General features: G+C 35.8%; 77 protein-coding genes and 1 riboswitch (1 of these 78 running past the window's edge). Of the genes, 43 read left to right on the top strand and 34 right to left on the bottom strand.

Going from position 1 to position 115343, the window contains the following annotated elements; translation table 11 throughout:
* From HNP25_RS11065 to HNP25_RS11015, 11 genes are all read left to right on the top strand, one after another.
* Window positions 1-275: the 3' portion of a helix-turn-helix domain-containing protein gene (locus HNP25_RS11065; RefSeq protein WP_221432450.1), read on the top strand. 85 nt of this gene lie to the left of the window's left edge; only the last 275 of its 360 coding nucleotides appear in the window; its start codon lies beyond the left edge, outside the window; the stop codon is at window positions 273-275.
* A 154-nt stretch (window positions 276-429) separates the two neighbouring features.
* Entirely contained in the window at window positions 430-2070 is a 1641-nt protein-coding gene (locus tag HNP25_RS11060) for a carboxylesterase/lipase family protein (RefSeq protein WP_184134136.1), read from the top strand.
* A gap of 82 nt (window positions 2071-2152) precedes the next feature.
* Entirely contained in the window at window positions 2153-3226 is a 1074-nt protein-coding gene (locus HNP25_RS11055; protein WP_184134135.1) for a glycoside hydrolase family 2 TIM barrel-domain containing protein, read from the top strand.
* Between the two features lie 351 nt (window positions 3227-3577).
* Window positions 3578-3949: an Hpt domain-containing protein gene (locus tag HNP25_RS11050; RefSeq protein WP_184134133.1), complete on the top strand. Its 372-nt coding sequence runs from the start codon at window positions 3578-3580 to the stop codon at window positions 3947-3949.
* Between the two features lie 160 nt (window positions 3950-4109).
* A complete protein-coding gene (locus HNP25_RS11045; RefSeq protein ID WP_184134132.1) occupies window positions 4110-4874 on the top strand; it encodes a TolC family protein in 765 nt (254 codons plus the stop codon).
* A gap of 44 nt (window positions 4875-4918) precedes the next feature.
* Window positions 4919-7465, top strand: a complete 2547-nt coding sequence (locus HNP25_RS11040; protein ID WP_184134130.1) for an SPOR domain-containing protein — start codon at window positions 4919-4921, stop codon at window positions 7463-7465.
* Window positions 7455-8957, top strand: coding sequence for an O-antigen ligase family protein (locus HNP25_RS11035; protein ID WP_221432449.1), 1503 nt, complete (start codon window positions 7455-7457; stop codon window positions 8955-8957). The genes HNP25_RS11040 and HNP25_RS11035 overlap by 11 nt, the downstream gene beginning before the upstream one ends.
* A 43-nt stretch (window positions 8958-9000) precedes the next feature.
* Window positions 9001-10176 carry a glycosyltransferase family 2 protein gene (locus HNP25_RS11030; protein ID WP_184134126.1) on the top strand — a complete coding sequence of 392 codons (1176 nt, stop codon included), beginning with the start codon at window positions 9001-9003 and terminating at the stop codon, window positions 10174-10176.
* 99 nt (window positions 10177-10275) lie between these two features.
* Window positions 10276-11487 (top strand): glycosyltransferase, encoded by a 1212-nt coding sequence (locus tag HNP25_RS11025; RefSeq protein WP_184134125.1) that lies wholly within the window; start codon window positions 10276-10278, stop codon window positions 11485-11487.
* Window positions 11488-11555: 68 nt separating this feature from the next.
* Entirely contained in the window at window positions 11556-12911 is a 1356-nt protein-coding gene (locus HNP25_RS11020) for an oligosaccharide flippase family protein (RefSeq protein ID WP_184134123.1), read from the top strand.
* Window positions 12911-13744 carry a beta-1,6-N-acetylglucosaminyltransferase gene (locus HNP25_RS11015; protein ID WP_184134121.1) on the top strand — a complete coding sequence of 278 codons (834 nt, stop codon included), beginning with the start codon at window positions 12911-12913 and terminating at the stop codon, window positions 13742-13744. The genes HNP25_RS11020 and HNP25_RS11015 overlap by 1 nt, the downstream gene beginning before the upstream one ends.
* A 124-nt stretch (window positions 13745-13868) precedes the next feature.
* Here HNP25_RS11015 and HNP25_RS11010 read toward each other — a convergent pair whose 3' ends face one another.
* Window positions 13869-14951 carry a Gfo/Idh/MocA family protein gene (locus tag HNP25_RS11010; RefSeq protein WP_184134120.1) on the bottom strand — a complete coding sequence of 361 codons (1083 nt, stop codon included), beginning with the start codon at window positions 14949-14951 and terminating at the stop codon, window positions 13869-13871.
* A gap of 243 nt (window positions 14952-15194) precedes the next feature.
* On the opposite strand from HNP25_RS11010, the gene HNP25_RS11005 reads away from it, so the two are divergent.
* Together HNP25_RS11005 and HNP25_RS11000 are read left to right on the top strand one after the other, a co-directional pair.
* Window positions 15195-15815, top strand: coding sequence for a 3-keto-disaccharide hydrolase (locus HNP25_RS11005; protein WP_221432448.1), 621 nt, complete (start codon window positions 15195-15197; stop codon window positions 15813-15815).
* A gap of 179 nt (window positions 15816-15994) precedes the next feature.
* Window positions 15995-16876, top strand: coding sequence for an AraC family transcriptional regulator (locus HNP25_RS11000; RefSeq protein ID WP_184134118.1), 882 nt, complete (start codon window positions 15995-15997; stop codon window positions 16874-16876).
* An 81-nt stretch (window positions 16877-16957) separates the two neighbouring features.
* Here HNP25_RS11000 and HNP25_RS10995 read toward each other — a convergent pair whose 3' ends face one another.
* The 4 genes from HNP25_RS10995 to HNP25_RS10980 all read right to left on the bottom strand — a co-directional run bounded on the left by HNP25_RS10995 (window position 16958) and on the right by HNP25_RS10980 (window position 20457).
* Entirely contained in the window at window positions 16958-18031 is a 1074-nt protein-coding gene (locus HNP25_RS10995) for a dipeptidase (RefSeq protein ID WP_184134116.1), read from the bottom strand.
* A 67-nt stretch (window positions 18032-18098) separates the two neighbouring features.
* Window positions 18099-19217, bottom strand: coding sequence for a D-TA family PLP-dependent enzyme (locus tag HNP25_RS10990; RefSeq protein WP_184134114.1), 1119 nt, complete (start codon window positions 19215-19217; stop codon window positions 18099-18101).
* Window positions 19218-19220: 3 nt separating this feature from the next.
* On the bottom strand, window positions 19221-19706 hold the full coding sequence (locus HNP25_RS10985) for a RidA family protein (RefSeq protein ID WP_184134112.1): 486 nt from the start codon (window positions 19704-19706) through the stop codon (window positions 19221-19223).
* A gap of 214 nt (window positions 19707-19920) precedes the next feature.
* Entirely contained in the window at window positions 19921-20457 is a 537-nt protein-coding gene (locus HNP25_RS10980; RefSeq protein ID WP_229202838.1) for an alpha-L-fucosidase, read from the bottom strand.
* A gap of 127 nt (window positions 20458-20584) precedes the next feature.
* Here HNP25_RS10980 and HNP25_RS21715 point away from each other — a divergent pair, with 127 nt between their 5' ends.
* Window positions 20585-20731, top strand: coding sequence for a hypothetical protein (locus HNP25_RS21715; RefSeq protein ID WP_221432446.1), 147 nt, complete (start codon window positions 20585-20587; stop codon window positions 20729-20731).
* A gap of 129 nt (window positions 20732-20860) precedes the next feature.
* Here HNP25_RS21715 and HNP25_RS10975 read toward each other — a convergent pair whose 3' ends face one another.
* The 5 genes from HNP25_RS10975 to HNP25_RS10955 all read right to left on the bottom strand — a co-directional run bounded on the left by HNP25_RS10975 (window position 20861) and on the right by HNP25_RS10955 (window position 27601).
* The gene (locus tag HNP25_RS10975; protein ID WP_229202837.1) at window positions 20861-21277 is read right to left on the bottom strand and encodes a DUF983 domain-containing protein; all 417 of its coding nucleotides are present in this window, start codon (window positions 21275-21277) and stop codon (window positions 20861-20863) included.
* Between the two features lie 199 nt (window positions 21278-21476).
* A complete protein-coding gene (locus HNP25_RS10970; RefSeq protein ID WP_184134111.1) occupies window positions 21477-22727 on the bottom strand; it encodes a sugar MFS transporter in 1251 nt (416 codons plus the stop codon).
* A gap of 205 nt (window positions 22728-22932) precedes the next feature.
* Window positions 22933-24864, bottom strand: a complete 1932-nt coding sequence (gene nagB / locus HNP25_RS10965) for a glucosamine-6-phosphate deaminase (protein ID WP_184134109.1) — start codon at window positions 24862-24864, stop codon at window positions 22933-22935.
* A 458-nt stretch (window positions 24865-25322) separates the two neighbouring features.
* The gene (locus tag HNP25_RS10960) at window positions 25323-26786 is read right to left on the bottom strand and encodes an aldehyde dehydrogenase (NADP(+)) (protein WP_184134107.1); all 1464 of its coding nucleotides are present in this window, start codon (window positions 26784-26786) and stop codon (window positions 25323-25325) included.
* Between the two features lie 101 nt (window positions 26787-26887).
* Window positions 26888-27601 carry an NUDIX hydrolase gene (locus HNP25_RS10955; RefSeq protein WP_184134105.1) on the bottom strand — a complete coding sequence of 238 codons (714 nt, stop codon included), beginning with the start codon at window positions 27599-27601 and terminating at the stop codon, window positions 26888-26890.
* Between the two features lie 211 nt (window positions 27602-27812).
* Here HNP25_RS10955 and HNP25_RS10950 point away from each other — a divergent pair, with 211 nt between their 5' ends.
* Both HNP25_RS10950 and HNP25_RS10945 read left to right on the top strand, forming a co-directional pair.
* Entirely contained in the window at window positions 27813-31562 is a 3750-nt protein-coding gene (locus tag HNP25_RS10950) for a ThuA domain-containing protein (RefSeq protein ID WP_409012505.1), read from the top strand.
* A gap of 136 nt (window positions 31563-31698) precedes the next feature.
* Window positions 31699-31878 carry a hypothetical protein gene (locus HNP25_RS10945; protein ID WP_184134104.1) on the top strand — a complete coding sequence of 60 codons (180 nt, stop codon included), beginning with the start codon at window positions 31699-31701 and terminating at the stop codon, window positions 31876-31878.
* Between the two features lie 354 nt (window positions 31879-32232).
* Here the strand turns inward: HNP25_RS10945 and HNP25_RS10940 are convergent, their stop codons facing one another.
* Window positions 32233-32598, bottom strand: a complete 366-nt coding sequence (locus HNP25_RS10940; RefSeq protein ID WP_184134102.1) for a hypothetical protein — start codon at window positions 32596-32598, stop codon at window positions 32233-32235.
* A 231-nt stretch (window positions 32599-32829) separates the two neighbouring features.
* Here HNP25_RS10940 and HNP25_RS10935 point away from each other — a divergent pair, with 231 nt between their 5' ends.
* From HNP25_RS10935 to HNP25_RS10900, 8 genes are all read left to right on the top strand, one after another.
* Window positions 32830-34131 (top strand): leucine-rich repeat-containing protein kinase family protein, encoded by a 1302-nt coding sequence (locus HNP25_RS10935; RefSeq protein ID WP_184134101.1) that lies wholly within the window; start codon window positions 32830-32832, stop codon window positions 34129-34131.
* A 337-nt stretch (window positions 34132-34468) separates the two neighbouring features.
* Window positions 34469-34852, top strand: a complete 384-nt coding sequence (locus HNP25_RS10930) for a hypothetical protein (protein ID WP_184134100.1) — start codon at window positions 34469-34471, stop codon at window positions 34850-34852.
* 329 nt (window positions 34853-35181) lie between these two features.
* Window positions 35182-37359: a TonB-dependent siderophore receptor gene (locus tag HNP25_RS10925; protein ID WP_184134099.1), complete on the top strand. Its 2178-nt coding sequence runs from the start codon at window positions 35182-35184 to the stop codon at window positions 37357-37359.
* A 69-nt stretch (window positions 37360-37428) separates the two neighbouring features.
* Window positions 37429-38505: a PepSY-associated TM helix domain-containing protein gene (locus HNP25_RS10920; protein WP_184134098.1), complete on the top strand. Its 1077-nt coding sequence runs from the start codon at window positions 37429-37431 to the stop codon at window positions 38503-38505.
* 104 nt (window positions 38506-38609) lie between these two features.
* Window positions 38610-40829: a TonB-dependent receptor gene (locus HNP25_RS10915; protein ID WP_184134097.1), complete on the top strand. Its 2220-nt coding sequence runs from the start codon at window positions 38610-38612 to the stop codon at window positions 40827-40829.
* Between the two features lie 183 nt (window positions 40830-41012).
* Window positions 41013-42758, top strand: coding sequence for a DUF885 family protein (locus tag HNP25_RS10910; RefSeq protein ID WP_184134096.1), 1746 nt, complete (start codon window positions 41013-41015; stop codon window positions 42756-42758).
* 19 nt (window positions 42759-42777) lie between these two features.
* Window positions 42778-44028 carry an NAD(P)/FAD-dependent oxidoreductase gene (locus HNP25_RS10905; protein ID WP_184134095.1) on the top strand — a complete coding sequence of 417 codons (1251 nt, stop codon included), beginning with the start codon at window positions 42778-42780 and terminating at the stop codon, window positions 44026-44028.
* Between the two features lie 72 nt (window positions 44029-44100).
* Complete coding sequence (locus HNP25_RS10900; RefSeq protein ID WP_184134093.1) at window positions 44101-44709, top strand: Crp/Fnr family transcriptional regulator; 609 nt, start codon at window positions 44101-44103, stop codon at window positions 44707-44709.
* Between the two features lie 83 nt (window positions 44710-44792).
* Here the strand turns inward: HNP25_RS10900 and HNP25_RS10895 are convergent, their stop codons facing one another.
* Together HNP25_RS10895 and HNP25_RS10890 are read right to left on the bottom strand one after the other, a co-directional pair.
* Entirely contained in the window at window positions 44793-46478 is a 1686-nt protein-coding gene (locus tag HNP25_RS10895; protein WP_184134092.1) for a RagB/SusD family nutrient uptake outer membrane protein, read from the bottom strand.
* Window positions 46479-46620: 142 nt separating this feature from the next.
* Complete coding sequence (locus HNP25_RS10890; RefSeq protein ID WP_184134090.1) at window positions 46621-49680, bottom strand: SusC/RagA family TonB-linked outer membrane protein; 3060 nt, start codon at window positions 49678-49680, stop codon at window positions 46621-46623.
* A 378-nt stretch (window positions 49681-50058) separates the two neighbouring features.
* Window positions 50059-50276, top strand: a riboswitch (cobalamin riboswitch).
* A gap of 204 nt (window positions 50277-50480) precedes the next feature.
* On the opposite strand from HNP25_RS10890, the gene metE reads away from it, so the two are divergent.
* Window positions 50481-52811 carry a 5-methyltetrahydropteroyltriglutamate--homocysteine S-methyltransferase gene (metE, locus tag HNP25_RS10885; protein WP_184134089.1) on the top strand — a complete coding sequence of 777 codons (2331 nt, stop codon included), beginning with the start codon at window positions 50481-50483 and terminating at the stop codon, window positions 52809-52811.
* A gap of 141 nt (window positions 52812-52952) precedes the next feature.
* Here metE and HNP25_RS10880 read toward each other — a convergent pair whose 3' ends face one another.
* Window positions 52953-56321 carry a DEAD/DEAH box helicase gene (locus HNP25_RS10880; protein ID WP_184134088.1) on the bottom strand — a complete coding sequence of 1123 codons (3369 nt, stop codon included), beginning with the start codon at window positions 56319-56321 and terminating at the stop codon, window positions 52953-52955.
* Between the two features lie 70 nt (window positions 56322-56391).
* Complete coding sequence (locus HNP25_RS10875) at window positions 56392-58227, bottom strand: alkaline phosphatase (protein ID WP_184134087.1); 1836 nt, start codon at window positions 58225-58227, stop codon at window positions 56392-56394.
* A gap of 386 nt (window positions 58228-58613) precedes the next feature.
* Here HNP25_RS10875 and HNP25_RS10870 point away from each other — a divergent pair, with 386 nt between their 5' ends.
* The 3 genes from HNP25_RS10870 (at window position 58614) to HNP25_RS10860 (ending at window position 64419) form a co-directional block, all read left to right on the top strand.
* Entirely contained in the window at window positions 58614-59930 is a 1317-nt protein-coding gene (locus HNP25_RS10870; protein WP_221432445.1) for a TolC family protein, read from the top strand.
* 2 nt (window positions 59931-59932) lie between these two features.
* Window positions 59933-63202: an efflux RND transporter permease subunit gene (locus tag HNP25_RS10865; protein ID WP_184134085.1), complete on the top strand. Its 3270-nt coding sequence runs from the start codon at window positions 59933-59935 to the stop codon at window positions 63200-63202.
* Window positions 63203-63300: 98 nt separating this feature from the next.
* Window positions 63301-64419, top strand: a complete 1119-nt coding sequence (locus HNP25_RS10860; RefSeq protein WP_184134084.1) for an efflux RND transporter periplasmic adaptor subunit — start codon at window positions 63301-63303, stop codon at window positions 64417-64419.
* An 81-nt stretch (window positions 64420-64500) separates the two neighbouring features.
* Here HNP25_RS10860 and HNP25_RS10855 read toward each other — a convergent pair whose 3' ends face one another.
* From HNP25_RS10855 to HNP25_RS10840, 4 genes are all read right to left on the bottom strand, one after another.
* Window positions 64501-67263, bottom strand: coding sequence for a PQQ-dependent sugar dehydrogenase (locus HNP25_RS10855; protein WP_184134083.1), 2763 nt, complete (start codon window positions 67261-67263; stop codon window positions 64501-64503).
* Between the two features lie 487 nt (window positions 67264-67750).
* Window positions 67751-70909, bottom strand: coding sequence for an efflux RND transporter permease subunit (locus HNP25_RS10850; RefSeq protein WP_184134081.1), 3159 nt, complete (start codon window positions 70907-70909; stop codon window positions 67751-67753).
* 149 nt (window positions 70910-71058) lie between these two features.
* A complete protein-coding gene (locus tag HNP25_RS10845; protein WP_310587165.1) occupies window positions 71059-72201 on the bottom strand; it encodes an efflux RND transporter periplasmic adaptor subunit in 1143 nt (380 codons plus the stop codon).
* 120 nt (window positions 72202-72321) lie between these two features.
* Entirely contained in the window at window positions 72322-73689 is a 1368-nt protein-coding gene (locus tag HNP25_RS10840) for a TolC family protein (RefSeq protein ID WP_184134080.1), read from the bottom strand.
* A gap of 842 nt (window positions 73690-74531) precedes the next feature.
* Between HNP25_RS10840 and HNP25_RS10835 the strand changes: the two genes are divergently transcribed.
* Complete coding sequence (locus HNP25_RS10835; RefSeq protein WP_184134078.1) at window positions 74532-76037, top strand: malate:quinone oxidoreductase; 1506 nt, start codon at window positions 74532-74534, stop codon at window positions 76035-76037.
* Window positions 76038-76163: 126 nt separating this feature from the next.
* Here the strand turns inward: HNP25_RS10835 and HNP25_RS10830 are convergent, their stop codons facing one another.
* Window positions 76164-77408 (bottom strand): MFS transporter, encoded by a 1245-nt coding sequence (locus HNP25_RS10830; RefSeq protein WP_184134077.1) that lies wholly within the window; start codon window positions 77406-77408, stop codon window positions 76164-76166.
* 604 nt (window positions 77409-78012) lie between these two features.
* On the opposite strand from HNP25_RS10830, the gene HNP25_RS10825 reads away from it, so the two are divergent.
* Window positions 78013-81900, top strand: coding sequence for a T9SS type A sorting domain-containing protein (locus HNP25_RS10825; protein WP_184134075.1), 3888 nt, complete (start codon window positions 78013-78015; stop codon window positions 81898-81900).
* Here HNP25_RS10825 and HNP25_RS10820 read toward each other — a convergent pair.
* Entirely contained in the window at window positions 81897-82148 is a 252-nt protein-coding gene (locus tag HNP25_RS10820; protein ID WP_184134074.1) for a hypothetical protein, read from the bottom strand. The two genes, HNP25_RS10825 and HNP25_RS10820, sit on opposite strands and share 4 nt — an antisense overlap.
* Before the next feature lie 306 nt (window positions 82149-82454).
* Between HNP25_RS10820 and HNP25_RS10815 the strand changes: the two genes are divergently transcribed.
* From HNP25_RS10815 to HNP25_RS10795, 5 genes are all read left to right on the top strand, one after another.
* Window positions 82455-83456, top strand: a complete 1002-nt coding sequence (locus HNP25_RS10815; RefSeq protein ID WP_184134072.1) for a pectinesterase family protein — start codon at window positions 82455-82457, stop codon at window positions 83454-83456.
* 182 nt (window positions 83457-83638) lie between these two features.
* A complete protein-coding gene (locus HNP25_RS10810; RefSeq protein ID WP_184134070.1) occupies window positions 83639-83935 on the top strand; it encodes a hypothetical protein in 297 nt (98 codons plus the stop codon).
* Between the two features lie 205 nt (window positions 83936-84140).
* Window positions 84141-86459: an efflux RND transporter permease subunit gene (locus tag HNP25_RS10805; RefSeq protein WP_184134069.1), complete on the top strand. Its 2319-nt coding sequence runs from the start codon at window positions 84141-84143 to the stop codon at window positions 86457-86459.
* A gap of 172 nt (window positions 86460-86631) precedes the next feature.
* The gene (locus HNP25_RS10800) at window positions 86632-86988 is read left to right on the top strand and encodes a hypothetical protein (RefSeq protein WP_184134067.1); all 357 of its coding nucleotides are present in this window, start codon (window positions 86632-86634) and stop codon (window positions 86986-86988) included.
* Window positions 86989-87082: 94 nt separating this feature from the next.
* On the top strand, window positions 87083-87610 hold the full coding sequence (locus HNP25_RS10795) for a ferritin (protein ID WP_184134066.1): 528 nt from the start codon (window positions 87083-87085) through the stop codon (window positions 87608-87610).
* A gap of 42 nt (window positions 87611-87652) precedes the next feature.
* Here HNP25_RS10795 and HNP25_RS10790 read toward each other — a convergent pair whose 3' ends face one another.
* From HNP25_RS10790 to HNP25_RS10760, 7 genes are all read right to left on the bottom strand, one after another.
* Entirely contained in the window at window positions 87653-87904 is a 252-nt protein-coding gene (locus HNP25_RS10790) for a (2Fe-2S) ferredoxin domain-containing protein (protein ID WP_184134064.1), read from the bottom strand.
* Between the two features lie 144 nt (window positions 87905-88048).
* Window positions 88049-88987, bottom strand: a complete 939-nt coding sequence (locus HNP25_RS10785; protein ID WP_184134062.1) for a DUF6607 family protein — start codon at window positions 88985-88987, stop codon at window positions 88049-88051.
* Entirely contained in the window at window positions 88984-90129 is a 1146-nt protein-coding gene (locus tag HNP25_RS10780) for a PepSY-associated TM helix domain-containing protein (protein ID WP_184134061.1), read from the bottom strand. Before HNP25_RS10780 ends, HNP25_RS10785 begins: the two co-directional genes overlap by 4 nt.
* 1 nt (window position 90130) lies before the next feature.
* On the bottom strand, window positions 90131-92587 hold the full coding sequence (locus HNP25_RS10775) for a TonB-dependent receptor (RefSeq protein WP_184134060.1): 2457 nt from the start codon (window positions 92585-92587) through the stop codon (window positions 90131-90133).
* A gap of 12 nt (window positions 92588-92599) precedes the next feature.
* Window positions 92600-95017 carry a TonB-dependent receptor gene (locus HNP25_RS10770; RefSeq protein ID WP_184134058.1) on the bottom strand — a complete coding sequence of 806 codons (2418 nt, stop codon included), beginning with the start codon at window positions 95015-95017 and terminating at the stop codon, window positions 92600-92602.
* A 150-nt stretch (window positions 95018-95167) separates the two neighbouring features.
* Window positions 95168-96322 carry a PepSY-associated TM helix domain-containing protein gene (locus HNP25_RS10765; protein WP_184134056.1) on the bottom strand — a complete coding sequence of 385 codons (1155 nt, stop codon included), beginning with the start codon at window positions 96320-96322 and terminating at the stop codon, window positions 95168-95170.
* A gap of 19 nt (window positions 96323-96341) precedes the next feature.
* Window positions 96342-96608 carry a carboxypeptidase-like regulatory domain-containing protein gene (locus tag HNP25_RS10760; protein ID WP_184134055.1) on the bottom strand — a complete coding sequence of 89 codons (267 nt, stop codon included), beginning with the start codon at window positions 96606-96608 and terminating at the stop codon, window positions 96342-96344.
* A gap of 465 nt (window positions 96609-97073) precedes the next feature.
* Between HNP25_RS10760 and HNP25_RS10755 the strand changes: the two genes are divergently transcribed.
* The 6 genes from HNP25_RS10755 (at window position 97074) to HNP25_RS10730 (ending at window position 101455) form a co-directional block, all read left to right on the top strand.
* Entirely contained in the window at window positions 97074-99131 is a 2058-nt protein-coding gene (locus tag HNP25_RS10755; protein ID WP_184134053.1) for a TonB-dependent receptor plug domain-containing protein, read from the top strand.
* 180 nt (window positions 99132-99311) lie between these two features.
* Window positions 99312-99665 carry a hypothetical protein gene (locus tag HNP25_RS10750; protein ID WP_184134051.1) on the top strand — a complete coding sequence of 118 codons (354 nt, stop codon included), beginning with the start codon at window positions 99312-99314 and terminating at the stop codon, window positions 99663-99665.
* 4 nt (window positions 99666-99669) lie between these two features.
* Window positions 99670-100071, top strand: coding sequence for a SpoIIAA family protein (locus HNP25_RS10745; RefSeq protein WP_184134050.1), 402 nt, complete (start codon window positions 99670-99672; stop codon window positions 100069-100071).
* A gap of 10 nt (window positions 100072-100081) precedes the next feature.
* Window positions 100082-100294 carry a hypothetical protein gene (locus HNP25_RS10740; RefSeq protein WP_184134048.1) on the top strand — a complete coding sequence of 71 codons (213 nt, stop codon included), beginning with the start codon at window positions 100082-100084 and terminating at the stop codon, window positions 100292-100294.
* A 67-nt stretch (window positions 100295-100361) separates the two neighbouring features.
* A complete protein-coding gene (locus HNP25_RS10735) occupies window positions 100362-100979 on the top strand; it encodes an HmuY family protein (protein ID WP_184134046.1) in 618 nt (205 codons plus the stop codon).
* Window positions 100980-101122: 143 nt separating this feature from the next.
* On the top strand, window positions 101123-101455 hold the full coding sequence (locus tag HNP25_RS10730; RefSeq protein ID WP_184134045.1) for a DUF6686 family protein: 333 nt from the start codon (window positions 101123-101125) through the stop codon (window positions 101453-101455).
* Between the two features lie 84 nt (window positions 101456-101539).
* Here the strand turns inward: HNP25_RS10730 and HNP25_RS10725 are convergent, their stop codons facing one another.
* The 4 genes from HNP25_RS10725 to HNP25_RS10710 all read right to left on the bottom strand — a co-directional run bounded on the left by HNP25_RS10725 (window position 101540) and on the right by HNP25_RS10710 (window position 108772).
* Window positions 101540-102613: a phytase gene (locus HNP25_RS10725; RefSeq protein ID WP_184134043.1), complete on the bottom strand. Its 1074-nt coding sequence runs from the start codon at window positions 102611-102613 to the stop codon at window positions 101540-101542.
* Between the two features lie 196 nt (window positions 102614-102809).
* Window positions 102810-104060: a right-handed parallel beta-helix repeat-containing protein gene (locus tag HNP25_RS10720; protein ID WP_184134042.1), complete on the bottom strand. Its 1251-nt coding sequence runs from the start codon at window positions 104058-104060 to the stop codon at window positions 102810-102812.
* 27 nt (window positions 104061-104087) lie between these two features.
* A complete protein-coding gene (locus HNP25_RS10715) occupies window positions 104088-106844 on the bottom strand; it encodes a TonB-dependent receptor (protein WP_184134041.1) in 2757 nt (918 codons plus the stop codon).
* Window positions 106845-107125: 281 nt separating this feature from the next.
* The gene (locus HNP25_RS10710; protein ID WP_184134040.1) at window positions 107126-108772 is read right to left on the bottom strand and encodes a tetratricopeptide repeat protein; all 1647 of its coding nucleotides are present in this window, start codon (window positions 108770-108772) and stop codon (window positions 107126-107128) included.
* A 263-nt stretch (window positions 108773-109035) separates the two neighbouring features.
* On the opposite strand from HNP25_RS10710, the gene HNP25_RS10705 reads away from it, so the two are divergent.
* Window positions 109036-110301, top strand: coding sequence for an alkaline phosphatase family protein (locus HNP25_RS10705; protein WP_184134039.1), 1266 nt, complete (start codon window positions 109036-109038; stop codon window positions 110299-110301).
* Between the two features lie 113 nt (window positions 110302-110414).
* Here the strand turns inward: HNP25_RS10705 and HNP25_RS10700 are convergent, their stop codons facing one another.
* Together HNP25_RS10700 and HNP25_RS10695 are read right to left on the bottom strand one after the other, a co-directional pair.
* Window positions 110415-111335 carry a ParB N-terminal domain-containing protein gene (locus tag HNP25_RS10700; protein ID WP_184134038.1) on the bottom strand — a complete coding sequence of 307 codons (921 nt, stop codon included), beginning with the start codon at window positions 111333-111335 and terminating at the stop codon, window positions 110415-110417.
* Window positions 111336-111355: 20 nt separating this feature from the next.
* Complete coding sequence (locus HNP25_RS10695; RefSeq protein WP_184134037.1) at window positions 111356-112303, bottom strand: ParA family protein; 948 nt, start codon at window positions 112301-112303, stop codon at window positions 111356-111358.
* A 1169-nt stretch (window positions 112304-113472) separates the two neighbouring features.
* Here HNP25_RS10695 and HNP25_RS10690 point away from each other — a divergent pair.
* Window positions 113473-114951, top strand: a complete 1479-nt coding sequence (locus HNP25_RS10690) for a replication initiation protein (RefSeq protein WP_184134036.1) — start codon at window positions 113473-113475, stop codon at window positions 114949-114951.
* Window positions 114952-115343: the final 392 nt, after the last annotated feature.

Here is a 115343-nt window from a genome sequence, read left to right as displayed (position 1 = left end):
CAAATACTCCTGAAGGTGATGCTTTAGAAGTATGGTCTTTACTGGTGCATGAATATGAACAAAAGCATTATAAAATCCAGCCACTTACTGCGATTGAAGCATTGAAATACGAAATGGAAGAACAAGGACTTACCCAGACTGCATTAGCACAGCGATTTGGCATCAGTAAAAGTACTATTTCTGAAATGTTATCTGGCAAAAAACAAATGAGTGTTAACTTTTTGAAATTTCTCCACAAAGATTTGGGCATACCTGCAAGTACTTTATTGGGTTAATTAATTTAAAATCTTCTCTTTTTAACATTAAGTCTGAAATAATATTGAATAATTCCAATATTATTTCAGACTTTTACTTTTTAAAGTCTCACAATGAGACAATAGAAACTTTTTACCTTTCAAAACTCAATTTTATATCAATCGTCTATTTATCATGAAAAAGAAAACTTTATCACTCTTGTTATTGTCTGTTATCGGTTTGTTGCCCATGACGAGTTTTAGTCAGAAAAGTACTGCTCCAGCCGATGCCATAATTGCTAATGCTTCTACGGCAGTTGTGCAAACGGGTTCTGGAAAAGTAAGAGGCTATATTCATAAAGGTACTTATACCTATAAAGGTATTCCTTATGCAGAATCTGAGCGTTTTATGCCTCCAAGTAAACCAAAGCCTTGGTCGGATGTAAGAAGTTCGATGACTTACGGCCCGGTTTGTCCGATGGACGCTACTACTTCCGTGAATGATGTACTAGAATTTGCCTTCAATCATAACTGGGGTTATACCAACGAAAATTGCCAAAGCTTAAATGTTTGGACTTCAGGCATTAATGATAATAAGAAACGACCAGTAATGGTTTGGTTGCATGGTGGTGGTTTTACAGCTGGTTCTTCGATTGAATTGCCGTCTTATGATGGAGAAAACCTGAGTAAAAAAGGCGATGTTGTCGTGGTTTCATTGAATCATCGTTTGAATATTTTGGGCTTTTGCGATTTATCAGCTTATGGCGAAAAATATAAATCTTCTGCCAATGTTGGCGTTATGGATTTAGAAGCGGCTTTGCATTGGGTGAGAGACAACATTGCAAATTTCGGTGGCGACCCAAATAATGTAACCATTTTCGGACAGTCGGGAGGTGGAGCGAAAGTAACTACTTTAATGTATGCACCTTCGGCGAAAGGACTTTTTCATAAAGCTATTGTACAGAGTGGAAGTTACAGAACTAGCTTTTTAGAAAAAGAAAACGCTCAGAAAGTAAGTGCCGCTTTACTTGAGGAATTGGGTTTAAAACCAAATCAAGTAGATTCTTTACAAAAAATATCATACGAAAAATTGAATGCTGCTGGCAAAATAGCTCAACAAAAAGTACAAGCTCAAATGAAAGCAGAAGGAAAAGCATTCGTAGGTGGCGGATTAGGCTGGGGACCAAGTCAGGATGGAAATTACTTGCCTTACCAACAAGTTGACCCAGCAGGTTTAGCCATTTCTAAAGATGTTCCTATGTTGATTGGGTCAACAAAAAATGAGTTCATGGCTTCGTTGATTAACCCTGCCATTAGAAGTTTTTCTACCGAAGAAGCCAAGGCATTTTTACAGAAAAAGTATGGAGATAAAACCGAAGCTTATTTAAAAGCAGTGGAAAAAGCTTATCCAAATACAACGAAACCATCAGATTTGATAGATATTGACTTAACAATGTTCCGCCCAGGAGCTGTAAAACAAGCTAATATGAAAGCAACAGCCGATGCTGCTCCAGTTTATATGTATATGTTTAATTGGCAGTCGCCCGTAATGGATGGAATGTACAAGGCGATTCACTGTATCGAAATACCGTTCATTTTTAATAACATCGCTCGTTGCGAAGAAATGACTGGCGGTGGTGCTTCGGCTTATGTGCTTTCAAATAAAATGAGTCAGGCTTGGATAAATTTTGCAAAATCTGGAAATCCTAATCATAAAGGTTTACCAACTTGGCAAAAATACTCTGCTGAAAATGGTGCGACGATGATTTTTGATAATCAATGCGTTCAAAAGTTTCATCATGATAAAGATTTATTGGAAATAACATCAGCGAAGTAATATTGATAGTAAGCAAGATAAATCAGGCTACTACAGTAGTAGTTTTGATTTATTTTGTTGACAAAATAAACTATTTAACTGTATGAGGATTTTCAAAACATTACTTAGCCTATTGGCTTTCAGTTTATTAGCTCAGAGCATCGTCGCTCAGACGAAAGCGAGAGAAATTTGGTCAGTCGAAAAAGCCAATGCTTGGTACAAAACCAAAGGTTGGCTACGAGGCAGCGATTTTATCCCAAGTACTGCCATCAACCAATTAGAAATGTGGCAAGCCGAAAGTTTTGATCCTGTAACTATCGACCGAGAATTGGGTTATGCCGAAAGTATCGGAATGAACTCAATGCGAGTATATTTACATCATTTAGCGTGGGAAGTAGATCCAAAAGGCTTTAAAAATCGTGTCAATCAGTATTTGAAAATTGCCGATAAACATCATATTTCTACACTTTTTGTATTGTTTGATGATTGCTGGAATCCAACTTATAGCGTTGGAAAACAGCCAGATCCTAAACCGGGCGTTCATAATTCTGGATGGGTTCGTGACCCAGGTGAATTGATTTTTACAGAACCACAAGTAATTGAAAAATTAGAAGCTTATGTAAAAGATATTTTAGCAAGCTTTAAAAACGATAAGCGAATCGTATTGTGGGATTTGTATAACGAACCGGGCAATTCTGGTTATGGCAATCGTAGTATGCCATTAGTAGAAAAAGTATTCGTTTGGGGAAGAGAAGCAAATCCAAGCCAGCCACTTTCAGCGGGTGTTTGGGATTGGAAATTGAAAGAATTATCTGACTTCCAAATCAAAAATTCAGACGTAACTACTTACCATAATTATGGCGATACCGAAAACCATACCAAGGATATTGAAAAGCTAAAATCACTTTCTCAGCGTCCATTACTTTGTACAGAATACATGGCAAGAAGCAGAAATAGTTTGTTCAGCAATATCATGCCTATTTTGAAAAAAGAAAATATCGCAGCTTATAATTGGGGCTTAGTAGCTGGGAAAACCAATACCATTTATGCTTGGGATAAGCCAATGCCAAATGGCAATGAACCAGAATTATGGTTTCATGATATTTTCAGACCCGACGGAACGCCTTATAAACAAGATGAAGTACAGGTAATTAAAGACCTGACAGGCAAGAAGTAAACATTTTTCATGATTTTAAAATAGGCTGATGATATTGGAAAACATTCCGATAATCATCAGTCTATTTTTTTATAAATATCTGACTATTAGTGTGTTTCGATGAAGTGTCTCAATAAATTATTTCAGAAGAATGTTTTTATGGCATGGCGTTCAAATAAATCTTCAAAATACTTAGGGATAAATTTTAATTTTGTGGGCTTTTCTGTACTTTTAAAAGTTATAAAATGACCGTTGGATGAAATATTGTTTTTGATGATTCTAAAGTAATTCTTCAAACATCACGTTTTTTTTAATTCAGTCATTTTTGTGGTATAGTTTTTGTCAACTAATTATTAGAAACAATCTAAAGATATGTTCAGCTTTAATGCTCAAATTAACGTTAGTCATTTAAACAATATTTACGGAGATGATATAACGATTGTAAAAATAATGTTTGAGTCTTTTTTAGAAGACAGCTTACCTATTTGGGAAGATATTCAAGCTAAATTACAACAAAATAACTTTGCTGTAGTGGGCGGATTGGCACATCAATTTAAGCCTTGTTTTTCGATGATTGGTTTCCCTGACATCAGCCCTAAGATTCATGAATATGAACTTTATGCAAAAGGTAACCCAACAGGCGAAGAATTGATAAGACGTTACAACGAACTTTTGCCAGAAGTGGCCAAGGTGAAACAGATTGTGATTGAAGATTTGAAACGAATGGACGAAGAGGGAATCTAGTCTTTTAGCAATAGAAATCCTTTATAGGATTAACATACGGATTTAATATACTTGTTTAAATCAGTGTATATTTGCTATATTGTAATACATAACAATTTGATTCGCTTTGGCTTGTGTACAAGAAATTGTTATATTTTTGAAGTTTTTAAAATGTTTTTTTATGGTTTGGCTAAAAAAAAATATGTTCAGGATTGTCTTGTTCTTTATTATTGGAATGAATACCCTTGAAGTAAATGCACAAACAGTTTCAACAGATATATTAATGGCAAAAGCGTTAGAATCAGAAGACTTTCTGGTTTTATTGATAGAATCTGCTATTCAATTTTCCCCTCAGACAAAAAAAGGTTTAGCCGCAGTAGAAGTGGCAAATGCGAACTTGAAAGTCAGCAAAAATGCGTTATACAGCGGTATTGCAGCATCATCTTCATATAACTACGGAACAAATTATTCTGCTGTTAATAATCCAACAGGTGTGATTCCGGGGGCTAATAGTTTTACGACATCCCAAACAGGATTTTATAATGTAGGAATTGGCGTTCAACTTCCATTGATTAGTGTACTCAATAGAAAACACATCATCAAGGCTGGTCAAGCACAGATTAATAGTGCATTGGCAGAACAAGAAAACGTTAATTTAACGATAAAACAAGAAGTAATTGGCCGATTTCAAGCACTTAAATTAGCTAAGAAAATATTAGCATTAAGTACTAGTAATTTACAATCTGTTGAATCTAGTTTTATAATTGCTGAAAAACAGTTTGCCCAAAATCAAATTGGAGTAGATGAACAAGCTAAAGTGCTTGAATCATACAACAAAGCAAAAATAGAATACGAAACATCATTGAATACTTTTCAGACTGTTTTTATGCAGTTAGAAGCTTTTGTGGGGGTGAACTTATCAACATTATTACAGCAGATTAAATGAGCTTTTTACATTTTATAAGGTTAATTGTAAAAAATATTAAGTGGTTGATTCTAATCCCTTCGGCTTTAGCATTTACTATTTTCTATTTTACTCGTAAAGAAAAGAAAGTTTATTCTTCAGAATCAAATATTTATACTGGAATAGCCTCTGGATACAGTTTGAGTGGAAGTAACAAAACCGATTTTTTTGCAACAAGTAATGCTTTTGATAACCTTTTGTCGGTAATTGATTCAAGAGACACCAAAATGGATGTTGCTATAGCTTTATTATCCGAACACCTCCTTCTTAAAAAACATATCCCAGAAACACTTACTTGGGGTTCTTATGACGAACTTCAAAAATTAATACCAGAAGCTCTTAAAAAAGAGCTAGTTAAACCTACTCTGGAAGAAACCAAGAAGGCTGTCAAAGCTTATATGGCGAAAGATAAAGAGAATGCTATCTATAAGCTTATCAATTCAGATAATGGATATTATTCTATCAACGCTCTTAATAAAATAAAATCATCCAGAATTAGTAGTAGTGATTTAATTAAGATTTCTTATGAAGCCAACGATCCTTATATCTGTAAACGAACGATAGAATTGTTGGAAGAGATTTTCATGCTCAAAAACAGAGAAATCAAGGAAGGACAAACAGTAAGTGCTTTAGGTTATTTTGAAACAGAAACCAAAAAAGCTTTTGCCAAATTAGATTCGGCTGAAAGGCTATTTATGGAATTTAATAAAAGTAATGACATCATCAACTACTATGAACAAACTAAAGCGGTAGCAGGTGAAAGAGAAGGCTTATATGCGATGAACCATAACCTAGAAATGGAAAGAATGGCATTAAGTTCATCTTTGTCAAAAGTGAATGAAAGTATCAAAGGAAAAACTTATCAAACCTTATATGGTAGCGATGTAATCAAGGAAAGAGGAAAACTATCTGACGTTTATAATAAAATTGCACTTAGTGAAGTACTTGATAAAAAAGGTGAGAAGAAAGATCAAATAGATAGCTTGAGGAAGACAGCAAGCCAACTTGAAAGGAAGCTCAAAGTTTCTTTGGATAATCTTTATACAGATTCAAACACCCCTAATGGCATTCCTACTAAAACAGTATTAGATGAATGGTTTAGGAACACTATTGCTTTTGAACAAAGTAAAGCACGTTTAACTGTAATGGATAAACGTAAAGCAGAATTCGAAGCAGAGTACAGAAAATTTGCCCCTTTAGGTGCAATGCTCAAAAAAATAGAACGCTTAATTTCTGTTTCAGAACAAGAATATTTGGATTTACTTCGTAGTTTAAATGATGCTAAACTTAATCAACAAAATACAGAAATTACAGCCAAACTGAATGTTGTAGATCCACCATATTTGCCTTTAAGACCCAATGCATCTAAAAGGTTGGTTTTGGTAATTGTAGGATTTATGGTTGGTTTTGTGTTAGTATTAGCCTTAATTATTACTCAGGCTTTAATCAATAAAACATTGATGGAACCACAAAGAGCTAAAAGTATTGTGGGTTTACCATTATTGGGGGTGTATCCTTTATTGAACGAAAACCCTTATTTTTTACTAAAGTCAAATATTAGGTTAATGCAACAATTGCTTGCAACAATTGACCTTTCCGTTAAACCGATTACTATCGGTTTAATCAGTACGCAAAAAAGCGAAGGGAAATCTACTTTAGCTTATTTGTTAGCCAAAGAATTGACGGCTCTTGATTATACAGTAGAAACACATACTTGGAATAATGATTATGATTTTAATGGTAGCCTCAATGCAGATTTTTCATTGATAGAATTCCCGCCGTTAGATAACATGATTATCAAACCAGAATCATTCCCACGTTTGAATTGTACTATTATGCTTTGTCGTGCTAATAGAATTTGGACAAAGATAGACAAAGAGATGGTGAATGTTTTCACCAAAACAACAGGGAATAAGCCGTTGTTTTTACTCAATGGTGTAGATATAAGTTTTGCAGAAGAATACATCGGTGAAGTTCCTAAAAAACGAAATCTTATCAGATCCTTCATTAAACGTGTGGCTAAATTTGAATTTGGAAATAGAAATTCCATCAATAGAAACGCAAAGAATAAAAATCTTATTGAGGAAGATAATCTAATCAACCCAGTTAAAAAAAATAAAGTCAGTGGAGTCATTTTATTTGGTATCCTAGCAGGATTGATTCTGTCCACAGTAGCCATTTATTTGTATAAAAATCAGCGAAAAGAAATTCCTGTAAAAGATAAAGTGGTGCAACAAACGATAGATTCGTCTTCGATAGGAACATCAGGTTTTGATAATAGTTTACCTGTAGTAGATAGTGCTTTTGTGAAAGAAAGTAACAAAGAACTACAATCATCAAAGCAATTTTTTGTAATAGCAGGAGTATTTAGCTCAGAAGCCAATGCCAGAACGTACATGGACGAGCTGAAAAAAAGTGGTTTTGCGAATGCACAGGTAATCAGTCCAACACAAAAAAATGCTACTGTAAGAGTAGCTTACGATGCGTTTGGAACAGAAAGCGAAGCAAAGGATAAATCCAATCAAATCAATAGAAAATACGGTAAAAATACTTGGGTGTATTTTGAGCAGTAATGCTAAAATTATCGAAATGGGAGGAGATTTATTTTATAATTCTAGAAACAAACTGGGAAATGGCTGGCTTTTAGTTGCAATTGCAATGGCTGTTTTCATGGGGATGTCCATCGCTAAAAATGGAGTAGCCACTGGAATTCTCTTTTTGGTTTTCCCTTTCGCAATAGGTTTTGTCACATGGATTTTTTACCAGCCAAGAGTTGGTATTCTTAGTTTCTTGGTTTACTGTTTCATTATGCCCTATCTCGGTAAGCATATCTCTGGTTTACAAGTGGGTATGGGTATTGAGGCAATCCTTTTTAGTACTTTATTTGCTGTAATATTTTATCAGAGAAATCGATTTAGGAAAAGACACTTAAATAATGACTTAGTTTGGCTTACAATCTCTTGGATGGTTCTCACATTTATACAGATAGGTAATCCTGAAAGACCGAGTATTCTAGGATGGGTTTATGAAATGAGGTCAGCTACGCTTTACTGGGTATTAACGGTAGTACTGACATTTTTAATACTCAATAAAAGAACTGATATTGATTTGTTTCTGAATATTATCATCATCATGTCTGTTATTGGAGCGCTTTATGGAATGAAACAACTTTACTTGGGGGTTGATGAAGCAGAACATAAATGGCTAGAAGAAGGAGGGAAAAAAACCCATATTCTTTTCGGTAAGTTAAGAATATTCTCATATTATTTTGATGCTGCGCAATTTGGTGCATCGCAAGGACATTTGGCAATTGTATGTATCATTTTAGCAACAGGGCCCCACAAACTACTAAAAAAAGCGTGGTTTGCCATTGCAGGTTTACTGTTATTCTATGGAATGTTAATCTCAGGAACAAGGGGGGCACTTTTCGCAATTGTGGGTGGTGGGCTAATGTTTTTGATATTAATCAAACAGACAAAGATTCTACTGCTTGGTGCAATCGTTGGGGGAGGATTTATAGGAATGTTAAAGTACACGAATATCGGAAGTGGTAATGCCGAGATTGTTCGCCTTAGGAGTTCCTTAGACCCCAAAGATGCGTCTTTACAAGTAAGGTTAATGAATCAAGCTATCCTACGAGATTACCTAGGTAGTAAACCATTCGGAACAGGAGTAGGTACTATGGGGCAATGGGGAGAAAAATTTAATGCTGATAAATATATTTCACATATTCCACCTGATAGCCTTTATGTAAAAATATGGGGAATGTATGGTATCGTTGGTTTTATTATGTGGTTCGGTATCATGCTTTATATTCTGGGGAAATCATCAGGAATTATTTGGAGAACCCGAGACCCCGTACTGAAAAACCAATTAATCGCTTTGTGTGGGGGAACAGCAGGGATTTTGCTATGTAGTTATGGAAATGAAGTATTGAATACCATGCCTACTTCTGCAATTGTTTATATCAGTTGGGTTTTAATTTGGCTGAGTCCTCGTTGGGATATTCCAGAGGTTAAAACCGAATCAATTGCTGTGAATAGTGAGGAACAGCAACTTCTATAAATTTAAAAAAGAAAAATGTAGCTTTCGATATAACCATTCCGCTATGATTAATCAAATAATTACCATTTTAGAAACAATAATACTCGCTTACCTTTCTGTTCAGGTATTCTACTTGCTTTTTTTTGCCCTAGCAGGAAAGTTTTCTATAAAAAAACATTTTCCAAAAGCTCAGAAGCTTAGAAAAATCCGCATTTTCATTCCCGGTTATAAAGAAGACGCTGTGATTATCGCAACAGCCAGAGATGCAATCAAACAAGATTATCCTCAGGATTTGTTTGAAGTGGTCATCATTGCAGATTCATTTAGCGAAACTACTTTAAATACATTAAAATCACTTCCAATAAAGGTTGTAGAAGTAAGCTTTGAAAAAAGTACGAAAGGGAAAGCCTTACAAAAGGCAATTGAAGCTACAGCCGCAGTGCCAGTAGATATTGTGGTAATTTTGGATGCCGATAACCACATGTCACAAGGATTTTTACATGCTGTAAACGATGCTTATGAACAAGGTTATCAAGTAATTCAAGGACATAGAACTGCCAAAGATTTTAAAACTCCTTTTGCTTTGTTGGATGCTTGTACTGAAGAAATTAATAATAATATTTTCCGTCGTGGGCATGTAGCAGTTGGTTTACCTTCGGCATTAATTGGTAGTGGTATGGCGTTCGACTGGAACCTATTTGTGAGTTATTTAAAAGATATTGGCGACACATCTGGCGAAGATAAAGAATTAGAATTCAGAATTGTAAGAGATAAAAAAGACGTAGCATTTCTTGATGGGAAATACGTTTTAGATGAAAAAGTGGCTAAAACAGATGTATTTAGCCAGCAAAGAAGTAGATGGTTAGCAATGCAAGTAGAATTTCTTGAAAAGTACTTTATCGAAGGTTGGGTTCAGTTGTTCAAGGGAAACATTGCTTTTTTTAATAAAGTGTTCCAAACCTATTTATTTCCAAGAGTAATGTTGGTTGCGGTAATGGTGCTATGGTTGATATTTACCTTCATTTTTGCAAGCGAACATTTCAATTACAGTATTGGTTTATTTTTGGCTTTAGCATTTTCGTTGTTATTGAGCATTCCTTCAAAATGGTATAACAAACAACTATTAATGGCTTTTTTACAAATTCCAGGGGCAATAATTTCGATGTTGAAAGCGATGCTCAAAATAGGAAAAGCAAGAAAACAGTTTATTCATACTCCTCATGGAGATAGCGAACATTAAACGTAATAAAAATTATGCCTTGGGACATTATATCGATTCCAGTCATTATTTGCCTTATTTTGGGTTTTAGACAAGGATTGAAAGTTAAAAATAGAAAATATGTCAGAAAACGTTGACGCATACATCGTCATTGCCCAACAAGAATGGGCATTGAATTTGGGAAGTAATGCCCGAAACTTGGCGGTAGAGTTTAGTAAATCTAAACCTGTACTGTATGTTAATCCTGCTATTGACATCAACTCTATCTTGAAGCAAATCAATACTGCTCATGGAAAGCAGAGAGTAAAACTTGCCCTAGGAATTGGAGAAAACACTATCAAAGCAGGGGAGAATTTATGGGTTCATACGCCAGCTACAATTGGTTATTCTATTAACTGGTTGAAAAATTTAAGCTTGTATGATACTTTAAATGAACGCAATGGGAAAGATTTTTTTGCAAGCCTCAAGAAAGCAATAAAGGGTTTAGGTTGGAATCCACAGAAGGTTGTTGTACTGAATGATAGTCAAATGTTTACGGCATTGTTTACCAAAAAATACCTTCAACCTTTATTGAGTTTTTATTATATCAGAGATAACCTGATAGAACATCCATATTTTAAATTTCATGGAAGTAGAGTAGAACCCAAAGCCATTGAAATGGCTGATGCTGTTTTTGCTAATTCTGCTTATTTAGCAGATTATGCCCGAAATCATAACGGCATTAGCTTAGACATTGGTCAAGGTTGTGAAACAGATATTTATCAAGCCGATTTTACTTATACCGAACCCGAAGATTTGGCAAAAATACCACATCCACGGATTGGATACGCAGGCTTACTTACTTCTGAAAGATTGGATATACAATTACTCATAGAAATTGCCGAGACAAATCCCGATTGGCAAATCGTATTAATTGGCCCAGAAGAAACAGTTTTTGAACACAGTCGTTTACATCATATCAGCAATGTTCATTTTTTGGGGGCTAAAAAACCCAATCAATTACCAGCTTACATGCAGTATTTAGACGTATGTATGAATCCACAATTGGTAAATGCTTTAACAGTGGGTAATTATCCTAGAAAAATAGATGAATATTTGGCAATGGGTAAGCCAACAGTGGCAACAGATACACCAGCCATGAAGATGTTTTTGCCACATGTAGAATTAGCAATTGGTAAAGACGGTTACAAACTTGCCATTGAAAAAGCCTTGTTGCCACAAAATACATCAACAAGAAACGCAGCGATAGAATGTGCCAAAGGGCATACTTGGGAAGCTTGTGTAAAACAAATTTATACTGTTCAGCATCAGTTATTGAATGGTAATAATTAATTGAATATAGGAATCACTTTTGAAAAGGCTAAAGCAGGAGTATTTTCAAAATATATAAATCTGATGGTATGAATTTACAAGGGATAATTTCGAAATTAAAGAATAAACACTTTTTATCGCTCGTTGGTAATGGCTCAATGTCTGTGTTGGCGATGGTAACAGTTGGTATTCTACTTCGGAATATGACATCAGGGGATATTGGCTACTGGTTTTTCTTTCAAACGGTTTTTTCATTGATTGATACGTTTAGAGTAGGTTTCTTACAAACAGCCATGATTAAGTTTTATTCAGGAGCTGAAAGAGAAAAAGCCGATGCAGTGTTGGGTTCAGTATGGTATTTGAGTCTTCTAATCACAGGAGTATTAATTATTCTAAATATTTTGGCGGCATTTGCCATACCATTCATCGATAATTTTGGAATGGAAACGGTGATAAAATGGTTTGGGATTACTTTCTTGTTCACTTTACCTTCATCTGTTGCTGCTTGGACTTTGCAGTCAGATCAACGATTTGATAGCCTTTTACTGATTCGTGTTGTAAGTCAAGGAGCATTTATCATAATGATACTTGTAACTATTTTCTTTACAAGTTTAGACCTCGATTTAGTACTTTTAATCAATGCCATAAGTTCTGTAACCGTAAGTTTGTTCTGTGTTTATCAAGGATGGACCCGAATGCGAACCTTCAGCAAAAGAACTAAAGAATGGATTTTGGAATTGTTTCACTTTGGTAAATACAGTGTTGGAACAAACATCAGTACCAATTTGCTAAGAAGCTCTGATACTTTTGTCATCATGTTTGTTTTGGGTACTGCTGGGCCTGCTGCCATAACGATGTACACAATGCCTATGCGTTTGATGGAAGTTATCGAAATACCTTTGAGAAGCTTTTTATCAACAGCTATGCCTTCAATGTCAGCAGCTTTTAATAGAGGAAACAAAGAGGAAGTAGTAGGCATTATGCAAAAATATGCAGGGACACTTATTCTGGCACTCTTTCCTGTATCAGTAGCGGCAATTATTTTGGCGGATGTGGCTATTGTTATTTTAGGCGGAAACCAGTATTCAGGTTCTCTTGCTGTTTCTACATATCGTATTTTTATGTCTTTTGCTATGTTTTATCCCTTAGACAGATTCCTTGGAATAACGTTGGATATTATCCATCAACCTAGAATCAATTTCTATAAAGTATTAGTAATGCTTGGAATAAATGTCTTGTTTGATTTTATAGGGATTCATCTTTTCGGAAATATCAATGGAGTTGCTCTAGCCACATTATTCACCTTTTTATCAGGCGTATTTTTTGGATATTATTGGTTGAAAAAATATTTAGATTTTACATTAATAGGCTTTTTCACAGCAGGTTTTACAGAAATTAAAGCTATGATACAGGAATATTTACTAAAAAATAAAACAGCAAAATAATGAGGATTGCACATTTAATTTTGGCTCATGCAAACCCTTCTCAAATACAAAGATTAATCAATCGTTTGGCTCATCCCAACGCTGATTTTTATATACATATTGATTTAAAAACAGAAATTAGTCCATTTCTTTCTTTGGCTTCCAAACAAGTAACACTGATTACTAATAGAGTAAGTGTATATTGGGGTGCTTATAGCATTGTGCAAGCAACAGTGAATAGCTTTGAAGAAATTTTGGCATCACCAACAAAATATGATTATATTAATTTGTTGAGTGGACAAGACTATCCCTTAAAAAGTACGGATGAAATCTATGCTTTTTTTGAGAAAAACCCCAATAAAGCATTTATGCACACGCTTTCTGTCGCTACCGAATGGCAAGAAGCGATTCCTAGAGTTACGAAATATCATTTATCCAATTATCAATTTTCAGGGAGAACTACGGTAGAAAAATACATCAACATGTTTTTGCCCCAAAGAAAAATGCCTAATAAATTGATTCCCGTTGGGCGTTCTCAATGGTTTACCATTACAAGTAAACATATTGAATATATTGTAACATACTTACAGCAAAATAAAAATGTAAAACGCTTTTTTGAACTTACTTGGGGAAGTGATGAAATTGTTTTCCAAACAATTCTTTATAATTCTATTTATCAAAACGAAATGGTGAACGATAACCTTCGTTACATAGATTGGTCTGAAGGAAATGCAAGTCCAAAAACCTTTAAAATGGAAGATTTACAGACTTTAATTGGTTCAGGAAAACTATTTGCACGCAAGTTTAATGAAGCCATTGATGGTAATATCTTGGATGCACTTGATGTTAAGTAAAAATTAGAATGCTAAAAGTAAAGTTCGTTATGTGTATCCAGTAATAAAGTCTATGTCGTAGAAACATTGAAATAGGATTTTAAACATGGAGGAAATCCATTTCCTCCATGTTTAAAAATTAAGTTTATAACATCACAGGCAAACCAGTTTTTACCGATTCATCACAAGCGAAAGCGATTCTTAGGCTGTTTACGGCATCTTCCAGATGGTCGGTTAAGTCTAAATCCTCTTGAACTGCTTTCAAGAAAAATCTTTGTTCACGATTGCAAAGTTCTTGATGGTCTGGCTCGTCGGTGAGATTTATCCATTCATCAGCTCTTGTAAAAGCATTTTCTGAATTAATGTCTGAATAATGTACTCTTAAAGATTCCGTTTTGGTATGTGAATCTACATTGTCAGATTTTCCAGCTCCTCCAGCTTCTTTTGCTACAATTGAAACACAACCTTTTGGCCCGATTACGTCTTTGATAAAGAAAGCCGTTTCGCTCATCATTGGTCCCCAACCTGCTTCGTACCAACCCACAGAACCGTCTTCAAAACGAATCTGTAATTGTCCATAATTATAATTTCCTTCAGGAATGTCATCTGTCAATCTCGCTCCAATGGCATTTACTTGTATCGGTTTCGAGCGTGTCATTTGGCACATCACGTCGATATAATGCACGCCACAGTCCACAATCGGGCTTAAACTTTTCATCAAATTACGGTGAACATTCCACATCACGCCATGACTTTGTTGATTCAAATTCATCCGCATCACCAGAGGTTTCCCCATTTCTTGGGCAATTTCTACAAATTTTTCCCAAGAAGGATGATGTCTCAGAATATAACCCACCACCACTTTTTTACCTTTTTCAGCTGCCAAATCCGCTACTCTTTTTGCACCAGCCACAGTATCAGCCAAAGGTTTTTCGATAAAAACATGACAATCGGCTTCCAAAGCCATTACCGCAAAAGCTTCGTGCGTATCTGGATAAGTAGAAATACAAACAGCATCGGGTTTTGTACTTGCCAGAGCTTCGGCATAATCGCTAAAAAGTGGATAGCCACCGCCCAAACGTTCGTTGAGGACCTCTTTACTTTTGCCCGTAGAAACGATTCCGCAGATTTCAAAGCCTTCGGTATTTTGGTAAGCAATGGCATGAGAAGCTCCCATATTGCCACAACCTACCACCAGTACTTTTATGGATTGTTTTTGAAATGTCATGAGTTGAAAATGATGATGATATGATTGAAAACAGTCTTCAAATCTAAGCAGTTCAGTGAATATTTTTATCCTGTTTTTGAGATAAATCTGTGATTTGAATCCATTTTTGATTTTTTAGCTGAGTTTTCCATAAAGTAATGATTATTAATCGGCAACATATTTCCGTACAGGTCAACTCAATGTAAATGGACAGATTTAAAAACATAGATTTGTACTAAGAAAATCCTTTAAAATAGAACAACTATGATAAAAAAAATGACTTCGTTTGTGTTGATGTTACTCTTGTTTTTAAGCATTGGTACACAAGCTCAAACGCCTAAAAAAGGAAAATGGATTTCGCTTTTCAATCAAAAAGATTTGAGTGGCTGGAAGATTTATGGTACAGAAAAGTGGTACGTAGAAAATGGCGAATTGATTTGCGAAAGTGGTCCAGATAAAGAGTACGGATATTTAGGAACAGAGCAAAGTTTTCAAGATTTTGAGTTAAGTCTTCAGTTTAAACAAGAAGCCGACGGCAACAGTGGCGTGTTTTTTCATTCAAGTATTGATGGTACAAAAATCACAGGTTGGCAAGCAGAAGTAGCTCCTCCGGGCCACTGGACGGGTGGAATTTATGAATCTTATGGAAGAGGTTGGTTGATTAAACCAACTGACGATAAAGACAAAGCCTTAAAAATGGGCGAATGGAATACGATGGTTGTAAAAGTGGTAGGCAATCAAGTAACCACTTTCGTAAATGGACAAGAAATGATTACGCTCAATGATGAAAAAATCGGTGGACGTGCGGGAATCATTGCTTTGCAAATTCACAGTGGTGGTGGAATCAAAGTAAAATGGCGTAAATTGAAAGTAAAAACTTTATAAGGAATGTTTTAAAATTTGGGATGACTTGAATCTATTCATCCAATTGGATGAATAGAGCTACTCAAAAATTAACACTATTTTTAAATATTTAGGCTAGTGTTTGTTAAAATAGAGCTAATGTTTTATTTTTATATAAATAGAAAATTCAATTTTCTACCTCATTCACAATACCAAGTCTTATGAAAGTACTTCCATTTACGATTCCAGTTCCTCACGATAAAACAATTATTGTTCAAAAAGACGTTCTACCGCATTTTTATCCACATTTACATAGACATCAGGAAATTCAATTGATGTGGGTTCAGCAAGGCGAAGGCACTTTGATTGCTGATAATAATATGCACCGTTTTCGCTCCAATGAAATTTATTGGTTGGGTGCGAATCAGCCTCATCTTTTCAAAAGCGAAGCTTCTTATTTTCACCCAAAAAGCAAAAAAAAAGTATCAGCGATTGCTATTTTCTTTAATCCAAGCGGACAATTATCTTCTTTTTTTGACTTGCCAGAGATTAATACGCTTAAAAGATTTTTACAGCAACACTCCAACGGATTCAAAATTCCGCAGGAAAATGTTTCAGAAATAGCCAATAAAATTGTTTTGCTCAATAAAAGTAATGGCGTGAGTCAGATGATGTATTTTATAGATTTACTGAGAAGTATTGCCGCTATTCCTTCGCTTTTACCGCTTTCTATGAGTACGCAACCACAGAATTATAGCGAAAACGAAGGTTTAAGAATTAGTAATATCTACAATTTTATCATGCAGGAATACGAAAAGCCCATCACGCTCGAAGACGCTGCAAACAAAGCCCACATGACGCCACACGCTTTTTGTCGGTATTTTAAAAAACATACACGTCATACTTTTTTATCATTTCTCAACGAAGTTCGAATTAATGAAGCCTGTAAAAAATTGACAAACAGCAATAGCGAAACCATTGCCAACGTTGCTTATAGCTGTGGTTTTAACAGTATTACGAATTTCAATAGAGTATTCAAACGCATCACCAATCAGTCGCCTAGCGAATATGTAGAGCGTTATTTCAATCGAGAAGCCAAGTAAGGTTTTGATACTACCAACGGAGAAAGTAACTGTTTTATAATCAGTACTTTGAATTCAACATTCAACATTCATAACTCCTACTTACTTCGCCCAATTCTTTCTCAAAAACCTCAGCCAGTTGCCGTGCATGATGTTTTCGATGTCGGCTTGGGTATAACCTCTTTTTTCGAGAATAGACGGAATCGTCTGTAAATCGGCAATGGTATCTAAATCATAAGGCCCTTGTTCTGTACCAAAAGCTCCATCCAAATCTGAACCAATGCCCACGTGCAAGGTATTTCCAGCCAATTGACAAATATGGTCGAGGTGGTCAACCATCACCGCCAAATTACAGTTCATTTCTTTTGGGGTTGATTTACCTCTTACCCAATTGGGTACCATCATCCAAGCGTCTAACGCTCCGCCAATTACAGCATCACGGCTAATCAATTCCTTAATTTGTTCGTCGCTAAATTGGCGATTATGATTTACCAAACTTCTACACAAATTATGACTTGCCCAAACCGCTCCATTGAAATGATCCATGGCTTCCCAAAAACTATCGTCGCAAAGGTGCGTCGCATCTAAAATGATGTTTAGCCTTTCCATTTCTTTCAATAAATCTTGCCCAGCTTTTCCCATAAAACCAGTCGCATCTGTTCCTTGAGCATAACGTCCTGTCCCGTAATGAGCTGGACCAATAGCACGCAAACCATACTGATAGGCTTTTTCGACATGATTAATCGTCACAAGTGAATCTGCTCCTTCTAAGCTTAAAATATAGCCAATGGCTTTGTTGTCGTTGGGCGTGCCGTCATTCCAAAGCAGTAAATGTTTTTCTAAAGATTCAAGATTATTGATTTGAACCATTTCGCCGCATTCTTCCATGCTTTTGTACCACGCTACTTGTCCTTGCGTTTGAGCCCAAGCCTGTTCGGGAGAAGCCCAACCCGGCAAAGTACAGTCGGGTTTTACAAATCTGGCAATTTGCGTCGCAACGACTAAGCCGATATTCCCTGCTCTTAATGCAGGAAAAGTAACCGTTCCTTTGGCACGGTCTGGCTTATCGCTCATGCCTTTTTCTCTTTCACGAATCTCAGCGACCGATAATCTTAAATCACGATTCCATTCCATTGCATTCATGCTCAGGTCAAGATGTGCGTCTATTGTAAACATATTTTGTAAAACGGGTTTTCAATCCGTCAGAAAAGATAAATTTACGGGTTGGAAACCCGTTTTACGGCTATATGAAAATGGTTTTATCTCTTGCAATTGTTTTCCATTGTTCGCCTGTTAATACTTCATTTTCAACAATATTTGCCCTTTCGTATAAAGAACAAGTTGGGCAAATATGAATGGGCAAACCATAAAAAATATCGCCAATCTGATAAGTATGGTTTTCAGGAACACCCAATACCAAATGTTCTTCGCTTTGTCCGATAAAAGTGACATCTGGAGCATTCAAGAAAAATACTCTTTTGTCTAAAGGATTTTCTGCAGCCACAGATTTATGTCCTAAATCCAAACAAATTTTATCTTTGTCGGGCAAAGAAATTACTCGACTAATTACCAAAGCAGCCGTTTCAAAATCTTGTTCTGGATAAGCATCTTGATAACCTTTATCCCAATACACAAAAGTGCCCGGACTACATTCTATGGATTTTCTTTGAGCATGAATCGGAAAAGTAGGCGTTCCGCCCGCTACAATATTGAGATTTTGAATGCCTTCTTCTTTTAGCTTTTCTACTAAATTTTCTACGGATTGGAAAGCCGTATTACAATTTTGTGTACGAATTTCAAGATTAAAATCACGAATATGTCCGTCGTAAATATGTAAACCTTCAAGCTTTAAGGCTGGTAATTTTTGTAAAGCAATCGCCAACTCAAAAGCCTTTTCGGGTACAATTCCTGTTCGGTTCATGCCTACATTTAAGTCGATATAAAGCGATAAAGTAAGCTGATTTTCCAACGCAATTTTTGACATTACTTCGCCAACCGCCACAGAATCGACCAAACAAGCAAAATGTGTTTTTGGGAAATGTTTAATGATTTCAATCAAACGTAAAAGCTTCGCTCCCACTGGCTGATATGCCAAGAGTACATCTTCTGCTTCGCAAATTGCCAATAATTCAGTTTCGGCAATGGTTGCACATTTGAATTTCTGAATACCAACTTCTTGCAAAAGCTTGGTTACTTCTTTGGTTTTATGCGTTTTGATATGCGGTCGCAAGCGATTTACATCATCAATCGAAGCCAGTAATTTTTGAATATTCTGCTTTACGATACTCGGAAAAACCACCAACGCAGGCGTATCGAGTGTTTCAATATTTTTTATGTTGTACTCAATCGTTTTGTTACTCATGGCTTAGTCTTCATGGAGTTCAAACATTGCTTCAATTTCCACTGGAATATTGTCTGGAAGCGTTCCCATTCCTACCGCACTTCTTACGCCGATGCCGTTTTCTGTTCCCCATACTTGGGCGAAAAGTTCGCTACAACCATTGATTACGTAAGGATGACGTTCAAATTCTGAAACGCAGTTGACCATGCCCAAAATTTTAATGACACGCTTTACTCTATCTAAACTTCCTAAATGCGTTTTGATGGTTGAAAGCATGGTTAAACCCACCTGACGAGCCGCCAATTTTCCTTCTTCGATGTCTAAATCTTTACCAATTCTACCAATAATCAAGCTTTTATCGTCTCTTACTGGGCCGTGACCCGATAAGTATAAGTATTTGCCATCAATTAAATAGGGTTTATAAACACCCAAAGGAAGTGGTGCTGGAGGTAAAGAGAGTCCAAGATTTATGAAAGAAATTTCAGGTGAAAGTACTTCAATAGTGTTCATAATTGTTCTTCTTATTTTTTTAAATTGTTTTTGATGATACAGAAAATCACTGTGACTTTCTGCTTATCTGCAAGGTTTAAAATTTAATAAAAAGAGCTACCCTTTTTAATGATGAGTTTTGAATGAAGAGTTGTGAATTGTTTTTTATTCAAATATTTATAAATCAATTTTTACACTCTTACTTGGCAATCAATTCATAATTCAGCACTCCTATTTACTTCGCTCCATCAATATTACTTTGGCTTGCTTTGCGCGTGTTGAGTTTTCTGAATTTAGCATTTTCGATTTTCAAAACCACCGCATTTTTCCATTGATTATTCGTGTAAAAACTTTGTCCGTTTACGGCACTTACTACCAAACCAATATTGGTTGGAGCAGTATGAATTTTGGCATCAAAATCTTTTTTGTACTCTACCAATTCGCTTTTATAGCCCAAAATACTCACTTTGGTATTGGCATTTCCTTCGATGTGCGTCAACACAAAATTTTTGCGTGTGCCGTACTTCCAATCTTCGTAGCCACTTCGTTGAACGATGGCAGAAATATACTTTTCATCGTTCGACTGCGTAAACCAAATATTGTCTTCACGTACCACAGAAAGCGGTTTTACTTCGTGGATGGCTTCTGCATTGGCAAAATTCCAAAGAGCAATTTCTTGTAAAAGAGATTGTTGTTCAATTTGTAATTCTCCGTCTTGTTTTGATCCAACGTTCAATAAAAAATTCCCTCCTTTTGTTATGATTTCAACCAACTGGCGGCGAAGTTCATCACCGACTATCAGAAATGAAAGCTGATTTGTGTATTTTGGGAACAAATGCCTTGGATGCTCAGGGAGGAGTAACGGATTCTGATTGGGAAACTGTTCAGGTGAAAAGGCAATGAAGAAAGCTTTGGATAAAGTAGCAGTATTGGCAATTTCTGAAAAATTGAATTCTGTTATGAAAATGAAAGTAGCCGACTTGCAAGAAATCGACTACCTCATTACTGAACTGCCCTCCAATTCACCAGAATTATCTGCCTATTAAAATAGCAAATTGCAAGTTATGTAATTGTGAATTAGTGAATTAGTGAATGGGAAGCAACTTTACAGAAATAGAGTTCCCCATTAGTTCTTTTTCAATCTTACTTGTTAAAACAATTCACAACTCACTCAATCACTCATTCACAACTATCTCAGGTTTGTATTTCACAAAACCGAAGAGATGTAAAAAGACAGATCTTGAGATTCTGAAATTAAAAGGAACAGAAACCAATGAAATGACTGTAATTGGAATGATGTAACCCATGATTGGTGGGTCATTGAAAAACCAATATAAAACCACTCCTAAAACTGCTAATATTAAAATAGAAAAACCATAACTCACAAACATTGCTCCATACCAAAATCCTGGTTCTACTTCGTAACGCAAATTACAAACTGGGCAATTATTGTGCATTTGGTCAAACTTATCTACACGAAAAAATGGATATTTAAACATTTTTCCTTCTCTGCACTGTGGACATTTACATGCTGTAATGGCTTGAAAACGAGAAGGCTGATGGTCTAATTTTAAGGTCTGATACTGGCTCATAACTTTATTGTTTTATTGAAAGTAAATGACATTTATCATTTATTAATCATACAACAAAGCTAGAGAAGGACTATCCGAAACAATGGTATTTAACAAGCTGTCTATGGTACTTTTTACTTATTTAGTGATTGAGTGAATTGTGAGTTAGTGATTTTTCTATTTAATCACTAACTCACAATTCACTCAATCACTAATTCTTCTACCACGATTGTTTTTTGTGACCTATCGTAGCAAAAAACAAAATATATAAATAGCAAGGAATCAAAATTAAATATGCTTCTTGAATGCCAAATGATTCTGCCAATTTTCCGTAGAAGTATGGTAAAATCGCTCCGCCACCGATACCCATGATGAGTAAAGCAGAACCAAACTCTGTTTTCTTTCCTAAACCTTTAATCGCTAATGGGAAAATGGCTGGCCACATCAAAGCATTGGCTAAACCAAGCATCGCTACAAAAGCTACTGAAGTAAAGCCAGAAGTGAAAATAATACCAAGTGTAAAAATTACTCCTACTATTCCACAACCCATCAAAGCTTTATTTTGAGAAATGAATTTCGGAATTGCCACAATACCAACAAAATAACCAACCAACATCGCAATTAGCGTTAGCGAAGTAAAGTTTTTAGAAACATCTAAACTGATGCCTAACGAGCTTCCGTATTGTCCGATGGTATCTCCTGCAATTACTTCAACACCCACACAACAGAAAATCGCTAAAATCCCAAATACTAAATTGGCGTGTTGTAAAACACTCTTCTCTCCTGCTTCAGATGCCGTATCGGCTTCTTCTTTACTTGTGTCAATTTCTGGTAAGCTAGACTTGTAAATCAAAAATGCCAAAAGTACTAAAGCGATTGCCATTACAATGTATGGAACAATTACTCTTCCTGCTAATTCGTTCAAGAGTACTTCTTTTTCAGCAGCCAAGCTTGTTTTTAATTGTGTTTCGATGTCGCTCGCTCCTTCTAAAATGATTGCTCCTAAAATCAGTGGACTTAAAGCCCCTGCAATTTTATTACAAACACCCATAATACTGATACGTTGGGCTGCACTTTCAATTGGTCCTAAAATACTGATATAAGGATTTGATGCCGTTTGAAGTAAAGAAATTCCCGCACCTTGAATAAATAATCCTGTAAGAAATAGTGCAAACGAACGAGATTGAGCCGCAGGCACAAAAATAATTGCACCGATTGCCATCACTACTAAACCCCAAGCCATACCGTTTTTAAAACCAACTTTCGTCAGAATCATCGAAGAAGGAATCGCTAAAAAGACATAAGCAATGTAAAAGGCAAAAGTTACCAAAAGTGCTTGGGCATATTCAAGTTCACAAGCGATTTTAAGGAATGGAATAAGCGTTCCGTTGAGCCAAGTGATAAATCCGAAGATAAAAAACAGCATTCCGATAATCACAATGGGAGAAAAAAATGATTTACTTTTAGTCATAATGGTGGTTGGTTTGGGGCAAAATATATCAATAAAGTAAGGATCAAATTCTTAAAAGGTTTATATTAAATAAATTCACTACAGGCATTGCCCGTAGTGAATTTTAATGTTCAAGCATTATTAATATATAACCAGTTCTAACTAAATTTTCAAGTTTTTGAATGAAGTAATGCTTAGCATCTGCATTCAGACGCCAAGCATAATATTAAAAGTGGTATCGCACAAAAGCCTCGATGGCTGCGTATTCTGCAAAACCTAATTTATTGTATAAATCTGCCGTAGCACTGTTTCTGTCTTCAGCACGTTGCCAGAATTCTCTAGAATCGTTTCCCTGGAAAACTACTCCGTCTTTCTGCGACTGATGTTTGAAAATTCCATGACGTTTCTGTAATACTTGTGTTGGACTCATCGGCACAGCCATTTCAATTTCATGAATGTCCCATTCTGCCCAAGCTCCACGGTATAACCAAACCCAACAATCGTTCATGTACTCTTCTTTTTTCAAACGCTCAAGCGATTCAAAAATGGCATCTAAACATACTTTATGCGTTCCGTGTGGGTCAGCTAAATCGCCTGCTGCAAAAATTTGATGTGGTTTTATTTCAGCAATAATATTTGAAACGATTTTGATGTCTGCTTCGCCTAATGGCATTTTTTGAATAGCACCTGTTTCATAAAAAGGCATATTCAAAAAGTGAACATTCGATGATGGAATACCTACAAAACGACAAGTAGCTTTAGCTTCTCCCTGACGAATGATTCCTTTTACATAACGCACCGCAGGAATATCAATTTCACTGTCTTTCTTTTTGCTTAAAAATGCTCTTGCTTCTTCAAAAACAGTATTATATTTTTTGTTTTCAATGTCAAAAGCTGTGTTGAAATCGTCTAAGAAATCAATAAAACGCAAAGCTTCATCATCTGCAACAGCAATATTTCCAGAAGTTTGATATGCCACGTGTACATCATGCCCTTGGTCAACCAAACGTTGGAAAGTTCCACCCATTGAAATAATATCGTCGTCTGGGTGTGGACTAAAAATCAATACTCTTTTTTGAGCAGGAAAAGCTCTTTCTGGTCTGTTGGCATCACTTGCCAATGATTTTCCACCCGGCCAACCCGTAATAGTATGTTGAAGACTTTGGAATACTTGTAAATTAATGTCGTAAGCCTGACCGTAATTGGCGAGTAAATCACTTAATCCGTTTTCGTTATAATCACGATTAGTTAATTTCAGAATCGGTTTATCCAAGCTCAAAGCCAAATTGGTAACGGCTTTTTTCACCATCATTTTATTCCAAATTACTTCATCAAATAACCAAGGTTTTTTGCGGCTACTTAATTCAGAAGCACTGGCTTCGTCTAAAATAAATCTTACATTCTGGTGTCCTTGTAAATATGAAGCTGGAATTTTTTCAGAAACTGTGCCTTCAATCGCTTCTTTAATTACTTGTGCTTTATGTTCACCAAAAGCTAAAAGAACAACTCTTTTCGCTTCCATGATTGCTTTTACGCCCATCGTTACTGCTCTGCGTGGCACTTTTACCAAAGTACCAAAGTCGCCCGCAGCATCCATACGAGTCGTAATATCAAGCGTCATTAATCTTGTTTTCGAGTTCACCAAAGAACCCGGCTCGTTGAAACCGATATGTCCGTTTCTACCGATGCCCAAAATTTGTATATCTAAACCGCCTAATTCTTCAATTTGTGCTTCGTACTCTTTGCAGAAGATGGCGAGTTTTTCTAAAGGTAAAGTTCCTGTTGGAATATGACAGTTTTCAGGAGCAATGTTTACATGATCAAACAATTGTTCTTTCATGAAACGGTGATAGCTCTGTACTGCATCTGGTTGCATCGGATAATATTCATCCAAATTGAAAGTAATCACATTTTCAAAACTTAAACCTTCTACTTTATGAAGACGAATAAGTTCTGCATATACTTTTTTAGGTGTCGAGCCAGTTGCCAAACCCAATACTGCGGGTTTTCCTGAAGCATTTTTTCGGCGGATAATTTTGGCAATTTCTTGTGCTACTGCTTTTGAGGCTTCAGCGGCATCTTTATAAATTTTAGTGGGTACTCTTTCCAGAGAAATACTTTCCTTTTCTAGTTCTATGGCTTCAGTTGCTTCAATCATTTTAATAACAATTTTGAGTAAACATTTCTTAGTTTTGAAATAAGACATGCAAACTTAAAGACAAATGAATTATAGTACCTAATGATATTTAAAATAAAATATTAACAAACAGTAAAATATTTATTTTAGTAATATATTTCCGATTTTATAGGAAATATTCTTTTAAATATTGAATGAGACAAAATGCAACTTCAAAAAATCGGCAATAAAATATTGATTTTTTGAAAAAAAGAGCTATTTTATGTATAAATACAATTTAATATTAAAAATATGCCAATAATTTAAGTCTTTCGTCTGGCAAAACAGACAAGATGAAAGAGAAGGCTTTAGCTAAAAATCCTATAAAAAGAATACGGCTAATGAATTCTCAAAAATTCATCAGCCGTCTTTTAGGTTTTGCAAAAATTATTGAAAATATCAATGTGGAAATATATTTCCGATTGATATAAATTTAATGATTATTTTTTCCATTCGTTATCAACCATTCTCCAAATGTTTAGTGGATTGGTATCTTGTAATTCCGCAGGTAAAAGGCTATCTGGAAAGCTTTGATAACTCGCAGGACGAACAAAACGTTTGATGGCATCTGGCCCAACAGAAGTAAAACGGGCATCCGTACAAGATGGGAACGGCCCGCCGTGGTGCATGGCATAACATACTTCCACACCCGTAGGAACGCCATTGAAAATTAAGCGTCCGCTGATATTTCTAAGTGCTTCTACGATGTCATCATTCGCTTGCAATTCCGTTTCTGTTGCCATAAAAGTAGCCGTAAGCTGTCCTTCTAAATGCTGAATCACGGTAGCCAATTGTGCTAAATCTTTACATTTCACCACCAAAGAATAAGGCCCAAATACTTCTTGGTGTAAAGTAGGATTTGCTAAAAATACATCAGCATCTACCGAAGCAACCGTTGCCAAGCCTTGAATACTATCCGTTTTTTCAACCAGCGATTCTGCCTCAGTTGTTACATTTTCTTGTGCTAAAGCTACTGTTTTCTTGCCTTCGTAGTTTTGATAAATTCCTGCATTCAACATTTTTGAAGGCGAAACTTTTTCGATTTCAGCAGCAAGTACTTTAATAAAGCTTTGTAAATCAGCATTATCAACGCCTAAAATTAGACCAGGATTTGTACAGAATTGTCCGACACCCAAAGTAATTGAACCTGCATAATCTTTGGCAATACTTTCTGAACTTGTCGATAATTTTTCTGGCATCAACACAACTGGATTGATACTTCCCATTTCTGAAAATACAGGAATAGGCTCAGGACGTTGATTCGCCATATCGAACAAAGCTTTTCCACCAGCAAAAGAACCCGTAAAACCAACTGCTTTGGTTACTGGGTGCATTACTAATGCTTTTCCGATTTCAAAACCATTGCCACCATCTACGTGCGAAAAAGTACCTTCTGGCATTCCTGTACGTTCAACGGCACGCAAAATAGCATCAGCAACCATGGCAGAAGTACGTGCGTGTGCTGGGTGACCTTTTAGAACAACTGGACAACCAGCAGCTAAAGCCGAAGCCGTGTCGCCACCAGCGGTTGAATAAGCGTAAGGAAAATTACTTGCCCCAAAAACCACCACCACGCCCAAAGGCACAGACATTTTACGAATATCTACCTTCGGTAAAGGTTTGCGGTCTGGTTGAGCGGTATCGATACGAGCTTCTACCCATGAACCTTCCTCTAAAAGGTCTGCAAACATTTTTAATTGAAAAATCGTCCGTCCACGTTCGCCTAATAATCTAGCTTCAGGAAGATTAGTTTCTTCCATTGTGGTATGAATAAGCTCCATGCCTAAAGCTTCAATTTCTTCGGCAATAGCTCTTAAAAAAACAGCTTTTTGTTTTCCAGAAACCTTACGGTATTGTTTAAACGCTTCAGCAGCTTGAAGCATAATGTTGTTGATATTATCCATGTGATTGATTTCTGCACTTTAATCGTAGTGCAACGTATTTATTAATAAGGGAAATTAAGAGGTAAATTACTTAATGAACAACAACTAAAATCAATAAATTATTATTTTATGAATTTATAAAGATAAGGAGCTTTGTGTGCCGCACCTGTAAATTTCTTTTCTACTCTTTCCAAAATACCCATCGATAATATTTTTCTTTGAAAATTATCTCTTCGTAAAGGTTTATCCAAAATAGTTTCATAAAGTATTTGGAGTTCCTTCATCGTAAAAGTTTCGGGCAATAAATTTAACCCAATCAGTTTATCATCCAACATAAACCGAAGTGTTTCTAGTGCTTTTTGGGTAATTTCTGCATGATCAAAAGCTAAGTTGGGTAATTGATGAATATCGTGCCATTCGCAAGCTTCGTCATAAATACCAATTTTAGTATTTACTTTAGAAAAATCTACCAAAGCATAGTACCCAATTGAAACAAAGCGTTCAAAAACCCAGCTCGTATTATTAATCTTAACATTATTCTTCAATAATATTTTCTTGAGCGTTTCGCCTGTCGAGCGATTTGCTTTGCCAAAAACATAAAACTGTTCAAGATAAATATCTGTTACTCCGGTTCTTTCCTCTAAAATTCTTTGGGCTGCCTTTTCAATATCTTCATCTTTCAAGACATAACCACCAGGCAATGACCACAAATCTAAATTCTTTACTTTAGGTAATAAAACTTTTAATTGCTCTCCGTGAAATCCAAAAATCACACAATCGATAGATAAGTGTGGAATGAATTTCTCTTCGTCAATAATTATTTGTTCGGATTCCATATACTTTCTTTTTGATTCAAAATTTTACAAAAATAATACAAAAACTTGGCGGATTCAAGAAAATGAAGTATCATTGTTCCATAATGAAACAATGATAAAACTTAATCAATTATTTGTTTAATTATTTACGTAAACAGTAAATCATCCACTCAGAATAGTATTCATTTTCAATCATTTAAATTTATTATCTAATTCAAAACAATCATTCAAGATGAGTAAACAACATTACCGATTTCATAGCTTGACGAATACCTTTTTACTGATAATGGGTATTTTTTTGTTAAGTGCTCAGTTACTTGTCGGACAAACGAATCCGCCCAGAGTATTAGTTTTTAGCAAAACGGCAGCTTTCCGCCATCAATCTATCGAAGCAGGGCAAGCTGCTTTTCAGAAAATGGCAAAAGAGAAAGGTTTCACAGTCGATTTAACAGAGGATGCTTCAGCTTTTAATACCGCTAACCTAAAACGTTATAAGGCAGTTGTGTTTTTAAGTACAACAGGTGATGTATTGAATTCTGAACAACAAGGAGAATTTGAACGCTACATTCAAGCGGGTGGTGGTTATTTAGGAATTCATGCTGCTACGGATACTGAGTATGAATGGCCTTGGTATGGTCGTTTGGCTGGTGCGTACTTCTTGGATCATCCGATGCCAAACAATGTACAAAAAGGTAAATTTTATGTTTCACAAAAAAATCATTGGTCAACTAAAATGTTACCTGATGAATTTGAGCGTGAAGATGAATTTTACAGTTTTCAGAAAATTGACCCAACAATTAACGTTGTGGTGAAATTGGATGAAAAAACATACCAAGGTGGAAAAAATGGCGACAATCACCCCATTAGCTGGTATCACGAATTTGATGGCGGTCGCTCTTTTTATACTGCGATGGGACATACCGACCAAACATTTTCTGAACCACTTTTCTTAGCACATCTTTGGGCTGGTTTGAATTATGTAATTGGTGGAGACGCACCAAAGCCGTTGGATTACGCAAAGGCTCGTCCAGAAGAAAACCGCTTTGCAAAAGTAGTTTTAGAAGAAAAACTAAGCGAGCCAATGGAATTGAGCGTGTTGAATGATGGTCGTATTTTATTCATCGAGCGTCGTGGAGATGTTCGTTTGTATAATACTAAAACCAAACAATTAAAAACCATTGCTTCCATTCCAGTAAGTACAAAATATAAAGACAAAGAAGGTAAAATTTCGGAAGCGGAAGATGGTTTATTAGGTTTGAGTAAAGACCCGAACTTCGCTCAAAATCACTGGATTTACTTATATTATTCTCCAGTAGGCGACGACGCCAAAAACATTTTGACTCGCTATGAATTACGTGGTGATGAATTGATATTAGATTCTAAAAAAGTATTATTAGAAATCCCAACGCAAAGAGAACAATGTTGCCATACGGGTGGCTCTATCGCTTGGGATAAAGCAGGAAATCTTTTCCTTTCAACAGGTGATAACACAAACCCACATGGTTCAAGCGGTTATAGCCCAAGCGACGAACGCCCAGACCGCAGTGCTTGGGATGCTCAGAAATCTTCTGCCAATACGAATGATTTAAGAGGTAAAATCATCAGAATTAAACCTACTTCAGATGGTTCTTATTCCATTCCAGAGGGAAATTTATTCGCAAAAGGTACGCCAAATACTCGTCCTGAAATTTACACAATGGGACATCGTAATCCTTTCCGTATTTCAGTTGACCAGAAAAATGGTAATTTATATTGGGGAGAAGTTGGTCCAGATGCTAACAAACCAGCCGCCGACCGTGGCCCCGCAGGACATGACGAAGTAGGACAAGCACGCAAAGCAGGCAATTATGGCTGGCCTCATTTTGTAGGAGACAACAAAGCCTATAACAAATTTGATTTTGTCAATAATAAATCATTAGAATTGTGGGATGCTAATGCACCAACGAATACTTCACCAAACAATACAGGCTTGAAAGTATTACCGCCTGCACAAAAAGCATTTATTTGGTATCCTTATGGAGAATCTCCAGAATTCCCATTAGTTGGTAGTGGCGGTAGAAATGCCATGGCTGGGCCAGTATTTTATAGTGAAGCTTTCAAAAATGCCAATCATGCTTTTCCGAAATATTACGATGGGAAAGTATTGATTTATGAATGGATGCGTGGCTGGATTATGGCAGTTACTTTGGATAAAGAAGGAAATTATGTTTCGATGGAACGCTTTATGCCAAGCTATAAATTCAGTAATCCGATGGATATGGAATTTGCTGAAAATGGCGATTTATATATGTTGGAGTACGGTTCGGGTTGGTTTACTGCCAATGATGATGCTCGTTTGATTCGCATCGAATACAATGGCGGAAATCGTAAGCCAATTGTACAAATTGCCTCAGGCAAAATGGGTGGAGCCATTCCTTTTAAAGTAGTACTTAGCTCGAAAGGTACAGTAGATGCCGACGGCGATGTGCTGAAATATTCTTGGAAAATCACAGATAAAAAAGGATTTGTAAAAGTAATCAATACGCCAGAAGCAAGTTTGACATTGACGAAAGCGGGCATTTATAAAGCGACGTTAACGGTTTCGGACGGTAAAGGACAAAGCAATAGTCAATCAATGGAACTAACGGCTGGAAATGAACCGCCAACCTTAGCTTTTGATTTACCGAAGAGTAATAAAACATTTTACTTCCCGAATAAACCATTCGATTATGAAGTAAAAGTAAGCGATAGAGAAGACGGCAGTTTGGCTAATGGAAAAATCAAACCTGAGCAAGTAGCAGTAAGTATTGATTATTTGGCAGAAGGTTTTGATAAAATCGCTATCTCACAAGGACACCGTTCGGCAGATGCTTCGGCAAGTTTTGCTTCGGGCAAAAAATTGATGGAAGCAAGCGACTGTAAGGCCTGCCATAGTGTTGACAAAAAATCTGTTGGTCCAATGTACAAAGAAGTAGCAGCGAAATACAAAAACGATGGAGGTGCTTTAGAAAGATTAACTAAAAAAGTAATTTCTGGTGGAAGTGGTGTTTGGGGCGAAGTACCAATGAGCGGTCACCCACAACTTTCGGCAGCGGATGCTTCCGATATGGTGAAGTATATTTTGAGTTTATCGCAAGACAAAGCAAAAGTAAATTCTTTACCCGTAAAAGGTACTTACACAACAAAATTACCTGCAAACGACAAAGGACAAGGAGTGTATATTTTACGTGCTTCTTATCAAGATCAAGGTTCAAAAGATATTCCTTCTTTAGCTTCAGAGAAGACTTTTACTTTGCGTAATGCGAAAATGAGTCCGCATAAATTTGATAAGTATGAAGCCGTTTCAAAAATGTCATTCGGAGGAAATGAATTAGCAATTCCTTCAAAATCTGGCTCTTACGTTTCGCTTTCTCAAATTGATTTAAGTGAAATTAAGCAAATTTCATTCGTAGCCATGACCCCAAAACCGCAGTTAAATGCACAAGGTGGAGTCATTGAAATTCGCATTGATTCGCCAACAGGTAAAGTAATTGGAGCTTCTCCGTTTATCGCCCCAACAGACGAAATGAGTTTTGCAGGAAAACTTGTTGACATCAGTATTGCACCAACAGATGGTACGCATGATTTGTATGTAGTTTTCCAAAATCAAAAAGCAGAAGGACAATCTTTAATGGTGGTAATGGGTGCTGAGTTTAAAACAGAAATTGGAGAATCCGCTCCAGCAGCCACTACAACACCAGAAGCCAAAACGGATTTGACTATTTATGCAGGTAAATATAAAATGACAGGCTTGCCATTTGAAGAAATCTCAATATCAGTAAAAGATGACAAATTGATGATTGATGCTGGCGGACAAGTAGGTGAATTAACGGCTACTGGCACAGCAGATAAATATGATGCAGGCGGAAAAGCCATTGTAGTCTTTATCAAAAATGATGCAGGAGCTGTTACAAAAGTGAAATTAGAAGCGATGGGAATGGCTTTTGATGGAGATAAAAAGTAAGTATAGCAGCATACCTCACCCGCAGCGACGGTCGCCCCAACCCCTCTCCGTCAGAGAGGGGAGCTTTAAATCAAAAAGTCTTCTCCCCTTCTCTACAGGAGAAGGGGCTGGGGGATGAGGTTTTATTTCAAAACCAATGGAAAACTTAGCACAAAATCATTCAAGTCGTCGTGAGTTTATGGGGCAATTGGGCTTACTAACTGCGGCGAGTTTTCTTCCTGAAACCGTTTTTGGTACAGCTAAACCTCATTTTGAAATTTCTTTGGCGGAATCATCGAAAATTATATCACCATTTCTACCAATCCAGATTGGTTAGTGGCTTTATTGAAACAAGTAAACAATCCATTCGCTGGTTGTTTGCCTGATTTTGGTAATTTTACCGAAAGAGAAAAACCTAAAGCCATGACTTTAGAGGCTTTCAAAGATGCTAAAATTATTCATGAGTACGATAAATATGATGGGAGCAAAAGAAAACTATTTGGATGAAGACGCTGGCATCAGAGCAACAAAGGCTTTATTAGAAAAAGCAAGAGTATAAAATTAGATTACTGAGTACAACAAATAATCAAACATCAATAGGGTTGGGATTAATCCCAACCCTATTGATGTTAAAAGAGTAAATCTATTTTATTCGTTTAAATGACTTGATTCATGCCATCAGTACTAGTATTTATTTAACCCGTTTGTAAAAAAGTGTCATAAATAAAGCATTTGCATGAGCGTAGTCTAATTGCATAGTGTCTTTATAAAATACACATTTATAAGTAGTCCCATCTGTATTCAAAAAACCATTGCTTTCCCAATAGTATTTTGTTTTAACTATTTTTCCCCTACTATATTCGTGTTGTAGCAAGATACTGTCCTCAAGATACTCATCATACCATTTTAAATTAGCTGATATTTCCACTTTTCCATTACCAATACCAACTAACTCCCATTTCCCTAAAATCGCTTTTTGCGGAGAAACCTCTTCGTCTTTACAGCTAAGAGATAGCGTGAATAAAAGCAGTAAAATAAATGCTGAAAGTATTTTCATTTTTTGTACAATTTGAGAGACGAACTTTCTAAAGACACGTCACAAACTGTAATAGTTGTAATTAGTCGATTGTTTATCAACTTTATACAGCAAAGTGCTGATTTATACTGATGGCATGACTTCAAGTCATGCCATCAGTAATCAATAGATTTTCTATAAAAACTTGTTTTCTTATCTATAGGATTGGGATTAATCCCAATCTATCTTTGAAAAAACAAACCTTTGCCATTCATGCAGACACTCCAACAATTGTACTCAGGAGAATTATTAGGAACAACACGTTTAAAATTATCTTGTGGCTTAAAAAGCTTTCCCAAAGAAATCTATCAACTGGCAGATACTTTAGAAATTTTAGATTTATCAGGTAATGAACTTTCAGCCTTACCCGATGACTTTGCCCAGCTAAAAAAACTAAAAATTGCTTTCTTTTCTGATAATCTATTCACTGAATTTCCAGCAGTTTTGGGCGAATGTCAACACCTTGAAATGATTGGCTTTAAAACCAATCAAATTCAAAGTATTCCCGAAAACGCCATTCCTTATACTACTCGTTGGCTAATTCTGACCAACAATGCCATCGAAAGTATTCCTGCTTCAATCGGAAAATGTAACCGAATGCAAAAATTAATGTTGGCAGGTAATCGATTAAAAGCTTTACCCAAAGAATTATCAGCTTGTAAAAATTTACAATTACTTCGTATTTCAGCCAATCAGATTGAAGTATTTCCTGAAGAATTGCTTTCTTTTCCTCAACTTTCTTGGTTGGCTTTTGCAGGAAATCCATTTTCGGAAAGTACCGAAGAACAAATCGCTTTAGAAGAAATTGCTTGGCATGAATTGGAGATAAAAGAACAATTGGGCGAAGGTGCTTCTGGAAATATCTCAAAAGCTGAGTGGATTACCCAACAAAAAACCATTGCCGTAAAAGTATATAAAGGAGAAGTAACCAGCGATGGATTGCCAACTGATGAAATGAACGCTTGTATTTCGGCAGGAAATCATCCGAATTTGGTAACAGTATTAGGCAAAATCAAAGAACATCCAGCCGATAAACATGGTTTATTGATGGAATTGATTCCTGCGAATTTCAGGAATTTGGGGGGGGCACCAAGTTTTGAAACCTGTACCAGAGATACTTATCCGCCCGAAACAGTTTTTACCTTGGCAGAAGTGATAAAAATTTCAGCTTCAATTGCCAGTGTAGGTAAACATTTGCACGCTTTGGGTGTTTCGCATGGCGACCTATATGCTCATAATACTTTGGTGGACGAAGAAGCCAACACTTTATTTGGCGATTTCGGAGCGGGAAGTACTTATCATGTGCATTCAAGCAAAGCCGCCGCTATTCAGCGTTTGGAAGTAAGGGCTTTTGCTTGTTTGTTGGATGATTTATTAAGATACCTTCAAGCCGACGAAACCGACCAAGACAAAGTACAGATACTTCAAGATTTAGTAACAAAATGTATGAACGAAGTAGTTTTCGCCCGACCGAGTTTTGAAGAGATTTATCAGTGCATAACTTCACTAAAGTAAGTTTTTAGAGATCATTTCTTATTCTTTCAATAGAGGTGGAATTAATTCCACCCCTATTGAAAGAATTTTTTATTTTATATCACCTTGTCAGCTAAACCTGTAAAAGTATTTTCCAGAAAGACTTAAATCTCCCTCTTTGGTCGGTTCACCACAACTTTTAGCCTTTTTACTTCAAAAACTAAGCGATTTTATAATAAATCTAAAAGGTTTGGTGTATTCTTTTTCAGTTAGCTTTTAAAAATTGATAAGGCATATTTTTAGAGCTGTAGCAAAATATCACATTGATATTTTCATTGGAGAATTAGCATTGAAAAAAATACCAAACTAACTTTGAGGAATGTTTACACGGATTACCATATACTTTCTACTTGTAATGCTGAATTTTCCCTTATTCAGTCGTATGGGAATTGTTGTGTACTTTCAAGCCAATAAAGCTTATATTGCTAAAGTACTTTGTGTTAATAAAAATAAATCTTCCTTACATTGTAATGGGAAATGTTATTTAGCCAAAAAATTAAAAGCCACTGAAGAAAGAGAACAAAAACAAACAGCAGAAAGGTTAGAGAAAATGCCTGAAATTCAGCTATTTTGTTCTTCAAATCATTTTAACTTTAATGATTTATCTTTCATTATGTTTCTACAACATTTACCTAATTTTCATTTTTTAGCGAATCCTCAAACAGGAATGCTAAAAGGTGTTTTTCATCCCCCTCAATCATAATATCTTCCATTTCTTGTGTCTTAAACGTTTGTTTGTAGTGTGTTTTACTCTACTCAATAGTTTGTTTGTGCCTAAACAAAAGCAGTATGCAAATGAAGGATTCTTGCTGAATGCTACAGAAGCGACTAATGTCTATTTTCAAGTAGAAACTGAATGTGTAGATTTTTACTGAATTTAGTTTATATGCTATAAAGCCCAAATATCTAAGGAATAACGTTGACGAGAACGTTTTAAAATCATTTACCAAATTTTCAAATTTTGTGCTTATAAATAGTAATACGGCACACATTGTATTCGAAATAGAATACTTATATTAATATGTTATTTATATGAAAAAAGTAGTATTTTCTCTTTTATTTTTAGGTTCTTTCAGCTTCTCAAATGCTCAAGAAAAAGATTCAACAATTCTCAAGACAACAGATTTAAACGAAGTTATTATTCATGGGTTAAATAATTCTACGGATGTTTCAAGCGAATTTACATCAAGAATTCCCTTGAAAAATTTAGAGAATCCTCAGATTACTCATGCTGTCAATAGTAAATTAATTTTGAACAGAAATTACTTTGTTCAGTACAATATGCTTTCTAACGTAACGGGTGTTTCGCCAAGTTGGGCAGGTGTATCGCCTTATTATACCGTGAGAGGATTCAGAACGAGGTCGAATTTTAGAAATGGCATACTTGGCTACGTTGCTTCTGATATTGACCCTGTAAATATTGCTCAATTAGATGTTATTAAAGGTCCAAGTGGAACATTATTTGGAAGTTCGATGACTGTTTTTGGCGGAGTAATCAATAGAGTAACGGTAAAACCACAAAATGATACTTTTACTAATTTGACATTTGCGGGTGGAAATAATAATTTCCAAAGAGCAACGGTAGATATTAATACCAAATTAGACGAGCAAGCGAAAGGCTTATTAAGAATAACAGGTGCTTATACCAACAAAGAAAGTTTCCAAGACCAAGGGACTTACCAAAATCTCTTTTTAGCTCCAAGTTTTACTTATAAAGTAAACGATAAATTAACGATTGAAGCTGAGGCAGAAATTTTAAGAAGAGTTTCTACCAACAATACTTTACTAACGCCATCAAACCCTTTGAGGAGTGGTGTGTTGGTAAACGCTGAAAGTGCTAATGCCTTGAATTTAGATTACTTTAAGTCTTATACCGACAATAGTGTATTGTTCAAAACAACTGCTATCAATTTCTATGCTAAAGTGAATTACAAAATCTCGAATCAATGGAAATCTGAAACTAATTTCATGACTTCAAATAGTGAATCTTATGGAAATTATCAAACGATGGCGTTGATTAATAACAATACTTCAATCATTAGAAGAATTATCAATTATGCTCCTGAATCTATCATCAATCAACAAATTCAACAAAATTTTATCGGCGATGTCAATATTGGAAACGTTCGTAATAGAGTACTGATTGGTTTTGATTTTTACAGATATAGTTATGGCGTAACAGCCAATGGCTTGGATGGTTCAAGAGCCAATGCCGCCAATGGCGTAGTGCGTCCGGTGTTTGATACTGTGGCGGTAGCAGGGAAAAATGTAAATTATGGCTTATTGAATGAAAGTGAAATCAGTAGTCGATTACTTGGAAGAGTGCCAACTATTACAAAATCTATCTTGAATACTTATTCTTTATATGTTTCGGATGTGATTAATCCAGTGAAAAATCTATCACTTATGCTAAGTGCAAGACTGGATGTATTAGACAATTTGGGTACTTATAATAAAACCCAAGAAAGCACAACTGGGAAATTTAGTCAAACGACATTTTCTCCAAAATTAGGGTTAACATATCAAATCATTCCAGAGCAACTTGCTTTTGTGAGTAGTTATATGAATGGTTTTCAAAACGTTGCACCAGTGAGCCAAGTAGATGGCACTGTTTCAAATTTCAAACCACAATTTGGTAATCAGTTTGAAGCAGGTTTCAAGTATTCAAATGTAAATCATGTATTGGATGCCAGTATTAGTTATTACAACATTTTGGTCAGTAATACAGTACGTGCCAATCCTGCCAATGTTACCATGTTTATTCAAGATGGAAAACAGTATAGTAGTGGAGTAGAAGTAGATGTACAGAGCCGTCCGTTTACAGGTTTATACATTCACACAGGTGTTGCTTATAACAATAGCCAAATTACGGCTTCAGATGTAAATACGGAAGGGCTTCGTCCAATCAACTCTGGCCCAGCATGGATGGGTAACGCTTACGTAAGTTATACTTTACCGAAAGGTTTATCATTTGGACTTGGCGGAAATTATTATGGTAAAGATTATATTATCAATAGTAAATCAGCAGGACAGTTTTATACAGAGGATTACTTTTTGCTAAATGGCACAGTAAGCTATACGCAAAAAGGCTATGTATTGGCACTTTCAGGCGATAATCTTTTAGATAAACATTATTATTATGGAGGAAGAGGTTTTATTACGCCCGGTACTTTGCGTCAGATAATTCTTTCTTTAAAACTAAATTTTTAGCTTTTCTGACAGCCCTTTCCCTTGTGGAAAAGGGCTGAATTTTTTATAACGCTATTTAACACAACTTCCATGAAATTGTATCGCAAACTTTATAGTGTTCATAAATGGTTGGGACTGACAACAGGATTTTTTCTTTTGTTGTTAGGACTCAGTGGTTCAATATTGGTATTTAAAGATGAGTTGGAAGAGCTTGTCTATGCAGACTTAAATACGGTAACAGTTAAAAAAAATCCCCTTGCCATTGATGATATTTATCGAATAATTACTCGGGAATATCCAAATTTAGATGGTATTTCGTGGATAAATCCCCATGCACCAGCCAATGAATCCTACTTTTTTAGATTATATCTTAACGATACGAAGTTGACAACTTATGATTTAGGACTGATAAGAATTAATCAATATACTGGACAAATCATTCGTCATGGACGAAGTGACGATTGGCGAGTTGATTTATTGGAGTGGTGTTTTCAATTTCATTTTTCCTTTCATCAAGGAATGCCTGGGGCGGCTTTTGCAGCTTCAATGGGAATCGTTATGCTTTTATCCATGCTAACAGGCGTTTTAGTCTATCGAAAATTCATTTGGAAAGTACTGACGTTCAAAGTAAAAATTAAAACTAAAAACTGGAGAACAATTTCTTCTGACTTACACCGAGTAGTAGGCGTATGGGCTTTGGTACTTAATAGCATCATCTTTTTTACAGGTTTTTGGATGAATTTATTTGCTTTTGAATCCGAAACTTGGCGAAACGAAGAAATACCAACCCCACAAAATACTTTAGTGAAAGTGTCGCTTGATAAAATGTATCAAGAAGCCTTGAAAAAAATGCCTGATTTAGTACCTAATTATGTGTACTTGCCCACTCAACCCAAAAAGAAATTTAATGTCAGGGGAAATATTGAAGGACAAAATCCATTATTTGCAGGAGGAAATAGAGTAAATTTTAATGCTGAAACAGGGGAGTTTATTAACGTTCAACGCTTTTCAGAAATGGCTATCGGAGATAAAATTGAAGCCCTTTTCTTCCCTTTGCACGTAGGAAATTATGGAGGCGTATTCCTGAAAATCCTCTATGTAATTATTGGACTTACGCCCGGTTTATTAACCATTACAGGTTTTTTACTTTGGTGGCGAAAAAAGTAATATTATATTGATATTAAAACATATAGAGTTAAGGAGCGTCACCTCTGTAGCATTGCTTTAGCTCACATTTCATATTAGATTAACCCTTTCATTCATCAACGTTCATGAAACAAACACTTACCTTATTTCTTTTACTCTTTAACCTAAATCTATTCGCCCAAAAACTTGAAGGAACAATTACAGACACAAATAAAAATCCAATCGAAGGCGGTTTTATCTTGAACAAACGGATTGATAAACATTCGCATTCTAACAAATTGGGATATTTTGTACTGGAAAAAGTTAGCACAGGCGATACCTTAGAAATCTCTTGCATGGGTTTCAAAACCCAAAAGATTGTTTATCAACCAGCACAAAAATTTTTGAAAATCGTTTTAGAAGAAAGTATTTTTCAGTTAAACGAAGTAACAATTAGCCCCGAAGTAAACGCCCAAAGTATCATTTCAAAAATTGATTTAAAGACTTATCCTGTCAATTCTTCCCAAGAAATTTTACGAAAAGTACCGGGTTTATTCATTGGTCAGCACGCTGGCGGTGGTAAAGCCGAACAATTGTTTTTGCGTGGATTCGATTTAGATCACGGCACAGACATCAATATTTCTGTTGATGGAATGCCCGTGAATATGGTTTCGCACGCACACGGACAAGGCTATGCCGATTTACATTTTTTGATTCCAGAAACCATTGAAAAAATTGATTATGGGAAAGGCCCGTACTTTGCCAACAAAGGCAATTTAACCACGGCTGGTTATGTTGAATTTCAGACCAAAGAGCGAATTAAAGAAAGTCAGGTTTCGGTAAACGCTGGAATGTTTAATACTTTCAGAACAATGGCTTTGGTGAATTTATTAGGACAACAAGAAAAACAATCTGCCTATATCGCCAGTGAATACTTGTATTCCGACGGGCCATTTATTTCTCCACAGAAATTCAATCGTGTAAATGTGATGGGAAAATACGCTTTGGAATTGCCCAATCAGCACAAAATCAATTTTTCGATTGCATATTTTAGCAGTAAATGGAATGCTTCTGGACAAGTACCACAGCGTGCCATTGACGAAGGTTTGATTACTCGTTTCGGAGCAATCGACGACAAAGAAGGCGGAAACACCAGTAGAACCAATGTAAATTTTCAGCATACTAAAAAAGTCGGTGAATCGCTTTTGATTAAAAACACGGCTTATTACAGTCATTACAATTTTGAACTGTACTCCAACTTTACTTTTTTCTTGAAAGATTCTATCAATGGCGACCAAATCAAACAAAAAGAATCCAGAGACATTTTGGGGATGCAATCTGAAATTCATAAATATTATACACTTCCTTCGGGAAATCTCTCTTGGCAGTCGGGCGTAGGTTTTAGATACGATGCCGTAAATGATATTGAGCTTTCGCATACACTCAACCGTACAACAATTTTAGAAAGACTCAAATTTGGCAACGTGAAAGAAACCAATGCTTTTGGCTTTACGGGCATAGAGTATCACCGTGGCAATTGGTTGATTAACCCAGCTTTGAGATTAGATTATTTCAACTTCAATTATCTTGATAAACTCAACAATAATCAGGTGCAATCGGTAGCGAAAGTAATTGCCAGTCCGAAATTGAATATCATTTATAATCCCGACCACGACATACAATTGTTCTTCAAAGCAGGCAAAGGTTTTCACTCAAACGATACTCGTGTCAGTAGTTTAGCCAGCAATAGCAAACAAGTATTACCAGCCGCTTATGGTGCAGATTTGGGCATGATTTGGAAACCACAATCCCGCTTGATTCTGAATATGGCATTGTGGTACTTGCATCTCGACCAAGAATTTGTTTACGTTGGTGACGAAGCCGTGATTGAAGCCAGTGGAAAATCGGTAAGAAAAGGATTGGATGTAGGCGTTCGTTATCAAATCAATAATTGGCTATTTTTCAATGCCGACATGACCAATACTTTGGCTCGAAGCATCGACGAACCCGAAGGAGCAAATTATATTCCGCTCGCTCCAGATTTTACTTTAACAGGCGGTTTGAGCGTAACACATCCATCAGGTTTTTCGGGCGGTTTGCGAGTGAGACATTTAGGAAATCGTGCAGCGAATGAAGATTACTCTATCGTTGCTAAAGGTTATACCGTTACCGATGCCAACGTAAATTATAAATTCAAGAAAGTAAATTTTGGTTTAATGGCAGAAAACCTTTTCAATGTGAAATGGAACGAAACACAATTCGCCACCGAATCCAGATTACAAAATGAAGCAAATGCGGTTGAAGAAATTCACTTTACTCCAGGCTTTCCATTTTTCTTGAAAGCGACGGTTGGGATTAGTCTCTAATACTTTTCAAAAAATATTTGAGGTACTTTTTCATGCAAAAATCATGAAGAAGTACCTTTCTTTTTTTCTACGTAACATTCAAGTTAATTTTAAAGTAGGTATAGATAAAATGTATGAACTGATAAAGACTACAATTTTATACTTTTACTTGCTACAATTCGGTAGCCACAATTTCAGCAACAAATGAAAAAATATCAACCACTCTCTAAAAAGTTTTTATTGATTGTTTTTTGCCTAATCGCTTGTCGTTCAGTCAATTTTGCTCAAGTTGCGGCAACAGATTTGTACTTACAAACAAGCGAAGTAAACAATATCATGACGCAATATTATGCCGACAAAGGAATATTGACCAGATTTTACTTCGTTGAACATTCGCCAGAAAGACGAGAACGCTTAAAAAAATTGATTCTCGACTATCAAAATCAATTAACAAAACTCAATTTTAATCAGTTAAATATTGGAACAAAAGTGGATTATACACTTTTCAAAAGAAATTTAAGCGAAGAATTGTATCAATTTACGATAGAAGAAAAAGAGTATGAAGCCATCAAAAAATGGTTCCCTTTTGCTGATAGTTTGTATGCTGTAGAGAAAATAAGAAGAAGAGGAACGCCTTTGGATGCCCCAAAATGGGCTTTTCAATTCAATGAAATGGCGAAACAACTCATTTCACTCAATACTAAATTAAGTAAAGACAGCACCATTACCGAAAATTTAGGCAAACGTGGTGCAAATCTTTCTAGGAGTTTACAAAAAGCCATTAAATCAGTTTATGGTTTTTATAATGGTTATGACCCGATGTTTACTTGGTGGATGCCACAGCCTTACAACCGTTTAGATTCTTTGTTGAAAGTATATGCCAATAATTTTCAGGGAAAAGGTAAAAATCTTTCTACTCAGAAACCAGATGCCAGTGGAATTGTTGGTAATCCGATTGGGAAAGAGGAAATTATGCGTCGTTTACAAATCGAAATGATTCCTTATACGCCCGAAGAATTGGTTGATATTGCTAATAAAGAATTTGCTTGGTGCGATGCTGAAATGCTAAAGGCAAGTAAAGAATTAGGTTTTGGTGATAACTGGAAAGCAGCCCTTGAATACGTTAAAACGAAGTATGTAGAGCCATCGAAACAACCGCAAGAAATGATGAGACTTTACAATGAATCGCTTGATTTCCTCAAGAAAAATCAATTAATAACGATTCCAGCTTTGGCAGAAGAAGGTTGGCGAATGAGTATGATGTCGCCAGAAAGACAATTGGTGAATCCATTTTTCTTGGGCGGAGAAGAATTTATCATTTCGTACCCAACCAATACCATGACGGAAGACCAAAAATTGATGAGTATGCGAGGTAATAATCCGCATTTTTCAAGAGCGACCGTTCACCATGAATTAATTGCGGGGCATTCTTTACAATACTTTATGCTGAATAGAAACAAGGTTTATCGTCAGTTTGATACACCATTTTGGATGGAAGGCTGGGCTTTGTATTGGGAGTTATTATTGTATGATATGAATTTCCCAAAATCGCCAGAAGATAAAATTGGAATGCTTTTTTGGCGAATGCACCGCTGTGCCAGAATTATTTTCTCGCTCAATTATCATACAAAAAACTGGACACCACAGCAATGTATCGATTTCTTAATCGACCGAGTTGGACATGAAAAAGCCAATGCCGAAGGCGAAGTAAGGCGTTCGTTTGTGGGCGGTTATGACCCACTTTATCAAATTGCCTACATGATTGGCGGTTTGCAATTCAGGGCTTTAAAAAATGAATTGGTGGATACTGGAAAAATGTCCTACAAGCAATTTCATGATGGCGTAATGCAAGAAAATTCCTTACCGATTGAGATGATTAGAGCCATTCTGACGAAGCAATCTTTAGAAAAAGACTTCAAAACAAATTGGCGTTTTTATAAATTCAAATAAGCAATTAATTATTAAAGATATGAAAAGTGTAGTAGTTATAGGTGGTGGAATTATTGGATTAAGTACCGCATATTATTTACAAAAAGCTGGTAATCAGGTAACAGTAATCGACAAAGGCGATTTTTCGGATAACTGTTCCTACGGAAATGCGGGCTATGTTTGTCCGAGTCATTTTATTCCTTTGGCAGCTCCGGGTATTATTTGGCAAGGTTTAAAATGGATGCTGAATCCTAAAAGTCCATTTTATGTGAAACCTTCGCTAAATCCTGCTTTACTTGATTGGGGATTGAAATTTATGAAAAGTGCTACCGAAAAAAATGTAGCCGATTCAGCCATTCCATTAAGAGATATTTCGCTACTTAGTCAGCACGAATTTGCAGAATGGGCTTGTTTACCACATTTCGATTTCGCCTACGAACACAAAGGAATGCTAGAAGTATTTCAGACAGAAGCCGTACAAGCACATGCACATCATACTGTAGAAAAGGCTCAAGAATTAGGCTTAGACGTTACTTTATTGAATTATGAAGAACTGCAAGCCTTAGAGCCTCAAACAGAAATTAACGGATTGGGTGCGTTATTCTTTAAATGTGACGCACACCTTTATCCTGATAAATTAATGCGAGTATTGTTGAAAGACCTCGCAAGCAAAGGCGTTGTGCTGAAAGCCAACGAAGAAGTAATTCGTTTTGAAAAAAGTAATGGAAAAATTACGAAAGTAATTACGCCACAACAAGCTTATGAAGCCGATGATTTTGTGATTGCGACGGGTTCATGGAGTAGAGAATTGGCAGAAATGGTGGCTGTAAATTTACCCTTAATGCCAGGAAGAGGCTACTCCGTTACTTTGGAAGATTCGCCTTATCAAATCAATCATCCTATTATTTTGGCAGAAGGAAGAGTGGCTGTAACGCCGATGGACGGAAATAAAATTCGCTTTGGCGGTACAATGGAAGTGGTTTCTACCAAAACGCCACCACAATATCACAGAGTAGAAGGTATTTTAAAATCGGTGAAAGACTTTTTCCCTGAGTTTGATATTCAACAACCAAGTAATGACAAAATTTGGTACGGTTATCGTCCATGCTCTGCCGATGGCTTGCCTTATATTGGTAAAACGAAGAAACATAAAAATGTTGTGATTGCCACTGGACATTCGATGATGGGATTGAGTTTGGGTGCAGGAACAGGAAAATTGGTGTCAGAATTGGTGAACGAACAGCCGACAAGTATTGATATAAAGGCTTTTGATGTAGAGCGTTTTGGTTAAGATAATTGGAAATTATTTGTATTTTTGAGGAGAACCTGAATCTTTTTGCAACTTAAAAGTTGTCATCTTACAATGAATTCAAACGCTCCTTTAAGTACTTATTTCGACCAAATCAATAAAAATGTTTGTAAAAATGTAGCTTTTTCGGAAGAAGAATTACACATTTTCAATGAACATCTTCAATACAAAACCATCAAGAAAAAGACCTTTTTATTACAAGAAGGTGAGATTTGTAATTTCGAAGCATTCGTCATAAAAGGCTGTATGCGAAAGTATTATATCGATAAAAATGGTTTTGAAGTAATTTTACAGTTTGCCATTGAAGATTGGTGGGTAAGTGATATTGCCAGTTTCCATGAACAAAAACCTTCAGATTTATTTATTGAGGCTTTAGAAGACTGTGAGGTTTTTGTGCTGACGCCTGATAAAAAAGAAGATTTACTCGCCAAAGCTCCCAAATTTGAAAGACAATTTAGGTTATTGGTTCAGAAGAATTTGTCGGCAACACAAAGTAGGTTGATTAATTCTATTGCTCAGACTGCTCATGAACGATACGCTGATTTTTTGAAAAAATATCCAAAAATTCCGCAAAGAGTAGCCCAACATTATATTGCTTCATACCTTGGTATTTCAGCAGAATTCCTTAGTAAAGTAAGAGCCAAAATGGCGAAGGAGAAGTAATTAGATAGAAGTCATCTTGAATTTTAAAATCATAAAAAAGCGGTCGAAATTAGCTTTTCGACCGCTTTTTTATGATTTATTAATTAATACCCAGTATTCTGAACTAAATATCCTGGAATATTAGAAGCTCCGTCAATGGCTGTTTGTGGAATTGGGAAGATTCTTTTGTTTCTATCGGTATTTGATTTTTCCGTCCATTTATCTTCGAATTTTCCAAAACGAATCATGTCTGTACGGCGAAGCATTTCCCAATAAAACTCAAAACCTCTTTCACGATATAGTAAATCTAAAGACATTGCCGACAAAGCTGGTGCTGGTGTGCTGTAAGTTCTTGCAGCTCTTACAGTATTTACATCTGCTAAAGCACTCGCCACGTCGTTACTTCTACGCAATTTTGCTTCGGCTCTCATCAAGTAAACATCTGCCAAACGCAAGATTACGATGTCTGCATCTCCAAAGTTTCTACCACTTACCGATTTTTTACTGAACTCATATTTTTCTACTCTGTAACCAGTATTATAATTACTTCCTGCTACTGTAAAATCAATCTGTTCTGTAAAATCAACGGCTAATGTTGGTTTGTTTCTAGTATCATAAGCCAATTTACCAACTTTCATTTTTCCATCAGCACATTTCACAAAAACACCATTTTTACGAATCAAACCATATTGCTGACCTCTTAAAATACCACGGTTGATGTTGAAATTCTCAGCCGCTACACAAGAATCCGCAGGATTTGAGTAAATAGAAAGATTCTCTCTGTAAAATCTTGGGTCAACTTTCGGGTCTTGTGAACCATAAGCATTTACCCAAGTACGGTAGAAATCAGAAGTAATCGCTGGGCCATCTGTACCGTTTGCATTTGGATATGCTGGCAATGGAAACTGGTCACCCGAAAGCGAGAAGTACGCCAAACGGTTATGTCCATTCAATTCAGCACGTTGATCTACCGCAAAAACTAATTCTTTGTTTGTATGATTATCTGAATTGAAAATTGAGAAATAATCTCTCGCTAATTGATATTGTCCAGAAGCAATAATTTTATCAGTATATTCAATTACTTTATCTAAATCTTCATTTTTGAAAGTAACTGCTGTTGCGTAAGGGTCACGATATACGCCAGCATTCAAATATAATCTTGCTAATAATCCCCAAACAGCTCCTTTTGTTAATCTTCCTGGACCAACAGTTGTTTCTAAGTTTGGTTCAACAGCCAATAATTCACTTTTGATGTATTCAACAGCTTTGTCGCCTCTCAAAATTGTAGAGTTTTCACCGATGTCATTTTTCACGAAAACTAAACCGAAAAGGTCTAAAGTCAACATCGAATAATAAGCTCTCATACCTCTTGCTTCTGCTAAATAGGTTTTTGCAATTGGGTCTTTAGAACTTGGCAAAGTATTGATAGCTGTAATAGCTCTTGACATTCCTTGCAAAATCAAATTCCAAGTATTTCTTAAATTCGGGTCAGTACTTGTTTGAGTATGTGCGTGTAAAGCCAAGTAAATACCATTATCGCCCCAGTCAGTTCCACCACGATAAGGTAAAATAGCCTCATCCGTAGAGATTTCCTGAATGGCAAAGTAATTGGTATGTAAAAAAATATCTGGAAGCCTTGCGTAAACAGGTGCCATAATTCCGTCGGCAGCCTGTTTTTCAGAAAGATTTGACGTGAAAGATTCATCCAATACTACTTCTTCAAGATTGGTACAACTTTCAATGGATAATATGCCCATTAGGGCGAATAAAACATATAGTTTCTTTTTCATGATTTCGATGATTTGCAATTTGAAAATTTGGTAATTTGAAGATTTGAAAATGATTTCATCCCTTTTTTAGTCTTCAAATCAAGCTTCGCTTGAAGCTTAAACCTATGAGGTTTTAAAAACCTCATAGGTTTGGGTTCTCTAATTAAAATGAAATATTTAAGCCAAAAATGACAGATTTCGCTTTTGGATAACTTAGGTAATCAATTCCGTAAGAAGTAATACCATTAACAGTTCTATCAGTATTTACTTCTGGATCAAAACCATCGTATTTTGTAAATACAGCAAGGTTTTGTCCTGTTACAGAAAGTCTCAAAGTAGAAACCCATTTGCTAATTCCTAAAGCTTTAGTATTTACATTATAACCTAAAGTCAAGTTATTCAAACGTAAGAACGCACCGTCTTTCAAATATCTTGTCGATACTGGAGCAGAGTTATTTACCGATTCATTTGTTGAAGCAATAGCTTCTGCCGTTGTGTTGATACCTTTCGATAATCTTAACTTATAGAAGTTTGCGTTGGCAGTATTATCATAGATTTTATTACCAGCAACACCATTGAAATTGATTGATAAATCAAATCCTTTGTAGTTGGCACGACCAAAGAAGTTGAACTGTTTCGTTGGTAAAGCACTTCCTGCTGCGATACGATCTTTATCCGTTACAATTCCGTCGCCATCTACATCACGGAAAGTACTGATTCCTTTGTCGTCAAATCCTGTAAATTCTTTCAAGAAGAAAGTACCAATTGGCTGACCGCTCACATAACCGTTGATAGTTGCCGAAGTTAAACCAGAACCTGAAGCTGAACCTGAAGGAATTACTGAATAAGGAGAATTTTTAACAACATTATCAATAAAAGTAACGTTTCCGCCTACTTCATAAGTAAAACCTTCTGTAGCAGCATGGCGATAGTTTAATTCTAATTCTAAACCTTTGTTAGTAATCGTCATATCTTTTACATTCGTCCAAAAAGTACCTGCTGGCTGCACTGGATCGGCAGGAATTACTTCTAATAAAATATCGCCTGATACTTTATTGAAGACATCAATTGTTCCTGTTAAAGCTCCATTCAAGAACCCAAAGTCAATCCCTAAATCTGTTTGTGTTGACTGTTCCCACTGAATATTCGGGTTTGCCAATCTTGTATAAGAAGTACCTGCTGGAAATGGACCAGTTTCTGCTAATGGATAAGATGTACCTGCTGAAATAACAGAAGTAAATCTTGCCTGTGTGATTTTTGAAGGAATTTCTTGGTTACCAGTACGCCCCCAACCTGCTCTTACTTTCAAATTACTCAAAGCAGAACCTTTCAAGAATTCCTCTTCAGAGATTCTCCAACCTGCCGAGAAAGAAGGGAAAACGCCATATCTATTGTTTGCTCCAAATTTTGAAGAACCATCAACTCTTAAAGTTGCTGTCAATAAATACTTGTCGTTGAACTGATAATTTACTCTTGAGAAAAACGATTGTAATTCATCGTTTGTAGCATAACCCGATGGCTTGTTGTTTGCCAAAGTAAGGTCTTGTCCTAAACCAGGATTATAAATTGGTTCAATATCAGAAATCGGGAATTTGTTAATGCTATAAGCACGTCCACGGAACATGAATTTCTGATACGAATGGCCAACTAAAGCAGAAAAACTATGTTCTTTAATGGCTTTTGTGTAAGTCAAATAGTTTTCAATCAAGCGGTTAGTATTTGTAATATTGATTGTTTCTAAACGACCATCTTGCAAAGGCACTGCACTTGGCAACGATTGTAAATCACGAGCTGAACTTGAATTATCAATCCCGAAATTCAATTTATACACTAAACCATCAATGATTTTGATAGAAGGAGAAATGTTCCCGATGATACGAGTAATAGAAGTAGCATCTTTTTCCAATTTCAAGGTCGTCAATGGATTTGAAGCATTTACATACGAATAAGGCTGTCCTTTATCGTCATAAGCAGGATAAGTAGGATTGGCGGAAATCGCTGTTCCAATAATTCCTGAGATTGACGGACGCTCATTATAAGTATTTGTCGCATTCAAATTCACATCGACAGTCACACGGTCTTCCAATAATTTTTGTGTTACATTAATACGACCCGTGTAGCGGTCTAATTGGTTGTTTTTCAGAATACCTTCTTGGTTTTGAATGCCGAAAGAAGCATAATACGTCAATTTTTCAGCACCACCACCCAATGAAATATTATGGTTTTTAGTAAGTGCTGTTCTTGAAATTTCTTTCTGCCAATCGGTTGAAGCCTTCAAATCGTCCAAATCGCCTCCTAAAGCTGGTACTTGTTTACGGTATTCATCCGCCGAGAAAACAGGCAAAGCTCTCGCCATTGTCGAGAAACCATAACTTGTAGAGTAATTGAAAGAAGAAAATCCCGTTTTTCCTTTTTTGGTCGTGATTAAAATAACGCCATTCGCTCCTCTTGAACCATAAATTGCTGTTGCAGAAGCGTCTTTCAATACGTCGATTGATTCAATATCTTGTGGGTTCAAAAAGTTAAGTGGATTTGTTGCTCCACCGCTACTTGAGTTATCCAAAGCCAAACCGTCAACCACAAAAAGTGGCGTACTTCCTGTTCTTACTCCACCTGGTCCACGCACACTAATGTTCTGAACACCACCCGGTTCACCACTTGCCGAAGTAACATTTACACCCGATACTTTACCTTGCAAAAGTTGTTCTGGCGAGTTGATAATTCCTTGGTTGAATTCAGCAGGTTTCAATGATTTTACTGAACCTGTAATATCTTTTTTCGTTGAACTCCCGTAACCAACTACTACCACTTGCTCTAAATCTGAAGCACTTGAAACAAGCGATACTTCTATTGTACTTTTTCCTGCAATGGCAATTTCTTGTTTTTCATAACCAATGAATGAAAATACCAAAGTTGCTTTTTCGTCCGCCGTAATACTAAAATTCCCGTTTACATCAGCGTTTATACCACGTTTGCTGTCTTTTACAAGGATGTTACAACCTGCCAATGGCTCTTTGGTTTTTGCATCAATTACTCTTCCTTTTACAGTAATTTCTTTTACTGATTTGTTTAGTACTATTTGTTCATAAGCATAAGATTTTGTTGTTGAGAGAAGAGTAATATTACTGGCAAAAGTTGGACTAGCAGAAACGCCAACTGTTGCCCCAACTAAGACGCCAAGGATAAGCTTCGATTGGGTCTTAAAAAAAGGTTTTGTGTTCATTGTTGTTGTGTTGTAAATTGAAATATTTTCATTTTGTCATGATATAATTAAATCACAATCAAAAAAAATAATGATAAGGATTAGGTTTTTAATTTGGTTGCAAGTTATTCATGCAAGATTTCTGGAAAGTAAAGCCTGTATTATCAAAACATGATTTTTTCCTAACATATCCTTAATCTAAGATTGACACTATTGATAAACAGGAAGCCTTTACAATAAATTTTAAAAAGATGTTTTACCTATATTTATACATTTTAAATATATAAATATCTAATTATTGATATAATACTTATTATTATATCTAATTTTAATCATTTATTAGGTTAATATATCTATTAAAAATAATTCCTTGATACCTTTGCTTCGTAACAGCAAACACCCGTCAATCAGAAGGTCGGTTTTAAGAAAAAGCAAATTGCTTTTTGCTAGAAATTAAAAAGGAATCGTGTGTAAATCACGAACAGACGTGCTACTGTAAGTAACAGTTTCGTTTAGAAACGATTTTTCTTCAGTTTTGTCCATTGTTCTTTTCCAAGAATGAGAAGGGCGAAGAAAATGTTATAAGTCAGGAGACTTGCCTACCTTCTCAATGGCTATTCCCTCACGATTAGGGCTTAGTTCACGCATTGATTTTTTACAAATACTTGTCGAATATTGACTATTTCTTTACTGAAATAGCGTGTACTTATGCTTTACGCATGGCGGTTGTGGTGTTTTCAAGTTTCATTCGGTGTTGATAAAACGCACCAAAATACTTTGTCGGAAATCGACAAAGTGCGAACCTTAAAACAATAATTACGATGTTTACACACAATTTGGGTTACCCACGTATCGGTAGCAAAAGAGAATTAAAACGTGCTTCTGAGCAATTTTGGGCTGGAAAAAGTACCAAAGATGAATTACTCTGGATTGGTCGCCAAATCAAAAGACAAAACTGGCAAATTCAACAAGAGGCTGGTATTGATTTGATTCCTTCGAATGATTTTTCACTTTATGACCACATTTTGGATACTGCCATGTTGGTCGGAGCAATTCCTGAGCGTTATCATGCTTTGGTGGACGGACAAACTAACCGTGAATTAGATATTTACTTTGCGATGGCAAGGGGCGTACAAGGTAACGGACTCGACATTAAAGCCATGGAAATGACCAAATGGTTTGATACTAATTACCATTATATCGTTCCTGAATTCACTAAAAATCAACAATTTAAAAGATATTCTGATAAAATCATCATCGATTTTGAAGATGCCAAACAAATCGGAATTGTTACCAAACCTGTTTTGATTGGTCCAGTTTCATTCCTTTTATTAGGAAAAGAAAAAGAAGCAGGTTTTCATCGCATTGATTTATTAGAAAAACTATTGCCAATTTATATTGATATTTTACAAGAATTGGTGGCTCGTGGAGCAAATTGGATTCAACTAGATGAACCTTGTTTGACTTTAGACTTGACCGAAAACGAGCAAATTGCTTTCCAACAAGCCTATCAAAAAATCAAAAAAGCTGTACCTAACTTAAATATTTTGGTCGCTACTTATTTTGAATGTACTGGCGAAAATATTTATGTAGCCACTACTTTAGACATTGATGCCTTACACCTTGATTTAGTACGTTGTCCTTCGCAATTGGATGATATTTTCGAGCAAACAGATTTTGCTAAAACTGAAAAAATCTTATCCCTTGGTGTTGTCGATGGTAGAAATATTTGGAAGAACGATTATGCTAAATCCTTGAAAATCATTCAGAAAGCAATTGATACTTTAGGACAAGAAAGAGTTATGATTGCCCCTTCTTGTTCTTTATTGCATTCACCTTGCGATTTAGATTTAGAGCAAAACGAACAAGTACTTACACCAGAAATCAAAAATTGGATGGCTTTTGCCAAGCAAAAATTGAATGAAGTAAATGTGCTGAGAAAGCTTGCAGAACCAGCATCTGCACCCTTATTTACTCAACAATTGGCTGAAAATCAACAGGCTATTCAAAGTAGAAAAGATTCAAATCTGATTCACAAACCACAAGTAAAAGCAAGAGTAACCGCTTTGACGGAAAAAGATTCACATCGTCCAAGTCCGTTTAGTGTTCGTCAGGCTTTACAATTGGAAACCTTAAAACTTCCACTTTTCCCGACTACAACCATTGGTTCGTTTCCGCAAACGGATGATGTACGTGTATTGAGAGCGAACCTTAAAAAAGGAATAATTTCTCAAGAAGAGTACGATGCCCAAATTGCGATAGAAATTGAAAAATCTATCCATTGGCAAGAAGAAATTGGCTTGGACGTATTGGTGCATGGCGAATTTGAACGCAACGATATGGTAGAGTATTTTGGCGAGCAATTATCGGGCTATGTATTTTCTCAGAACGGTTGGGTACAAAGTTATGGTAGTCGCTGTGTGAAACCTCCAATTATTTATGGCGACGTTGAACGCCCTACGGCGATGACAGTTCGCTGGTCGGAATTTGCACAATCGAAAACGCAAAAACTGATGAAAGGAATGCTTACTGGTCCCATTACGATTTTGCAATGGTCATTTGTAAGAGACGACCAAGCTCGCAAAACCACCGCTTTCCAAATTGCGATGGCGATTCGGGATGAAGTATTAGATTTAGAAAAAGCAGGAATTAAAGTGATACAAATTGATGAACCTGCCATTCGTGAAGGCTTGCCACTGCGTCGTGCCGATTGGGAAAATTACTTGCAATGGGCCGTTGAGGCTTTCCGTTTAAGTGCTTCGGGTGTAAAAGACGAAACACAAATTCATACGCACATGTGTTATTCTGAATTTAATGACATCATCAAACACATTGCCGACATGGATGCTGACGTGATTACGATTGAAACTTCCCGTTCGCAAATGGAATTATTGGATGCTTTCGTTGATTTCAAATATCCAAACGAAATCGGGCCGGGGGTATATGATATTCACTCGCCACGAGTACCCGAAACCGAAGAAATGTTGGTTTTGTTAGAGAAAGCTTTAGTCAATATTCCAGCCAGAAATTTATGGGTAAATCCAGATTGTGGCTTGAAAACTCGCCGTTGGGCAGAAACAGAATTGGCTTTGAAAAATATGATTAAAGCGACTACGCTTTTAAGAGAAAAAGTAAAAGAGGGCGTTTGTTAAAAACCGTAGGGCGAGATTCCATCTCGCCTTATTTGTTTTTAGGCTAAATCAATAAATACTTTTTCTCATATTCTTATCCCAATCTTAGCATTTGAATTAAAATAATCACTAAATCACTCATTCACAACTCACTAACTAAACTCACGGCTTGCCGCCCACCAAAGCCAATAAATCATCTTTGCTAAATGACTTCAACATCAAAGTATCAGTTTTGATTAAATCGCCGACTAAATCTTTTTTGGATTCCTGCAAACGCATGATTTTTTCTTCAAGTGTATTCGGACAAATCAACCTTACTGCCACTACATTTTTCTTTTGTCCGATGCGATAACAGCGGTCAATTGCCTGATTTTCAACCGAAGGATTCCACCAAGGATCAACCAAATATACATAATCTGCTTCGGTCAAATTCAAGCCTGTTCCACCTGCTTTTAAACTGATTAAAAATACTCTTACTGCTTCGTTGCCTTGAAATTCATTTACTTTTTCTTCTCGGTTTTTAGTTTGACCTGTCAAGTATTCAAATGAAATGCTTCGCTTTACCAGTTCTTTTTTTATCAAATCCAACATGGTGACGAATTGTGAAAAAACTAAGATTTTATGTTCCGACGATTTCATTTCAATTTCTTCCATCAAAGCCTCAATTTTAGAGGATTCTCCGCCATAAAACTCTTCGTCATTCAGCAAAGCTGGCGAATCACAGATTTGTCGGAGCTTCGTCAGACCAGACAAAATGTGCATACTTTCTTTTGGTATATCACCTTCAATTTTATGATTCAGAAAGTCTCTAAATTCCTTTTCATAAGCATCATATACTTTTCTTTGTTGCTCGCCCATTTCGCAAAAAATCACTACTTCGGTTTTATCGGGCAATTCTTTGGCTACTTGTTTTTTGGTTCTTCGTAAAATAAAAGGACTTACTTTTTCTTGTAATTGCTTCGCTTTTTTTATGTCTTTAAACTTATCAATCGGCATTGAATAATGGTCTTTGAAATGTTGAAGCCCGCCAAGCAAACCCGGACAAGCAAAAGACAACTGACCGTACAAATCAAAAGTATTGTTTTCGATGGGCGTACCTGTCAGCACAATTTTATTACGAGCCGACAGCAAACGAGCCGCCTGATAACGCTGAGAATTGGGGTTTTTAATGGCTTGCGATTCATCCAGAAAAACATAATTGAAATGATATTTTTTCAAGAAAGTAATGTCCGACAAAAGTGTTCCGTAAGACGTTAAAATGATTTCGTAGTCATCAAAATTAGCGGTGCTTTTCTCTCTGTTTGCTCCATAAACATTCAGGATTTTGATAGAAGGAGCAAATTTGGCAACTTCGGCTTCCCAATTAAAAATCAAGGAAGTAGGCACTACCACCAGATTTGTATTTTGTACTTTTTTACTTCTTTGCGATAAAATAAAAGCAATAATTTGTATCGTTTTACCCAAGCCCATATCATCCGCCAAGCAACCGCCGAAGCCAAATTCATCTAAGAAATTAAGCCAGTTTAAGCCCTGTTTTTGATAATCTCGCAAAGTCGCATTCAAACCTTCGGGGATTGCTACGTTTTCGATTTGCTTGAAATTTTTCAGTTTTTCAGCATAAATTTTCAAATCTTGTTTTACTTCATCTGCCAAAAATTCTTCTTTAAATAGTTTTCTTACTTCCGAAAAATTACTCTTTGGAATCCTGATTTTTTGCTCAACAATTTCGCCAGCTTCAAAATACTCCGTGAATTTTTGTAGCCATTCTGTCGGTAAAATGCCCAAAGTGCCATCGCCCAATTGCACATATTTACTTCTGTGCTTGAGCGATTTTTGTAATTGTTTTAAAGGAACTTTCTGTTTGCCAAACAAAACCGAAAGCTCTGTTTCAAACCACCGAATGCCACTGGTTACGCTGACATTCACGACCGCTTTATGATAATTTCGTTTATTTTCTTTGAGTTCATTGAAGCCCAAAATCGTAATTCCTTGCTTTTGCCAAGTATCGAAAGCCTCTAAAAACCAGTCTTCATCCAAAAAAGCCCCACGATGCAAATAGAAATAATCAAGGTCGAGCTGGTCTTCAAAATCTGGATGTTGCCTGATTAAATCTGCCGTAAATTGAATTTCTGCTTTTTCGTCTCTGTCTAATGAAAAAATATTTCCATTAAAATCCGATACATAAAGCTGTTTTTTTGACAGAACAGGCACTTCAATTTTTCCGTATTTAATCACGGGCGTAATCAAGATATAATCCTCTGAATCAGATAAATAAATGATTTTTTGCTGATTTATATCAATGGTATTTTCTTCAATTTGGGCAGGCGTAGCGGGGCGAATGTAGGAATAATGTACTCGAATTTTGTTCTCCAATTTGTATAAAATATTCTTTTGAAACTCTTCAAATTTAGAGCGATGCACCAGCATTTTATGATTATGCTGCTTGAAAAAAGTAATGACTTTCAGAAAATCAGGATTTTCAATCAAGTACAAAGTATCGGTGATTTGAACAAAATAATCGAATTTAACCGTAAGGTTTTCTAATGAATAAGCCCTATCATTTATTAACAATTCAGCCGAAACTTCATGAAAAATATCCTTGTAATCAATCTGCATTTTCATGTCCATTTTCAGCGATTTCAAATGAATTGGAAGTACAGAACTGGCATTTACTTTCTCTGAAATTTTAGGTTCATGGTAAAATACTTCAAGATTTAGCGGATTTTTTGCCAAAGCTTTTAGTCCTTCAAAAAGTAATTTTGATGCCTTTTCGCCATTGGGTTGCTGAAATTTCAGCACACTTGAAAAAAACTTAACTTCTTCTATTTCAGTAGTTTTCCAGATAAAATCTAATGGATTGAGTATTTTTAGTGGATTTTTGAGTTTACCTTCTTTCGTAAAAGGAGCTTGGTAAAGTTCAACCATCAAATGGTCGTAATAGCGATGTTTGGCTATTACGATAAACATTTTTTGACTTTCTCCTAAATGGTCAAAATGACCATTTGGTGTAGTCGATTTTGGCAATAAATTGGTACTCAAATACTCATTCGCCGCTTGATTAACCGCTATCAGTTCTTTGAGTTTAGGTTTTATCTGAATTTTAAAAGGATGATATTCTATTTGAAAGTACTCGTCTAAAGCTTTTTCGTTTTCTAAACCATAGTCTTTGGCAAAAGCCAACATTTTGTTGTGGCGTAAAGCATCGTCAAAAAAAATGCGTAAATGTTGGCGTTCGGTTAGGTTGAGGAGTACTTGTACTTGATGTTCGCAAAGATTTTTGATGGCTGCATTGCATTCACAAGCCATGTCGAGCCTGTCTTTTTCTTGCTTGACGGTGACGATAAGAAAATCTTGCCGATTCAGATAAACGGGCATTTCTACATAATTCAAGTCGATTTTTTCGGGTTGAAGCTCAAAAAAACCTTTTTCATCCGTAGCAATCAACGAAGAACTATGCTTTAAAATCGTAAGGTAAGTAAGATTTGAAAGAGGGGTATTTTCAAAAGTATATGTATGTTGACGAGGGAGCATATTTGGCTTTGAGCTTTGAGCCGTGAGTTATGAGCATTAAAAAAGCTTATAGCTCACGGCTCAAAGCTCATCACTTTATCCGCAGGCATTTAAGCAACTTCTCAAAAATAGTATTATTTTCATAAAAACCCGTGAATATTTGTGCATTTGGGCCATAAGCTACTACTGGAACAGCAATTCCTGAGTGGTCGTTGGTACTGAAACTTCCTTCTAATTTTCCTGTTTTGAAATCGCCTTCTAATAATGACAAACCGCCCGTTTCATGGTCGGCAGTAACAATAATCGTGGTTTCGCCATTTTTATCGGCATATTCCAAAGCCTTTCCGATTACTTTGTCGAAATCCAACATTTCGTTTGTTACATAATTCAACTGGTTGGCGTGTCCACCCCAATCAATTTTTGAACCTTCCAACATCAAGAAAAAACCGTTTGGCGAAGTACTTTCCAATTGTTTTACGGCAGCCTCAAAAGCCTCTGAAAGATACTCTCCTCTGCCTTCGTGTTTGGGGCGTACTTCGTTTTTATCAACAAAAACAAAGGTTTTTTCTTTGGTTTTTACCTGTTCCAAAGCTTCAATTTTAGTAAATACTTTTCCTTTTTTCTTGAGTTGTTCAATCGTTTCTGGTCTGAAAGATTCTACGCCTGCACCAATCGTCAATGAAATCGGACTGGTAGCTAAATCATTGGCAATCAGTTGTGACCAATCTCTTTCTGGCTGATGAGCGTAAAAAGAAGCTGGCGTAGCTCCCGTAATTTCTTCAGAAACAACCAAGCCTACTTTGATTTTCTTTTTGTCCAAAATCTCTGCAATATTTTCTAAAGGTTGCTGTTCGGTACTCATGCCGATATAGCGATTGTTAGTTTTCTCGCCCGTAGAAAAAGCCGTCGCTCCTGCTGCTGAATCCGTGCAGAAACTATCCGCAGAATTAGTTTTTGAAAAACCAATGTGTTTGAAATTAGTCCAATTCAGCTTTCCGCCATTGGCTGCAATGCCGCTATAAATTTGAGCTAATCCCATGCCGTCACCAATCAAGAAAATGATATTTTTTGATTTCTTTTGAATACCATCAACTTGATACATTGGCAAATAAGGAATGTGTTGAGCAATCGGTTTGGCAGAAAAAGCCTCCAGATTTTTAATATAATTTGCCAGTTCTGATAAATTATCCGTACCGATATAATCAACGCCCAATTTCATCAACGCTTTATAAGCCGTCAACGAATTAGGAACTGCCCACAAACGTACTGGTTTGCCAATGCGATGCACAGAATCCACAAAGTTTTTTACTTTTAAGTATTGTGGTGCTGTGATGAGTCCTTTGCCATTCCAACGAGTAAAATCTGTAATACTTGTACTTAGCAAAGCGACACGCTCGAAGTTTTTTACGGAATAATTTTGTCTCGGACGACCATCGAAGTAAAAAATCTCATCAAATTTATCGAAATCAATACTTTCAGGCATATCGCCACTGATGACGATTTGAACGGCATCAGGATTATTCTTTACATCAAAATAATTACGATAAGGTGTTAATTGCTTTTCCAACAATCGCAAAGCCTCAAATCCATTTTCTTTAATATCAATCAGCAATTGAAGTCTTTGTCCGTTGGCATAAACCTTTCCATTGTTTAAGCTAATTTGTTTTAACAGCGGTTCAATATATAAATTTTTAAAAGTACGATTCGGACGAATAGAAGATTTTTCATGAGCTACCATCAAATCGTCTCCTTGCTTGAAAACGTCGGCTTCAATCATACCATAATGTAAAGAGTAGGCTTCATAAAAGGGAAGTTCGTGCAAGTAATCGTTATGGGCATGAGTATTTTTCATGGAATAGCTTGTAGGCTGTGCCATCGCTTTATTTCCGATAAAAAAGAGTAAAAAAAGTAAATGAAGTCTTTTCATTGTGTTGGTGAATATGTTTTAAAATCACAAAAGTATTAGGAATAAAATAGTAGCTCGTTATCGAAATATTATGATTTCTAATTCTTTCAAATGCTAAAAAGTACTTGTTCCTCAGTACCAATTTCTTAAATTATTTATATTTTTTTATTTTTTCTACAAAAGATTCTATAAATGTTTTATAGAATGAGAAATATCCATTTTAGAGACAAGAACCTATAAATGCTATCAAAATCTTTGAATATATTTGGTCAACACAATAGACTATTTCATTGCACTTCACATCAATCATTCATTTCAGTATGATAATTTCCAAAAAATACATAAGTCTTCTGTTTTTACTGTGCTGTTTTCTGGGCAGTAGCAGTACATTTTCACAAGTACCTTTCTTGAAATTATCCGATGCCATTCAGGTAGGCTTAGAAAATTACAATTCTATCAAAGCCAAAAAGAATTACTTAAAAGCATCGGAAGCCTTAGTAATAAATGCTCAGAAACAGTTTTTGCCAGATGTAACTGCGGCAATACAAAACAATTACGGAACAGCCAACGGTCAATTTGGCTCTTTGTATCCTTACAGAGGCGTTGGGATGGCTGCGGCTGGTCCAAGTTCAGCAAGCCAAAATTGGAATACGGCTTTTGGAGCTTTGTACGCCTCAAACGTGAACTGGGATGTATATACTTTTGGTCGCTTAAAAGCAAGTGTGGACATTGCCCGTTCGCAAGTTTCAAGAGATTCATTAGATTTACAACAAGAAAAATTTGCTCATGCTATTAAAATCACCGCAGCCTATTTCAGTCTTCTAACTGCACAAAAATTCGTAGAAATTAGTAAGCAGAATTACAAAAGAGTATCAGCCTTGCGTGATGTAATCAAAGCAAGAACAGCGAATGGTTTGAATGCAGGCGTGGACTCTTCGATTACTAATGCAGAGGTTTCTAATGCCAGACTCGGAGAAATTGAGGCACAAAACATTGAATTACAGGCGACTAACCAATTGGCAATTTTATTGAACACGCCAACAAAGCATTTTCAATTAGATACTTTATATTTCAGTAAAATTCCTGAGCAGTTGGGTTCTACTTTAGCGATAGAAAATAATCCGACTCTTCAATTGGTAAAATCACGCATTAACATTGCTGAAAATACGCAGAAACTCCTGAGCAGAAATAAACTACCCGTAATTAGTGTGTTCGGTTCGTTTCAGTCGAAAGCCTCTGGTTTTGACTATGACTACTCTCCTACCAATAATCATGTGGATAAAAACTACTTTTCGGGCATTGCTCCTTCCAGAAGTAATTTTATCCTTGGAGCTGGGATGTTCTGGAATTTTATGTCGCCCACCAAAATCAATCATCAAATTAAAGCTCAACAGTTTATCAGCGAAGGCTTAAAAAGTGAATACGATTTGATAGAAAATCAACTGAAAAGCCAAATGATTTTGGCAGACCAACGCATTGAAAATGCTTTGTTGACTTACAAAGAATCACCGATACAATTAGATGCGGCTCGCATTGTTTACGAACAAAAAGCTGTTTTGTACAAAAATGGACTTTCAAACATCATCGACCTTACGCAAGCTTTGTTCGTGCTGAACAGAGCAGAAACCAATATCAGCGTTGCCTATGCCAACGTTTGGCAAGCTTTAGTATTGAAAGCAGCCAGCAACGGAGACATCGATTTACTCATCAAACAAGCTAGATAATAATGAATTTAATCAAAACAGCCTTACGCAAACCTATCACGATACTTGTATTGGTGGCGGGTTTGTTGTTCTTTGGTATCAATGCCATCAGGAATATCAAAATTGATATTTTCCCTGATATGAATATGCCCGTGATTTATATTTCACATCCATTTGGCGGTTATACGCCTACACAAATGGAGTCTTTTTTTGGGCGTCAATACGTTAATCTTTTACTCTATGTTTCTGGTGTAAAAAGCATAGAAACCAAAAACATACAAGGCTTAACCTTGATGAAACTTACTTTTTATCAAGGAACAAACATGGCTCAGGCGGCGGCAGAAGTATCCGCTTTTAGTAACCGAGCCCAAGCAATTTTCCCGCCCGGTTCGCAACCGCCTTTTATTTTACGTTTTGATGCTTCTACTTTACCCGTTGGGCAATTGGTTTTGAGTAGTCCAATTCGTTCCAATAATGAATTATCCGACCTTGCCAATACTTATGTTCGTTCGTCTTTTAGTTCAATTCCGGGATTGATTTCTCCTGCTCCATTTGGCGGAAACGTGCGAACGGTTGTGATTAAAGCCGACCCAGAATTGATGCGTTCGCATAATATGACGGTCGATCAAATTGTAGAAGCCATTCGGCTCAATAACCAAACTTCTCCTTCTGGAAACGTGCGTGTTGGTGACTATAATTATATCACGCCATCCAACACGACGATTAGGACGGTCAAAGATTTTGAGCAAATCCCGCTATTTAAAGGTGGTGTCCAAAACCTTTTTCTGAGAGATGTTGCTGTAGTAGAAGATGCCGCCGATATTACGGGAAGTTATGCTTTAATCAATGCCAAACGTTCTGTTTACTTGGCAATTACCAAATCTGCCAATGCTTCTACTTGGGAAGTAGTGCAGAATCTTAAAAAAGCTTTGCCCAAACTCCAAAGTCAATTGCCCGAAGATGTTACACTTTCTTATGAATTCGACCAATCTGTTTATGTAATCAATGCCGTAAAAAGTTTACTTACCGAAGGAGCAATTGGGGCAATTTTAACGGGTTTGATGGTTTTACTCTTTTTGGGCGATGTCAGAGGGGCTTTGATTGTAATCCTGACGATTCCGACTTCCATCATTGCTGGCGTACTCTTTTTACAATTGTGCGGACAAACCATTAATATCATGACGCTCAGTGGACTTTCTTTAGCCATTGGTATTTTGGTCGATGAGTCCACCGTAACGATTGAAAATATTCACCAACATTTAGATTTGGGCAAGCCCAAAGCCTTAGCCGTTTGGGATGCTTGTAAAGAAATTGCTTTCCCGAAACTCTTGATTCTCTTCTGTATTTTGGCAGTTTTTGCACCAGCCTTTACGATGACGGGCATTCCTGGAGCTTTGTTTTTGCCTTTGGCTTTGGCGATTGGTTTTTCAATGTTGGTTTCATTCCTTTTGTCGCAAACCTTTGTGCCAATTATGGCAAACTGGTTGATGAAAACGCACGAACGCCCACACAGTACCAATTTGCCAGATAATGAAGATTTCATTGCTTCTAAAATAAGTGTTCAATCAGAATTCAATCAGATTACACAGAAAAAGTATTTTGTAGAACATCCTCCTAAAAAACCAAGTATTTTCGACCGTTTCAAAAATTCGTTTTTAGCAATGCTTGAAAAGATTTTTCCTTATCGTAAAATATTGGTTATAAGTTATTTAGTCGTTATTTCTGGTTTAGCATTTTTGTTGCTAAGTACTATCGGAAGAGACGTTTTACCCAAAACCAATGGCGGACAATTTCAAGTACGTTTGCGTGCCAAAGAAGGAACAAGAATTGAACGAACCGAACAAAAACTGATTCAATCTATCGCCATTCTTGAAAAAATGGTTGGTAAAGAAAACGTTGAAATTACTTCTGCTTTCGTCGGGCAACATCCCGGACTTTTCTCTACCAGTCCGATTTACTTGTTTATGAGTGGCCCACAAGAAGCCGTTTTACAAGTTCAACTAAACGAACATTTTAAAGTGGATTTGGAAGAACTCAAGGATGATTTCAGAAAAAGAATCAAAGCAACCATTCCTGATTTGAAACTTTCTTTTGAACCGATTGAATTGACGGATAAAATTCTAAGCCAAGGTTCGCCAACGCCAATTGAAGTACGTTTTGCAGGAAGAAGTAAGAAAAACAACGAAGAATATGCCAAAAAGTTGATTGCTAAATTAAACGAAATCAGCTATTTGAGAGATGTACAATTGGGACAAGCCATCAAATACCCAGCGATTAATATTAATATCGACCGAGTACGAGCTTCGCAATTGGGTGTGGATATGAGTGAAATTTCACGTACACTTACGGCCTCTACTTCTTCGTCTCGTTATACCGATAAAAGTGTTTGGGTTGATGAAAAATCAGGTTTGACTTACAGTGTACAGGTACAAATTCCTGAAAATAAAATGACCAGCGTGGGTGATATTGGCGAAATTGCTTTGCAGAGAAATTCAATAAGGCCCGTTCTGAGCGACGTTGCGACGATTCAGAACGATACCATTTATGGTGAAAACGATAACTTAGGAGCTTTACCAACGCTTTCGGTAACTGCCAATTTATACAAACAAGATTTAGGAACAGCAACAGCAGATGTAAGTAAAGCGATTGCTTCGCTCGGAGAATTGCCAAGAGGTTTAACCATTGAACCCATCGGTTTAAGTAAAGTATTGACAGAAACTTTAGACAGTTTACAAGCTGGTTTATTAGTTGCCATTGTGGTGATTTTCTTGATGTTAGCAGCTAATTTTCAATCATTTAAAGTATCTATCGTCATTCTCACAACGATTCCTGCGGTGATTTTAGGAGCTTTACTAATGCTGAAATTGACGAATTCTACCTTGAATTTACAGTCGTACATGGGAATTATCATGTCGGTCGGCGTATCTATTGCCAATGCCGTTTTACTCATTACCAATGCCGAGCAACTCCGAAAAGTAACAGGAAATGCTTTGGAAGCAGCCAAAGAAGCAGCAGCCTTGCGGATTCGACCGATTTTAATGACAAGTGTGGCGATGGTCGTGGGGATGATTCCGATGGCTTCGGGTTTGGGCGAAGGTGGTGACCAAACATCTCCGCTGGCTCGTGCCGTGATTGGCGGATTAATTGCCTCAACTTTTGCTGCTTTAATTATACTTCCTTTAGTTTTTGCTTGGTTTCAAGAAAATACTTCTACCGAATCTGTTTCTCTCGACCCAGAAGACAAGGAAAGTAAACATTATATTCCTACCATTTATGAGAGAGGAATAAATTAGTGAATTAGTGAATTGTGATTGAGTGATTAAAATCTTTCAACAAAAATAAAACTGTTAGCTAAATGCTCACAGCTATTAGCTAACAGCTAAATACAACCATGAAATCAAAAGCTATCAAATCAATTTTAACTGTCGCTGGTTTATTTGCTGCCACGATATTATTCAATAGTTGCGGGCATTCGGAAACGAAAAAAGAAGAAAAATCAACCGCACCAACCATACACAGTGTAGAAGTTTTTACTTTGGAAAAAGGAATGATGTCAACCACGATTCAAATTCCAGGGGAATTAATCGCCAAACACAGCGTAGATTTATACGCCAAAGTAAACAGCTTTGTACAAAAAATGAATGTAGATGTTGGTTCTGAAGTAAAAGAAGGACAATTATTAGTGACGATGGAAGCACCAGAACTTTCTTCACAACTATCAGCCTCAGCTTCAAGATTACAATCGCAAGAAGCCATATATGCAGCAAGTAAAGCTTTGTACGAACGTCTTTTACAAACCAGCAAAACCGCAGGTACAATCTCGCCCAATGAATTAGACCAAGCTTTAGCACGCAAAAATGCTGATTTCGCACAATTAGATGCCGCCAAATCAAGCTATAAAGAAATTGCAGATAATAAGAATTACTTGGCAATCCGAGCGCCATTCAGTGGTTTTATTACGGCTCGTAATATCAGTGTGGGTGCTTATGTTGGGCCATCAGGCAAAGGCTCAGAGTTTCCGATGTTTACTTTACAAGATCAGAAAAAATTACGTTTAATCGTCTTAATTCCAGAAGCTTACACTTCTTATTTAGGCGACAAAAACGAAATCACTTTTACGGTAAAAGCTTTTCCAAGTGAAGTATTTAAAGCAAAAATTAATCGTTTGGCGGGAGCTTTAGACACAAAATTTCGCTCAGAACGTATTGAAATGGACATTGATAACAGTCAAAAGAAATTGTTACCAGGCATGGTTGCCGAAGTAAAAATATCGTTCCCAGCCACAGAAAAGACTTTTGTTGTACCAAAAGCAGCCGTGGCGAATGCTCCAGAAAAAGTATTCGTGGTAAAAATCGTCAACGGAAAAGCTGAATGGGTAGAAGTACGAAAAGGTAGAGAAGCAGAAGGAAAAGTAGAAATTTATGGTGATTTATCAGAAGGCGACCAATTAGTAAAAGTAGCAACCGAAGAAGTGAGAGAAGGCTCGGAAGTGAAGGTGAAGAAAGATTAACTTTCATATATCTTCCAACAAAAAAGCATCCATTCAATGATGAATGGATGCTTTTTATTTTCTACCAAAATGTTCTAATACTTACTTTCCAACCGTCGCTTTAGTAGCCGATTTCTCTACAGCAGTTGGTACAAAATCTATCCATTCTAAGCTGAATAAATCTTTGTTTGGCGTTGTTGTTTTTACAAATACAAAGTACAAATCATGCTTTCCTGTAGTTGCTTGAAGTGCCGCACTCTTCTCTGTATAAGTATTCCAATTACCTGTTGGCTCATAGTTTAAAGTACTTATCAACGCACCTGTTGGCGAATCTGCATGTACTTCTAGCGTTGCTCCTTTATCTCTTGAAGAATAACGGTAAGTTAACTGTTCAATATTTTTCAGGTCGATATTTTTCAACACAAAGTATGAACCATTATGAATACTTCCCAAACGTTTTCCTTGTCGGCTAACGTTGTTCAATTCATCTGCTTCGCTACCATATACTTTAGTTGGGCGTAACACCAATACATCTGTTTTATTCAAAGCTAATAATGCTTTTGTTTTGCCTTGTGGAGCAACTAACGAACCTTTATCTGTATATGAAGCCGTTAAAACATAACGTCCTTCTTGTTCTTTTCCAACGTGTTCTTTCAACGTAACCGAACCTTTTTGAGGAATTCTATTTTCAATTGGTTCGTTGCCTAATGAAAGAATATACTTCACCATTTCGGTGGTTTCTTCACGAGAAAGTTGTGGGTGAGCACTCATTTCACGTTCGTCCCAAACGCCACCACCACCGATGATGATTTTGTTCGCCAATTTAGCAATCGCAGTTTTGTCTTCCCTATATCTTTTAGAAACTTCTGTGAATGATGGCCCAACCGATTTTGCATTTACTTGGTGACAAGCCTTACAATCTGAACCAGCAATTAAAGATTTTCCTAAGCTAAAAGTAGAAGTCAATTGCTGATGTCCCATTTGTGGCTCTTTACTCACTTTAGGAATATAATTCAACACCACTTTAACACGTTTTGGGTCAATCAATTGGTCTTCCTTATCTTTCACACTTACAGCATATTTAAAAGGCGTTTGTGTTGGAATGAAGAAAGTACTGTTATCTGTCGTAGCGATGGCTACTTCTGGTACTGTATTACCAACTTTAATATTGATAGTACTTGTGCTACTTGCTCCTAATTGGTCTTTTACGGTAAGGCTTACTTTATAGATACCATTTTTACTGAAAGTATAAGTTGGATTTACTTCGGTAGAAATTGCCTTTCCTTCAAATTTCCATTGGTAACTTAACTTATCTCCTTTATCAAAATCATGGCTTTTATCTCCTGTGAAAGCTACTTTAAAAGGAGCTAGTCCGATAGTATCCGTCGCAATCGCTTGTGCCACTGGCGCACGGTTTCCGCTGTTGAAATCCACTTTCACTAAACGTGCATCTTCGTTATCAATACCATAAACCGAACCATACTCTAATAAATAAACACTACCGTCTGGACCAATTTCCATATCTACTGGACGACGGAAATCGCCCGTCGTTGGCATAAATGCTTCCATTGATTGGTAATTTTGTTGTTCGTCTAAACGTACTGCATAAATCCAATTACGCATCCAATCGTACACAAATAAAGCTTTATCATAATAAGCAGGCAATTTATTTGGGTTTGATACGGAAGCATCAAAATGATACACAGGGCCGCCCATTGCACATCTACCGCCAACACCTAATTTTGGAAATTCAGCAGATTGATTATATGGATACCAAATCATTGCTTTTTGAGCTGGAGGCAAATTTTTCATCCCTGTATTATAAGGAGAATTGTTTACGAGAGCATTTGCATCAAAAGGAGTACCTACTTTTTTAGTCGCAAAATCATACTGATTATACGCTTTGTTATCGCCCACAAAATATGGCCAGCCATAATTTCCTGCTTTTTTCGCTTGGTTGAATTCGTCATAACCACGTGGACCTTGTACGCCATCCGTTCCTGCATCAGGACCAATTTCGCCCCAATATAAAATGGAAGTAGCTGGGTCAACCGAAATACGGTATGGATTACGACAACCCATTACATAAATTTCAGGACGAGTACCTTCCATTCCTTTCGGAAATAAATTACCTTCTGGAATGGTATAAGAGCCATCTGATTCTACATGAATACGAAGAATTTTTCCACGTAAATCGTTCGGATTTCCTGCCGAACGTTGTGCATCAAAAATGGGTCTTTTTTCTCTTTCGTCGATAGGTGCATGTCCGTTTGATTCAAAAGGCACTGTATTATCACCTGTTGAAATAAACAAATTACCATGAGCATCCCAAGCCATAGAACCACCTGTATGTGCACTTACTTCTAAATCAAGTGGAAATTCGATGATAGATTTTTCGCTTTCAATATCAAGCGTGCTATCATCATTTACTTTAAATCTTCCGATTCGTTGCTTGGTTTGTCCTTTATCTTCAATAGTATAAAAGAAGTAGAGATAATGGTTTTTCGCAAAATTAGGGTCAATCGTCATCCCTAATAAACCATTCAAGTATTTATCAACCGCTTTTACAGGGAAATCATAAAGTAATCTTGTTTTTTTCTGTACGGGGTCATATACATAAAATTTGCCCGCTCTTTCTACAAAGAAAACACGACCGTCGGGTGCAACAGCCAATTCCATCGGTTCGTTGAGGTCATTAGAAAGTACGCTTTTTGTAAAACGGTTTTCCTCTGGTCGATTTAAAGTATCTGCCCACACCTGTGCGTTCTCGGCTTTTACTGGTGTGGTCATAGATTCATGGGCAAGAGAGCTTAAACCTAGAAATGCTCCTAGATATAAACTGTATTTAGCGAAGGAAATAAACATTGAGTGTATATTAATTAAATAATAAAATACAAAGATTTGACATCTCTTCAATTTAGAGAAATAAAGCGTTTATTCAACAATTGTATTGAATAATACAAATTTATAAAGTAGAAAGCATAATACTGTCTGGTTTTTCGTCAAAATTAGGGGGTAAACCAATCCTGACTCTTTGCCATTTACAAATACTTTATTTCCTAAATAGACAGATTTTTGTATTTAATACTCTTTGTAATGAAAAAATGTTGGAGAGAAGTAAAACAGCGTTATAAAGATTAAGTAGGTTTACAAAGGTTTTAAAGTATTTGCATGTAGCGGTAACTCTTGCAGTTACCGATTGACAATTAATTAATTAAGATAAGAAACGGTACCCCTAAAGGTTACCACTACATATAATTTATGCTATTGCATTTTTTTAATACCAGAAAACAAAAAAAGCTTCACCGTGAAACGATTTCACGATGAAGCTTTTTGCAATTCAACTATTATTTTACTCGATTGCTAAATCAGTTTCAATTTCCTTCTTTTTCTTTCCCCCTGCAATTTTTTCAATCAATACAAAAAGTACTGGTACGACGAAAATCGCTAGAGAGGTTGCGGCTAACATCCCACCGAATACTGTCCAACCAATGGTTTTACGAGATTCAGCCGCTGCACCACTGGCAAATGCCAAAGGCAAAACACCCAGAATGAAAGCGAGGGAAGTCATAATGATTGGTCGTAAACGTAATTGTACGGCTTCTAAAGTAGCAGGAATTAATTCCATTCCTTTATCAACCCGTTCTTTGGCAAATTCTACAATCAAAATAGCGTTTTTCGCCGCCAAACCAATCAAAGTAATCAAACCGATTTGGGCATAAATGTTATTAGAGAGATTCGGTAAGAAAGTAAGCGTTAAGATTGAACCAAAAGCCCCAATCGGAACGGCAAACAATACTGAGAATGGAATCGACCAGCTTTCATACAAAGCAGCTAAGAACAAGAATACGAACACGATAGAAATTCCAAAAATCAATGTTGTGCTATCGCCTGCTTTTAATTCTTCACTACTCATCCCGGAAAATTCATACGAATAACCCGTTGGCAAGGTGGTAGCGGCTACTTCTTTCAAAGCCGTAATGGCTTGTCCACTACTAAAACCAGGTTTTGGCGAACCATTGATTTCAATAGAACGATAAACGTTATAATGCGAAATCAAAGCAGCATTCTCAACCACTTTTGCTTTTACCAAAGCTTTTAATGGCACCATGTTTCCAACGTTATTTCTTACATAAAACTTTTCGATTTTCTCTAAAGAAGAACGGTAACTACTATCTGCCTGCACCATTACCCTAAAGTTTCTACCATATAAAGTAAAATCGTTGATGTACGAACTACCCAATAAAGTAGAAAGTGTACCAAAAACATCCGATACTTGTACCCCTTGTTTTTTGGCTTGATCACGATCTACATCAATCTGATAACTTGGCGTGCGTGAACTAAAGAATGTAAATGCCATGCCAATTTCTGGACGCTGATTGACAGCCGCCAAAAATTTACGAGCTACTTTTTCAAATTGCTGTACATTATCAGGACTGGTTGTCTGTAAAAGTTCAAACGTAAAACCTGCGGTTTGCCCTAGTCCAGGAATTGCTGGCGGTGCAATTGCAAGGACTCTGGCTTCTTTAATATCAGCCGTACTCTTTTTAATTTTTTCAATGACCGCTTGTACTTGATGTTCTTTCCCTTCTCTATCCGACCAAGGTTTTAAGTTTACAAAGAAAGTACCAACGTTTGTTTTGTTAGAAAAACTTACGATGTTCAAACCAGCGATACCACCTACTACTCTTACTTCTGGCAATACTTCCAAACGTTTCATAATGGTTTGAAACAACGCTACGTTTCGGCTTGTAGATGTCGCCTCTGGCATTTCGTAAGTTACATATAAACGTCCTTCATCTTCTGTTGGAATAAAACCTGTTGGTTTTGTTTTGAACAAATATCCTAAACCAACAAATAAACAAACCATCATCACCAAAACCATTGGCGTTGCTTTAATCCATTTCGCAACCCCTCTTGTATAAGAAAGTGAAAGGCTATCAAACTTAGTATTGAACCAAGCGAAGAATTTTTCTAAAATATTCTTTTTAGCATTTTTATCTTTCGATGGTTTCAGCATAATTGTACATAATGCTGGCGTTAAAGAAAGTGCTACAAAAGCAGAAAGAATTACAGAAACTGCAATGGTAATAGCAAATTGTTGATATAATCTACCAACGATTCCCGGCACAAAACTTACTGGAACAAACACTGCCGCAAGAATTAACGCAATAGCGATTACTGGCCCAGAAATATCTTTCATGGCTTTCTTAGTTGCTTGTTTTGGCGTCATTCCGTATTCATCCATATTGTGCTGTACGGCTTCAACCACTACAATGGCATCATCCACCACAATACCAATGGCTAATACAAAGGCAAAAAGGGTAAGTGTATTAATCGTAAAACCAAAAGGAATAAAGAAAATAAACGTTCCGATTAATGACACAGGAATTGCCAAAATTGGAATTAACGTAGCTCTCCAGTTTTGAAGGAATAAGAATACTACCAGAATTACCAAAATCAGGGCTTCAACCAAGGTATGAATTACCTCTTCAATAGAAACTTTTACAACCGAAGCTGATTCTAAAGGCACTACGTAGTCAATATCTTTCGGGAAAGTCTTTTTCATTTCCGTCAAAGCGGCAACCACTCCTTCATAGGTTTTTAGTGTATTTCCTCCTGGTGCAAGGTAAATAATTACAAAAGCCGCAGGTTTTCCCGAAACAAAAGCATTTACGCCATAATCAAATCTTCCTAGTTCTACTCTGGCTACGTCTTTCAAATACACAATACTTCCTGTAGCTGGCACAGTACGAACGATAATATTTTCAAATTGGTCTTTCGTATTTAAACGACTGTTTGTCAATACACTATATTCAAAAGCTTGCGTTGAAGGTTGTGGATTTCCACCAATTGTACCTGCTGCAATCTGTAGGTTTTGTTCTGCCAAAGCCGCTGTAATATCGCTTGGCGTCATACGCATGGCAGCCAATTTTTCTGGATTCAACCAGATTCTCATCCCAAAATCATCCGCTCTTGATACAATATCTCCTACTCCTTTTACTCTTTGCAAGGCATCTTTTACATAGATATTGGCAAAGTTTCCGATGAATTTTGCATCATGTGTACCTTTTGGCGAGTACAAAGCCAATGCCATCATGATACTTGGATTACGCTTACGAACCGTTAAACCAAGGCGTTTTACGGCATCTGGCAAAGTAGGTTGTGCCACACTTACACGGTTCTGCACATCCAATGCGGCAATGTTTACGTCTGTTCCAATATCGAAAGTAACGTTAATACTACTTTGTCCGCTACTGGTACTGTTACTCGACATATAAGTCATGCCCGGTGTACCGTTGATTTGTGTTTCAATCGGCGTGGTGGTGGTTTGCTCCACCGTCTGGGCATCTGCTCCTGTAAAGTTACCTGATACAGTAACGGTTGGAGGCGTAATATCTGGATATTGTGAGATAGGCAATGTAGTCAAGGCAATGATTCCTACGATGACAAGCACCAATGAGGTAACAATTGCGGTGATTGGCCTTTTTATAAAAACATCTGCTATCATTTCTATATTTTTTAATTTTTTTGAGTCCTTGAGTTCATAAGTTCATGAGTTTAAAGTTTATGAGTTTATAAGATATTTTTATGATTTTGAACTCATAAACATTGTACTCATAAACCTTAAACTCGTCCACTCATAAACTCTCAATAAGCTTATTTTTTCGCTGGTGTAGCCGAAGGAACTTCAGTGGTATAAACAGCACCTTCACGTAAATTTTGAATTCCTTCAACGATAATTTTATCCCCTTCTTTCAAACCATCTTTTACGATGATTTTTGTTCCTAGGCTTGTCCCTAATTGTACTCTTTTTTGAGTCGCTTTACTGCTATCGCCCGGTACATACACAAAGAATTCTCCCAATTGTTCAGAAATTGCTTTGTAAGGAATCACAACGGCTTTGCTAGAAGTACTCAAAACTCTAACGGTTCCAGTCATGCCCGAACGAAGTAAATTTTTAGGATTAGGGAAAGCCAGTCTAGTTTTTATCGTTCCAGTTTGTGGGTCAACGGCTCTATCCATCAACAAGATTTTTCCTGTGTGTGGATAAATATCTCCCCCAAATGCAAGTGTAAAAGTAGAATCATTGTTGGCTTTCCCTTTTTGGATTAAGTTGCTGAAGTAGTAAATATCTTTTTGGTCAACGTTAAAATCAACCGCTAATTGATTATCCGTAGAAACCGTATTCAAAATCGTTTGTCCTGCCGTTACAGCCGCTCCTTTTTTCACTAAAGAAATACCAATCGTTCCATCAAAAGGTGCATATACTTTGGTATAACGCACATTAGTTTGTACTCCTTTGATATTTGCTTTTGAAGCTTCAACTTGTTTTTTTGCTACTTCCAAAGCTGCATCGGCATTATCGACCAATTGTTTGGCAACGGCATCATTTTTCGCTAATTCTTGAAAACGATTCGCATCTTTTTGTGCTTTTGCTAAATTGGCTTCTTGCACGTTTAAATTCGCCACGGCTTGGTCGTAATTTGCTTCATACAACTGTGTATCAATTGAATACAACAATTGTCCTTTGCGTACTCTTGAACCATCGCTGAAATGTACACCCGTAATGAAACCGCTTACTTGTGGTCTTAATTCTACCACATCCAAAGCTGTTACCGTAGCAGGATATTCATCATGATACGAAGCATCTGTTACTTCTACGGCTTCAATCGTTACAGGAACTGGCGGAGCCGTTGGCATTTGTGCTGCCTTTTTATCACCGCATGAGCTTAATAAAAATAAAGCTGCAATGATTGAAAATTGTGTTGATTTATCGAAAAACATATTGATTCTGTTCATTTATTTGTCTGTTATTCGTTGCTATTTTTACCAGAAGATTTATTTAGTGAATTGTGAATGAGTGAATCATTTTAAAGAAAATTTCATTCACAATTCACTAACTCACAACTCATCTATTAATTAATAAACTAATTGTCCTAATGATTTTTGTACATCTACTTTGCTCGATAACACCAAGTAAAGTGAATTATAATAATTGATTCTTGCCGTGCGAAGGTCGGTTTCAGAAGTAATTACTTCTAAATACGTTTTAATACCCGAACGATATTGCAATTGAATTAAATCATAGACTTCTTTTGCCAACTCCATGTTTTCTTTTTGTGAAAGAAACACTGCCAAATTACTCTTATAAGTAGCTAACGCTTGCTGGTATTCTGTGTTGACGCTCAATTTCAGATTCTTAACGTCTAAATCTACACGCTTGAGTTGCCATTCGGCAGAATTGATATTTGCCTTGCGTTTTCCTCCTTGAAAAATCGGTAAAGAAAGCGTTATGTTAGCGAAAGAGTTCGGATAATTTCTTGAATATAAATCTGTAAACGAGTTATTCAAAAAGTTGAGATTATACGCTCCGTTGAAAGCAACCGTAGGTAAGTAACTCCACTTATTATACTTCAATTCTGCTTCACGAAGGTTTTTTAACGTAGCCAACTGTTTGTATTCGATGCGTGAAGTAAAATCTGATTGTTGTAAAGTATCAATCACGATGTCTCTGTCTAACTGTAAAGTATCATATACAATCACCAATTCTTCATTTTCAGGATATGCCATCAACGATTTTAAGTTTTGTAATCTTGCTTTCAACAATTCTTCATTGCTTTTCTTCAAAGCCAAAGTATTGTTCAACGTAATGCTTACTCTTTTGTAGTCGATTTTATCAGTCGTTCCTGCATTGTATTGATTTTTAGCATCTTTCAAACTTCTTTGCAAACGAATAATGTCGCCTTCGGTTACTTTAATCTGCTGTTTGGTTGCCAACACTGCATAAAAAGCTTTTGAAACATTCGCCGCTAAATTGATTTTAGTATTCGCTGTTGTTTGGCTGGCTTGTAAACGCACGTCGTTTTGACTTCTATTTGCTAAAAGTGCATCACGATTAAAGATGTTTTGGGAAAGTGAAAACTGTGCTGCAGAAGTATTATCAACGCCCAATTTTACTGGATTACCACCGATGATATTTGTCTGAACCAAAAAGTTATGCTGTAGATTGTAATTGAAATTAATTTGAGGATACCAATCAGCTAATTTTCCCTTGATGGTGTTTTCAACGATGCGTTGGTCGATGAGTGATTGCTGAATCTGTGGATGATTTTTAATGGCATATTGTACTACATTCTCAAGCGTGGCATCATCTAATTTGGGCGTTGCCACAAGTTTTTCCGACGAATTTTCTTGAACAGCCGTTTGAGAATATAGATTCGAGGGAATTTTTAAAACCAATAAAGTTGTCAGCAACATCATTGATAGTATTTTTCTAGTCTGACGCATGAATTTGATAAGTAAAATAATTTATTTTGAATAAATATAAATGGAATTTTTACTTTATTTGGATAATAAGGTGACTTTATAACCTACAAAAAATGATATTCGTTCACGAATATTTAAAAATAGTCAATTTTGTTGTCTATTTTTAAATAAAATAGGATTTTAGTAATTCTTCATTAACATCCTCTTCTGTAAATAAATAGTATTTTTATACAAACTATACAGTATTCTCTTCTATACAGCGTTTTACTGTTTTATCGGTTTGCATATCTAGCGAAAAGTAAAATGATTAGCTTATGAATGCTAAAATCATGTTTTTCATATCGAACCCATCTATACTTTACAAGTATGTAATATTAATAATGAAGGTAAAAGGCTTCTAATACCTTATAAATAGTGCCTCAGATTTCATCAAAATAGATATTATTATAATTTGAAAACAAAGTTCCTTCATTTTTTAGTAGTAAATGTTATACTCATTCCTGTTATTCCTACCATTATTACTGATACGAATCAGTATTTGATAAAAGCTGTTTTCTCCTTAATTGCTGATTCACAAAGCCCTAAACAAATACAGTGCTTCTCCCTTTCATTTTTCTTCAAAGTAATTTTTTTATAAAATCTGTAAAGACACTGTAAAGTTTTTCCACAATTTATAGATTAATTCCAATGACTAATTGGACTTAACTTATAAGATTATACCTAGCTGTTTGTTTAGGATTATTGAGGTAATAACTTTGTTTGATGAACTAAATATTGGATAAATCCTATTATGAATCTCCAATTTTCAAACTGATAAAATCCATTTTTTCTTCTTGTAGAATTGTCCTAAAATTAATTGATTTATGACTAGTAAAAATAATAATTCAGACGAAGCTCTTGATGTAGTATTGATTGGAGCAGGAATTATGAGTGCCACTTTAGGTGCATTACTCAAAGAACTGCAACCAGATTTAAGTATAGAAATTTTTGAACGCTTAGACATTGCCGCAGCCGAAAGTTCGGATGCTTGGAATAATGCGGGAACTGGCCACTCGGCTTTTTGCGAATTAAACTATACGCCTCAATTACCTGATGGTTCTGTTGAAATTTCAAAAGCAATTGCTATTGCAGAATCGTTTGAAGTATCAAAACAGTTTTGGTCTTATCTAGTACAGAAAAGAAATGATGTGTCGCCAGAGGCTTTTATCAAAAGTACTCCGCACATGAGCTTTGTTTGGGGCGAAAAAAATGTAGATTATTTACATAAACGATTTACCCGTTTGCAAGAATCCCATTTATTTAATGGAATGGTTTATTCTGAAGACACTCAATTACTTTCAGAATGGATGCCTTTGGTCATGGAAGGAAGAAATCCTGAAGAAAAAGTAGCTGCGACTAGAATGGATTTGGGAACAGACGTAAATTTTGGTGCTTTAACCAGAATTATGTTTGAAGACTTACAAAACGACCAAAATGTTTCCATTCATTTCAATCATGAAGTAAGAAAACTGAAGAAAAAAGACGGTTTCTGGAAAATAAAAGTAAAAGATTTGACAACTGGCGAGAAAAGAGTTGTTAGAGCGAAGTTCGTCTTTATCGGTGCTGGTGGTGGTTCTTTACCATTATTAGAAAAAGCTGCGATTCCAGAAGGAAAAGGTTTTGGCGGTTTCCCTGTAAGTGGACAATGGTTGAAATGTGTGAATCCAGAAATTATTGAGCGTCACAACGCTAAAGTATATGGAAAAGCTGCTGTTGGTTCTCCGCCAATGTCGGTTCCCCACTTGGATACTCGTATGATTGATGGTAAAAAAGCATTACTTTTTGGTCCTTACGCTGGTTTCTCTACTCGTTTCTTGAAAAATGGTTCTTTGTTAGATTTACCTTTGTCTATCAAACCAAATAATGTTTTTCCAATGATTTCGGCTGGTTTAGCCAATATTCCGTTGACAAAATATTTAATCGACCAAGTTCGTCAATCGCCTGAAGATCGTTTGGTGGCTCTTAGAGACTATTTACCAAATGCTAAAATGGAAGATTGGGAATTAGAAACGGCTGGTCAGCGTGTACAAGTAATTAAGAAAGACCCAAAACATGGCGGAGTTCTTGAATTTGGAACAGAAGTAGTGAGTGCAGCCGACGGTTCAATCGCTGCTTTATTAGGAGCTTCTCCGGGTGCATCAACTGCTGTTTCAATCATGCTTACTTTGTTGGAACGTTGCTATCCAGAACAATTAAAATCTGATGAATGGCAAGAAAAACTAAAGCAAATGATTCCTTCATTCGGTGAATCTTTGAGTGAAAATGCTGAATTAAGCGAAAACATAAGAATTCAAACAGCGGAAGTCCTTCAGTTAGAAGTAGCAGTATAATCCTCATATTTTTAGATATAAAAAGTCAATTTAGGGAAACCTTGATGGACTTTTATGGTTAGGGACAAAATAAAAATTCCCAAATGGACAATTTGACCATTTGGGAATTTTTATTAAAATCTATTTTTATTCTTCTTCTAAATAATCCAAATCCTTCCCATGTGTCTCTTGAATGGTTAAAATAGAATAGAAAGCTATTATAAAACAGATAGCTCCGACAATGGCTGCCGAATGAAATACGCCAATATCTCCTTTTAAACTTGAATACAATAATGTCATTCCAATGACAGTTCCTCTTACCATATTCGGAACAGTTGTAGCAGCCGTTGCTCTGAGGTTTGTTCCGAATTGTTCTGCTCCAATCGTTACAAACATTGCCCAGTATCCTGCTGAAAAACCCATAAACACACAAAGTGTATATAAACCTGATGCCGTAGAAATTCCTCCATAAAGAAAAACAACACTACAAATCAATGAGAGTACTAATAGAATAGTAACAGCTTTTTTACGAGATTTCAACAATTGACTAATAATACCGCTTGATAAATCTCCAAAGGCAATACCTACATAGCAAAACATAATGGCTCTTCCAGGCTCAATGTTTTCTGGAATGCCTAATTTCTTTCCAAATTCATTGGCGAAAGTGGCTAAAATCCCAATAACAAACCAAGTAGGCATTCCGATACCAATACATTTCAAATAACGTTTACATCTATCCAAATTTGTAAATAAGGAAAAGAAGTTACCTTTAGTAACGTGTTTCTGCTTTTTAATATTTTCAAAAATTCCCGATTCAAAAACACTGATTCGCATCAACAGTAATATTATACCCAAACCGCCACCGATAAAGTAAGCATTTCGCCAACCTCCAAACTGTGTTACGGTAAAATATGCCGCCACCGCACCAAATAAGCCAATCCCTGCCACTAATGATGTGCCTAAGGCTCTCAATTCTTTTGGTAATACTTCCGAAACTAAAGTGATGCCAGCACCTAATTCACCCGCCAAGCCTACACCAGCGACGAATCGTAAAATAGCATAAGTTGTTGGGTCTTGGATAAAACCACAAGCAATATTGGCAATAGAATAAGTAATAATAGAGCCAAAAAGTACAGATAATCTTCCTTTTTTATCTCCTAAAACGCCCCATAAAATCCCTCCAATTAATAAACCGCCCATTTGCCAGTTGAGAATATCTTTTCCGACAGACGAGATTTCCTCATCATTCAACCCTAAATCTCGCAAACTTGAAACCCGAACAATTCCAAATAAAAGAAGGTCATAAATATCAACAAAATAACCTAGAGAGGCAACAATCACAGGAATACTCAGAAGATGCTGTAAGGGAGTTTTTGAAAGCGTATTAGTCATATTCAATTTGTTAAAAAGGGTTTGTTACAAAAATCGTAAGGAAATACAATCAATCCAATTCTATTGTAACAAAATCTCAGACTTAAATACATAAGGTTTATGATTCTACCCTTTTACTCGTAATAATCTGACTTTTCTCATACAGCTAAAATACAGTATTTGACATCAATCAGGTTTTAAGGAAACAACCCTCATCTGTTTATTGCGTCCCTCATTCCTAATATTGTAAAAAAAACATATAAGTATTTGTTCTCATTTTTTTAAATATTACGACCAAACCTTATAATATTTCGTATATTTTGTAGAAACATCTTTTTTATTTTTTAGAAAAGACATTTTGAAGAATAAAAGTCATAAATACACGCTAAATAATTTTTAGCGTGATTTTTTAAAAAAATTTCAAGAAAATCAGTGACGAAAAACAAATCCTAAAAATAAATTTTAATTGTTTTTTAATATTTTAAAAAAAATATCAAACATATTTTTTTAACTTAGGATAATAAATTCATCGTTTAAACCAAAAGTGTTTGAAAATTTACAAATAATACAAGAATTTTCCTGTTATTTTATTTTTTATTCACTCCATTTTTAACCGCCAATAACAATGGAAAAACGCTTACTTTTTATCTTGTTATACCTAGCTCCGCTTCTAGGTTTTAGCCAAAATGTTGAAAGAATCAAAATTGCCTCTATCACCGCTAGTGAAAATACAGGGCAAGATTATAGTCCATGGCTAAATGATGATTTAAACGACCAAGTGGAAAGTGCTTGGTCTGGTAATTTCAAATGGGTAGATGTAACTCTTTCTTTGGAAAGATCATGCAAGGTTACTAAAATTTCTTTGTACGATGCTCAAGGAACTTTTGAAAATACTCCCGTATCAATTTATGCTACAGATGGTACAAATAAGGTTTTATTGGGTCTTTTTAAAGGGCTAAGTTATAACTCATTTTTTGATATCACAGTTAATACTCCAGTTGATGCAAAGGCTATTATTGTTCGTAAATATGCCAATGATATTCCTCAAAAGGTACAAATTTATGGTATTCCGACGAGCCCAATAATCATCCCTGAAACACCAGCAGTAGTAATCCAACCAACGCCAGCACCTGTTGTTGTTACTCCAGAAGCTCAACGCATTAAAATAACAGCTGTAAAACCTAGCGAAAACACAGGTCAAGATTTTACGCCTTGGTTGAATGATGATTTGAACGATTACGTTCAAAATGCTTGGGGAAGCAGTAATAATAAATGGGTTGATGTAAAATTAACTTTAGAGAAACGCAGTAAAATCACAAAATTATCTTTGTATGATACTGAAGGTACTTTCACAGATCATCCTGTATCTCTTTATGCACTAGATGGAACGAATAAAATATTACTCGGTACTTTTGAAGGACTTACCTACAAAACATTTGTAAACATTGTGGTGACAAGCCCATTTGATGCTGATGCGATTATTGTACGTAAATACGGAAACGATATTCCACAAAAAGTATATGTTTATGGATTAGAGGCTACAACTCCTGCTGTAACAATACTTGAAGAACCAGTGGTAACACCAGAACCAGAGCCAACAACACCGACGCTGGCTGAACCAACAACACCAGCACCGACAGAACCAACAACGCCAACAGAACCAACAGCTCCAGCACCAACTGAACCAACAACACCGGCTACGACACAACCAACAGCTCCAATAGACCCAACGCCTGTTGCTGAACGCATCAAAATCATTACTATCAAACCTAGTTCAAACACAGGGCAAGATTTTACGCCTTGGTTGAATGATGATTTGAACGATTACGTTCAAAATGCTTGGGGAAGCAGTAATAATAAATGGGTTGATGTAAAATTGACTTTAGAGAAACGTAGTAAAATCACAAAATTATCTTTGTATGATACTGAAGGCACTTTCACAGAGCATCCTGTATCTCTATATGCACAAGATGGAACGAATAAAGTATTACTCGGTACTTTTGAAGGACTTACCTACAAAACATTTGTAGATATTGTAGTCGCAAGCCCATTTGATGCTGATGCGATTATTGTACGTAAATACGGAAATGATATTCCACAAAAAGTATATGTTTATGGATTAGCGGCTACAACTCCTGCTGTAATAATACCAGAAGAACCAGTGGTAATACCAGAACCAGAGCCTGTGGTCGTTACACCAACACCTACCCCAATCCCTGTTGTAAAAGGTACAAAAATCACAATCGACCCGAAACGTTGGTATGAACTTAATACCATTGGACGAGGCTTGAAAGAATTAGTGGATGGCGATTTAACAACTACTGTTGAACAAAGTTGGGTAAAAGTAATGACGAATTACGATGCTTACTATCCACTTCTTGATGATGAAGAAATTACATTAGAAAGTATTCGTTTTTATGATGGACAAGGTATATTTACTAATGACCCAATGACCCTTTCTATCATTACAGATAAATGGGAAAGAATTCCTGTTGCTAAATTCACAGGTGAAGCTTATAACGCATGGGTTGGGCCAGATCCTGCCAATCCTAACTCCTTCGTGTTAGCAACTCCTCCAACTGGAAAAATTAAATACTTGGTTATCAATACTCATGGTCAATATCCAACTGAAATGGAATTGTATGGTACACATAAACAAAGTACTAAACCTGTAACAGTAGCACACAATACCGTTAAAATGAGAGATGGTTTTGGTGCAAACGGTTTTGAATGGGATTTTTATAACCCATTTGATGCTGATGAAATTGACGAAACAAAATTCAATGCTGTTAAATCTTTTACTGGTTTCCGCCATTATATCGACTGGGATAAACTGGAAGCTCGTGAAGGAAGCTATACTTTCAACCCTACATTTAATGGTGGTTGGGATTACGATAAAGTATATGACCGTTGTAAAAAACAAGGTATTGAAGTTTTAGCATGTATCCAAACAGCTCCAGATTGGCTTGTAAATACCTATCCTGAAGAACAAAGAGATAGAAATGTTACTCCTGTTAAATACGGAAAATCTGTCACTGACCCTGCTTCTTATATTCAACAAGCTCGTGTTGCTTTTCAATTTGCAGCCCGTTATGGAAATAATACGAATGTTGATAGAAGTCTTTTGAGTGTTTATGATAAACCTAGATGGACTTTCGACCGTGTAAATACTGTTAAAGTTGGTTTGGGAGTAGTAAAATACATGGAATGTGGTAACGAACGTGATAAATGGTGGAAAGGACGTAGTGCTTACCAAACTGCCCGTGAACATGCCGCAAACTTATCTGCTTTCTATGATGGTCACAAAAATACAATGGGACCTGGTGTAGGTGTAAAAAATGCAGACCCAACAATGAACGTTGTAATGGCAGGCTTGGCATCAGCATCAACAGATTATGTAAGAGGTATGATTGACTGGTGTAAAGAATTCAGAGGCTATAAAGCTGATGGAAAGGTTGATTTATGTTGGGATGTAATCAACTATCACCTTTACTCTGATGATGCTAATTCTAGCCAAAGCGGAACATCTAGTCGTGGTGTTGCACCAGAAGTATCTAGTGCAGGTCAAACAGCTAAAGACTTTGTTCAAATGGCACATGATTATGCCTACGATATGCCTGTTTGGATTTCAGAATTAGGTTATGACATCAATCAAGGAAGTTCATTGAAAGCGATTCCAATCGGAAATAAATCTGAATATGTTACGCAAGCAGACTGGACTTTAAGATCATCATTGTTGTACAATCGTTTAGGCGTTGCTAAAACTTTCTTTTATGAAATCTATGACGATAACTTTGCAAACCCGCTACATTTTAGTTCATCTGGTTTAATCAATCAAGATAAAACACGCAGACCAGCAGCAGATTACTTATATCAAACTAATAAATTGATGGGTGAGTATGTATATAAAGAAACGATTTCGCAAGACCCAATGGTTGATAGATATGAATTAAACGGAAAATCTGCTTACGTGTTATTTATTCCAGATGAAAAAGGTCGTACAGGAAGCTATACGTTCAATCTTGGTAATGTTTCAAAAGCAAATTTATATACTCCAAAAATAGGGGCAGATTCTATGAGTGTTTCTGCACTTACTGGTAGCTCAGGACAATTTACTATAAACGTTACTGAAACGCCGATTTTCTTTATACCAACTGCTACAGAAACAGCAACAACTAAAACAGGAAACATTATTCCTACAAAAGAAATGTTTAGCCTTGCTAGTACAGAGAAATCAATTGACGAAATGCCAGCTTTAGCATCATTAAATACATATCCTAATCCAACAACAGATTATGTATTATTAACCCTTGAAAACGAAAGCACAGAAAATTTAGCCGTAAAAGTAAGCGACTTAACACTAGGCAGAGTAATGATACAAGATGTTTATGAAAAAACAGGCGTAAGATTCTCTCAAAAAATAAGCTTTAGCGACTTACCTGCTGGAAATTATGCCATCGAAGTGATTCAAGGAAAAGAGCAAATGGTGAAAAAAATTATCAAAACAAATTAGAACAAACTTAGCTGTCCGATAATTTTTTTAGTGGCAGCTAAGTAAGGTTTTCTTTTTCCAGTATTAATCAATTTAACGTCTGTTCTAAAAACCGTACCTAATTGCATTTGGCTACGTTGTTTTCTGGAGCAGCTCACCCACAAAACTGGAACCTTTTGTCCTTCTTTTGGGCGTACTCTTATTCTTTTACTTTTAGCATCGTAAATTGTTGATAAAAATATATCCTTAAAATAAATTGAATCAGCCATAACCATTTAATATTTAAGCAATTACAATTTAGTAAAATTCATCCAGATTCAACGAAAGAAGACTTCTATTTATTTAGAGGTCTTTTTTCGTTTTAAAGCAGATACTTCTACCTATCAACTTCATTTAATGACTAATATTTACAAAAAACAATTAAAATCATAATTTATATTGAAAAGTTTATATAAATTTACATGATTCAAAATTACTTAACCAAAAACAATTACTAAACATTAAATGAGGACGCATTTTGACTTGATTTAGCAATTCGAGCCGAAATTATTCCTGATATTGAATAGATAAATATCATGTCAAAATTAAAATTCCTTTTCCTTTACTTCTGCTGTATGCTAAGTATGGATTTATTGGCTTCACCAGCCAAACAAATAACGGTGGCGAAAGATGGTAGTGGAGATTTCAAAAGTATTCAAGAAGCTTTTGATGCTGTTCCTCTTAATAACAATACTCCTGTACTAATTTTTGTTAAAAGTGGTACTTATAAGGAAAAAATCGTCCTAGATTCTACCAAAAATATGGTGACGCTCGTCGGAGAAAATGCCTCTGGTACCATTTTAACTTTCGATGATTTTTCTGGAAAATTAGGTCAAAATGGTATAAAAATAAGTACTACGACTTCCGCATCCACCAGAATCGTTGCAGATGATTTTACTGCCGTAAACATTACTTTTGCAAATGGTGCTGGCCCTGTAGGACAAGCAGTAGCGATGTTAGTTGACGGCGATAAGGCTCGTTTTATCAATTGTCGTTTTTTAGGATTTCAAGATACTTTATACCCAAAGCGTGCTGGTACTCGACAGTATTATAAAAACTGTTATATTGAAGGTACGGTAGATTTTATTTTTGGCTGGGCAATTGCGTATTTTGACCATTGCCAATTAAATGGTAAATTAGATGCAGGCTTCTTTACGGCTGCCTCAACGCCAGAGAATCAATCTCATGGTTTTGTATTTAATCGTTGTACTTTAACAGGAAGTGCCCCAGCAGCTACTTATTATTTAGGAAGGCCGTGGCGAGATTATGCTAAAACGGTATTTTTATGTTGTGAAATGTCGAACATCATTAAGCCAGAAGGATGGCATAATTGGCATAAAGTAAATGCGGAAAAAACTGCTTTTTATGCAGAGTATCACTCAAGAGAAGTAGGTGGTATTTCGCAAGCAAGAGTACAATGGTCAAAACAATTAGCAAAATCAGACGTCAAAAAATATACTGTTCAAAATGTACTTGGCGGAAATGACCAGTGGAGAGCGACAAAAGGACTTTCAAAACTGGTTAAAACAAAAGTTTAAGAACCCTCTTTGCTTTCAATTTGTAATTCAGCCTTGCGTCATTCTGATGCAGGGCTTTTTCTTGTTACTTTACTCCTAGTCTCTTCTTAGTAAAATATTTCTTTCTAACAAAAAACACCGTAATTTTGCATTCTGATATGCAAAAAAAATCTTTCATAATACGGTTATTTAGCACATTCTTAATGTGCCAAATATTGGTGTTTTCTGTTTATGGAAGAACATTGTCGGTGAAACAAGCTCAACATTTTGGCAAGCATAAATGTAAAATCGAAAGCCCAAGCGAACAACAAACCCTCGGTTCTAATATTAGAGTATTTGTGGATTTAAACGCTACAAGCGAGCAACCAGACGCACTATCAGTCCTTTCTTACATTCAAAATACCAATCCATTAGCATTCCAGTTTGAAACACCATCTCATTTTAAACGCTATTTTTATCAGATTTTATTTGAGCATTTTATTGCAAAAAATGCCCCTTGAGTTTCTTCTCATAAAAACAATTTCACAAAAGCTTTACAGAGTTTTTGATGATTTTACGTTACTCTATCACTAGTTTTATCAATTTATTTCTTTTCATATTTTAGAAAAATCTAAAAGTGAAGAGAAATATCTTTACTAATTCCTGATTGTTATTTCAGGAAATAATCCTTTTGTTACTACATCAGGATTCCAAAATCATATCATTATGTGGAATACAATTGCCAAATTAATCATTCAATATCGCATCCTCTGGATAGGAATTATTCTTAGCTCAACGGTTTTTACGGGTTTTGAAGCCAGCAAAATAGAGCTTTCTTATGAAATTGCTAGGATTCTTCCCGCTTACGACCCTATCGAGAAAGAGTATCAAGATTTTCGTAAAACTTTTGGTGAAGACGGAAGTATCATGGTAATTGGCTGGCAATCTCCCAAGCTTTTTGAATTAGAAAAGTATCAAAACCTTGTTAAGCTAACAGAAGATATTAAACAATTAGACGGTATCAAAAACATTATTTCGATTGCCAATTTATACGAATTAAAGCGGAATGATGTCCTCAAAAAATTTGAAGTAGTGCCGATTCATGGCAATACGCCTATTTCTCAAGTACAATTAGATTCTATTCAGCAAAAAGTTTTAGCCTTGAAATTTTACGACGGCAAGGTAATTAATCAAGAAAGCAACACAGCTTTAATGGCTATTACTTTCAATGAAAAAACATTGAATTCAGTCAATAGAATTGCCATTGTAAATCAGATAAAAAAACTGGCCACAGATTACTCTATTAAAAATCAAACCGAGCTACACTTTTCTGGTATGCCTTTTATTCGTACAGCTACGATGCTAAAGGTATCTAAAGAAATGAAACTGTTTATGGGTTTAGCCATTTTGATTACGGGTTTAATTCTTTGGTTCTTTTTCCGTTCGGTTCGTTTTACCTTACTTTCAATTTTCGTAGTTCTGATTGGGGTAATTTTCTCGCTCGGAACACTTCAATTATTAGGTTATAAAATCACAATTCTTACAGGTTTAATACCACCATTATTAATCGTAATTGGCATTCCAAATGCTGTATTTTTAATTAATAAATACCAAGCAGAATTAATTCAGCATGGTAATAAAGAGCTTGCTCTTAACAACATGATTACTGGCATTGGACTTTCTACTTTCTTGGCGAATGTCACTACAGCCATTGGTTTCGGCGTTTTTTACTTTACCAACAGTAGTCTTTTGGTTGAATTTGGTGTCATTGCCGCACTCAATGTCATGATTACTTATCTGCTTTGTATTCTATTAATTCCGATTGCGTTGTTTTATATGGGCTTGCCGAAGGCTCGTCATTTAAAACATTTGGAAGTAAAATGGATTAATAATTTTCTAGCAAAAATCAATTACTTGGTACATCATCAACGAAAAGCCATTTATTCGGTGGTTTTTATTGTGGTGCTGATTTCGGCTTATGGCATCACGAAAGTACAAGTGATTGGTTATGTGGTTGATGATTTACCAAAAAATGACCCAATTTATACAGATTTAAGATTTTTCGAGAAAAATTTCAATGGCGTTTTACCTTTTGAAATCATGATTGATACCAAAAAACCCAATGGCGTTTTTGCAAATCAAGCACGTACTTTATATAAAATCAAGGCTTTACAAAACAAAATGAGAGCTTACAAGGAGTTCTCAAAACCATTATCAATTGTTGAAGCAACTAGATTTTTATATCAATCATATCGTGGTGGCGATGCCAAGTATTTTGTATTGCCGAACGTGTTGGAACTTGCTAAATTGACGGAATATGTACAGAATGGTAGCGCTTCTTCAAAACAATTCAAATCGTTTTTGAATGAAGATAAAAGCGTTACTCGTATCAGTTTCCAAATGGCTGACGTGGGTTCTGTTCGCATTAAAGAATTAATAGATGAAATTCGCCCGCAAGTAGATGAAATCTTCGACCCAAAAGAATACAAAGTAAGTCTAACGGGGCATAGCTTAGTTTTCTTGAAAAGTAATGATTACTTACTTGCGAATCTCTACGAAAGTTTATTGATTGCCATTGGTTTAATTGCGATTGTTGGCATGGCACTTTTCCGTTCTATTCCAGTAATTATTCTCTCAAAACTTCCTTGTTTAATTCCTTTGGCATTAACAGCAGGTTTGATGGGTTTCTGGGATATTCACTTTAAACCTTCTACCATTCTAGTATTTAGCATCACTTTCGGAATTGCTTCCGATGGAACGGTTTATTTCCTAACAAGGTATCGTCAGGAATTATACGAAAGGGGTCATAGCGTTTCGCAGGCCATCACCAACAGTATTTTTGGCACGGGTTTAAGTATGGTTTATACAGCCATTATTCTTTTCTGTGGTTTCTCAATTTTTGCGGTTTCAAGTTTTGGTGGTACTGCGGCAATGGGCGTAATGGTTTCAATTACTTTATTGGTTGCGATGGTTACCAATTTAATTCTATTACCATCATTATTACTGACGATTGCTGACTATCAACAAAAAAAGAAAACGGTTTAGTTGAAAGAGTAAAGTACTAGAATGTAATTAGTTATATGCCAAAATAAGGCATTTTAGTTGTTTTTCATTTAAAATATCATCGTTGTTAAATTTTATTTAGACTTATTTCAAATAATACTTGATTTAATTCTTTTTGAAGCTTAATTTTGAGGAAGATAAAAAATGAGAATCAATGTTATTTTCGAGTACTTACCAACATGAATTATTCACAACCCAAAAGGGAAGTGTTTTGCAATGCGATTTGTCGGATAAAATTTATTTGAATTTTAAAGAATTGAGCTTTGCTTTTAAAATTCAAGATTTTTTAGCTTTCAGAAGAAAAGTTCAAGCGGTTAATATTCATGAAATGATTTTTAACATTTCAGATCAATATGATTTTGAGATTCTTGAGTTTCCTCAAAATCAACTTTCGCTTAAATTAACGTTGTGTGATATTGTTCAATTAAGAGAATTACTTGATGGAGCAAGGTTCGCTATTGAAATGTATTCTATGTTGCATGAAGTATTAGGAGACTTCGAAGTTGTTTAGACTTAGTACAAATTCTAAGCATTTTCCATCATTTCCCAATCTTTCTATCCTCTTTTTTATTAATTTTCCTTATATTAAATAAAAGAGGAATAAGATGAAAGACTTACTAAGACTCCGTACTTCGCTCAAAGAAGAAATCGAAATAGCATTAAATGCTCAGTGCAAAATAGAAGCTGAGGCTTCTCAAAGATATTTAGCGATGGCTTCGTGGCTAGATAGAAATGGATATGCAAAATCAGCTGAATATCTTTACAAACAAGCTGAAGAAGAAAGAGAACACTTCCTTAAGATTTTTAAATATATCACAGAAGTAGGCGGAACGGCTATCACACCAGTGATTGATGAAGTAGCACAGGAATTCGCTTCTTTAAAAAGTGTTTTTGAAATCGCTTTACAAAGTGAAATTGCAGTAACCATTTCAATTAATAAAATTGTAGCGAAAGCTCGTGAAGTAAACGATTATGCTACGGAAGATTTTATGATGTGGTTTGTAACTGAACAAAGAGAAGAAGAAAAGAATGCTCGCAGAGCCTTAGAATTATTCGATTTGATTGATTCAGAAAGCCCAACAGGGAAATTTGTACTGGATAAAGAAATCGCAAAAATTGGTAGTGAGGAGTAATAAAAAAGAGCTTTCTGAGTAATTCAGAAAGCTCTTTTTTATTTAGCTTAAAATTATTTCCTTAAAAAGTTGGTCTGCTTGCCACATCGAAACCTCAGTAAACCATTGGTTACTGGGCTGAAAACACATCACAGGAGCATCCTTGCAATGATCGGTACATTCTATTTTTACGATACCGACGGTATCATCCATACCATGCTTTTTGATAGACTCCTTCAAAAATTTACGGACATCTTTATACTTACTGCATTTTTTGCCATCGCATACAAAAATTGTTTTTTCTGGGAAACTCATCTCTTTTTCAATTAAAATACGAAACAAATATACATTGATATATCTATTTCGTATTTCAATTTGCCTTTTATTTCCAATCAGGAACTAGGACTTGAATTTATCACTCGTCTTGTATCTTGCCTCTAAAATCTTTCTTATTACAAGTTAATTTTTGAAGGAATATAATTCGCTATTAATCAAATACTTATTAATTAACGAACGAATTTCTGTTTGGCGTTGAGCTGCACTTTTTACTTCTATTTTCTTGAATCCTTCAACCAAATCATCTAATTCTTTCCACAACATTTTTCCGTCTTCTGATTTAGCTTTTAGGCTTAATCCTTTGTTTTGAGCAATCAATTGTCCCCAAACAGCACGTACATCTACCCAGTATTCTTTATTTTTTGCCCAAAAATCAATGGCTTGTTTACATTTAGCATCATCTATTTTTTGATAATCGTTCAATCCTTTTTCTTGAGCCAATAATTTATCGCCCGAAGCATCACGCATTACTTTATCGTTATCTTGTTCATGCAAATAACCAGCAGGCGTTACATGAATACGATTATTTCTTCTTAATACTTGATAATCAGAACGTTTAGTATATTCTCTTCTTGGCAGTGGTGCATCCGTAATATTTGCCCAAAGGTGTTTGCCATCTTTATGAATCCACGAAGCCGTTCCTTCATAACGTGGCATATCGTTTACTTCAAAAACAGATTGCGTCCATTGTCCTTTTACTTGGTTTTTAGGTAATTGGGTTGCTTTCCAAGTCATTCCTTTATCAAAAGCCAATAAATCTGTGTTTTCATATTGCCAATCTTCACGCCAGTGTTTTATCACCATGGTGTCATTAATGACCAACAAGTGCATTAACACTAATTTATCTTTACTTTCTTCGTCCACAAAAACCCATTCTCTTCCGCCTGTTACGTAACGGTCATGAAATTGGTAATTTTTATCAGGTGCAAAGGTTTCGGCATAACTGAATTTTATATCAAAACAACCACATTGACCTTTAATAGCCTTGATGTCTTCTGATTTTTGAGCATTTGCTAAGATTGATACTCCCATCAATACAATAGCGGTGAATAGTTTTTTCATGATATTTTTAACATTATTTTTTGTGATACTCCTTTGGAATGGTTTGTATTTTTTGTTTTTTGTTTCTCTTTTTTTCGTCGTCCCCACCAAATATAAAAGCCTGTAATGGGCAAACTTGCTCCGAAAAGTCCTGCTAAAAGGGCTAAAATTTTACCGATAAAACCAAACATTCGTCCCGTATGAATATCGTAGTTGGACACCCTGATTTTATCGGCAGTAGTAAAGTTCTCGTACAAATCTTGATTGAGTAATTTGCCCGTATATTGGTCGAAAGTAAAAGTATTTTGTTTTCGTACCCAGCGATAAGGATAACGCATCACAAAACGATAATTTCCGATGCTGTCTTTGGGCAGTTGAATATTGGCAGTAGCGTAATTGCCATAAGTACTTACAACATTCAAAAGTGAATCTACCGATACCATTTTGGCATGAGGTTGATACACAGAGTTGACCTTTTTGTTGTAGGTCATTTTGGTATTACTGATTTTGTAAATAGCTTCTGGTACGCTGTCGAACACCCAAAAAAGTCCAGTAAGCGTAATAGGCAATAAAATCCAGAGCATATAAAAGCCCCAAACATTGTGTAAATCGTAATTAATGCGTTTTCGAGTAGCATTCCATTTCATCTTGAATGCTGACTTTAATTGATTTCGTTTGGAAGGAAACCACAAATACAAGCCCGAAAGCAACATCACAAAAAAGATAAGCGTATTCCACTTGATAATTTCTTCGCCAATATGTCCCAACAGTAGGTTTATGTGAATTTGTACCACAACTGTCATAAAATCTCGGTCGAGTTGTCTTTCTCCATGAATTTTTCCCGTGAATGGGTTTAATGCTATTACTTTCTTTTTCTGGGTAATAACAAGAGCGGCAGCATTTTCGGGAATCGTTTTTAGCCTCAATTGATTTACCTTTTCTTTGGGATAGGCTTTTTTGAAATTATTCAGTAAAACACTTGGAGCTAATCGCTGATGATTTCCGAAGTCATTGACATACAAAAAATCAGGTTTAGAAACGTTGTCAAATTCTTCCTGAAAAGCATACAATGCTCCGGTAATAGACACCACAAACACCACCAGCCCAGAGATTAGTCCGAGCCAGAGGTGTATTTGTCCAATAATTTTCTTAATACTTTTCATATTATAAAGTATAGTTAATACTTAGCATCCAGTTCCGTGGTGCACCCGGAAACATTCTGATTTTATCATATCCGCCCACCCAATAAGTTTTATTGGTCAGGTTATTGGCATTTAATTGTATTTGGCATTTAGCAATTTTATAGTAAATCGCTCCTGTAAAAAGCTGATACGCAGGTATTACTTGTGGTTCGGCATTGGCGGCTACAATCGAACCCAAACGTTCGGTAGCGAAATTTGTTCCTAAACCAATACCCAAACCACTTAAACTTCCTTTTCCGATAACGTATTTCGTCCAGATATTTCCTTGATGTTTTGGGGCGTTTGGTTTCTGGCGACCGATTAAAGTTTCGTCTTTACTTTGGGTAAAAGTGGCATCGTTGTAGGAATAATTGATGATTAAATTCCAGTTGGTTGCCAATTGTCCAATAACATCCAATTCTATCCCTTTTGATACTTCACGCCCTACTTGTGTCAATAAATCGGGCTGACCACTTACGCCTGCATTGTACAAAGCACCATCAACCGTTAATTGATAAATTGAAACATTGGCTGTGAGACGTTTATCGAACCAATCCGATTTTGCACCAACTTCATAAAGTGTACTGTAAAGTGGGTCGAAAGGACCACCAGCATTTACATTAGAAACCGCTGTAGAAGTTTGTGGCTGATAACCTTTCACGAAAGTACCATAAGCATTCACGTTTTTGTTCAGGCTATAAACCAATCCTAATCTCGGAATAAGGGCTTTTTGTGTTACTTTATTTTCGGTTGCCGTTTTATAATTTTCTAAATCTGTAAAATAGTCTTGACGTAAACCTAAAAGTACTTGTAGTTTTTTATACGTAATCTGGTCTTGCAAATACACGCCTTGTGTTGAATAAAACGTTGGTGCATAATCTGTTCTTTGATAGAAATATTTACTCATATCTGCCAAAAAATAAGGATTTGCTGCCGTCAAATCATAATGAGCAACATTTGGCACGGGATTTCCTTTGGCATCTAATAAGTAATTAGCTTTTTTCGTCGGGTCATAAGTATTGATACTTCCTGTGTTCGTTGCGTTTCTATAACCTCTTGCCGTAAGTTGCGAACCGCCTGGGGCTAATACTTCTTGAGCATAATCATAGCCCAAAACCACTTTATGAGCAGTTTGTCCTAAGCCAAAATCAATGTTGAAGTAATTAGAAACATTATCAACATTAAAGGTTCTTTTACGAATAAAAACCTGCATTTCTATTTCCGAATCTATCAATCCGCCCGTTGCATTTTTGGCATAAGTATTGGCTGAACGATGTTCCAATAAATCTTCGTCATAAGCAGTACGCATAAATGAAGAATTGAAACTAACATGATTTGAAAACTTATGATTCAAGGAAATCGTAGCATTATATACGTTTTCTTTCAAATAATCATTTGAACGGTTTAATGATTTAGAAATGGGCGTAGAATATAAATCGCCTGTTCCCAACACTGATTGACCCCTGTCTAATCGAGAATCACCACTTTGTAGAACAATATCAAAATTTAAACGGGTTTTATTATTGGGTAAGAAGGAAAAGGACGGAGCAATGATATAGTTTTTTTCGAATTGTAAATCTCTGAACGAACCAGAATTCTCATAGCCCAAATTCAAACGATACAAGAGTGTTTTCTCTTCGTTCATTGGCCCTGTAAAATCGGCTGTGGTACGGAAATTAGCAAAACTTCCCATCGAAATATTGAAAGATTGACGTTTTTCGTCTAAAGGTTTTTTCGTTACACGATTCAACGAACCGCCCGCCGCTGCATTTCCAAAAAGTGCCGACGATGGACCTTTGATGACTTCAACACGTTCGATATGCGGAATTAATTGCTGTTTCCAAAAACTCGTAAAAGCACGCATTCCGTTTACTAACATGGAATAATTATCGTTTCCGCTTACACGATGACCTCTGATAGTCAAATCATTATAAAATGAAAATTGACTTACACCACTCATATTTTTCACAATATCGTTTACCCTAAAAGCAGCTTGATCTTGAATCAATTCTTTGGTAACATAACTGATTGACTGCGGAAGGTCTTTTAGTGCAGTTGCCGATTTAGAACCGATAAAAGTTGAATTGTTCTTGTATTCTGTCTCTTTTCTACCTGTAATTTCAACGGTTTGCAATTCCGTTAGCGATTCATTTAATTGAATCGCTAACGATGAGTTTTCAGAGGTAATTTTTACTTTTTGAAGAAGGGTTTCATAACCAATTCCCGAAAATTGCAAAGTATATTCGCCTTCTTTGACGTTGGCAATTGAGAAAAAACCGTCTTGATTCGTCGTCGTACCAAATTTTGTGCCTTTCAATATTACATTGATGCCCGGTAATTTGGCATTTTTTGTATCAGAAATACTTCCCGACAAAGTACTTTTCTGAGCATAAACACACATGCTCAGAAAAATAAAAATACTTGTTAAATATAATTTCATGAATGCAGAGGTTTAAAATTTGAAAGTAACGCTACCCATTAAACGACGAGGCATTTGTGGTTCTACGGTTGACCAACCACTGAAATACTCTTTGTTGGTCAGGTTATCTACTTTCAAGCCCACTCTGAATTTTTGTATCCCATAAAATACCGTTGCATTCAACACTGTATAACTTGGCAAAGTAAATACGCCCGTGATAGCATTGTTGGTGATTTCGTTTTTACTGGCATAGTTTCCACCAAACCCTAAACCTAAGCCTTTTACTTGTCCTTTTAGGAAAGTATAGCTCGCCCAAAAATTCACCAAATCAGCTGGCCCTGCACTATTAGGACGACGGTTCAATAAACTTTCAGCTACTTTAGTTTGCTTACTGTCGTTATGAGCATAGCCAAACATTATATTTAAACCATTGATTGGATTCGCAACTAAATCAAATTCAATACCTTTACTTTGTTGAGAACCATCTTGAACAGTAACATTGTATTGTCTTCCATCACGAATCAGGATGTCTGAACGAGTTATGTTATTGATCATGATGTCATAATAACTTGCCGTTAAACTCAGTCGATTATGTAAAAGGTCGAGCTTAACACCACCTTCATATTGGTTAGCTTGTTGAGGTTTAAAGGTTCCGTCGATGTCTGCAAAAGGCTGCGTAACAGGTGCTACATTTCTGAAACCATTCATATAATTTCCAAAAATGGCTACTTTATCTTTCAATACTTGATACACAAGACCCAGTTTTGGTGACAAGGCATTTTGTGTATAATTCCCCGACGTAACCCCTGTGGCAAAATTGGTTGTCCCGATATTTTCAAAATGGTCGAAACGTAAACTTGCCATTACCATTAATTTCTCTGTAAGATTAAACACATCTGAAACATAAGCACTATAAGTTTTAGATTCCGTTTGCGATTTTGTTGGTGCAGTATTCGCCGCCAATTTTGCATCTAAAGCTTGTTTCGTTAGCATCGCATAACGTGGGTCGTTTTCTTTGCTGGTATTTATTTGGTCGAATAAAATATAAGCCGAGCTATTGTTATGCGTAATGAGTTGCAGGTAATCTACACCCGCCAACAAACGATTACGAATTTTACCAATGTTGAAATCGCCAATAAAGTTTTGTTGAAGATTCGTCGTTGTTCCTGTGGCAGTTTGGTCGCTAATCAAGCGGTTTATCAAAGTATCACTCGCTTGTTGATACATGATATAAGAATAGTAACCGTCTGAATTTCTGACACTTTTAGAAATATTCGTTTGCGAAGTCCATTTATCAGAAATCTTGTAATTTGCCTGACCAAAAACATTAAGCGTGTTGTTTGTAATTGTAATATCATTACTTGTATAAGAGCGGAAATAATTAAACTGTAATTCTTCTGGCGTTTTTGCAATTAATGGACGAGCTCTGTTCAAGAAAATCATCAATGGATTTGTCCCCGTTTGCGTCATGAATTCTGTCGTAATATTCACCGACAATTTATCATTCACTTTATAAGTAAGGCTTGGTGCCACAAAAGTACTTTTTCTAAAACCTGCATCTTGGAAACTACCTTGATAATTCGTAGAGCCATTGATTCTCAACAAAGCGTGTTGTTCTTTATCAAGTGGCGTATTGACATCCACGGCAAGTCTGCTTAAATCATAACCACCTAAAGAATAGCTAATTTCTCCGCCAAAACTTTCATAAGGTTTCTTGGTAACAATGTTCAACAGACCGCCAAAAGAAATCAAGCTACTTCCAAAAAGTGTTCCTGATGGCCCTTTGATACTTTCAATGCGTTCGATATTGGCTGGGTCGATACCTCCGTTGGTTTGTCCTGCTACGCCATTAATCATGGTTGGTTGTACTGAAAACCCACGCATCGAAAAATAGCCCGCACCGTCTCCACCTCTTCCAGTGGCTGTCCAAAGGCGATTAACTCCCGGTGCATTTTTAATGGCATCGTCAAAACTTGTCACCAATTGTTCTTTCAAAAGTTCTTTACTCACCACATTATAAGCTTGTGGATTTTCAAGGTTTTTCAAAGGCATTCTAGCTACAAAGTCCGTTTCTTTTTGGGCGAATTTATTGTTGGCAGAAACCACTACTTCTTGCAATTGATTGGCTGTTTCGGCTAAAGTAAAATCAACGACGAACGTTTTTCCTGCTTTTACTTCTATGCGTTGCTCTTTGGTTTCCAATCCGATTAAACTTACTTTAATCGTAAAACTTCCTGATTTTACACGTTCCAAACGATATGCTCCGTTTACGTCCGAAATTGTCCCTTTGTTAGTGCCATTCAATTGTACATTTACAAATTCGGCAGGCTTGCCATCAGCAGTAGTTATTTTACCTTTGATAATGGCATTTTGAGCGAAAATAGCATTGACAGTCATTAATAAAATAATGACGATGGATATACTCTTTCTAAAAAAGTATGAATTTTTCATGGATTAAAGTACTGATTATATTCAGTGTTTTTTAAGAATTTATTAAGGTTTTAACATGAAAATCCCCTACCCCAAAAATGATTATTGGGGGTAATAATTGATTTTTAATAAACTTTACTTTGATAAACGATTCAAAACAAAACCAAGCTTTTAGCTATATACTTTGCTACTGGCAGTAGCTGTGGCTTGCTTTTTCCTTCTCCCCCACCAAATAAATACACCTGAAATGGGCAAACTTGCAGCAACCAAACTCACTAAAAAGGCAAGTACTTTTCCCGCAAAACCAAAAATTGCTCCAACATGAATATCATAATTCATTCGGATAGCTTTCTCAGCCAATTTTGCTTCGTGAAATCTGCCGTAAAGGTGATTGACCGATAATTCTTTCAAAGAATATTGGTCGAAGTATCGGTAATCAATTTTCCAGTTTGTCCCGATTTCAGTATTAATATTGACATTTATTGAAGCAGAATCTGATTCGGGAATGTGCACTTCCATCGTTTTAGCATCGGGATGTTCTGCCATCATTTTCTGCCAAATTCTATCAATGACTGGCGATTGTGCTGTTAAGGCTGTTTTCTGTTTAGTGTTTGAATATACTTCAGAAAAAACGGTCGATTTTTCGCCTCCCAAACGCCAATAAACCGAATTGGCAAACCATTGAAAGCCCCAAACCAAACCCGTTAGAGCGATAATCAGCACAATCCAAGCGGAATAAAAACCTAATACATTGTGTAAATCATAGTTTTTTCGCTTCCATTTTGTGGTGTTTTTCCAGCGAAACCAGAAACGTTGCTTGGCGGCACTTTCGTTTTTTGGCCACCACAAAACGATACCAGAAATCAGCATTACGACAAAAATCAAAGTTAAAATCGCCACCATTGGCTGACCAATATTGGGCGGAAGCCACAAATAATAATGCCCGACGAGTACAATTCTAAAAAAATCGCTATCCATATCTTTTATTTTCAGTACTTCACCCGTGTAAGGATTCAAGTAAGCAATGTAATAATAAGATGGTTCGTAATGATAAAAAATAGCCTGAGCTGCTCGTTCATTTGCCGAGTACATTATCGCATGAAGCTGTTTGTTTGGCAAAGCTTTTTTGGCAATTGCTTCTAACTTAGAAGGTGCTAAAAATGCTTTATTCTGAGCTTCCACAAAGCGAAAAGGCTGAGTAAAGTCTTGAATTTCTTCTTGAAAAGCATATAAACAACCCGTAATGGAAACAATAAACACCACAATACCAGACGCAAGCCCAAGCCAAAGATGAATCTTTCCGATGATTTTTTTAAAATTTTGCATACAATCTTACTATATTTGATTAGGAGTCCAATCCTACAAAACTCGCTTGTACTGTATATTTTCCGGGTTTTATCTCTTTAATTTCATAATAACCGTTCTCGTCTGCTACTACACCTTTGTTTGTGCCTTTCAACGATACGTTTACAAATTCTGCTGCTTTACCGTCACTTGTAAATACTTTTCCTTTTATTATGGCTGTTTTCTGAGCAAATGAAAACACGCTATGAAATACTAAAAAACTACTGAATATCAGACGAATAACGTGTTTTGATAATTGTTTTTTCATGATACTATTTTAATAAGGATTATTTACGAAATACTTGCAAATGCTTATTTGACGATGCAAATATTGTATTTATTTAGACTAATTCAAAATAATTTCAGTTTTTATTTGGAATGTTTCTAAATAATCATTTACCTTTGTCATGTTACTCTGGGAGACTTGAGGACTTGGAGACGAAAGAGACAAGATGCTAGAAACAACACGAAGGGTTTGGACTTGAAGAAGCAAGAGTCAAGATGCAAGAAATAAGATGAATGGCTTGGACTTGAAGACTTTATGACTGTAAGAAACAAGAGTTATAAGTTAAACCTTGAAGGAATTTTTAAAGATAATTTCAATATTTTCATCGAAACCTATATAATCAATAAAATACTATTTAGAAAACTGAGACCCGAAAAAGGTTGCTCATTATCAACACGTCTTATGAAAGGGTTAATTTCCTTACTATTAATATTTTGGACTTTAAACATGTTTGGGCAACAAAAACATGTTGTAAATGATAGTTTAAAAACAAGTAATTTGAATGAAGTTGTTGTAACCGCTACTCGCAATGAAAGAGCTTTAAATGCTGTCCCCATGCCTGTAACACTGATTGGGCAGAAACAGATTCGGGCAATGGGTTCATTGCGATTAAGCGAAGTATTGGCAGAACAAACAGGACTTTTTATCGTGAATGATCACGGACAAGGTATTCAAATTCAAGGTTTTAATCCAGATTATACTTTAATACTTTTGGATGGAGAACCTTTAGTTGGGCGAACGGCTGGTACTCTAGAATTATCAAGATTGGCGGTTGCCAACATTAAACAGATTGAAATTGTAAAAGGGCCGTCGTCAAGTTTGTATGGTTCTGAAGCGTTGGCTGGCGTGGTGAATATTATTACTGAAAGACCAAGTGGTACAAAAGGTTCTTTTTCTGCAAGATACGGAACGAATCAGACAAGTGATTTAGCTGGAAATTTAAGCATGAAAACGAAAAAATCGGGTTTTAACCTTTTTTTAAATCGTTATGCTTCTGGCGGTTACGATTTTACGCCTGAAACTTTTGGAGCAACTGTTTCGCCTTTCCAGAATTATACCATTACACCAAAGTTTACTTATGATTTTTCTAAAAATATTAGTTTGAATATTTCGACAAGATATAATATTGAAAATCAACAAAGTAGTTTACTGGTTGGAAGTGACCAAATCGCTGGAACGGGTTCTGTAAAAGATTGGAACATTAACCCAAATCTGAGAATTGCCTTCAATCAAAACCTAAAAGCAGTTTTCAGATTTTATAATACGCATTACAAAACCAATTCTGAGCTTTTATATCAGAAAGACAATAACGTATATGATGCTACGTACTTTTCTCAAACCTTCCAAAGACCCGAAATTCAGGTGGATTATGCTTTAGGGAAAAAACAATTTTTAACACTGGGCGGCGGTAAAATTTGGGAAAGTGTAGAAGCTACTCGATACGACGATACCAAAAGATTTGAAACCAATTATGGTTTCTTTCAGTACGAAAACTTACTGGTGAAAGCTCTAAACCTAACAGTTGGCGGTCGTTTTGACGCTCACTCCGCTTACAAAGCACAGTTTAGCCCCAAAGTATCGGTGGCTTACGACTTATCTAAAAAGGTAAGGCTCAACGGCTCTGTTGGAGTGGGTTTCAAAGCCCCAGATTTCCGACAATTGTATCTTAATTTCACCAACGCTGTGGCTGGTTATAGCGTGTTTGGTACGCAAGAAGTCGCCTTGAATTTGGCTCGTTTACAAGCCGAAAACCAGATTTCAGAAGTATTATTTGATGTGACTAAACTCGGAGAACTAAAAGCTGAAAGTTCACTTGCTTATAATTTTGGTGGAAAAATTGATTTAGATAATGGACTGAAAATCAAAGTAAATACTTTTAGAAATGATATTTCAAACTTGATTCAAACCCAAGCAGTTGCACTGAAAACTAACGGACAAAGTGTTTTTAGTTACATGAATCTCACCAAAGCTTTTACGCAAGGCATTGAATTGGATGCTAGTTATACGATTGCAAACCAACAATCGCCCATTACGCTAAGTGCTGGTTACCAATTTTTGGAAGCAAAAGATAAAGAAGTAGTTGACAAAATTGAAAAAGGTGAGCTTTTCAGACGTGACCCTGAAACATTGATAACCGAAAGAGTAAAAGCATCTGATTATGAAGGACTTTTCAATCGTTCTCGTCATTCAGCTAATTTTAAAGTATTCTACGAAAACACAAAAAATGGATTAACAGCCTCATTAAGAGGGATTTATAGAAGTAGATACGGTTTTGCTGATTATAATGGAAATGGAATTGCCGATGTTGACAATGAATTTGTAAAAGGTTATGTTACTTGGAATATTTCTGCCAGTAAAACCTTCAAAGAACAATTCAGAGTACAAGCTGGGATTGATAATGCACTTGGTTATACAGATACTAAAAACATTCCAAATTTAGCTGGAAGACTCATTTGGTTAAGTGTAGGAATAAACCTTGAAAAACACAAGATTACAGAACAATAGTGGTGGATTTTAATGTGTGGGAAGACTTGGAATTCACGAGAATATAGTAAATGACTACAATTTTATCATAGCCATTTCTAATACAGTTAGTTTTTATTTTTTCTTTTCGTTCACATGGTACAAAAACAGTCTTGAATATCAAGGCTGTTTTTAAAAAGCTTTCTACTAAACTTTATCAAGATGAAAGAGATACAACAAAAACATATCATTTTAATCGAAACAGATAATGCCAGTGCTTGGCAATGCAAGTGCTGTAATGAAATACAAATTCAATTCAAAAACACATTGATGACTTTTGAATGGATTTCAATGATTCGTTTTTTGAAAAAATTAAAAGAAGCACCTCATGCCGAAAAATTTTATGTCATAGAATTATGCAATTTAAGAGATATTCCATCAATACAAACAGATGTATTTTCATCAGGAATTTGTTTAAGTAATACCGAAATGAATGAGTTTTTATTTGTATTGCACACAGCCTGTGAAAGAATTGATTTAGACTTAATTTTCAAGAATACACTTCATAACAACTAAGCCAATGGTACAGATTGAAACGCATTTTAAATGCCCTGTTTTTTCGATGAAAATCAGCGGAAAAACTACTCAGGAAGATACCAGAGGCTATTTATCAGAAATGAGTAAATTAATTGGTAAAAATGAGAACTTCGGTTTACTCTTCGATTATCCAGAAGGAAATCTTTGTCGTGAAAGAGGTGTCATCAAACTAGAAACTACTTGGTTCAAACATTATCGTAGAGAGTTTTCAAAACAGTGTTTTGGCATTGCAATCGTTACAAAATCTTTTTTCATGGCAAACGTCTATCACCATATTGTACAATATTTAGCCAAACGTACTTATGGCTGTCCTGTAAATATTTTTGAAAATCGCTCCGATGCTCAAAGATGGTTAATGGACTTGTATTTAACTCCTAAACAATAAAATCAATCAGATGGAAACATTAGTGTTTAAAACAAACATTGCCTCTCCTATTGGCATACAAGCCATTTGGGACGCCCTCAAGTCAATCGGAATTAGCAATTTCAACATTGACTTTCACGATGTGAACAAGATTTTAAAAATTGTATCTGAACAATTTACACCTTGTGAAAAAATCATTAATGCTCTTGCAGGCTTAGGTTATCAATGCGAGAAAATATCTTAACATCAAATTAAATGGCTTTGAGCTAAAGGCTCAAAGCTTTCATTATCATACAATTAACTTACACAAAATGAATTCTTTTCAAAAATTTACCTTATCAACTTTAGTAATTAGTACACTTTTTTCTGCTTGCAAAAAAGACGATGACGTTGTAGTACAACCTGTAAAATCTGAAACAGTAAAAGATTTACCCGCCGACCCAACCACTTCTGTTGGAGCAAACGGACAGCCAACTAGCACAGGAAAATATACTTTTTTTAGTTTTAAAAACGGTATCGTAGCAAGTACAGACTCTGCAAGTTTGAAATGGGACATTGGTTTTAAGGCAACGACAATCATCACAAACGGTGGAACTTCGGGTAGCGGACAAGCCGCTGCTGTAGTGCTAAACGGCATTTTTAATGAAATTACAGAAGTGCCAGCATCGGCTACTTTTGCACAAGACTCAAAAACAGCATTTGCTGTTCCGACAGGTTCTGGAAATGGCTGGTATAGTTATGCAAATGGGATTATTTCACCAACTGCTGGGAAAGTAATCTTAATCAAAACAGCGGAAGGGAAATACGCAAAAGTAGAAATTTTGAGCTATTACAAAGGTGCTCCAACAACGCCTGCTGCCACTGATGCTGCTCGTTATTATACTTTCAGATATGTGTATCAACCTGAAGCGAGTACAAAGTTTAACTGATCATATTGAATCGCTCAATGAGAGAGTAAAAGACATCACTCTCTTGCATAAACTGCCACTGCTTTGCGGTGGTAGTTTTTCTTAAATTCTGGATATAATATCGGAAATTTAAGGTTCAATACTTCTTGCTAAAAGCTATTTTTATGGAAAATTCACACGATTTCAATACATTAACCGAAAATGAAAACGGTTATATTGGCTATTGTCCATGTTGCAGGAAGTACAATCTTGCATACAAAAATTCCTTATTCATTCTCAATGAATTTGAATTTGGTGCTTTTCAGGAAATGTTAGAAAACAGAGTTGGTATTCTTGACTTCTGGACTTCGCACGGCAAAGAATTTATGATGCGAACGCCCTTGAAAAACTATTATATTTTGTGGAAAGAGAGCGAAATTGACGAAGTATTAGAAATGATGGAAGAGATTGCCTTGTTGGTAGAAGCTCATAGAGTTGTTAATATCAATAAAAACTAAAAGTCCTTAAGTGCTAAGTTTGGAGTGTAGAACGAAGAGTAAAACTTATTTGTCATTCATCACTCCGCACTCCAAACTCAACATTTATTTCAGTTCTTTTCCTGCGATATCTTCCCATTTATAGAAATGAAAAGTACGGTCGTCGCTCATGGCGATGAATAATCCCTTTTTGAAAGTACTGTTTAAAGGTACAGAAACTACTTCTGAGCCATCGCTTTGTACGGCTTTTACTTTTACTACTTTCAATAAAGTATGCTCGTGTGGATTTTGAGCTGTTCCTTCACGACTAAAAATATGAAATTGGTTTGCTCCTTGGTCGGAAACCAAAATATAGCCTTTATCTTGGGAAGTCTGATAAATAGAAATTCCTTCGTGGTCTTCTGTAAAACCTGTAGTCGCAAATAAAGCCAATTCTTGATTACCTTTTGAAGGTTCAGCAAAATACTTTCTTACGCCAACGCCTTCATCAGAATAATAGATATAACCCAACTCGTCGTCAACGGCAATGGATTCTATTTCTTTTTTGCCACTGTAAGCTCCAAATTTTCTTACTAAAGTAGCTTTTACTTGTCCTTTTCCGTCATCTTCCAGCAAATATTGCCAAAGATAAGTACCATCTGTTGGACCAGATTTTCTTCCGACAATCGCATAAATTTCCCCTGCTTTATTTTTGTATAAGGCAATGCCCATCAAATCACGAAACTCTGCTCCTGTTTCATTCTCAAAAACTTCAATGCCTCCATTATCAACAGGTTTCATGTCTGGCAAAGCGTAAATTCGGAGTTTATGCGTAAAACGTTCTGTTGTTACTGCAATGTCTGTGGCTTTGTTATTGAGTTTTAAACCATACTCAATATCCACATTATCAGGTCTTTTCAGGTTACGAACTACTTTATCTTCTTGAATTTTTCCTTGTAAATCATACACATACAAAGCTCCGTCAATGTCTTTATCTGTACCAATCACCAGACTTTTGCTGGCATCTTGTGGATTAATCCAAACTGCTGGGTCGTCGGTATCGTGTTTTACAGGTTCAGTGATAAAAGTAGGCTGAATAACCTGTTGTTCGCTGTTATTAGTTTTTGTTTGAACTGCTACTTGTTTACAAGCAGTAAGCGAAAAGCCAAGCAAAAAAATGGTTAAAAACCGATGATTCATTATTTATCTTTTTTTTAATTGTGAGTTAGATATTGAGTGAGTTAGTGAGTTGTGATTGAGTGATTAAAAGGTTAATAACTCATCAAAAATTCAATGATTGTTATTTGTTTGATTATTATTTTATCAATCACTAATTCACTCAATCACTAACACACTCAATATCTAACTCACTCAATAACAACTCACTAACTCACAATTATTTAACTCCAAAAGCACCAATATAAGAAGCTGGTTCTGGCGATTTGTAGGTTTGTCCGTTAATCGTAATTCCGTCTTTGAAATTTCTGGTGAAAGTAGTAATTCCTTTGTTCAAGGCTGGCGAACCTGTCGCCAAGTGAAAATCCCAAGAAGTAGAGAAATCTGCATTTGATTGACTCGTACTTACTGGATAATTCACAAATTTAGGGTCGTTATCGCCTGCTTTATTACTGATAATATCGTTTGTTCCAGTTAAGATTTCAGCACTTGGTTGGAATTGCGTTGCTCCTTCTTGAGAATACGAATAATACAAAGAATTACTTGCCTTAGAACGACTATCTTCTGGTTTCTTCACATCTCTTTTGATACCGAAACGAGTATTTGCCATCAAATTATTGTACAATTCTGCACGCACACTTGCTTCTAACCAGATAGAACCACCTTTAATCGTTGGTCTTCTCCAGCCTGTGTTTACAATCGTGTTGTTGTAAGCAACCACATAAGCTTGTGGAGTACGGTCGCCAGAATTTGATAATTTCAAAGCGTTTGTGTTAGTGCTGTAAATCAAATTATAGGCAACGTCAGCCACACAACCTGATTTAATATTAATGCCTTCGCCACCGCTTTCGCCCGTTGTATGAAAAGTATTATTGGTAAAAATGATACTTCCTCCTTCCAAATAAGTACAGTCGTCTTGCCAAAAACGAACGGTTGAATTTTGCATCACTAATTTTCCTGCGGTATTTGAAAACCAGATTGCTGGGTCGAATTCACCGCTAACGGCTTTGTATAAACCTTGCTTTACAGAAGTTGAAGATTCTGTCGTTACTGCTCCGCCATATTCTAAAATCGCATTGCTGATTACTAATTCAGAACAAGTTTTTGAAGCCAAAATTCCGCCCCATAATTTACCAAATTTGTTTTTGGTAATTCTTGCTCCTTCTGGAACGGTCAATTTCACTGGACTCGCCGTACTTCCCAACACATACAAATTACCGTTTACGATGATTTCTGGCTTAGTCGTTGTATCCATTACTACGGTTACGCCTTCTTCAATCGTCAAGCTTTTTCCTGCTGGAATGATAATATCTGTTTTTACTTGAATGATAGAGCCTTTTGCCCAAGTACCTGATACTTCACCTGTTACCGACTGCTCAACAACTGGTGTTGTCGTATTGTCGTCTTTGCTACACGCAGCGAACAAGGTCATCAATAAAAAGATGCCCACAAACATTTTTGAATTTTTCATGATAAGGATAAATGTTAAAATTTTGTTTTAGTATTTGAATTTTATGCCGATTAAATAACTTCTTTGATAAAAATCTTCCCGAATCAAAGTTTTGCCATTACTGCTGGCTTGATCTGGAATATTACTGTTTACGGGGTTGGTATTTTTAATGAAAACTCGCATGGGCGTATTCAATAAATTGTTGGCTTTGGCAAAAATCACCCAGCGGTCGTTGAGTTTCTTTTCTACCGAAAAATCCATTTGAATAAAGGCTTCTTGCCACAAATCATTGTCTAAAAACTGCGAAACGGTATTGATACGGTCTCCTGTGTACGAAGCCGCTAACTGGGCATCCCAACCTGTTTTATTATTTTTATAGAGTAAAGAAAAATTACCGATATGTTCTGATTGTCCATAAAGTGGACGAGTTTGATTGACGGAAATAGAACTCAAATTCCCTGCATTATCACGCACTCTGATATTCTTTTTGGTGGTGATAGAAGAGTTGGTATAAGTATAATTCGCTTTGATTCCGAAGTTTTTAAAATACTTGATGGCATCTAATTCAAAACCATAATTATTGGCATTGCCGAAATTACCGGGCGTATAAAAAACATCTTGCCCACGGGTTTCATCTACTTGTAAAGTATATTCAATCGGATTTTTGATTGCCTTATAAAAAATCCCTGCCATTACTTGGTCTGTTGGATTGGGAAAGTACTCGTATCGTAAATCAATATTATCCGCAATGGCACGCTGTAAATCTGGATTTCCTCTTTCTTGAAATTCTTCGTTTACGACTTTTCCCGGTACTATTTCAAAAAATCCAGGACGATTGATTGAACGGAAATAAGAAGTACGCAGGTTTTGAGCGTCGCTCAAACTATGCTTGATATTCAAACTTGGTAAAAAATCGGTATAAACCTGATTGCCCGAAGGACGAAGTTCGCCCAATGGAAAAAGCATTTGATAACCTTGGTCTGTATGTTCTACCCGCATTCCACCGATAATTTGCGTAGCTTTTGTACTCAATTTTGCCATTAAATACCCTGCCGCAATTTTTTCAGTAGCATCATAATTCAAAGCAGAAGCGACTGTTCCTCTTGGATTTTGAACGGTAAAATTTACTTCGTCGTAGCTGTTAAAATCTTTTCCGTAAACCGCCAAAAGATTGGTTGGTTGTAGGATGTAATTATTATAAAAATTATTTCTTTGCTTATCTCGATACAATACGCCCGTACTGATTTCCAATGGATTACCTTTCAATTCACTTAAATAAGTTAGATTCAAGTAAGTCGCTAAATCTCGGTCGTCGTTATGTTCCCAACGTCGGCTACTTTGTTGCGGATAGATTTTCGTTTCTACAAAATTTTCTCTTTTACCCAATACGCTAAAACTGGTATTATCTGGCGTTTGATTTGAGGCCGTAGAATATACAGCCGACCAATTGAATTTTAATTTGTCGTTTAATTGATGCGTTCCTTGCAAAGTACTGTTGAAAATTTGCTGTTGGGTTACTCTTGAACGAATGCCGAAAGTTAAGCCTGCATTTCCTTTTTCGGGGTCGTAGCCACCCGAAGAGTATTCTGTGGTTTTGGTATCACGCAATTGTTCATTCAGCAAATTCATGTAGGCATTGTACCATTGAATTTTATTGTTTTCGTTCAAGCGAAAATCTATTTTAGCGTGCAAACCCAAACGCTCCTGACGCTCAGAGTATTGGCGTTCTGCCAAACTGGTAATTCTTGACGTTCTTTCGGTATCATACACCGTTGAAGAGTAAAATTTACTATTACTGCCACGATAAGTATTCTGATAACTTCCTGCTAAAATTACCCCCAAACGGTTTTGTAGGAAGCGGTTTCCAATAGAGAAACCGCCTACAAGGTTTGGAATAGGTTTTTTGCTTTGAAGTGTTAGTGTTCCTTTTGGAAAATCTTTGGCTGTGGCTGAATAAGTATTTCCGTTTAATTCATAAGGCGATAATTGCTGAATCTGACTGGCATTGAAACTTGTAAAATCACGATTCATAAATAATTCATTATAACCGCCTGCCAAATTTCCTTTGATTTCTAACTGATTTGGTGCGTCTTTCATCACCATATTTACTACACCGCCAACGGCATCACCTTCTAAATCAGGCGTTAAGGTTTTGAATACTTCTAATCGTCCTAACAATTCTGAAGGAAAAATATCTAAAGGCACATAACGATACTTATTGTCGGGACTTGGAATTTTGATGCCATTCACCAAAGTATAATTGTAACGCTTGTCCATGCCTCGCAAAATGGCGTATTGTCCATCGCCATTGCTATTGCGTTCAATAGAAACGCCCGATACTCTTTGGATTAAATTTGCCACCGTCAAATCTGGTGAAATTTCTATGGCTCTTCCCGAAACAATATTCATCAACTGATTGGCTTTTCGTTCTGAAAAACGAGCAGAATTTTCGGTTGATTTATCGGCACTGGCTCTTACTACTACTTCATTCAAAGACTGTTTTACGTCTGGCTCTAAACTAAAGCTTAGAAAAAGGTCTTCTTTGCCAATCGTGATTTCTTTGGTGACACTCTGATATGAAACATAGCTAATTTTTATTTGATATTTCCCTGCTGGCAATTGCTTGATGCTGAAAGAACCGTCTAAACCTGTGGCATCATAAAAGCCTTTTTTATCCAATCTTACATTCGCTCCAATCAAAGGTTCTCCTGTTTCTTTGTCGATTACTTTTCCACTAAATGTTCCTGAAAAAGCGGTAAATGACAGTAGGATAAAACAACTTATTAGGCTGTAAATTCTGTTCATGTTTTCTTTGTATTGCTTTTATTTCACTTGCTGATATTTTACTCGTAAGAGAAATAAAAATTTATTTGCACTCGTTTTTTTGATGAGACAAAGGTGCAAATACAATCAGAACAGAAGCAAATTTTGGGCGTTACAAAAAAGCAACAGCGTTACAAAGCCCATAAACAAGAAGGCAACAAGAGTAACAAACACAATACAAGTAGCTGATTTTCAGTAATATAAAAATTGACTTTCGATACATTATCAAATTGTTACCGTTACATTTCTAAATCATTAAGCACTTATAAAGCTTGAATAAATGCCGAAAGACTATCACCTTGAGCAAGGTTTAATTTCTTTCGTAATCGGTATCGAACTACTCTTAAACTATCTTGAGAGATGCCCAAGAGGGAAGAAATATCGGCAGAAGTAAGATTCATTTTTAGCAAAGCAATCAATCGTAAATCATTTGCCGTAAGGTTATCGGAAGTAGCTTTTAGTTTATCAAAAAAGCTTTGGTGTACTTGTTCAAAAATTCCTCTAAATTCTTCCCAATACTGGTCGTGATTAAAACTTTGGTTGATTTCCTGCATGATTTGTCGAAGCTGACGTTTGGGGTCTCGGCGGTCGTCTTTAATCATTTCTTCTAATCGGTGATAGAGCTTTTCAAGCAATTGGTTTTTCTGAATCACGTGCAACGTATGCGAACTCAATTCTTTTGATTTAATTTCCAACAGATTTTTTAGGTTTTCTTCTTCCAATACTTTGTTGCGTAAAGCTACTTCCATCAAGGTTTTTTGTGTTTCATACACATGATTTTTTTCTTCATTCAAAAAACGTTCACTCTTAATTTTCAAACGCTGGCGACTAATGATAACCGTTGCCAAAGCTGCCAACAAAATCGTAACAATTCCAATGGCAAAACCAATAATTTGATTCGTCTTTCGGGCATTATTCAGTTGCTCTATTTCATTATTTTTTTTCGTAATGTCGTACATCACTTGTAGCAAAGCCAGTTGTTTATTGCTGTTTTCGTCGTAAATATCCAAAGCCGTTTTTCGACTTAATTCTAAATAATGAAAAGCACTGTCATTCCGACCCATTAAATTAAATCCTTTCGCAATGTCTCGATAAGCACCCGATAATTGATACGTTTCCTTAGAAACCAAAGCCAAATCCAAGGCTTTTTTTGAATACCCCAAACCCTCTTTTAGCTTTCCTGTTTTCCTCAAAACATCGCCCAAATTATTCAGTACTTCAATTTGAGCAATGTGATTTTTAGTTTTTTGATTGACTACAAATGCTTGTTGATAATAAAAATAAGCCGAATCGTAGCGTGCTAAATCTTCATAAATACTTCCGATATTTTCATAAATCTTAGACATTCCCTGACGATTATTGATTTTTTGGTAATGACTCATCGCTTGTCGCTGATAGGTAAAGGCACTATCGTACTTCTGTTGTTTTTCGTACAATTGCCCGATTTTACCCAAAGTATTCGCCATGCCCAAGTCATTCTGATTACTTTTATAAATAGCAAAAGCTTCATCGTAATGTTGGCGAGCAAGCTTTCGCTGACGATTATAGTAATACAAAACACCTAAATCGTTTAAGTTTTCTGCCAATAAATCTTTCTTCTGATTCGCCTTGAATAGCTTACCGGCTTGTAAATGAAAATCCAAAGCCTGCGGATAATGCCCAAAATGATAACAGATTTGTCCCATTTGTTGCAAGTAAATGCCTGCCTGTACGGCATCTTTCTGCTCGTTGGCTTTCGTATATTTTTCTTTCAACAGCCTAAAAGTAGCGTCTGGATTATGCGAGAATAATCCAATATTTTCATTCTCGTCTTGTTTAAGCGATTGTGAAAAAATGTTGGGCAGAAAAAGAATGATTAGCAAAAAGCTTTTCAGAAAACGAAAAAGGAAGTAATGTTTGAAGTAATTCATAAGGAATATCAAATAAAAAATCTTTCAAATTTCCACTTGATACTTCTCATAATTTGTACGCCACACAGAAGTTTAACAAACATTTAATGTAACGATGATGTGCTTCGATATTTTAAATTTGATTTTTGTGCCGATTTGATGAAGGAAAAGAACAAGTTTTTGATTTTTGACTAGTTATGGGCTAAATTGCTTTTACAGATTTTACAAATCATCAATTCACTTCAACAAATTTTAAAGCCTATCAATTTTTGATAGTATTTCAAATGAAAAAATCAACAAAACTATTCTTCTTCGTTCTTTCATATTTGTGTTTGTACAATGGCTTTTCTCAGGATTTAACACAGCAAATCATTCCAAACCGTACAAATAGCCAAGAACAGCAGCAAAAACCTTATGTTATATTAATTTCAGCAGATGGTTTTAGGGCAGATTTTACTGATAAATATCAAGCAAAAAATCTTCGTAAACTAAGTAATGATGGCGTAACGGCTTCGTTTATGCTTCCTTCTTTTCCATCACTTACTTTCCCAAACCATTATAGCATCGTTACAGGAATGTATCCTTCTCATCATGGTTTGGTTGATAATTCATTTTATGATGCTCAACGCCAAGAAAATTATGGAATGAGTAATAAAAAAGCCGTTGCCGATGGCTCTTGGTATGGCGGAACGCCACTTTGGGTTTTGGCAGAAAAACAACAGATGCTCAGTGCCAGCTTTTATTGGGTGGCTTCTGAAAGTAATATTCAAGGTATTTTGCCTACTTATTATTACAATTACAACGAGAAAATTGATATTGATACTCGTATCCAAACGGTAAAAAACTGGTTGCAATTGCCAGAAGATAAACGTCCGCATATTATTACTTTCTATTTTCCTGAAGTAGATCACGAAGCACATACTTATGGACCAGATTCAAAAGAAACTGAAGAAGCCGTACATTTTGTCGATAAAAGTATTGGGAAACTCGTAGCTACGGTAGATTCACTTCATTTGCCAATAAACTTTGTTTTTGTTTCTGACCACGGAATGACTAAAGTTGAAAACGAACATCCAATGCTTTTACCTGCTGCGATTGACCCCACCAAATTTATCATTCCTCGTGGCGATGCTTTACTCCAGCTTTATGCAAAAGACAAAAAAGACATTTTGCCAACTTACAAAGCCTTGAAAAAAGAAGCGAAAGATTTTGATGTGTATTTGAAGAAAGATATTCCAAGCCGTTGGCATTACGCAAAAAAAGACGACAAGTATAATCGTATTGGTGATATTTTGCTTGTACCGCATTTACCAAAAGTATTTGGCATTACGGGAAAATCAACTACCCCAGGCAAACACGGTTTCGACCCAGCTTTGGAGGATATGCACGCAACATTTTTTGCTTGGGGACCAGCTTTTAAATCACAAACAAAAATTGACGGATTTGAAAACGTGAATATTTATCCAATGATTAGCAAAATTCTTGGCTTAAAATACGAGCATAAAATCGACGGTAAACTGAAAGTTTTAGACGGAATTTTAAAGAAGTAAAACGAAAAAGCTCAGATGGTCAAAATGTCCATCTGAGCTTTTTTTTAAAATTCATTAATTTCTATCTGGTCAATTATTTTTCCTAATGGACATTTTGACCATCTGACAAATACTTAGTTTAATATCATTTTGAATTCTTGTAAAGCAATTTCAACTGCTTCAAAAGCTTGAATACTTCTGGTTTGATAAGCTTCGTTAATCGTACTTAAAACTTTGTTATATTTTTCTTGAGCAATATCAATTTGATTATTCTCTGTACTTTTCTCTTTTGTTACTTGTTGTAAAATTTCATCTACTTTTTCAATATCATCAATTGATTGGTTTTCTTCATTCGATTTTGCTAATAATTGAATTTTATTTTTGTCAACTTTCTTCTTGCCCGAAAGTACTTCATTACGAAGTGTAGGTGTTAGTTTTTCTAATCCTTCGGCAAAAGCGGCATCTCTTCTAATTGTCTTTTCACCAACGTTATACTCTTTTGCTAATCTTTCAGCAGTGGTAATTTTAGGTTCTTTCTCCAAATGGACATTTTGACCATCTGAATCTATTTCCTCTTTTTTGCCTTGTAAATTATCAATAACATCGTTTTTCTCAGTGTTATAGCGTAATCCACGTAAATACGAAGCCTGCTGTGCATTCAAGTTTCTTCGTCCCAATTGCAAATCAATCATGTGTTCTTTTACTTCTTTAAAAGAATTGAACGACAATAATTGAACATTGAAAGTAATCCCAAATTCCTTGCAAATTCCGTAACGGTTGTGTCCATCAATTAACACATAAGCTGGCTCTTCTCTGCTTCCTAGACCAATAACATCTTTGGTAGTTTCCCAAAGCAACAAAGGGTCTTTACAGCCATTTGCCAATAAATTAGCTTTTAGTTGTGCCAATTCGGCATCTAACAGTGGCGGAATAAAGCTTTTTAATTCTTCAAGAACAGTAATATTCTGTTTAATCGATTCCAAGGGTGAAAAACTACTATTTGTGATAGCTACTCTCGCTTTTTCAGCAATCGACATTTTGATATTCTTTGCCATTTTCTAAAATGTTAACTGATTTAAAATAATGATAAGTATTCGTCACAAAATTCTTCGTAGCATTTTGCCGCTTCTGAATCTTTGTCAAACGTTCTGATAGGAATTTGCTCTATCTGTGCTTTTTGAAAAGCAATCAAGTGCTTAATCTCTTTATCAAATACTTTGGTATGCGGGAAAATACTTCTCACAGTCTCTTTAATACCATCGTGAACGGTATTTTTCCTAACCATCGTAAACACAATTCCATCCACTTGTAAAGCTGGATTAAATATCTGACGAGCTTCCGAAATGCGTTCTAATAAAGTGTTTAAGCCTTTTAAAGCCGACATTTCAGGCAAAAGAGTAATTAAGCAACTATTAGAAGCCTGCATCGCACTCATCGTAAGAATATTCAATGACGGCGGACAGTCAATCAAGATGAAATCATAATTCTGACTCAATCTCGCAATCAATATTTTCAAACGTTGCTCTCCTCCTACTTTATTTACTAATTCTGTTTCAGCTTTTGCTAATTCAATATCAGAAGGGGCAATGTCTAAGTTTTCACCAATATTATAGATGGGTAAATCGGCTAATTTCACCAAACTTGTATAAACTTGTTGCTCATCACGAATCTGTACATCAAAAATTTGGCTCAAATTTCCCTGTGGATCTAAATCAATAATTAATACTTTAAAGCCTTTTTTGGCAATTGCTTCACCCAAATATCCTGTCGTTGTGGTTTTACCAACTCCCCCTTTATGATTGATTACCGAAACTACTCTAGCCTTTTCATACAAATCAATTGAAAACCCATAAGAAGTAACCACTGGCAAAAGTAGCTCTAAATGCTTTTCACTTAAATTACGTTCACCTTTCAATGCTTTGGCTAAAGTATCCTTCGCCAGTCCTGCTTCTCTCTCTAATGTCGCCACTGAAATGGCATTTCTTCTTCTGAGAAATCTCAATAATAATTCTTGAGTCAACATTTATATAATGATTTGAAATGAAAATATTATCAAATGTACTGGTTTTGCATGATATATTATGCAAAATTTTACAAAAAGCATAAAATTTCATACAAACGTTTTTTGTAAAAAATAAAAATTAAAAAATCTCTCTCTCAATTTTTATTTTTTGAGAGAGGCTTTTTTAAATATATTTTTAAAAGAGTTTTTTAATATATTTTTTAGTACCTCTGTAATCAATTGAAAATCAGATTGTTATATCATATTTTGGCAACAAATTGTAGGTGGTTTGGCAACAAATTGTAGGTGGTTTGGCAACAAATTGTAGGTGATAGGCAACAAATTGTAGGTAATTAAGCAACAAATTGTAGGTATTAGGCAACAAATTGTAGGTGTTAAGCAACAAAATGTAGGTAAACGATGATTATGAATAAAATCAATATTCTTTAAGTTAATGATTTATAGATATTTATAAAATCGTTAGGCAACAAATTGTAGGTTTGAGTACAAATTACTAGAAAAAAACTTGGAAATGTCGATAATCTTCTTGCTTTGAAGTATTAGGCAACAAAATGTAGGTAAAAGCATATTTTTCACTTTTAAAAATATGCTTTTCAAAAAGCGTTTTTCATCCTTTCTATTTATCCATTTTGTTTATCAAGCCTAAAGTAAATATGGTCTTCCTTTCTATCAATTAGGCAACAAATTGTAGGTGTATTTTGAGGCTTTATTTGTTGCTTTTCTACTTGAATTAAGCAACAAATTGTAGGTGAAAATATGATATAAGCTTTACATGATGTTTTACGACTAATTAAGCAACAAATTGTAGGTAAAATACAGATATGCTAGTCTATATACTCTCTTTAATATCATCGTACATCAATTCTTTGCTACTTTAAACCAATTCCATGTTTTAGAAAGAGATGAAGTCTATCAAATATCTTAATTATGCAACAAATTGTAGGTATTCTTATGAAATATGAGCTTTTCGTCCTGATTAATTCATATTTTATTAGGCAACAAATTGTAGGTAAGTAATTATATAGAGGAGATTTTCGAATGATAATCTTTGGTTTTGTCTATTAAAAATACGACCTAAATATGCTATTAAAAAAGGATACTATTTGGAAACATTTTTTTGTAAAGTTGCCAAAAGAAATTAGTTTTGTAATTAGGTAACCAATATGCAGATGAAAAATGAATTAGAACCAAGCTTAAGTATTGAATTATTTCAGAATAATCCAGATTACCTGATTTTCAACAATCCATTAGCTAATCCCAAATTCATCAGAAGAATTTCTAAGAATGAATCGGTTTCGGTAGATGATATTTATACAAGAAAACTATTCATTGAAATAGCTTCTCGTCTAAAGCCCTCACATTTGTTCGGAATGGAGCAAAACGAAAGTGTTTGCTTTACCATTCATATTAAAGACTTTTTAGAAAGAATAGGAGTAACCCATAAAAAGGGCTATAATTATTTGATAGAAAGTGCTGAAATGCTTCAAACGACTTTATTAAAGTGGCGTGAAGGAAAATTAGAAGTAAGTACGACGATTATTTCTCAAATGATTCATGACGAAGGTTCTGGTAAAATACAGCTTTTTATCGTGCGAGATTTAGCTCAAAAGATTCTTGAAGTAAATGAAAGAGAGAATTTTAGTTTCTTGAAAGAGAACTTCTTTAGATTACAGAATAGCCAATCGATTAAATTATATCCATTTTTCAAGTCTTGGTTAAACAAAGGCTTCTATGAAATAGACATTGAACGCTTCAAAATTCAATTTGAATACAATACCAGTGGATATTTGAAATTCTCTAATCTTGAGAAAAGAGTACTCATCCCAGCCATTGAAGAAATCAATGATAAAACAGACATCTTTATTACTTATCAAAAAAAAGGAACGAACCTTGATAAACTACGCCCTAAAATAACAGGATTATTGTTTTTCATTAAGTTAAAAAAGAAAGCCTCATCAACCGACGACGATGCTATTAGAATGATTGAATTCGAAAGTTTCTCAGAAATGAAAGAACCTTTGAAGCAAGAAGAACAACCCGAGAATAATAATACATACTTATATACACTCTTCAAGAAGATTAATTTAGTAGAGAAACCAGAAATAAATACCATAGAAATAGAAATAGATACTTATGTAGAAAACAACGGGAGGGAATTAGTAGAAGATTGTTTCAATGCTTTGATAGATAAAAAAGTAATAGTACGAAGTATGGCATACTTTAGTACGAAAAATCTGTTCGAGCAACATCAAGGTTATACCAAACAGAAAAAGAAGAAAGTAGAAGAGAAAAAACAGAAGATAAAGCAGGAAGCAGAGAAAGCCAATAGACAAGAGGAGTTTAAAAGACTTGTGATGTTATTTAAAGAAGCAGAACTGAATTACTTTGAAAGAAGATACGATGCTTTGAATGATAATGACAAGCTTATCTTAATAAATGAAATGCAAGACGCAGGACGAAATAGCGAATGGTATTTCAGTATAGATAACCAACCAACTCAAATTGCCAAACAGCACATGGGCATGATTTTCTCATTAAGAGATCTATATAATCCTTATAACCGATTAGAAAAATTCCAATATTGGATGAGTAAAGAAGGAAGAGAAGTAGAAATATCTGATGATATGATACAATTGCTAAATTATTAGGCATCTACGCATCAGTAAGTCGTAAATATCCAAGTTACTTTCAATGAGTGGCTTGGATATTTTAGTTTTATCTAGGCTTAGATTAATTCTTACAAAAAACACAACATGTTTATTTTTTGTTTTTTTATAAATATTCTAATTAGATAAAATTGAGTAGTTTTTGTCATTACTTTTTAATCATTTTTTCTGAAAAATATTTTCGATTTTAACTTATTGAAAAACAGAATACTTATAAAATATTTTCAAAAAAAGTCAATTTTTTTTAGGTGTAGCCATTGTATTTAAAAATAAAGCTTGCATCTTTGCACTCCCAAACGACGCCAACGGGTTGAGAAGAGGGAGCAATTAGGAAGATAATTGTAGCTAGATTTGGTAAGATTGAGAGATTAGTC

Source organism: Arcicella rosea (genome assembly GCF_014204325.1).
GTDB classification, from domain to species: Bacteria; Bacteroidota; Bacteroidia; order Cytophagales; family Spirosomataceae; genus Arcicella; species Arcicella rosea_A.
This window is presented reverse-complemented; position numbering and strand designations above follow the sequence as displayed.

Coding starts and splice junctions, on each gene's coding strand:
- HNP25_RS10745 (WP_184134050.1), top strand. CDS start 99,670: ATGGTACAGATTGAAACGCATTTTAAATGCCCTGTTTTTTCGATGAAA.
- HNP25_RS10865 (WP_184134085.1), top strand. CDS start 59,933: ATGAATTTAATCAAAACAGCCTTACGCAAACCTATCACGATACTTGTA.
- HNP25_RS10795 (WP_184134066.1), top strand. CDS start 87,083: ATGAAAGACTTACTAAGACTCCGTACTTCGCTCAAAGAAGAAATCGAA.
- HNP25_RS10700 (WP_184134038.1), bottom strand. CDS start 111,335: ATGGCAAAGAATATCAAAATGTCGATTGCTGAAAAAGCGAGAGTAGCT.
- HNP25_RS10815 (WP_184134072.1), top strand. CDS start 82,455: ATGTCAAAATTAAAATTCCTTTTCCTTTACTTCTGCTGTATGCTAAGT.
- HNP25_RS10990 (WP_184134114.1), bottom strand. CDS start 19,217: ATGAGTAACAAAACGATTGAGTACAACATAAAAAATATTGAAACACTC.
- HNP25_RS10790 (WP_184134064.1), bottom strand. CDS start 87,904: ATGAGTTTCCCAGAAAAAACAATTTTTGTATGCGATGGCAAAAAATGC.
- HNP25_RS11060 (WP_184134136.1), top strand. CDS start 430: ATGAAAAAGAAAACTTTATCACTCTTGTTATTGTCTGTTATCGGTTTG.
- HNP25_RS10825 (WP_184134075.1), top strand. CDS start 78,013: ATGGAAAAACGCTTACTTTTTATCTTGTTATACCTAGCTCCGCTTCTA.
- HNP25_RS11025 (WP_184134125.1), top strand. CDS start 10,276: ATGTCAGAAAACGTTGACGCATACATCGTCATTGCCCAACAAGAATGG.
- HNP25_RS10755 (WP_184134053.1), top strand. CDS start 97,074: ATGTTTGGGCAACAAAAACATGTTGTAAATGATAGTTTAAAAACAAGT.
- HNP25_RS10835 (WP_184134078.1), top strand. CDS start 74,532: ATGACTAGTAAAAATAATAATTCAGACGAAGCTCTTGATGTAGTATTG.
- HNP25_RS10785 (WP_184134062.1), bottom strand. CDS start 88,987: ATGAAAAAACTATTCACCGCTATTGTATTGATGGGAGTATCAATCTTA.
- HNP25_RS10860 (WP_184134084.1), top strand. CDS start 63,301: ATGAAATCAAAAGCTATCAAATCAATTTTAACTGTCGCTGGTTTATTT.
- HNP25_RS10960 (WP_184134107.1), bottom strand. CDS start 26,786: ATGGATAATATCAACAACATTATGCTTCAAGCTGCTGAAGCGTTTAAA.
- HNP25_RS10950 (WP_409012505.1), top strand. CDS start 27,813: ATGAGTAAACAACATTACCGATTTCATAGCTTGACGAATACCTTTTTA.
- HNP25_RS10855 (WP_184134083.1), bottom strand. CDS start 67,263: ATGTTTATTTCCTTCGCTAAATACAGTTTATATCTAGGAGCATTTCTA.
- HNP25_RS11020 (WP_184134123.1), top strand. CDS start 11,556: ATGAATTTACAAGGGATAATTTCGAAATTAAAGAATAAACACTTTTTA.
- HNP25_RS10730 (WP_184134045.1), top strand. CDS start 101,123: ATGGAAAATTCACACGATTTCAATACATTAACCGAAAATGAAAACGGT.
- HNP25_RS10695 (WP_184134037.1), bottom strand. CDS start 112,303: ATGTTGACTCAAGAATTATTATTGAGATTTCTCAGAAGAAGAAATGCC.
- HNP25_RS10935 (WP_184134101.1), top strand. CDS start 32,830: ATGCAGACACTCCAACAATTGTACTCAGGAGAATTATTAGGAACAACA.
- HNP25_RS10975 (WP_229202837.1), bottom strand. CDS start 21,277: ATGAGCCAGTATCAGACCTTAAAATTAGACCATCAGCCTTCTCGTTTT.
- HNP25_RS10850 (WP_184134081.1), bottom strand. CDS start 70,909: ATGATAGCAGATGTTTTTATAAAAAGGCCAATCACCGCAATTGTTACC.
- HNP25_RS10805 (WP_184134069.1), top strand. CDS start 84,141: ATGTGGAATACAATTGCCAAATTAATCATTCAATATCGCATCCTCTGG.
- HNP25_RS10770 (WP_184134058.1), bottom strand. CDS start 95,017: ATGAAAAATTCATACTTTTTTAGAAAGAGTATATCCATCGTCATTATT.
- HNP25_RS10910 (WP_184134096.1), top strand. CDS start 41,013: ATGAAAAAATATCAACCACTCTCTAAAAAGTTTTTATTGATTGTTTTT.
- HNP25_RS11015 (WP_184134121.1), top strand. CDS start 12,911: ATGAGGATTGCACATTTAATTTTGGCTCATGCAAACCCTTCTCAAATA.
- HNP25_RS11010 (WP_184134120.1), bottom strand. CDS start 14,951: ATGACATTTCAAAAACAATCCATAAAAGTACTGGTGGTAGGTTGTGGC.
- HNP25_RS10725 (WP_184134043.1), bottom strand. CDS start 102,613: ATGAATCATCGGTTTTTAACCATTTTTTTGCTTGGCTTTTCGCTTACT.
- HNP25_RS10905 (WP_184134095.1), top strand. CDS start 42,778: ATGAAAAGTGTAGTAGTTATAGGTGGTGGAATTATTGGATTAAGTACC.
- HNP25_RS11045 (WP_184134132.1), top strand. CDS start 4,110: ATGGTTTGGCTAAAAAAAAATATGTTCAGGATTGTCTTGTTCTTTATT.
- HNP25_RS11055 (WP_184134135.1), top strand. CDS start 2,153: ATGAGGATTTTCAAAACATTACTTAGCCTATTGGCTTTCAGTTTATTA.
- HNP25_RS10970 (WP_184134111.1), bottom strand. CDS start 22,727: ATGACTAAAAGTAAATCATTTTTTTCTCCCATTGTGATTATCGGAATG.
- HNP25_RS10800 (WP_184134067.1), top strand. CDS start 86,632: ATGTTATTTTCGAGTACTTACCAACATGAATTATTCACAACCCAAAAG.
- HNP25_RS10845 (WP_310587165.1), bottom strand. CDS start 72,201: ATGAACAGAATCAATATGTTTTTCGATAAATCAACACAATTTTCAATC.
- HNP25_RS10715 (WP_184134041.1), bottom strand. CDS start 106,844: ATGAACAGAATTTACAGCCTAATAAGTTGTTTTATCCTACTGTCATTT.
- metE (WP_184134089.1), top strand. CDS start 50,481: ATGTTTACACACAATTTGGGTTACCCACGTATCGGTAGCAAAAGAGAA.
- HNP25_RS10830 (WP_184134077.1), bottom strand. CDS start 77,408: ATGACTAATACGCTTTCAAAAACTCCCTTACAGCATCTTCTGAGTATT.
- HNP25_RS10900 (WP_184134093.1), top strand. CDS start 44,101: ATGAATTCAAACGCTCCTTTAAGTACTTATTTCGACCAAATCAATAAA.
- HNP25_RS10765 (WP_184134056.1), bottom strand. CDS start 96,322: ATGCAAAATTTTAAAAAAATCATCGGAAAGATTCATCTTTGGCTTGGG.
- HNP25_RS10940 (WP_184134102.1), bottom strand. CDS start 32,598: ATGAAAATACTTTCAGCATTTATTTTACTGCTTTTATTCACGCTATCT.
- HNP25_RS10740 (WP_184134048.1), top strand. CDS start 100,082: ATGGAAACATTAGTGTTTAAAACAAACATTGCCTCTCCTATTGGCATA.
- HNP25_RS11000 (WP_184134118.1), top strand. CDS start 15,995: ATGAAAGTACTTCCATTTACGATTCCAGTTCCTCACGATAAAACAATT.
- HNP25_RS10925 (WP_184134099.1), top strand. CDS start 35,182: ATGAAAAAAGTAGTATTTTCTCTTTTATTTTTAGGTTCTTTCAGCTTC.
- HNP25_RS10890 (WP_184134090.1), bottom strand. CDS start 49,680: ATGAACACAAAACCTTTTTTTAAGACCCAATCGAAGCTTATCCTTGGC.
- HNP25_RS11030 (WP_184134126.1), top strand. CDS start 9,001: ATGATTAATCAAATAATTACCATTTTAGAAACAATAATACTCGCTTAC.
- HNP25_RS10780 (WP_184134061.1), bottom strand. CDS start 90,129: ATGAAAAGTATTAAGAAAATTATTGGACAAATACACCTCTGGCTCGGA.
- HNP25_RS10840 (WP_184134080.1), bottom strand. CDS start 73,689: ATGCGTCAGACTAGAAAAATACTATCAATGATGTTGCTGACAACTTTA.
- HNP25_RS10710 (WP_184134040.1), bottom strand. CDS start 108,772: ATGAATTACTTCAAACATTACTTCCTTTTTCGTTTTCTGAAAAGCTTT.
- HNP25_RS10895 (WP_184134092.1), bottom strand. CDS start 46,478: ATGAAAAAGAAACTATATGTTTTATTCGCCCTAATGGGCATATTATCC.
- HNP25_RS10775 (WP_184134060.1), bottom strand. CDS start 92,587: ATGAAATTATATTTAACAAGTATTTTTATTTTTCTGAGCATGTGTGTT.
- HNP25_RS10985 (WP_184134112.1), bottom strand. CDS start 19,706: ATGAACACTATTGAAGTACTTTCACCTGAAATTTCTTTCATAAATCTT.
- HNP25_RS11050 (WP_184134133.1), top strand. CDS start 3,578: ATGTTCAGCTTTAATGCTCAAATTAACGTTAGTCATTTAAACAATATT.
- HNP25_RS10930 (WP_184134100.1), top strand. CDS start 34,469: ATGTTTACACGGATTACCATATACTTTCTACTTGTAATGCTGAATTTT.
- HNP25_RS10955 (WP_184134105.1), bottom strand. CDS start 27,601: ATGGAATCCGAACAAATAATTATTGACGAAGAGAAATTCATTCCACAC.
- HNP25_RS10735 (WP_184134046.1), top strand. CDS start 100,362: ATGAATTCTTTTCAAAAATTTACCTTATCAACTTTAGTAATTAGTACA.
- HNP25_RS10915 (WP_184134097.1), top strand. CDS start 38,610: ATGAAACAAACACTTACCTTATTTCTTTTACTCTTTAACCTAAATCTA.
- HNP25_RS10820 (WP_184134074.1), bottom strand. CDS start 82,148: ATGGCTGATTCAATTTATTTTAAGGATATATTTTTATCAACAATTTAC.
- HNP25_RS10810 (WP_184134070.1), top strand. CDS start 83,639: ATGTGCCAAATATTGGTGTTTTCTGTTTATGGAAGAACATTGTCGGTG.
- HNP25_RS10760 (WP_184134055.1), bottom strand. CDS start 96,608: ATGAAAAAACAATTATCAAAACACGTTATTCGTCTGATATTCAGTAGT.
- nagB (WP_184134109.1), bottom strand. CDS start 24,864: ATGATTGAAGCAACTGAAGCCATAGAACTAGAAAAGGAAAGTATTTCT.
- HNP25_RS10875 (WP_184134087.1), bottom strand. CDS start 58,227: ATGAAAAGACTTCATTTACTTTTTTTACTCTTTTTTATCGGAAATAAA.
- HNP25_RS11005 (WP_221432448.1), top strand. CDS start 15,195: ATGATAAAAAAAATGACTTCGTTTGTGTTGATGTTACTCTTGTTTTTA.
- HNP25_RS10945 (WP_184134104.1), top strand. CDS start 31,699: ATGGAAAACTTAGCACAAAATCATTCAAGTCGTCGTGAGTTTATGGGG.
- HNP25_RS10995 (WP_184134116.1), bottom strand. CDS start 18,031: ATGTTTACAATAGACGCACATCTTGACCTGAGCATGAATGCAATGGAA.
- HNP25_RS10705 (WP_184134039.1), top strand. CDS start 109,036: ATGAAAAAATCAACAAAACTATTCTTCTTCGTTCTTTCATATTTGTGT.
- HNP25_RS10690 (WP_184134036.1), top strand. CDS start 113,473: ATGAAAAATGAATTAGAACCAAGCTTAAGTATTGAATTATTTCAGAAT.
- HNP25_RS10880 (WP_184134088.1), bottom strand. CDS start 56,321: ATGCTCCCTCGTCAACATACATATACTTTTGAAAATACCCCTCTTTCA.
- HNP25_RS10920 (WP_184134098.1), top strand. CDS start 37,429: ATGAAATTGTATCGCAAACTTTATAGTGTTCATAAATGGTTGGGACTG.
- HNP25_RS10750 (WP_184134051.1), top strand. CDS start 99,312: ATGAAAGAGATACAACAAAAACATATCATTTTAATCGAAACAGATAAT.
- HNP25_RS21715 (WP_221432446.1), top strand. CDS start 20,585: ATGAAGAAAGCTTTGGATAAAGTAGCAGTATTGGCAATTTCTGAAAAA.
- HNP25_RS10720 (WP_184134042.1), bottom strand. CDS start 104,060: ATGAAAAATTCAAAAATGTTTGTGGGCATCTTTTTATTGATGACCTTG.